Source organism: Flavitalea flava (assembly GCF_054461575.1).
The window spans coordinates 1-115,343 of record NZ_JBTLQH010000020.1 but is presented as its reverse complement, the minus strand read 5'-3'; the positions used below and the strand labels follow the sequence as shown (position 1 = coordinate 115,343).

97 protein-coding genes, 1 tRNA gene and 2 pseudogenes (1 of these 100 running past the window's edge) are annotated in these 115,343 nt (G+C 43.8%); 60 read left to right on the top strand and 40 right to left on the bottom strand.

Annotation, left to right across the window (positions count from 1 at the left end; genetic code table 11):
- A protein-coding gene (locus ACX0G9_RS17985) for a DUF3943 domain-containing protein (RefSeq protein WP_459066329.1) crosses the window boundary here: on the top strand, positions 1–1,270 show its 3' portion. The gene continues 320 nt to the left of window position 1, outside the view; the window shows 1,270 of its 1,590 coding nt (coding positions 321–1,590); its start codon lies off the left edge, out of view; its stop codon occupies positions 1,268–1,270.
- A gap of 5 nt (positions 1,271–1,275) precedes the next feature.
- On the opposite strand, the gene ACX0G9_RS17980 is transcribed toward ACX0G9_RS17985, so the two are convergent.
- On the bottom strand, positions 1,276–2,268 hold the full coding sequence (locus tag ACX0G9_RS17980; RefSeq protein WP_459066328.1) for a phosphatase PAP2 family protein: 993 nt from the start codon (positions 2,266–2,268) through the stop codon (positions 1,276–1,278).
- Between the two features lie 480 nt (positions 2,269–2,748).
- Between ACX0G9_RS17980 and ACX0G9_RS17975 the strand changes: the two genes are divergently transcribed.
- The 4 genes from ACX0G9_RS17975 (at position 2,749) to ACX0G9_RS17960 (ending at position 5,764) form a co-directional block, all read left to right on the top strand.
- Positions 2,749–3,510: a carboxylesterase family protein gene (locus ACX0G9_RS17975; protein ID WP_459066327.1), complete on the top strand. Its 762-nt coding sequence runs from the start codon at positions 2,749–2,751 to the stop codon at positions 3,508–3,510.
- A 206-nt stretch (positions 3,511–3,716) separates the two neighbouring features.
- On the top strand, positions 3,717–3,965 hold the full coding sequence (locus ACX0G9_RS17970; protein ID WP_459066326.1) for a GlsB/YeaQ/YmgE family stress response membrane protein: 249 nt from the start codon (positions 3,717–3,719) through the stop codon (positions 3,963–3,965).
- Between the two features lie 247 nt (positions 3,966–4,212).
- Positions 4,213–4,857 carry a YdeI/OmpD-associated family protein gene (locus ACX0G9_RS17965; protein WP_459066325.1) on the top strand — a complete coding sequence of 215 codons (645 nt, stop codon included), beginning with the start codon at positions 4,213–4,215 and terminating at the stop codon, positions 4,855–4,857.
- A gap of 97 nt (positions 4,858–4,954) precedes the next feature.
- Positions 4,955–5,764 (top strand): copper resistance protein NlpE N-terminal domain-containing protein, encoded by an 810-nt coding sequence (locus ACX0G9_RS17960; RefSeq protein ID WP_459066324.1) that lies wholly within the window; start codon positions 4,955–4,957, stop codon positions 5,762–5,764.
- 4 nt (positions 5,765–5,768) lie between these two features.
- Here the strand turns inward: ACX0G9_RS17960 and bla are convergent, their stop codons facing one another.
- Positions 5,769–6,635 carry a class A beta-lactamase, subclass A2 gene (gene bla, locus ACX0G9_RS17955; protein WP_459066323.1) on the bottom strand — a complete coding sequence of 289 codons (867 nt, stop codon included), beginning with the start codon at positions 6,633–6,635 and terminating at the stop codon, positions 5,769–5,771.
- Positions 6,636–6,910: 275 nt separating this feature from the next.
- Here bla and ACX0G9_RS17950 point away from each other — a divergent pair, with 275 nt between their 5' ends.
- Positions 6,911–7,696, top strand: coding sequence for a hypothetical protein (locus ACX0G9_RS17950; protein WP_459066322.1), 786 nt, complete (start codon positions 6,911–6,913; stop codon positions 7,694–7,696).
- Positions 7,697–7,714: 18 nt separating this feature from the next.
- Here the strand turns inward: ACX0G9_RS17950 and ACX0G9_RS17945 are convergent, their stop codons facing one another.
- From ACX0G9_RS17945 to ACX0G9_RS17935, 3 genes are all read right to left on the bottom strand, one after another.
- Positions 7,715–7,864, bottom strand: a complete 150-nt coding sequence (locus ACX0G9_RS17945) for a hypothetical protein (protein ID WP_459066321.1) — start codon at positions 7,862–7,864, stop codon at positions 7,715–7,717.
- A 178-nt stretch (positions 7,865–8,042) separates the two neighbouring features.
- The gene (locus ACX0G9_RS17940) at positions 8,043–8,717 is read right to left on the bottom strand and encodes a phosphatase PAP2 family protein (protein ID WP_459066320.1); all 675 of its coding nucleotides are present in this window, start codon (positions 8,715–8,717) and stop codon (positions 8,043–8,045) included.
- A gap of 8 nt (positions 8,718–8,725) precedes the next feature.
- Entirely contained in the window at positions 8,726–9,613 is an 888-nt protein-coding gene (locus tag ACX0G9_RS17935) for a diacylglycerol/lipid kinase family protein (protein WP_459066319.1), read from the bottom strand.
- A 26-nt stretch (positions 9,614–9,639) separates the two neighbouring features.
- On the opposite strand from ACX0G9_RS17935, the gene ACX0G9_RS17930 reads away from it, so the two are divergent.
- Positions 9,640–10,659, top strand: coding sequence for an App1 family protein (locus ACX0G9_RS17930; protein WP_459066318.1), 1,020 nt, complete (start codon positions 9,640–9,642; stop codon positions 10,657–10,659).
- A 54-nt stretch (positions 10,660–10,713) separates the two neighbouring features.
- On the opposite strand, the gene ACX0G9_RS17925 is transcribed toward ACX0G9_RS17930, so the two are convergent.
- Complete coding sequence (locus tag ACX0G9_RS17925; RefSeq protein WP_459066317.1) at positions 10,714–11,136, bottom strand: response regulator; 423 nt, start codon at positions 11,134–11,136, stop codon at positions 10,714–10,716.
- A complete protein-coding gene (locus ACX0G9_RS17920) occupies positions 11,136–15,191 on the bottom strand; it encodes a PAS domain S-box protein (protein WP_459066316.1) in 4,056 nt (1,351 codons plus the stop codon). The genes ACX0G9_RS17925 and ACX0G9_RS17920 overlap by 1 nt, the downstream gene beginning before the upstream one ends.
- 201 nt (positions 15,192–15,392) lie before the next feature.
- Between ACX0G9_RS17920 and ACX0G9_RS17915 the strand changes: the two genes are divergently transcribed.
- The 3 genes from ACX0G9_RS17915 (at position 15,393) to ACX0G9_RS17905 (ending at position 18,692) form a co-directional block, all read left to right on the top strand.
- Entirely contained in the window at positions 15,393–16,022 is a 630-nt protein-coding gene (locus ACX0G9_RS17915) for a response regulator (RefSeq protein ID WP_459066315.1), read from the top strand.
- A 289-nt stretch (positions 16,023–16,311) separates the two neighbouring features.
- Positions 16,312–17,511 carry a GAF domain-containing protein gene (locus ACX0G9_RS17910; RefSeq protein ID WP_459066314.1) on the top strand — a complete coding sequence of 400 codons (1,200 nt, stop codon included), beginning with the start codon at positions 16,312–16,314 and terminating at the stop codon, positions 17,509–17,511.
- Positions 17,512–17,639: 128 nt separating this feature from the next.
- Positions 17,640–18,692, top strand: a complete 1,053-nt coding sequence (locus ACX0G9_RS17905) for a sensor histidine kinase (protein WP_459066313.1) — start codon at positions 17,640–17,642, stop codon at positions 18,690–18,692.
- 79 nt (positions 18,693–18,771) lie between these two features.
- On the opposite strand, the gene ACX0G9_RS17900 is transcribed toward ACX0G9_RS17905, so the two are convergent.
- The gene (locus ACX0G9_RS17900) at positions 18,772–19,665 is read right to left on the bottom strand and encodes an OmpA family protein (protein WP_459066312.1); all 894 of its coding nucleotides are present in this window, start codon (positions 19,663–19,665) and stop codon (positions 18,772–18,774) included.
- Between the two features lie 230 nt (positions 19,666–19,895).
- On the opposite strand from ACX0G9_RS17900, the gene ACX0G9_RS17895 reads away from it, so the two are divergent.
- Positions 19,896–20,591, top strand: coding sequence for a helix-turn-helix domain-containing protein (locus ACX0G9_RS17895; protein WP_459066311.1), 696 nt, complete (start codon positions 19,896–19,898; stop codon positions 20,589–20,591).
- 13 nt (positions 20,592–20,604) lie between these two features.
- Entirely contained in the window at positions 20,605–21,522 is a 918-nt protein-coding gene (locus ACX0G9_RS17890) for an NADP-dependent oxidoreductase (protein WP_459066310.1), read from the top strand.
- 259 nt (positions 21,523–21,781) lie between these two features.
- Here ACX0G9_RS17890 and ACX0G9_RS17885 read toward each other — a convergent pair whose 3' ends face one another.
- The 4 genes from ACX0G9_RS17885 to ACX0G9_RS17870 form a co-directional block, all read right to left on the bottom strand.
- Positions 21,782–21,964 (bottom strand): DUF1328 family protein, encoded by a 183-nt coding sequence (locus tag ACX0G9_RS17885; protein WP_459066309.1) that lies wholly within the window; start codon positions 21,962–21,964, stop codon positions 21,782–21,784.
- Positions 21,965–22,071: 107 nt separating this feature from the next.
- Positions 22,072–22,560 carry a DUF421 domain-containing protein gene (locus ACX0G9_RS17880; RefSeq protein WP_459066308.1) on the bottom strand — a complete coding sequence of 163 codons (489 nt, stop codon included), beginning with the start codon at positions 22,558–22,560 and terminating at the stop codon, positions 22,072–22,074.
- 146 nt (positions 22,561–22,706) lie between these two features.
- A complete protein-coding gene (locus tag ACX0G9_RS17875) occupies positions 22,707–22,925 on the bottom strand; it encodes a hypothetical protein (protein ID WP_459066307.1) in 219 nt (72 codons plus the stop codon).
- Positions 22,926–23,091: 166 nt separating this feature from the next.
- Positions 23,092–23,553: an Lrp/AsnC family transcriptional regulator gene (locus ACX0G9_RS17870; protein ID WP_459066306.1), complete on the bottom strand. Its 462-nt coding sequence runs from the start codon at positions 23,551–23,553 to the stop codon at positions 23,092–23,094.
- A 152-nt stretch (positions 23,554–23,705) separates the two neighbouring features.
- Between ACX0G9_RS17870 and ACX0G9_RS17865 the strand changes: the two genes are divergently transcribed.
- From ACX0G9_RS17865 to ACX0G9_RS17830, 8 genes and pseudogenes are all read left to right on the top strand, one after another.
- Positions 23,706–24,761 (top strand): PLP-dependent cysteine synthase family protein, encoded by a 1,056-nt coding sequence (locus ACX0G9_RS17865; protein WP_459066305.1) that lies wholly within the window; start codon positions 23,706–23,708, stop codon positions 24,759–24,761.
- A 3-nt stretch (positions 24,762–24,764) separates the two neighbouring features.
- Positions 24,765–25,127 carry a LytR/AlgR family response regulator transcription factor gene (locus ACX0G9_RS17860; RefSeq protein ID WP_459066304.1) on the top strand — a complete coding sequence of 121 codons (363 nt, stop codon included), beginning with the start codon at positions 24,765–24,767 and terminating at the stop codon, positions 25,125–25,127.
- A 75-nt stretch (positions 25,128–25,202) separates the two neighbouring features.
- Positions 25,203–25,619, top strand: coding sequence for an HYC_CC_PP family protein (locus ACX0G9_RS17855; protein ID WP_459066303.1), 417 nt, complete (start codon positions 25,203–25,205; stop codon positions 25,617–25,619).
- A gap of 203 nt (positions 25,620–25,822) precedes the next feature.
- On the top strand, positions 25,823–26,089 hold the full coding sequence (locus ACX0G9_RS17850; RefSeq protein WP_459066302.1) for a heavy metal-binding domain-containing protein: 267 nt from the start codon (positions 25,823–25,825) through the stop codon (positions 26,087–26,089).
- 19 nt (positions 26,090–26,108) lie between these two features.
- A pseudogene (locus ACX0G9_RS17845) lies at positions 26,109–29,357 on the top strand (efflux RND transporter permease subunit).
- Between the two features lie 6 nt (positions 29,358–29,363).
- Positions 29,364–30,629 (top strand): TolC family protein, encoded by a 1,266-nt coding sequence (locus tag ACX0G9_RS17840; protein WP_459066301.1) that lies wholly within the window; start codon positions 29,364–29,366, stop codon positions 30,627–30,629.
- Positions 30,630–30,633: 4 nt separating this feature from the next.
- Positions 30,634–31,821 (top strand): efflux RND transporter periplasmic adaptor subunit, encoded by a 1,188-nt coding sequence (locus tag ACX0G9_RS17835; RefSeq protein WP_459066300.1) that lies wholly within the window; start codon positions 30,634–30,636, stop codon positions 31,819–31,821.
- Between the two features lie 2 nt (positions 31,822–31,823).
- Positions 31,824–33,089, top strand: a complete 1,266-nt coding sequence (locus ACX0G9_RS17830) for an efflux RND transporter periplasmic adaptor subunit (RefSeq protein WP_459066299.1) — start codon at positions 31,824–31,826, stop codon at positions 33,087–33,089.
- Between the two features lie 54 nt (positions 33,090–33,143).
- On the opposite strand, the gene ACX0G9_RS17825 is transcribed toward ACX0G9_RS17830, so the two are convergent.
- From ACX0G9_RS17825 to ACX0G9_RS17810, 4 genes are all read right to left on the bottom strand, one after another.
- Positions 33,144–35,585: an ABC transporter permease gene (locus ACX0G9_RS17825; protein WP_459066298.1), complete on the bottom strand. Its 2,442-nt coding sequence runs from the start codon at positions 35,583–35,585 to the stop codon at positions 33,144–33,146.
- Positions 35,586–35,765: 180 nt separating this feature from the next.
- Positions 35,766–36,242, bottom strand: coding sequence for an SRPBCC family protein (locus ACX0G9_RS17820; protein ID WP_459066297.1), 477 nt, complete (start codon positions 36,240–36,242; stop codon positions 35,766–35,768).
- A gap of 66 nt (positions 36,243–36,308) precedes the next feature.
- Positions 36,309–36,734, bottom strand: a complete 426-nt coding sequence (locus ACX0G9_RS17815; protein ID WP_459066296.1) for a VOC family protein — start codon at positions 36,732–36,734, stop codon at positions 36,309–36,311.
- A gap of 27 nt (positions 36,735–36,761) precedes the next feature.
- Positions 36,762–37,100, bottom strand: a complete 339-nt coding sequence (locus ACX0G9_RS17810; RefSeq protein WP_459066295.1) for an ArsR/SmtB family transcription factor — start codon at positions 37,098–37,100, stop codon at positions 36,762–36,764.
- Between the two features lie 125 nt (positions 37,101–37,225).
- On the opposite strand from ACX0G9_RS17810, the gene ACX0G9_RS17805 reads away from it, so the two are divergent.
- From ACX0G9_RS17805 to ACX0G9_RS17795, 3 genes are all read left to right on the top strand, one after another.
- Positions 37,226–39,607, top strand: coding sequence for an ABC transporter permease (locus tag ACX0G9_RS17805; protein ID WP_459066294.1), 2,382 nt, complete (start codon positions 37,226–37,228; stop codon positions 39,605–39,607).
- A gap of 54 nt (positions 39,608–39,661) precedes the next feature.
- Complete coding sequence (locus tag ACX0G9_RS17800; protein ID WP_459066293.1) at positions 39,662–40,555, top strand: helix-turn-helix domain-containing protein; 894 nt, start codon at positions 39,662–39,664, stop codon at positions 40,553–40,555.
- A gap of 106 nt (positions 40,556–40,661) precedes the next feature.
- Positions 40,662–41,066 carry a VOC family protein gene (locus ACX0G9_RS17795; protein WP_459066292.1) on the top strand — a complete coding sequence of 135 codons (405 nt, stop codon included), beginning with the start codon at positions 40,662–40,664 and terminating at the stop codon, positions 41,064–41,066.
- On the opposite strand, the gene ACX0G9_RS17790 is transcribed toward ACX0G9_RS17795, so the two are convergent.
- Positions 41,051–43,579, bottom strand: a complete 2,529-nt coding sequence (locus ACX0G9_RS17790) for a mechanosensitive ion channel family protein (RefSeq protein WP_459066291.1) — start codon at positions 43,577–43,579, stop codon at positions 41,051–41,053. The genes ACX0G9_RS17795 and ACX0G9_RS17790 overlap by 16 nt on opposite strands.
- A gap of 200 nt (positions 43,580–43,779) precedes the next feature.
- Between ACX0G9_RS17790 and ACX0G9_RS17785 the strand changes: the two genes are divergently transcribed.
- Positions 43,780–44,580 carry a glycoside hydrolase family 16 protein gene (locus tag ACX0G9_RS17785; RefSeq protein ID WP_459066290.1) on the top strand — a complete coding sequence of 267 codons (801 nt, stop codon included), beginning with the start codon at positions 43,780–43,782 and terminating at the stop codon, positions 44,578–44,580.
- A gap of 179 nt (positions 44,581–44,759) precedes the next feature.
- Here the strand turns inward: ACX0G9_RS17785 and ACX0G9_RS17780 are convergent, their stop codons facing one another.
- Genes ACX0G9_RS17780 through ACX0G9_RS17770 form a run of 3 tightly spaced genes read right to left on the bottom strand, consistent with a single transcriptional unit; the run spans position 44,760 to position 50,934 of the window.
- Positions 44,760–46,307, bottom strand: coding sequence for a beta-N-acetylhexosaminidase (locus tag ACX0G9_RS17780; protein ID WP_459066289.1), 1,548 nt, complete (start codon positions 46,305–46,307; stop codon positions 44,760–44,762).
- 11 nt (positions 46,308–46,318) lie between these two features.
- The gene (locus tag ACX0G9_RS17775; protein ID WP_459066288.1) at positions 46,319–47,953 is read right to left on the bottom strand and encodes a RagB/SusD family nutrient uptake outer membrane protein; all 1,635 of its coding nucleotides are present in this window, start codon (positions 47,951–47,953) and stop codon (positions 46,319–46,321) included.
- 11 nt (positions 47,954–47,964) lie between these two features.
- Positions 47,965–50,934 carry a SusC/RagA family TonB-linked outer membrane protein gene (locus tag ACX0G9_RS17770; protein WP_459066287.1) on the bottom strand — a complete coding sequence of 990 codons (2,970 nt, stop codon included), beginning with the start codon at positions 50,932–50,934 and terminating at the stop codon, positions 47,965–47,967.
- 268 nt (positions 50,935–51,202) lie between these two features.
- Between ACX0G9_RS17770 and ACX0G9_RS17765 the strand changes: the two genes are divergently transcribed.
- Positions 51,203–52,258: a LacI family DNA-binding transcriptional regulator gene (locus ACX0G9_RS17765; RefSeq protein ID WP_459066286.1), complete on the top strand. Its 1,056-nt coding sequence runs from the start codon at positions 51,203–51,205 to the stop codon at positions 52,256–52,258.
- A gap of 7 nt (positions 52,259–52,265) precedes the next feature.
- Entirely contained in the window at positions 52,266–53,351 is a 1,086-nt protein-coding gene (locus ACX0G9_RS17760; protein WP_459066285.1) for an NAD(P)H-dependent flavin oxidoreductase, read from the top strand.
- 19 nt (positions 53,352–53,370) lie between these two features.
- On the opposite strand, the gene ACX0G9_RS17755 is transcribed toward ACX0G9_RS17760, so the two are convergent.
- The 3 genes from ACX0G9_RS17755 to ACX0G9_RS17745 form a co-directional block, all read right to left on the bottom strand.
- On the bottom strand, positions 53,371–53,967 hold the full coding sequence (locus ACX0G9_RS17755; protein WP_459066284.1) for a short chain dehydrogenase: 597 nt from the start codon (positions 53,965–53,967) through the stop codon (positions 53,371–53,373).
- A gap of 13 nt (positions 53,968–53,980) precedes the next feature.
- A complete protein-coding gene (locus tag ACX0G9_RS17750; protein WP_459066283.1) occupies positions 53,981–54,889 on the bottom strand; it encodes an NAD(P)/FAD-dependent oxidoreductase in 909 nt (302 codons plus the stop codon).
- A 77-nt stretch (positions 54,890–54,966) separates the two neighbouring features.
- Positions 54,967–55,824, bottom strand: a complete 858-nt coding sequence (locus tag ACX0G9_RS17745) for a helix-turn-helix domain-containing protein (RefSeq protein WP_459066282.1) — start codon at positions 55,822–55,824, stop codon at positions 54,967–54,969.
- A gap of 47 nt (positions 55,825–55,871) precedes the next feature.
- On the opposite strand from ACX0G9_RS17745, the gene ACX0G9_RS17740 reads away from it, so the two are divergent.
- The 13 genes from ACX0G9_RS17740 (at position 55,872) to ACX0G9_RS17680 (ending at position 69,301) form a co-directional block, all read left to right on the top strand.
- The gene (locus ACX0G9_RS17740; RefSeq protein WP_459066281.1) at positions 55,872–57,257 is read left to right on the top strand and encodes a sugar MFS transporter; all 1,386 of its coding nucleotides are present in this window, start codon (positions 55,872–55,874) and stop codon (positions 57,255–57,257) included.
- Positions 57,258–57,272: 15 nt separating this feature from the next.
- Entirely contained in the window at positions 57,273–58,073 is an 801-nt protein-coding gene (locus ACX0G9_RS17735) for a glucosamine-6-phosphate deaminase (RefSeq protein WP_459066280.1), read from the top strand.
- Positions 58,036–59,136, top strand: coding sequence for a LacI family DNA-binding transcriptional regulator (locus ACX0G9_RS17730; RefSeq protein ID WP_459066279.1), 1,101 nt, complete (start codon positions 58,036–58,038; stop codon positions 59,134–59,136). Before ACX0G9_RS17735 ends, ACX0G9_RS17730 begins: the two co-directional genes overlap by 38 nt.
- Before the next feature lie 121 nt (positions 59,137–59,257).
- A complete protein-coding gene (locus tag ACX0G9_RS17725; RefSeq protein WP_459066278.1) occupies positions 59,258–59,980 on the top strand; it encodes an SDR family oxidoreductase in 723 nt (240 codons plus the stop codon).
- A 224-nt stretch (positions 59,981–60,204) separates the two neighbouring features.
- Positions 60,205–62,067 carry a glycosyltransferase family 2 protein gene (locus ACX0G9_RS17720; RefSeq protein ID WP_459066277.1) on the top strand — a complete coding sequence of 621 codons (1,863 nt, stop codon included), beginning with the start codon at positions 60,205–60,207 and terminating at the stop codon, positions 62,065–62,067.
- Positions 62,068–62,129: 62 nt separating this feature from the next.
- Positions 62,130–63,245, top strand: coding sequence for a UDP-galactopyranose mutase (glf, locus tag ACX0G9_RS17715; RefSeq protein WP_459066276.1), 1,116 nt, complete (start codon positions 62,130–62,132; stop codon positions 63,243–63,245).
- A 62-nt stretch (positions 63,246–63,307) separates the two neighbouring features.
- On the top strand, positions 63,308–63,775 hold the full coding sequence (locus ACX0G9_RS17710) for an ester cyclase (RefSeq protein WP_459066275.1): 468 nt from the start codon (positions 63,308–63,310) through the stop codon (positions 63,773–63,775).
- A 153-nt stretch (positions 63,776–63,928) separates the two neighbouring features.
- Positions 63,929–64,405, top strand: a complete 477-nt coding sequence (locus ACX0G9_RS17705; RefSeq protein ID WP_459066274.1) for a DinB family protein — start codon at positions 63,929–63,931, stop codon at positions 64,403–64,405.
- 149 nt (positions 64,406–64,554) lie between these two features.
- Entirely contained in the window at positions 64,555–65,037 is a 483-nt protein-coding gene (locus ACX0G9_RS17700) for a nuclear transport factor 2 family protein (RefSeq protein WP_459066273.1), read from the top strand.
- Positions 65,038–65,099: 62 nt separating this feature from the next.
- Positions 65,100–65,993 (top strand): glycerophosphodiester phosphodiesterase family protein, encoded by an 894-nt coding sequence (locus ACX0G9_RS17695; RefSeq protein WP_459066272.1) that lies wholly within the window; start codon positions 65,100–65,102, stop codon positions 65,991–65,993.
- Between the two features lie 245 nt (positions 65,994–66,238).
- The gene (locus tag ACX0G9_RS17690) at positions 66,239–66,754 is read left to right on the top strand and encodes an RNA polymerase sigma factor (RefSeq protein ID WP_459066271.1); all 516 of its coding nucleotides are present in this window, start codon (positions 66,239–66,241) and stop codon (positions 66,752–66,754) included.
- Positions 66,755–66,761: 7 nt separating this feature from the next.
- Positions 66,762–68,021: an outer membrane beta-barrel protein gene (locus tag ACX0G9_RS17685; protein ID WP_459066270.1), complete on the top strand. Its 1,260-nt coding sequence runs from the start codon at positions 66,762–66,764 to the stop codon at positions 68,019–68,021.
- Between the two features lie 29 nt (positions 68,022–68,050).
- Positions 68,051–69,301: a lactonase family protein gene (locus tag ACX0G9_RS17680; RefSeq protein WP_459066269.1), complete on the top strand. Its 1,251-nt coding sequence runs from the start codon at positions 68,051–68,053 to the stop codon at positions 69,299–69,301.
- Between the two features lie 37 nt (positions 69,302–69,338).
- Here ACX0G9_RS17680 and ACX0G9_RS17675 read toward each other — a convergent pair whose 3' ends face one another.
- A complete protein-coding gene (locus tag ACX0G9_RS17675) occupies positions 69,339–69,785 on the bottom strand; it encodes a DUF1572 family protein (protein WP_459066268.1) in 447 nt (148 codons plus the stop codon).
- Positions 69,786–69,891: 106 nt separating this feature from the next.
- Here ACX0G9_RS17675 and ACX0G9_RS17670 point away from each other — a divergent pair, with 106 nt between their 5' ends.
- Positions 69,892–71,271: an alkaline phosphatase family protein gene (locus ACX0G9_RS17670; protein ID WP_459066267.1), complete on the top strand. Its 1,380-nt coding sequence runs from the start codon at positions 69,892–69,894 to the stop codon at positions 71,269–71,271.
- A 60-nt stretch (positions 71,272–71,331) separates the two neighbouring features.
- On the top strand, positions 71,332–73,104 hold the full coding sequence (locus ACX0G9_RS17665) for a cytochrome-c peroxidase (protein WP_459066266.1): 1,773 nt from the start codon (positions 71,332–71,334) through the stop codon (positions 73,102–73,104).
- Between the two features lie 5 nt (positions 73,105–73,109).
- Here ACX0G9_RS17665 and ACX0G9_RS17660 read toward each other — a convergent pair whose 3' ends face one another.
- A complete protein-coding gene (locus ACX0G9_RS17660; protein WP_459066265.1) occupies positions 73,110–73,418 on the bottom strand; it encodes a YqcC family protein in 309 nt (102 codons plus the stop codon).
- A 202-nt stretch (positions 73,419–73,620) separates the two neighbouring features.
- On the opposite strand from ACX0G9_RS17660, the gene ACX0G9_RS17655 reads away from it, so the two are divergent.
- The 5 genes from ACX0G9_RS17655 to ACX0G9_RS17635 all read left to right on the top strand — a co-directional run bounded on the left by ACX0G9_RS17655 (position 73,621) and on the right by ACX0G9_RS17635 (position 84,401).
- Entirely contained in the window at positions 73,621–77,298 is a 3,678-nt protein-coding gene (locus ACX0G9_RS17655; protein WP_459066264.1) for a sensor histidine kinase, read from the top strand.
- Between the two features lie 65 nt (positions 77,299–77,363).
- Positions 77,364–78,104 (top strand): LytR/AlgR family response regulator transcription factor, encoded by a 741-nt coding sequence (locus ACX0G9_RS17650; RefSeq protein WP_459066263.1) that lies wholly within the window; start codon positions 77,364–77,366, stop codon positions 78,102–78,104.
- Between the two features lie 366 nt (positions 78,105–78,470).
- Positions 78,471–79,505, top strand: coding sequence for a glycosyl hydrolase (locus ACX0G9_RS17645; RefSeq protein WP_459066262.1), 1,035 nt, complete (start codon positions 78,471–78,473; stop codon positions 79,503–79,505).
- A 67-nt stretch (positions 79,506–79,572) separates the two neighbouring features.
- On the top strand, positions 79,573–83,397 hold the full coding sequence (locus ACX0G9_RS17640; protein WP_459066261.1) for an AGE family epimerase/isomerase: 3,825 nt from the start codon (positions 79,573–79,575) through the stop codon (positions 83,395–83,397).
- Between the two features lie 158 nt (positions 83,398–83,555).
- Positions 83,556–84,401 carry a murein L,D-transpeptidase catalytic domain family protein gene (locus ACX0G9_RS17635; RefSeq protein ID WP_459066260.1) on the top strand — a complete coding sequence of 282 codons (846 nt, stop codon included), beginning with the start codon at positions 83,556–83,558 and terminating at the stop codon, positions 84,399–84,401.
- A gap of 34 nt (positions 84,402–84,435) precedes the next feature.
- On the opposite strand, the gene ACX0G9_RS17630 is transcribed toward ACX0G9_RS17635, so the two are convergent.
- Both ACX0G9_RS17630 and ACX0G9_RS17625 read right to left on the bottom strand, forming a co-directional pair.
- Positions 84,436–86,877 carry an ABC transporter permease gene (locus ACX0G9_RS17630; RefSeq protein ID WP_459066259.1) on the bottom strand — a complete coding sequence of 814 codons (2,442 nt, stop codon included), beginning with the start codon at positions 86,875–86,877 and terminating at the stop codon, positions 84,436–84,438.
- A 216-nt stretch (positions 86,878–87,093) separates the two neighbouring features.
- The gene (locus ACX0G9_RS17625) at positions 87,094–87,510 is read right to left on the bottom strand and encodes a hypothetical protein (RefSeq protein ID WP_459066258.1); all 417 of its coding nucleotides are present in this window, start codon (positions 87,508–87,510) and stop codon (positions 87,094–87,096) included.
- Positions 87,511–87,682: 172 nt separating this feature from the next.
- Here ACX0G9_RS17625 and ACX0G9_RS17620 point away from each other — a divergent pair, with 172 nt between their 5' ends.
- The 3 genes from ACX0G9_RS17620 (at position 87,683) to ACX0G9_RS17610 (ending at position 90,615) form a co-directional block, all read left to right on the top strand.
- On the top strand, positions 87,683–88,537 hold the full coding sequence (locus ACX0G9_RS17620; RefSeq protein WP_459066257.1) for a class I SAM-dependent methyltransferase: 855 nt from the start codon (positions 87,683–87,685) through the stop codon (positions 88,535–88,537).
- Positions 88,538–88,813: 276 nt separating this feature from the next.
- Entirely contained in the window at positions 88,814–89,830 is a 1,017-nt protein-coding gene (locus tag ACX0G9_RS17615; protein WP_459066256.1) for an RNA ligase (ATP), read from the top strand.
- Between the two features lie 23 nt (positions 89,831–89,853).
- Entirely contained in the window at positions 89,854–90,615 is a 762-nt protein-coding gene (locus ACX0G9_RS17610) for a metallophosphoesterase (RefSeq protein ID WP_459066255.1), read from the top strand.
- Positions 90,616–90,630: 15 nt separating this feature from the next.
- Here the strand turns inward: ACX0G9_RS17610 and ACX0G9_RS17605 are convergent, their stop codons facing one another.
- The 3 genes from ACX0G9_RS17605 to ACX0G9_RS17595 all read right to left on the bottom strand — a co-directional run bounded on the left by ACX0G9_RS17605 (position 90,631) and on the right by ACX0G9_RS17595 (position 92,987).
- Entirely contained in the window at positions 90,631–91,254 is a 624-nt protein-coding gene (locus ACX0G9_RS17605) for a hypothetical protein (protein WP_459066254.1), read from the bottom strand.
- 163 nt (positions 91,255–91,417) lie between these two features.
- Complete coding sequence (locus ACX0G9_RS17600; RefSeq protein WP_459066253.1) at positions 91,418–92,014, bottom strand: cysteine hydrolase family protein; 597 nt, start codon at positions 92,012–92,014, stop codon at positions 91,418–91,420.
- A gap of 37 nt (positions 92,015–92,051) precedes the next feature.
- Entirely contained in the window at positions 92,052–92,987 is a 936-nt protein-coding gene (locus ACX0G9_RS17595) for a GlxA family transcriptional regulator (RefSeq protein WP_459066252.1), read from the bottom strand.
- 193 nt (positions 92,988–93,180) lie between these two features.
- On the opposite strand from ACX0G9_RS17595, the gene ACX0G9_RS17590 reads away from it, so the two are divergent.
- From ACX0G9_RS17590 to ACX0G9_RS17575, 4 genes are all read left to right on the top strand, one after another.
- Positions 93,181–95,355: a carbohydrate binding family 9 domain-containing protein gene (locus tag ACX0G9_RS17590; protein WP_459066251.1), complete on the top strand. Its 2,175-nt coding sequence runs from the start codon at positions 93,181–93,183 to the stop codon at positions 95,353–95,355.
- A gap of 82 nt (positions 95,356–95,437) precedes the next feature.
- Positions 95,438–95,511 (top strand) — tRNA-Pro (locus ACX0G9_RS17585).
- A 31-nt stretch (positions 95,512–95,542) separates the two neighbouring features.
- Entirely contained in the window at positions 95,543–95,806 is a 264-nt protein-coding gene (locus tag ACX0G9_RS17580; protein WP_459066250.1) for a hypothetical protein, read from the top strand.
- Positions 95,807–95,953: 147 nt separating this feature from the next.
- A complete protein-coding gene (locus tag ACX0G9_RS17575) occupies positions 95,954–96,181 on the top strand; it encodes a hypothetical protein (protein WP_459066249.1) in 228 nt (75 codons plus the stop codon).
- Here ACX0G9_RS17575 and ACX0G9_RS17570 read toward each other — a convergent pair.
- Both ACX0G9_RS17570 and ACX0G9_RS17565 read right to left on the bottom strand, forming a co-directional pair.
- A pseudogene (locus ACX0G9_RS17570) lies at positions 96,104–97,024 on the bottom strand (recombinase family protein); the annotation flags it as partial. The gene ACX0G9_RS17575 and the pseudogene ACX0G9_RS17570 overlap by 78 nt on opposite strands.
- A gap of 102 nt (positions 97,025–97,126) precedes the next feature.
- Complete coding sequence (locus ACX0G9_RS17565) at positions 97,127–97,273, bottom strand: hypothetical protein (RefSeq protein ID WP_459066248.1); 147 nt, start codon at positions 97,271–97,273, stop codon at positions 97,127–97,129.
- 221 nt (positions 97,274–97,494) lie between these two features.
- Between ACX0G9_RS17565 and ACX0G9_RS17560 the strand changes: the two genes are divergently transcribed.
- Positions 97,495–98,205: a hypothetical protein gene (locus tag ACX0G9_RS17560; RefSeq protein WP_459066247.1), complete on the top strand. Its 711-nt coding sequence runs from the start codon at positions 97,495–97,497 to the stop codon at positions 98,203–98,205.
- 48 nt (positions 98,206–98,253) lie between these two features.
- Here ACX0G9_RS17560 and ACX0G9_RS17555 read toward each other — a convergent pair whose 3' ends face one another.
- The 4 genes from ACX0G9_RS17555 to ACX0G9_RS17540 form a co-directional block, all read right to left on the bottom strand.
- Positions 98,254–100,203: a Zn-binding domain-containing protein gene (locus tag ACX0G9_RS17555; RefSeq protein WP_459066246.1), complete on the bottom strand. Its 1,950-nt coding sequence runs from the start codon at positions 100,201–100,203 to the stop codon at positions 98,254–98,256.
- Between the two features lie 5 nt (positions 100,204–100,208).
- A complete protein-coding gene (locus ACX0G9_RS17550; protein ID WP_459066245.1) occupies positions 100,209–103,907 on the bottom strand; it encodes a helicase-related protein in 3,699 nt (1,232 codons plus the stop codon).
- Positions 103,861–106,320 (bottom strand): hypothetical protein, encoded by a 2,460-nt coding sequence (locus ACX0G9_RS17545; protein ID WP_459066244.1) that lies wholly within the window; start codon positions 106,318–106,320, stop codon positions 103,861–103,863. Before ACX0G9_RS17545 ends, ACX0G9_RS17550 begins: the two co-directional genes overlap by 47 nt.
- Positions 106,321–106,431: 111 nt before the next feature.
- Positions 106,432–106,656, bottom strand: coding sequence for a helix-turn-helix transcriptional regulator (locus ACX0G9_RS17540; protein WP_459066341.1), 225 nt, complete (start codon positions 106,654–106,656; stop codon positions 106,432–106,434).
- A 415-nt stretch (positions 106,657–107,071) separates the two neighbouring features.
- Here ACX0G9_RS17540 and ACX0G9_RS17535 point away from each other — a divergent pair, with 415 nt between their 5' ends.
- Genes ACX0G9_RS17535 through ACX0G9_RS17510 form a run of 6 tightly spaced genes read left to right on the top strand, consistent with a single transcriptional unit; the run spans position 107,072 to position 109,923 of the window.
- On the top strand, positions 107,072–107,536 hold the full coding sequence (locus ACX0G9_RS17535; RefSeq protein WP_459066243.1) for a hypothetical protein: 465 nt from the start codon (positions 107,072–107,074) through the stop codon (positions 107,534–107,536).
- Complete coding sequence (locus ACX0G9_RS17530) at positions 107,521–107,799, top strand: hypothetical protein (protein ID WP_459066242.1); 279 nt, start codon at positions 107,521–107,523, stop codon at positions 107,797–107,799. Before ACX0G9_RS17535 ends, ACX0G9_RS17530 begins: the two co-directional genes overlap by 16 nt.
- 59 nt (positions 107,800–107,858) lie before the next feature.
- Positions 107,859–108,761, top strand: a complete 903-nt coding sequence (locus ACX0G9_RS17525) for a HEPN domain-containing protein (RefSeq protein WP_459066241.1) — start codon at positions 107,859–107,861, stop codon at positions 108,759–108,761.
- Between the two features lie 49 nt (positions 108,762–108,810).
- Positions 108,811–109,173 carry a hypothetical protein gene (locus ACX0G9_RS17520; RefSeq protein ID WP_459066240.1) on the top strand — a complete coding sequence of 121 codons (363 nt, stop codon included), beginning with the start codon at positions 108,811–108,813 and terminating at the stop codon, positions 109,171–109,173.
- Positions 109,170–109,370 (top strand): hypothetical protein, encoded by a 201-nt coding sequence (locus ACX0G9_RS17515; RefSeq protein WP_459066239.1) that lies wholly within the window; start codon positions 109,170–109,172, stop codon positions 109,368–109,370. Before ACX0G9_RS17520 ends, ACX0G9_RS17515 begins: the two co-directional genes overlap by 4 nt.
- The gene (locus ACX0G9_RS17510) at positions 109,354–109,923 is read left to right on the top strand and encodes a hypothetical protein (protein WP_459066238.1); all 570 of its coding nucleotides are present in this window, start codon (positions 109,354–109,356) and stop codon (positions 109,921–109,923) included. Before ACX0G9_RS17515 ends, ACX0G9_RS17510 begins: the two co-directional genes overlap by 17 nt.
- Before the next feature lie 273 nt (positions 109,924–110,196).
- Here the strand turns inward: ACX0G9_RS17510 and ACX0G9_RS17505 are convergent, their stop codons facing one another.
- The 4 genes from ACX0G9_RS17505 to ACX0G9_RS17490 form a co-directional block, all read right to left on the bottom strand.
- The gene (locus ACX0G9_RS17505; protein WP_459066237.1) at positions 110,197–112,752 is read right to left on the bottom strand and encodes an AAA family ATPase; all 2,556 of its coding nucleotides are present in this window, start codon (positions 112,750–112,752) and stop codon (positions 110,197–110,199) included.
- Between the two features lie 646 nt (positions 112,753–113,398).
- On the bottom strand, positions 113,399–113,869 hold the full coding sequence (locus ACX0G9_RS17500) for a type II toxin-antitoxin system VapC family toxin (RefSeq protein WP_459066236.1): 471 nt from the start codon (positions 113,867–113,869) through the stop codon (positions 113,399–113,401).
- A 41-nt stretch (positions 113,870–113,910) separates the two neighbouring features.
- A complete protein-coding gene (locus tag ACX0G9_RS17495) occupies positions 113,911–114,870 on the bottom strand; it encodes a relaxase/mobilization nuclease domain-containing protein (protein WP_459066235.1) in 960 nt (319 codons plus the stop codon).
- Positions 114,860–115,219 carry a plasmid mobilization protein gene (locus ACX0G9_RS17490; protein ID WP_459066234.1) on the bottom strand — a complete coding sequence of 120 codons (360 nt, stop codon included), beginning with the start codon at positions 115,217–115,219 and terminating at the stop codon, positions 114,860–114,862. The genes ACX0G9_RS17495 and ACX0G9_RS17490 overlap by 11 nt, the downstream gene beginning before the upstream one ends.
- Between the last annotated feature and the right edge of the window lie 124 nt (positions 115,220–115,343).

Sequence of the window (115,343 nt, the reverse complement as noted above, 5' to 3'; positions counted from 1 at the left end):
CGTTATGAATTTGGAATTTGCAAAAGTAAATATGACAACCTGGGGGCGAACCTTAAAAGCCGGCGCCCCTTGGGGATCCGGTTGGGAATGGGATCAGGACAGGTTTGGCAACAACTTCCTGTCTCACCCGATGATGGGCAGCTTTTATTTTAACGCAGCCCGCTCCAACGGGTATAGTTTCTGGCAATCAGCACCCATTGTGTTTGCAGGTAGTTATATGTGGAAGATATTTGGAGAGAATGGCACGCCGGAAAGAGAGGATCTGATCAACACGACCGTGGATGGTATACTTCTCGGGGAAGTTACCTATCGTTTAAGTTCAAATATCCTGGACGACCGGACGACGGGAAGTGAAAGGGTTTTCCGCGAAGTGCTGGCAGGATTAATTAATCCGGTGAGAGGATTCAACCGGCTCTTCCAGGGTAAATGTTTCAGGAGAGTCAATAAAGAAATCTATCAGAAGGAGCCCGTCAATTTTACTTTTTTCGCGGGCATCCATTCCATCAATAATCAAACGAATAAGATTCTGTCCGGGCATAATGATGAAATGCTGAATATTCAGCTCGATTATGGGAATCCGTTTGAACTCCGTTCAAGAAAACCTTTTGATTTTTTTAAATTCCGGGCGGAACTGAATTTCGGGGTGGGCAGGAAAATTGTGGATAATATAACGGGTTACGGGGTTCTGCTCGGGAAGAATGTTCAACTTGGTAAGCTGTCCATGCTTGTCGGAGGTTTTCAGCATTATGATTATTATGACACCAAATCGTTTGAGCTATCGACTATTGGCTTCGGCCCGGGAGTGCTGTCTAAGTTACCCCTGAGCAAAACTTCCGATCTTTATATCAATCTTCATCTGGCATTGGTGCCTTTTGCCGGCAGCAGCGTAGGGCCTGTCACGGATACTTCCTTTTACCGGGATTATCGTTTTGCGTACGGATGGGAAGGCAAGTTGGAAAGCGTTGTTAATTTTGGCAAATACGGCACCTTAGGTCTGTTGTATTATTACTATTTTATTCATTCGTTTGATAATACGGGAAAGGACGAAATACCCTCCGGTACGCTGGGAAATAATTATATAAGCGTTCTCAAGCCCAGAGTTACGATCACCCTATATAAAGCGCTTAGTATCGGATTGGAACATAACATCTATTTAAATGATCATTCCCAGGCCCATTTTCCTTCCCTCCATTTCACCCAGACGGAACAAAGGATATTCCTGATGTTCAATTGGGAAGATCCGCAAAGGCGGGGACATTATTATTTATAAGGCGATTACCTGAATGTATAAACAAAGCCCGGCATCAAAACCCCGTTATAATAATTCAGGGTATAACTGATCTTATTTTTCTTTTTGGCCAATCCGGATTGAATCTTTGAATACCGGTGATAATTATTAACCACCTGACGCCCGCAAAGGAAACCGAGTGCGGCGCCTACCAGGACATCGGAAGCCCAATGCTGATTTTGAATGATCCGGCTCAATCCGATTAAGCTGGCTGCGGAGTAGGCCAGGATCGGAACAATTTTGATCTCTTTATACTCCATGGCAAAAACAGTTGCCGCCGCAAAGGCGACCGTAGTATGTCCGGAAGGAAAGGACGAATAGGAACCATTGGATGGTCTGGAACCTAACTTGTCTTTCGAGTACTGATAAAACGGGCCATGAAAGGTATGGTTGTTTAATCCTGTCACCGGATCATAATAGGATGGGCGCTGTCTTCCGGTCAGGAATTTAAGGGCTGTTTCGATGGCGGCGGCGGTTATGTACGCCTGTGTGGCAAGAAGAGTGGTGGTCTTTTCCTTTTCCTTTTTAAAAATCAGGCCATAGGCGCCAAGCGCGGCAAGGGTATATCCCTCGTACAAGCCGCCGAAATCGGTTACGTAGGAACTGACGGAGACCACCTGCTTATTTTCGCGGATATGAAGCGCTAACCGGTAGACCGGCTTATCGGCAAACAGGATACATGCGGTCGTTACCAATCCAAAAGCGCCTATTTTAAGCCAGTCCTGACGGGTAGCCCTGAATGGGGAGGTAACCTGCTGTTTGAGGTCGTCCGCCGCAAGAATAAGATAAACACGGGGGGTGATTTTGGTATTTTCATTGTAGGTGGCCGGGCTTGTATTATTTTTCTGTTTGCCTCCCACGCTATCGGTTTCCTTGCTCAGGCTGTCTAATTTCTTAACCAGGGTGTCTTTTTGCTGGGCCTTGAGGCAGGAAGGCACCAGCAACAACAACAAGCATAAAAGCCGAAGTACTTTGTTCATTTAAGATCAATTAGTAATAATCAGATGCAAAATACGCGCCGTGGACCTAAAACTCATGATATACAACGGGTAACCTTGAATGGCTGTCCTATGGTAAATTCTAATTCCTTCCTACCACATGGATCCAGCTTTCGGAAATTTTTGTATCTTTAGTATAGTTCTTTGTGAATCAAGCATTTAGTTAAGTTATATGAAAATATTCATAGATATAAGTTTCGGAGCGGGACTTATCGGAGACCTGTAAAAGCAGAATCTTCGGAGACCCCCTAACGACTATACTTTCACCGGTTAGGTTCAAGTCCATCCCTCTCCGTAATTCAATTATCGGCAAGAAGTTGCCAATTTCAGCAATTTTGGGAATCGGATTACACGGGAAAGCCTTCTGATTCGTTCGAACCGAAGGCTTTTTTTAAACAAAAGCATCTCTATTTTAATGGCTGATTAAATTAGAACCCTAAAATCTATTTTATTTAAATTACTATGAAAATCTATTTCATTTCCCTATTGATAGCTTGTGGTTTCTTCACAAACGCAGCAGCGCAGAATATTGACATTTTTACAAGAGAGTATTATATTTCAGGCAAGGACACGATGTACTACCGTCTCTTATATCCTAAAAATTACGATAAGAATAAACATTACCCAATAGTTCTTTTTTTACACGGGGACGGGGAGCGTGGTAATGACAACGAACGACAACTGTATGCAATTCCAAAGGTTCTGACTGATAGCGCAGGACGGATTAAATACCCGTGTTTCATCTTAGCTCCTCAATGCCCCTATAATCGTTTGTGGGCTTATTTTCCGGATTTTCCAAAAAGTCTTCGAACTACTCTTACAGCAACTTTTCCTGCTCAATGGACATTTTCATTACTACATGAATTGATAAAAAATCTACCTATTAATCAAAATAAGATATATATAACCGGATACTCTGGAGGAGGTGAAGGTACGTTTGACTTTTTAACCCGCCATCCCGACCTATTTGCGGCAGCTGTACCACTTTGCTCAGTTTCCGATACTGGTAAAGCTGATCTTATAAAACAAATTCCAATTTGGGCATTTCACGGAGATCACGACGAAATAAATAATGTGAAATATTCACGTTTAATGATTGATGCCATCAAAAGGCATGGCGGAAACCCTAATTATACTGAATATGCTGGAATGGGCCATAATATCATAAACAGAGCATATAACGAGCCTGGCTTATTTGATTGGTTGTTTTTGCAAAAAAGGTAATAATAACCAAAAACAAGTAACCCTCTCTGATTTAAAATAGAAAAATGGGTGGTATTCATATGCATATTCCAGCCCCAAATGGGCCGAAACCAGGGCGAGTGTATGAGACCACTAGGTGACATGGGTAATAGATTTCAATTTTTTTGACTTCAAAATAGGTTATATTTAATCATACATTAATTCAATCACACCAAAATCGACAATTTATGAGTCCATTAATATGGCATTTGTTGCTGGGCGGCATTGCCGGCTGGCTGGCGGGAAAGTTTATGCGTGGAAATGGGTACGGGATAGTCGTGGATATAATTCTTGGGCTGCTGGGAGCATGGATCGGTGGATATTTGGCTGCAAAGGCAGGAATAAATCTTGGCGGCGATATAGGATACGTGGTTATCGCATTTCTCGGAGCGATTTTACTTGTTTGGATCAGTAGGCTGGTCAAGGCAAGAAATTGATTATTGAAAAGTAATAATTCGGGCTGACCATTTTGCAGGAACTCACAGGGCGCTTACTTTTGTGTCGTATTCGCAATGGGTAGGATACAATTTACCCCGCTAATTTTGGCAAATTCTTTAAAAAATAGGGTAGGCATTCGCCTTCCGCCTACCGAAAACTCCGGCGGTAATCAAATTTACCTGTTTATCCAAGATTTATACCAGTCCATCTTTCCAAAACCCGCTTTCTTTGCTGTATCAATTAATAATGACTCACCTCGAACAATTTATTTTAACCGTGAAACACCAGGACCCAAAAGTGGATGATTATATCTCGAAATCTGCTGATTTTGCCAAACCCATCCTCCAGTATCTACGTCAACTGATTCACGACACCTGCCCCGAAGTTGAGGAAATAATGAAATGGGGGATACCTCATTTTGATTACAATGGGGATATGATGTGTATCCTTTCCGCCTATAAGCATCATTGCTCATTCAGCCTTTTCAAAGCTGAACTGATGGACGATCCAAAAATCAAACAGAGCGTAGAATCGGGCAAGAAGATGGGATTTATGGATAAGATCAAGACGATATCCGATCTGCCTACCAAAAAAGTGTTAACCGGTTATCTAAAGGAAGCGATGGCTTTGAATGAGAAAGGCTTGAAAAAGCCAAAGCCCGTAAAAAAGGAGTCCATAGAGATAGAAGTGCCTGATTTTTTCCTGGAAAGACTGAACAAAGACCCCAAAGCAAAAAAACTGTTCGAAAGTAAGTCGCCGTCTTTTAGAAAGGAATATGCAAAATGGCTGATCGACGCCAAAACAGATGATACAAGGGAAAAAAGAGTAGCACAATCCCTGCAATGGATCGCCGAAGGAAAGGGCAGGTTCTGGCAATATGAAAAGAAATAAAACACCGGACACCCGGTGTACCGAAAACGGACTGGTCGGAACAACAGGGCAATAATCCGGTAAGATATACGTTCAATGCGGGTAACAAATCGTCCTAATGAAAGCCTTACCGATAGTACTCATCCTGATCATTCTCGGCGTCATTGCCTATTTTTATATAGCTAATTCAGCTCCGTCCCAACCTGTTACACTCATCAAAAAGACCACCGATACGCTGGTCATTGTCAGGGACTCCATCATCAATGCGAATAGTTTTGACACGATCCCTACCGGTTTCTACCAGGGTATGCTTCCTTGTAAGAATTGTGAAGGCATCCAGCGTACCATCCTCTTCGCGGACAATGAACATTTTAAAATGGAAGAGCTGAACTGGGGCAAGGCCACTCCGGCTAAAAGGACCGAAGGCACCTGGGAAAAAGAAAAAGGCAAGTTCCTGCTTTATGAAAACAGTAAATTGATTGGGGCTTATCGCCTCTCTAAGGACAGCCTGATAAATATCGAAAACAACGGCGCCCGCATTCCCGACTCACTCTCGCACCAATATGTCTTGTTCAGAAAAAACCGGGCACCGGAGAATAGTTCCTGGAAAAAAAGAAGGTCGGAAGGCGTCGGAATCATCGGCACCGGTAATGAGCCTTTCTGGAGCCTTGAGATCGACAAGGAAAAATTCATTTTGTTCAAATGGGCCGGCGCCCCCAGGCCGGTCATCGTCCCCATAGAGAAGCCCGTGGTCACCAAAGACAGCACCGTCTATGCCATCACCACAGAGGCAGGCAACTTGCTGAAGATATCTATTGCACCCGGGTTCTGTAGCGACGGCCTCAGTGATCACATTTATGAATATAAAATGAACGTCACTTATAAGGGGCAGTTTTACAAAGGTGGCGCCCTGTTCCTCGACAAATGAGTGATTATAGAGCTACCGCCGGTTTTTGAATGAAGGTATCCCAAGCTGTTTTTGCTATTTCTGCGATTATACCGGCGTTCGTGCTGTCCTTTTCTTTGGAGTCCGAAACAAAAACGGCAATGGTAAAATGCCGTCCATCGGGAAGTGTTACAATTCCAATATCATTAGTCGCGGCGGTAACATGCTGTTCATTGGTATCCGACGTTCCCGGTTTGTGTGCTACTATCGTCCCGGGGGGAAGCATACCTTTGATCCTGTCGGACTTTATCGAAGCCGACATAAGGTCCCATAAAAAATTCCGGCTTTTTGGGGAAAGGAGGGACCCGGAATAAAACTGCTGAAGCAATTGCGTAGCAGCGTCGGGAGTGCTCCAATTCTTGTATTGTACAGGCCAGCTTTTGTGCATTTCCTCTTCTGTTGCCACGATGGCAACGTCAGTAATGCCCAACGAGTGTATAAACTCGTTGACCTTGCACGCACCCCCCATGATTCTCAATAAGATATCGCAACCATTATTGTCGCTCATAGATACGGTATACCTGAGTAACTCGCCCAACGAAAGGTAAACGTTACCATCCGGATAATCCACTCTCAGGGGACTCCACATGCCCGGCAGTAATTCGGTTTTTTTAATGAATATTTTCTGCTCCAAAAAAAATACGCCTTTATCTACTTGGTGCAGTACGGCAAGCGCAAGATGGAATTTGAATACACTTTGCAAAGGATAATGATCCTTTCCATTGATGGTAAACGTATCTTTTTTTCCTGGTCCTGCAATGCTAACTCCTATATGAGCATCTTTGGATTGGATTATCTGCCGGACCTTTTGTTTTAATGATCCTGTCTGCGCCTGAACAGTAATTGCCAGCATAGTGATTAAAAAAGCCGGCAATATTTTTTTGAGTGTTTTTTTATTTACCTGTGACAAATTGCTGCACCTTTTTTATTTCATCATCTCCAAGATCTTTCTGACCCTCAAATAATATGAACGTGGCCTGGGAATTCCGTTCATTGGAGATTATTTTGGACTAATATACTGTTTATTAATTAATGGCATAAAAACACCCCCAAATATGTTATTTCACCCCTCCTCACATCCAGGGAAAGACTATAATTTGTGGAAAGGAAATTCTAAAATCCATAAATATGCTTATTATAAACAGATTGCCAAAAAAGGGCTGGGGGGTTATACCGCTGCCTGTCCTCCTGTTTGTCTCCTTTTCATTCTCTTTCTTTATCTCTTTCCAAAGTTTTGCTCAAAAACCAGCGGCTTTGGAATTGGAGAAAATGCCGGTTGATCTGGAGACTGACTTTGCCTTAAGCGCCCTTCCTCCACATCTGCGTGACAGCGCTACCGTTTATCTGATGGACCCGGCCAGGGGATACTATATTGCTCGTCAGGGATCCAACGGCTTCATTTGCTACATTGTCCGAACGGAATGGCAATGGAATGAATCCAGGCAGGATCTGGCTTCTCCCATCAGTTTTGACGCTGAAGGCGCGAGGGCCATTTTCCCCGTCGACAGAGACGTAGCGGCCATGCGGGCATCTGGAAAATATTCTGCCTTACAGATCAGAGATTCTATAACTGACGGGTTCAGGAAAGGAAGATACAATGCCCCGGCCAGAGCAGGTATTTCATACATGCTGGCGCCTCTTATGCGCACCCATCCAGGCGGGACGGACAATTTCGATGTTGTCACCATGCATATGCCGCATTATATGTTTTATGCACCCCATGTGACTAATGCAGACGTCGGCACGACACCGGGGCATGGCCCGATGTTGCTGAATGAAGGGCCACATGGATACCTGATTCTTTCAGCTAATGAGAAGGAAAAAGCAAAAATACTGGCTGATGGAGAAGGACTCCTGAAACGCCTTATCGCTTATAAAGCCTATTTCAAGGTTGAGCCGGAGATGCATCATTGAATGATGGGGGGCAATAAATTACTGGAAATTTGCCGCATCCAGGTTAAAATAAATATCTTTAAAGATATCTCCTTTTTTATGAAATACTTCTTTGGAAAAGGAGGCCGATTCAAACCTCCCGGAGATATCCTCATGCGTCACCAGGATCAGGGTTTTTTCGTTAGACACTCTTTGAACTTCCCCACCCTCGACAATTCATTGGGGAACTTTCGGGCCTTTGTACGCAATCCAACCTGTTGGAGCAAGCCTGCGGCCCGGTCGCGTCTTTTTGACGGTGGAATACTATTCACCAATTCAATGGCAAATAAAAGGTTATTCATAGCCAATAGTGTAGGCCTGTCGATAATTAGTGGTTTGTCTTAAACTCCTTGCGGGAAAATTTTTTTAAAACCCAGAACGACAGGATCACCCAAGTGACTCCCATGCACAAACCACCGATGACATCCGTTGCAAAATGAACGTTAAGGACGATCCTGCTCAGTCCGATCATAAGGGTAAATAAAGACAACAGGAAGATAAGTACCCATCTCCAAACGGGCCGGATCGTGGAATTCCAGATAAGATAGCCCAATATGCTGCAAAAGATAAAGGAAGAAAGCGAGTGACCGCTGGGAAAGCTATAGGAAGTGATGCCTTTAATAACAGGCAGCTGGGGTCTTTGCCGGTGGAATATACTTTTTAACCCGACCATCAATCCAAAACTGCTCAACGCGATAATGGATATGTTCACGACATAAGGATATTTCCTTTTGAACAGGAAATAACCCACTAATAGTACATAAGCGGGAATAAGAAAGCCGGAAGATCCGAAAAAAGTGATAGCACGCATCGTATCGATCAAGGCAGGGTTTGAATGATTGGAAATAAATGCACTTACACTCTCATCGAAGGCATCTTCGTGTTCATAGACCGCTTCATGCGCTATAATGGCGAACGCACCCAGTGATAATAAAAAAAGAAGGGATAGAACCAGGACTTTCAAGGAGATTTTTTTTACCCGGTTTTGTACATTACTATTCATGGCGAAATCTATTTACTGTTGCGTGGGACAATTATTTCCAGGGCTGCAGGAAGAAGGGTGGCTTGGATCGTATTTACTTTTCCCAAATATTCCCCGTCTACCTGGAAATGAACTTTTTTTCGCGAATTAAGGGATAAAGACCGAACCTGGAAGGATTCTGTTTTCGCAGGATCATAGGGCCGGTGGCTAACGGTCATTTTAAAGATTTCATTTAGGGAAATTTTTCTAACTACGATAACCTCAAATAAAGCATCATCGAGTTTGCTATCCGGGTTTATAAGCGCACCAGAACCATATTTGGTGGCATTCGCCACAACGACCATAACCGCTTGCCTTTTTATGGACTGATTATCAAGCTGCAAGTCCACCATCATCAGCGGACGGTCCCATAATACCTCCCAGGAGGCCTTCCAATACCCCCACATCCCCCGGCCTGGGGTTGACTGGAACTTTTTAACGACGTTGGCATTGAAACCGATATCGCTGAGATGAATGCACCACTCTTCGTTAATTTTAGTCAAATGTATTTTTTTAGTGAAGCCCGATTCGATAATGGACAGGGCCTGGGAGGGATCCTCCGGTATGCCCAATTCTTTAGCCAATCCATTAGCGGATCCGGCCGGCAATATGCCCATGGGAATGGCAGTTTGCAACAGGGCCTCAGCTACCAGTTTGACGCTTCCGTCCCCTCCTGCAACAATTACACGCCCGGGATTAAACTCTTCTATTTTTTGCTTTAACAGTTGAATAGTACAGGAGTCTGGCAGCGTGAACAATTCAAGGGTATATCCCGGGGATCGAAAATGATCCCGTATCACCGCCGGCCAGTCTGTGGTATTATTCCCCGAGCCCGGATTAATTATAAAAAGTAAGTTTACATTAGCGGTATCTTTCATCTATCCATAAAATTTAAGGAGAGGTAATGCCTCGCCAATTAAGTATGTCGACTTCTTCAAAATACGATAAGGCAACGGTCAAAATATATCCTGGTTACGGGCATAGCCACAATTTACTTATTTATGGGCACGTGTTTGCCCATAAAGGGGTATCCCGTGACAAGTATACGAATAATCCCTTATCCAATATGATCCATTTAATCAGGCTGTTCTTAATCAAACCGTTGTCCGGAGTAAATATTCAATTGGCCTGGAATAATCAATTGCTGACGGCGACTACGGAAAAGGACGGGTTTTTTAAATTTGAATGGAAATCGGATGTTGAAATGCCTGCGGGTTGGCATCCCGTCATCATCAACCTGATGGATGGAGAAAAGAGCGCGGCCCGCAGTGAAGGAAAGGTATTTATACCTCATGTCGCACAATATGCCTTTATTTCGGATATAGACGATACCGTCCTGATTTCGCATTCCTCTACCATCCGGAAAAGATTACGGGTATTATTTACCAATAATCCCCACACCCGAAAAGCATTCACCGATGCAGTCCGGCATTATCGCTTATTAGCGATGGGCCATGCAACGCCGGGGGTTCCCAATCCGTTCTTTTATGTTTCAGGCAGCGAATGGAACCTGTATGACGACCTGCATGAATTTTTCATTCATAATAAACTGCCGGAGGGAGTCTTTCTCCTTAATCAACTCAAACGATGGTTCCAGTTATTCCGAACAGGTAAAACCAATCATGAAGGGAAATTATTACGCATCGTAAGAATACTTGAAGCCTTTCCGAAACAGCAATTCGTCCTGCTGGGGGACAATTCTCAACATGATCCGGCCATTTATGCTTCGATCCTCGGTAAATACCCGGATAGGATTTTTGCGGTCTATATCCGAAATGTGTATGCACGAAAGGAGACGGACAGCAGGGAGCAATTAACGGAAATGGAAAAAATGGGCGTTCATACCTGCTTTTACAAAGATGCCGGGGAAGCCATTCGACATTCCCTGCAGATCGGTCTGATTGCAGGGATTAGTTATGAATGACCCAGAGCAATGAATGAGTAATTCTTCTTTATAACTTATTGGCAGGGTAGAATCCTACTTATTGGGAACAGAAACAATATTGATCCAGAAATCCTCAATCTTCGACATCGCTTTTAAGAAATCGCCGATATCAATCGGTTTGGTGATATAACAATTGACATGATTCCTGTAGCTTTGCAGTATATCCTTTTCCGAGGATGATGTCGTCAGCATAATAACAGGTATGCTGCTATGTTTTTCGTGATTTTTAATGAATTTAAGGACTTCGTGCCCGCTTACTTTGGGTAAATTAACATCAAGCAGAACAATATTGGGCTTCGACGCATCGTCGGCTAAGTTTTCGAAAAAACGGATCGCTTCCTTTCCGTCCCGGATGACCTGTATTTCGTTTATCAGCTTGCTTTCTTCAAAAGCTTCCCTGGTAAGAACAATGTCCCCCTCGTTATCCTCTACGAGCAGAATATTAATTGGTTTCATCAGACTAGGTGTTTAGGTATCGTAAAATGGAAGGCTGAACCTTCGCCCTCCTTTGAGCTGACCCATATTTTGCCTCCCATATATTCAATGATTTTCTTGGTTATGGCCAGGCCCATGCCTGTACCGTCATATTCGTCCCTGTAATGCAGACGTTTAAATATAATAAAAATCTGGTCAAAATATTCGGGATCTATCCCTATTCCGTTATCGCTGACAATAAATTCAAAAGCTATTTTTCTTTCAACACATGATATTTCAATAACCGGGGCTGAGCCAGATTTCTGATACTTTAGTGCATTGTCTATCAGGTTTTGGAATACCTGCCTTACAGGGGATTTATAAATGCTCATTGCCGGCAGGCCGCTAAAATTCACGCTGGCATTCGATTCTTCTATTTTTCTACGGAACAGGATCAGTATTTCTTTAATGAGATTATTAAAGTCTACAGTCTCCAGTTCGTCCTCCGTCCGCCCCACCCTTGAGTATTCCAGCAGGTCCAGGATAAGCTGCCGCATCCTTTTAGCGCCGTCTGTAGCAAAGTAGATGTATTGTTTTGCTTTTTCATCCAAAACGCCGCTATACTTTCTTTCTAGCTGTGTCAGAAAACTGGTTACCATTCGTAGTGGCTCTTGCAGGTCGTGCGAAGCCATATAGGCAAACTGCTCCAGTTCGGCATTGGAGATTGCCAGTTCTCTGGCCTGTTGCTGCAAATTTTCGTTCAACTGATTCAATTGCGCTAAAGATTTTTGTCTTTCTGTTATATCAGTGGCGATGGCTATATAGGCTTTAGCACCTGAATAGTAAATCGAAGCAATCTGAATTTCAACATTAATTAATTCACCATTCTTTTTTTTATGGATCATTATCTCGCGGGAAATAATATCATTTACTTTCAAAGTTTCAGCAACCGAACGAAGTAGGTTAGGTATTTCTTCAACCGGCCTTATTTCATTTAAAGTCATCGATAAAAAGTCGTTACGGGTATAGCCATAATGAACGACAGCTGCATTATTAATGTCTAAAAAACGTAAAGTGTTAACGTCGACAACCCACGCCGGCAACGGACTAAAATTAAACAGTTCGCTATACCTTTTTTCTGACAGCTCCAGGCCGGCGTTCGATATAGCCAGTTCCCTGGCCTGGTTTTGCAAATCCTGGTTCAACTGTATCAACTGCTCAATAGCATTTTTCCGTTCGGTAATGTCTATAACCGAAATACATAGACCGATTACTTTTATACCCTGATTGATCGGTTTTACATTGGCCAGAAAGTGCGTATAGGCGCCATTTTTAAAGTAAGATGTTTCATAATCTTCAGATCTGTTTGTTTGAGACACCCGCTCGTATATCGCAAGTGCATTTTCTCTCTTTTCGGGCAGAAGCGAATCGGCAAAATTATCGCCTACTTCCAATTCCGAACCTGCAATATGCAGGTAAATATCTTTCATGTTCTGGTTGAGGGCTATAATATTGTATATAGCATCAAGCAGCAGGTATGCTACATCAGTAGTGTCGAAAATTGATTTCAGATTGGCTTCTGATCTTTTCAGCTCATCGTACACTGCTTTTCGTTCAGTAATGTTAACCATTGTTCCGATCAGTGCAGGCGCTCCCTGGTACAATGTCGAACCGCCCAATATTTCATACCACAGCGGCCCGGCGTTCTTTTGTTTTATACGCGCCTCATACCTAACCGTTTTAATGCCTTCCTTTATTCTGGCATCAACAATGTCAGTAACGAGTGCCAGATCGTCAGGGTAAATAAACTTGTCGAATGGCATCCCTATGATCTCATCTTCCGTATAACCGGTCTCTTCGATAACCATTGGGTTTACATACACCAGCTTATTGTTCTGGATAATATACACACCAACTACAAAGTGTTCGACCAGGTCTTGGAATCGGGTTTGTGACTCAATTTTCCCGGTGATATTTTCTACCTGTGCAACAAGGTACAACGGCCGCATATCTTTATCCTTTATTACCGACACATTAAGATTGATCCAAACTATGCTTCCGTCTTTATGAATATTTCTTTTTTCCATGCGATACGTATCAGATTCATCCCGCAAGACGCGGTCCTGGGCAGCAAGGTCTTTTGCCAGGTCCTCCGGATGGGTAATTTGCAGAAAGGTCATCGACGTGAGCTCATCCTCTGAATAACCCAGCATCTCGCACAGCGATCTGTTTACTTTGAGCCATCTTCCCATAGAGTCTTCTTCGATTGAAGTAAGCCCCATGCCGATCGCCGAGTCTTCAAAAGCCCTTCGGAACCTATTTTCTGACTCCACCAGTTCCTCCCGGTTGTGAATATGCTGTACTGCGAGCGACAAACTGGCCGCCAGGCGATTTAGCGTTGATACTTCATGTTCGTCGAATGCATTGGCTCCTCTGGAGTAAATGATTAAGGCTCCGCTTTTATCGTCGCCGAGGTTGAGAGGCAATGCGGCCGAAGAACGGATGCCAAACGTACCTGCATTTTTTAGCCATTGGCCGAAATAGGTGGAATTTGCAAGGTCGTTATTAATAACAGTTTTCCCCGTGTTCAAAACGATTGCCGTTGGCCCGTTAGATAGCTCCGGGTCATCGAGCACTATTTTTGCGCCAGTCAAATACTCTGTATCGCCAACTGCTACGAGGACCGCCACTGTTTGATCGGCAGTGCCGGCGTCTGGTTTATGGCATATCCATGCCAGTTGATAGTTTCCAACAGTTACAATGCAATCGCATACTTCCTCGTAAAGCTGAAGTTCGTCGCTGGCGCGTAATATGATATCATTTATTTTGTTAAGAAGGGTGAGCTCACGGTTATAACGCGCCAGGTTTTGTTCCGACAACATCTTTTCGGTTACGTCCTTGTAGCTATATACTATGGCTTTAACATTCTCGTCATTCAGCAAGTTGCGGTAGGTCCCCTCGATCTGTATATAACTACCGTCTTTGTGTTTTATACGGTGCTTCTGATGAATGATATTGCCAGGGTTACTTATTAACTCTCCAAACATTTTATTGCCATCCGCCCTGTCGTCGGCATGAATAAGCTCAAGACCATCAATTTTCTGCATCTCGAAAAAAGTGTAGCCAAGTATTTTTTCTGCCGAAGGTGTTTGATACAAGACCTTACCCTCTGCATCTATCAAGATAATGGCATCAGAACTTGTTTCGATCAGTGTTCTAAAATATTTCTCACTTTTTATCAATTGGTCGGTCTTTTCGTCGATTATTCTGTTGAGCTTACCAGGTTCCAGAACTTTCCGGTAAACTGCAAGGCTGGCAATAAAGGAAAGTAAAATTCCCAAACCCACTAATTCGTAGGGAAATTTAGCTGAAGCATAACCATTGCTGTAACTTATGCGCAGCAACCAGTCACCTTCAGGTATCTCAATATCAATATATTCACTTTTATTAGCAGGCTTTATATCAGACAATGCGAAGCTTAGGGTGTCTTTCTCCTGAGCTTTTAGTAATTGATAGGCAAACTTCGCCTTGTCAGCATTAGCCTCTGTCGGTTCAAGCGCTTTTCGTACGACAGACAGCCGGGTCAATACCGTTGCGACCGCCTTAACCTTGTTATCCACGAGGATAGGCACCTTGCCGAGGATCCCTGTATCGCCAAAACGCAGGCGCCTGGGCCCGGCAAAGTAAATTTCCTTTCGGTTTACAGCACGCGTTTCTTCGGCTTTGCGCGTTGGGTCAGCATTGACATTAGTACCAATGGTGTTTTTATAAGCCGAATCCGGGTAAACATTTTTTACAATGCCGTTCTCGGTAATCTGCAACACCTGGGCGTAGCGACTATTTTTTATTATTTGGCTGGCTATGCTGTCAAACTTATCGGGTACGCCGTATTGTTTATAAATGATCGCGAGGGTATTGGCGGCAGCCAAATCATTGAAAAGGATATTCCGGAAACGGTCTTTTGCTGCAGCAGCTTCATGTATCAGTTCGTCCGTCTGCTGCTGTTTCGATATTTTGTACTGTTGGTAAACCAAAAATTGGGTAAGTGCCATCAGGACGATGAACACAGTGGCAAATATCAATAATGGTTTGGACATATCGACAAGAAAGTTAACAAAGGTTAAGCAATTATGCGAAAAAAACAGCCAATTCGACACAGGCAGGGAACATAAATTGCGCCGGAAACCTGTTCGATCAATAAGAGGTATCTTTCCTCTTTTTTCTCTTTTTGCTGATATTCGAGTTATATTTATATATTGAATTTTATCCGGCCTGACATTTCTTAAAAATTTTGGCAAATGCTAAGAATAATGATTGCAGACGATCATCCTATCGTCCGCCAGGGCTTGGAGAAAGTTTTGCGGAAGGAGTATCCATCCGCTATCATTGAACAGGTTGCCTCCGGCGACGATTTGATCAAAAACGTAATAAAATTTGACTGGGATTTGATCATTTCCGATATGACCATGCCCGGTACCAACGGTTTGGAGGCCTTACAGCAAATCAAAGGATTCCGGCCACAATTGCCCATACTCATTTTGAGCATGCATCCCGAAGAGCAATATGCCCTAAGAGCGCTGAAGGCCGGCGCCTCCGGGTATCTGAATAAGGATATGATGGCCGAAGAGCTCATTGCAGCTACCCGTCGCGTCTTGATGGGCCGGAAATATATAACGCCTTCGATTGCCGAAAGACTTGCCGAGGTCATGAATGACGACCACTCCAGGTTACCCCATGAGCAATTGTCCGACAGGGAATTTGAGGTGTTAAAATTGCTTGCAAATGGTAAATCCCTGACAGAAATCGGACAACTGCTTGCCGTTACAGCAACGACGGTAAGTACCTATCGGGCCAGAATTCTGAGTAAAATGGGCTTTAAAACCAACGCGGATTTAACGCGTTACGGTATCTCCAATAATATCATATAAATTACTTATAAATCAATTTGTTAGATCCGCAAACTCCCTGAATAATAAATCTGGCTGACCCCACCACGACTGGGGATGAATCTCCTGCCGACAGGGCCCGTGTCGTCGAATAGCGACAAGCGCTGCTTAAAAAACAATACATGAGATTACTATTATCCACTATTTTTTTTGGGGTTGGATTGTAATTTCTTTGCAGTATCAAAAGAGCAAGTAAAAAGACGAAAAACCAACTATATAATCTCTGAAGCCCCGTTAGTCCGTACCCTATTCAAAACCGTCCTAAGATCCTATGAAAATTCCTGCCATTCCCCAAAACGAAACAGAAAGGCTCAATGATTTGGCCCTGTACAGGATATTGGATACCCCACGGGAAGCAAAATTTGATGACCTGGCAAAACTCGCGGCCAGCGTCTGCGGAACTCCCTTCTCTTTAATCACTTTTGTAGATTCGGAAAGGCAATGGTTCAAAGCCAGCGTTGGACTAAACTTGCCCGAAACGGAAAGGCGGTTTTCCTTTTGTGCGCATGCCATTTTGGGGAACGAGATCTGCCTTGTTCCCGATACGCTGGAGGATGAGCGGTTCATAGACAATCCTTTCGTCGTCAAAGAGCCGGGAATTCGATTTTATGCAGGAATTCCGCTCATATCTTTCCGGGGTAATAGCATCGGTACCTTATGCGTCCTCGATACGGCTCCAAAGGAGATAAATCCGCAGCAACAATTTGCCCTCCGGGTTATTTCGGACCAAGTTGTCAAACAATTAGAGCTTAGCCGTTCGAACCGGCAATTGCAGCGCGTATCGATCATGCAGGACCGGCTATTGACTCTTTTGGTGAAGGACTTTAAAAGTCCGATTTGCTCGGCAGGAACGCTCCTGAATGTGCTACAGGATGACAAAGGGGATAGAAATGCCTTGCAGACCATCATAAAAAAGGCCGCTGCGGAGTTCGGCTCGAACCTGGATATCCTCGACAACCTGGTGGAATGGGCAAGGGTCTATCAGGGTCTACCAGGTTCTAGCCAACCAGACGAGGACTTCGTTAAATTTATTACCGCCATTTTCGGCTTTTTGGAAAAGCAGGTATTTTACCGCAACTATCGCTTCTGCCAGACCCTGGAAAATTCACCTATTCGTATTGCCGGTTCAAACGGGCTGACATTTGTCATCCGGAATATTATTCATTGGCTTTGCGAAAGTGCCAGGGACGGCAGTATAGTCGTCCAGAGCTTTTCAGAACAGGATTCCCGGATTGTGATCAACATAAGGCTTGTGTCGATGTCGATATCCGATCAGATGGTAGATCGTATTGACAAATTTAACGGTAATGGTGTTTGGCCTGAAAACACGAATGCGCCGATCGAAGGGCTTCGACTCTTCCTGGCGATGGACATACTTAAAGAAATGGATGGGAGCAAGATGGCTTATTTCGACGGTGAAAACACCGTGGGGGTTGAGTTGATAGCGAAAGATATACATCACCTTAAATAGATTGGGCCGGATACTTCGGCTTTTCCCTTAATCCTGCGCCGGGCGATATTTTTTTATTATTTCTTTGCTGGAAGGCATAAAATGGCGTAAATTAATGCTCCACAACCACTAAGGCAATTTTCCTTCCTATGCAAGTCGCCAAGGGATTAGATATACTTATTGTTGAAGATAATCAAGGAGATTGGTTCCTGATTAAAGAATATTTATCAGAGTTTTTTTCAGAGGATATGATCGTTTGGAGCAAGTCCCTGGCTGAAGCCATCCTGCGCCTGGCTGAAAGGAGCTTTGATATAATTCTGCTGGATCTTTCCTTACCGGACAGTTTGGGAACCGCGAGCGTTGAACGGTTGACGCCCTGGTGCGGGGACTCGCCTGTGATGGTATTGACCGGCTATTCTGATGAAATGTATGCGAAGCAGAGCCTGAAATTAGGCGTTCAGGACTATTTGGTGAAGGACGACCTCAGTGCCACCCTCTTATTCAAGGCCATTTATTATAGTATTGAAAGGAACAACGCAAGGATTAAGGCGGTCATGGATGGGAAGCAAAAGGCGATGGAAATTTCAGAAGCCATCATAAGTGCTCAGGAGAAGGAACGGCTGGAATTCAGCATTGAACTCCATGATAACATTAATCAATTATTGGCTACCAGCAGGCTCTACCTGGACTTGGCACAGAAAGAAAAGGAGAATGTAGGATCTCATCTGGGTGAAGCCGATAAAATATTGAAATTGGCGATCGATGAAATAAGGAGCCTCTCCCATGCTCTTGCGTCTCCCAGCCAGAAGGGCATGTCTTTTGAGGAGGCGATAAGGGAATTGATGGAGAGATTTGCAGCCAGCACGGGGGTAAAGTTTATTTTGAATCTGCAGGGAATAAGTTCCCGGAAATCCTCTGAAAAGATCTTTCTGAATATTTTCCGGATCGTCCAGGAACAGCTTAATAATATCCTGAAGCACTCGCACGCCGATACCGTGGAAATCCATATTGAAGGCAGTAAGAGCTATATAGATTTAGCCATCAAGGATAACGGAGTCGGTTTTGATACAAATAAGAAAAAGAACGGCATCGGACTTGAAAATATCCAAACCAGGGCGGCTATGTTCAACGGCAATATGCAGGTCATCTCTGTGCCTCCAAATGGCTGCCTGATAAAAGTCAGGTTTGCACAAGAGAGTTGACCCCTGCCTGAACGATGGTATTACCATAAACGCCCCGTACATCGTACAGGGCGTTTATGGCGTTTAAGACAGCCAGGAACTAAAGGTCTGGCGTCTGCAATAATTTATACAACTCATCCAGTTTAGGGGACAGGATAATATCCGTTCTCCTGTTCAATGCCCTTCCGGCAGGACTGCTGTTGGACTGAACGGGGTCATACTGGCTATGACCGGAGGCAATCACTCTGACTGGGGCAACCTTATAATCGGTAGTGAGGATCCGCACGATCGAGGCGGAACGGGCCAGGCTGAGGTCCCAGTTATCCTGATATTTCCCCCGGATGGGAATTGAGTCCGTATGTCCTTCGATACCGACGGTAATATCCGGATTCAGGTTCAGGACTTCGGCCAGTTTTCCAAGCGCTTCCTTTCCTTTGGGATTTACTACTGCGCTACCAGAAGGGAAGAGCAAATTCTCCTGAAGGCTTACATACACTTTTCCGTTTTTAACGGCGACGGATAACTCATTCGATTTGAAACCGACCAGGGCGTCTGTCATCTTATTGCGGATTTCCTCGATCGCTTTTTTCTGTTTATCCATCAGCGCCTGCAGATGTTCCAGCTTCACCTGCTGGTTGATCAGGTCCTGTTTGCTTTTGCTTAAGAGAGATTGTTTGGCGGCGGCATCGGCCAGCAACTGGCTGTTTTTGTCCTTCAGATCCGTTATCTGACGGGAAAACCCGCCGATCTGTTTATTTAAACCTTCGATTACCTGTGCCTGGGAATCGATTTTTTGACCCTGATCGACCCCTTGTTGGGTGAGGCGGGCAATAGTGCCCTGTTGATCCTTTACCTTATTTGCCAGTAAGGCACTATCATATCTGGCCGAGGATAATGCCTGCTGGGCCTCATTGAATTTCTTGGTGGGCACGCAGCCTGTAAATGCGAAAAATCCTGTGACGATGACGCCCAGGACTGCCTTAGTTTTTGTCATAATGTGAGTGTTTAATGAGCCTGTTTGCGCAAAGGTTTTCCTTTGCAAATTGTTTCGCGGCAAATATAACGGCCGTGGCTAATTATACCCAATGCGGCCCAAAGAATTTTTTCCTGGCCACTGCTAAGTGCAAAACCGAACAAATGAGTCCGTTTTTGACATAGATGAACGGTATCCATTACCTTTGACGCGATATGATCTCCTTTCTCGCCCGTCATTCCGTGGTAAATGTGCACTACCACCAATGCTTTCAAATCGTTGTCAGCCTGAGGAACACCTTTGACAGCGTCATAGACGGCAGAGCATACCAGGGTCTCAACGGATTTTTTGTGAACCAGTACATTACTCACGCCTGCCAGGCGAAGGACACGGAGGCACTGGTGTATTTTATCGATGCGGAAAGTTATCAGGGCCGGCAGCTAAAGGAAATGCTGGATGGTAAACCCTTTATACCGATCGACGCTATTGCTGACATCACGCATACGGACATGACGGACATGGTGCTTTTCGCGGAGGACTTGCTCAACCGGCTGCTGCCGGGATTATCTTCCCAACCCCGCATCGACGACCGGATCCGGGAGGCCCTGGCGTACATCGATGACCGCCTGGAAAATCCGCTCGTGTTGGATGAGGTCGCTGGCCGGGTCTTTCTGTCTGCTGAGCGCTTCCGCCACCTGTTCGCCCGGGAGACTCGTGTTTCTTTTTCGCAGTATGTTCTTTGGAAACGCATCAAACAGGTCATCTTCCAGGTGCTGCAGAACGGCCTGCCCATGTCCACCGCCTCGATCCAAAACGGCTTTACCGACCAGGCTCATTTTACCAGGATGTTCCGCCGGACCTTTGGGGTTTCCGCCAAACAGCTGCTCAAGAACAGCCGCTACGTACAATTCCTTACGCCCTATGTTAAGGTAGCTTTGCCTTCATAAAACAATAATGTTTATGAAAGCTATACAAATTCCCTATTATGGAGGAGCAGAGGTGCTCCGACTCGTCGACATTGACCGTCCCATACCACAGGACAAAGAAGTTCTCATACAAGTAAAGGCTGCTTCCCTGAATCCCATAGACAGCAAGATCAGGAACGGTTATTTAAAAGACAGCATACCGCTGCCGCTGCCCCTGGTGCCAGGCTGGGAGGCCTCCGGTGTGGTAGCCGAAAGCCGCCTTGACGGTTTCAAGCCCGGAGACGAAGTGGTTACCCGTGTACCTTTTCAGCGTGGAGGCGCCTACGGCGAATATATGATCGCGGGCGATGGGGAGGTTGTTTCCAAACCCAGGGAATTGTCCTTTATCGAAGCCGCTACCTTGCCCATTGTGGCCGGTGCTGCGTATACCCTGTTGTACAAAATCGCCTCCGTCAAAGCAGGGGACCGTGTCTTTCTGCTGGGTGCAGGAGGCTCTGTTGGTTTGTATGCCTTGCAAATGGCCAAAACCCTGGGCGCGACCGTTATCGGCACCGCCACTGGCGAAGACCTGGACATACTCCGCGGCTTGGGTATCGATAAGGTCGTGGATTATACCATACCCGGCTACCTGGATGGCGTCCGCGACATCGATCTGGCGCTCGATTTTGTCGGAGGGTCAACGCAGGAAGCATTGATGGCTGTTGTCCGGAAAAACGGATTGCTGCTCTCCACCGTCAACCCACCCTCCGCCGACAAAGCTGCTGCGGCAGACATACGTGCCTCCTTTGCCGCGACAAACCTCGACCGGACCGTGATGGAAAAGGTGCTGGAGTTGACGGCCCGTGGTGGGATAAAGGTCCGGATCGGAAAAGTCCTGCCGCTCGCGCAGGCCGCCGAAGCGCACCGATTGATGGATGAGAGCGCCGTAGCCGGAAAAATCGTGCTCGTGTGACTACCAGGCAAACGTTAATGATAGGTTACCTACTGATTGATCAGAAACGCCATGAAATACCGGCTTTTCCCTCCAGGAAAAAAAATCCACAAAATGAGTATTATCCTACCTTTTTGAATGTATACTTTCCTTTAATGATTTGACGACTGTTGAAGGCATGATTTTGAAAGGCTGCTGGTACCACTTATAATTGGGGTAGAGGGATTAAAAAAACCATTGACCTTTTGGACAATGGTTTGGTGAGTTTATTTTTCTCTTGTTAGGGAAGATCCGAAGACCGGCTGACTCCTCTTCTGCCTCCTATAAAGGACAATAAGAATAACACAATAAAAATAAAGAAAATGATCTTGGCAATGGAAGCCGCACCGGCTGCAATTCCAAAGAATCCCAGCGCACCGGCTATAAGAGCTATAACAAGAAAAATTACAGTCCAGCGTAACATAGGCTTTTGTTTTAATGATGAATATAAATTGGGTCTACCTAATGCGCTTCAAAACTTATGCCACGGGATCGTCACAAAAGATAGTCTAAAGACAGAGACTTTTCAAGTCAGGCTTTCTTAATAGCACTGATTTCGCCATTTTTTTCAATATAGATTTTATCGATCTTTTCCATGTCTTCCGTTAAGGCTGACTTCCTTACGCCTTGAAGAACATCTTCCTGACAGACTAAGGCTTTAGACATATTTTTGGGGATAAATGAACCCTTTTTAAATAAAAGGATCATTTTGCCTTCCACTAACTGTTCTACCTTTTTATTGTGTACGACCAGCCAGCTCACTACCCGGTGAAGTAAAACTATAACAGTACTGCAGATAATGATCGGCATAAAATCGGAAGCTCCGACGATAGCCCGACTTAAAATGGCTCCCAACGCAATGGTAATGATATTATCCAACGGGGTGTGAAGGCTAAAGGAGCGCCTTCCTGAAATCCTTATCAGCAATAGGGCTATGAAAAATACCAATATTCCCCTGAAGGACATTTGTGTAATAGATAAATCCTTTCCTTCGCCGAAAATGTTTATGAGGATGTCCATAATAATTCTATGTAAAACCTAAACTGTTCCTTCAATTATTGGACCAGGTAGAATATCCTGCCAAGGGGGGAATTCAAAAAAAGACCGCTAAATTTCTTTAACGGCCTCTTTGTCCATCAATCTCTATTAAAACTACTTCCCGCTTTCTACTTCCCGCCTTTATTTTTTTTATCATGCTGGTCGGCATATTTCTTTGAAGCTTCCTTTCCTTGTTCGCCTGCTTTGGTATGATGACCCTGAGCGGCTTGTGCATGGTGTGCAGCTTTTTCGTTTTCTCCCTTACCTGCATGTTCAGCGGCTGTACGGTGATGTTTAGCAGCTTCTTCATGATGTTTGGCTGCTTCTTCGTGATTTTTCTGTGGCATAGTTCAATGATTTTTTTAAATGATGAATAATAACGTTTTGAACTTAATCAAACGCAATAGCTATGCCATGTGGAATACAGAAAGAAAACAGATTTGCCCAATGAAAAAAACCTGGATGGGCTAAAACCCTTTGGGAGTAAAGTTCTGTTTTTCTCTTTCAGGTATTTTATAGCGGGTAGGCAGTATCACTTTTTGTTTCCGAAAGCACAAAGAAGCTTTGAACGGTTGTGATATTTGGTAAAGTCGCGAGTTTGTTTCGGTAAAAAGAGTGGTAGGCTTCCATATCGCAGGTCGCTATCCTCAGGAGGAAATCAAAATTACCGGTCATTTGGAAACACTCCATGACTTCGGGGAATTTTGCAACTTCCTGTTCGAACTGTACAAGGGTGGAGGCGGCGTGATCATTCAGGAGCACCTGGCTGAAGGCTATCAGGCTCCTGTTTATTTTCTTTCGGTCCAGGATAGCAACGACTCGCTGGATATAACCTTGCTCCTTGAGGCGCCTGATTCGCTCATGGATTGTTGCGATCGATTTATGCAGCTTGTAGGAGATTTCTTTGTTCGTTAGTAAAGCATTTTTTTGCAAAAGCTTTAAAATCTCCTGATCGGTGGGGTCTAATTGGCTCATCGTCAAACGGGAATGAATATAAAGACAATAATAAGGCATTTTGTCAGAGAGACCTGATGTTTTTCTGCTTAACAAGCATATAAATCGAATAATTTATGGATTATTGACCATTGCTTGTCTAAAAAATCGGTATTATCTATTTTTAATGAATTATGAATAAGGATAATGTGGATTTGCCTGAATTGGATATTTCAGTAGAGGAAAGGTTCAGCCACCTATGGCACCTGGTTGGAAATACCCCGATGCTTGAAGTCCATTATAAATATGATGGGAAAAGCGGAAAGATATATGTCAAATGCGAACATTACAATTTAACCGGTAGTGTTAAAGACAGGATGGCTCTTTATATCCTGTACCAGGCTTATAAAAATGATAAAATAAAGGCCGGTGATCTTATTGTGGAAGCAACAAGCGGCAATACGGGAATCGCCTTCGCGGCAATCGGCCGTGCCCTTGGTCACCCGGTTAAGATCATCATGCCGGATTGGTTAAGCAAAGAACGGATTGATATTATTAAAAGCATGGGCGCCGAGGTCATTCCGATCTCGAAGGAACAAGGTGGTTTCCTGGGCAGTATCCGATTGTCAGAAACTATGGCAGCACAAAATCCATCCATCTTCCTGCCCCGCCAGTTCGAGAATCGTTATAATGCCCAGGCACATGAACAAAGTACCGGCCCGGAAATATGGCAGCAGCTGCGCACCTTTGGTAAGACTCCTGATGCTATAGTTGCCGGCGTAGGCACCGGAGGAACAATTATGGGCATTGGAAATTATCTGAAGGCTATGAACCCGGCTATTAAAGTTCATCCTCTCGAACCTGAAGAGTCACCTACGCTGACAACGGGCTATAAAGTGGGTAGCCACCGTATACAAGGTATTTCGGATGAATTTATACCTGCTATTGTTAAGCTGGATGAATTGGACCGGGTTATCCAGGCCAGTGATGGTGATGCCATCCTGATGGCTCAAAAGCTTTCCCGGGAATTGGGGCTTGCTGTAGGGATCTCCGCAGGAGCCAACGTGATCGGTGCGATCAGGATAAAAGAAGCCATGGGCGAAGATGCAACCGTAGTTACGCTATTGTGTGACGATAACAAAAAATACTTAAGCACCGATCTGATGAAAGAAGAACCTGTCAAAGAGAGTTACTTATCCAAACATATTGTTTTTACCGGATTCCATCCCATTGGCCGATTAAATAAATAGTAAATGAAAGATCGTTTTTTCATACGCTTTGGCGGCAGATTTATCTGCATTCGCATACAGGATATCCTGTATTTAGAGGCCTGCAAGAATTACTGCAAGCTGTTTACGGAGAAGGATGTATATATGGTACAGGCTACTTTGATCAGCTTTATGAAAATGCTGCCGCAAGATGATTTTTGCCAGATCCATCGTGCTTATATTGTTGCTCTGGCCAGAATCAGGTCGTTTACAACGGAGGAGCTTCAATTGGAAAAAAAGCAATTACCTGTTGGAGACAAATACAGGCGGGATTTTTTTAGGCGGGTTACCATCCTGAGTAATGATTATTCAGCCACGTCAAAACTATCCAAGGTATTAGACGAATAACGGGCTGAAGATTCATTTTAACAAGTCATAATTTTGAAATATCCGTAATAAGTATACCTTTATGTTAGAATTTTCATGAAAAAGGTTTTCGCCACCATATTAGCTATTATCTACCTATCTACTTCGATGGGGGCTACTGTCCATTTGCATTACTGCATGGGTAAACTCTTTTCCTGGGGTCTCTTGAATGAGGATAAGAAAGATTGCGGTCAATGCGGAATGCCTAAAAATAGTGCTGACGGCCGTTGTATGGCTGTTAAGGGCGGCTGTTGTAAGGACAAACAAACTGTCGTTAAGCTGGATAAAGATCAAAAAACCACAGAGTCGGCGTATACTTTATTTACCGCTTCTCCTGATCAATTATTGGGCAATCTTGTAAATCTGCCTGACAGATGCGTTTCTTCCCTTCTTGTTGACCATCCCACAACGAATGCACCCCCTGACCCCGATAAGGTCCCTCTGTTTATTCGAAATTGCCATTTCCGTATTTGATTTCTTTCTGCTTTAATGCCTGGCTTTCTGCCAGCATTCCGGGGGTTTGTTAAATACCCCTTTCACATTATTTCCTTATTTATTTTTTTTGTTCCTGGATAGTTCCGTCTGACGGCTATCCTATTATAATGCATTGCCGGATTGCTGCCGCAATCTGAGAAAATCGTAACCAACTATTTATTAATAAATACAAAAACAAAAAAATGAAGAAATTGCTCATTCTCCTGATCGTATTAACCGCCACTACGGCCTCTTTTGCACAAAGTGCCAAGGATACTACAATGCCCAAAAGCAAAATGCATCCCGCAGCGAAGACCGTATACACCTGTCCCATGCACCCGGAAGTAATCAATGATAAACCCGGCAAATGCCCAAAATGTGGAATGGACCTGGTGAAAAAGAAGCCAATGGCGAAACATGAAGCCATGAAGGGCATGAAGGGCATGAAGATGGACAGCACCAAGCATTAAAAAACACCAATTCAAAACCATGGTTCAGCAACTAATTGAACTATCCCTCCGTAACAGGTACCTGGTGCTGGTAACAGCCCTGGGCCTGTTTGCCTGGGGGGTATTCGCCGTCAGGCAAAACCCCATCGATGCTATTCCCGACCTGTCTGAAAATCAAGTAATTGTATTTACGGAATGGATGGGCCGCAGTCCCCAGATCATGGAAGATCAGGTAACTTATCCGCTGGTATCCAACCTGCAAGGCATTTCCAAAGTTAAGAACATCCGGGGAACGTCCATGTTCGGGATGAGCTTTGTCTACATCATTTTTGAGGATAATGTCGATGTTTACTGGGCACGTACCCGGGTATTGGAAAGACTGAATTATGCCCAACGGTTATTACCCCCTGAAGTAACACCCAGCTTGGGCCCCGATGGAACGGGTGTGGGACATGTTTTATGGTATACGCTGGATGCTCCGGGAATAGATCTGGGTGAACAAAGAGCCTTACAGGACTGGTATATCAAATTCGGATTGCAGACTGTACCCGGCGTCGCAGAGATCGCCTCCTTCGGCGGTTTTGAAAAACAATACCAGCTCGTTATCGATCCCGTCAAACTCCAATATTACAATGTATCTCTGATGGACGTGATCAGTAAGGTCAAGGCGAACAATAACGATGTTGGTGGCCGAAAATTCGAGATAAGCGATATGGCCTATATCATCCGTGGCCTGGGGTATATCAAAAACAAAGAAGACCTGGAAGGAATTGCGCTCGCCAATTATAAAGGGATACCGGTCCGGGTAAAAGATATCGGCACAGTGCAGTTAGGTGGGGACCTTCGGTTGGGGATTTTTGACCAGAACGGGGAAGGAGAGGTTGTGGGTGGTATTGTCGTAATGCGTTATGGCGAAAATGCCGACCAGGTGATCAAGGCGGTAAAAGAAAAAATGAAAGATGTGGAAAAGGGTTTGCCGGAAGGTGTTCACTTTAAAATCGCCTATGACCGAAGTACCTTGATTGAGGCAGCAGTGGAAAATATCAAAGGCAAGCTGGGAGAAGAAATGCTGGCCGTTTCACTTGTCGTCATTCTGTTTTTATTCCATTGGCGCAGCGCCATGAGCATTATTATTCAGATTCCTATCACCATTGCTATCAGCTTTATCCTGCTGAACGCTTTTGGCCTGTCCTCGAATATTATGTCGCTAACGGGAATTGCCCTGGCCATTGGGGTAATTGTGGACAACGGCATAATCATGTCAGAAAATTCTTACCGGAATCTGGCCGAATGGCAGGAAAAGCATTCTGGCTCATTAAAGCATTCACTGAATAAATAACATCGTATGGCTTTTAAAAATTACAAAGAAGGCTGGGAGAAAAAAAATAATTACTACCGGATACCAAAGGCAGAAAGACTTACTATTATCGAAAGGTCTTGTAAACAGGTATCCCGTGGCGTATTTTTTTCCACCATCATCATAATTACCTCCTTCCTGCCTGTATTCCTGTTAACGGGCCAGGAAGGAAAGCTATTCCATCCTTTGGCCTACACCAAAACCTTTATCCTGCTGGTGGATGCGTTCCTGGCAGTGACCCTGGCACCGGTACTGATTTCCTTTTTTATGCGGGGCCGGTTCCGCGGCGAACAGGCCAATCCGGTCAACCGGGTATTGGAAAGGATCTATGAACCGATCATACGGCTATGTATCCGGTGGAGGAAAACCACCATAGGTATCAATATAATTGCGTTATTGATCAGCATCCCCCTTATCCTGAGCCTGGGCAGGGAGTTTATGCCGCCCCTGGATGAAGGGTCTATTCTTTTTATGCCGGTTACTTTACCTGATGTTTCCAATTCCGAAGTGAAAAGAATCCTGCAGGTCCAGGACAAGATTATCAAATCCACCCCGGAAGTGATAAACGTGCTGGGAAAGGCCGGCCGTGCCAATTCTGCCACGGATAACTCTCCCATCAGCATGATCGAGACGATCGTATTGCTCAAACCCAAATCGCAATGGCGGTCTGGTTTTAACAAAGAGGATATTATCAATGAACTGAACAGCAAACTACAGATACCCGGTGTGACCAATGGATGGACACAGCCAATTATCAACCGGATCAATATGCTTTCCACCGGGATTCGTACCGATGTAGGTGTCAAGGTGTATGGCCAGAACCTGGATACGATTTATGCCTTCGCACAGAAAGTAAAAACTGAATTAAAGGGAATCGCAGGGGTAAAAGATCTGTACGTCGAACCCATCACCGGAGGTAAATATATTGACATCAATATCAAACGGGATGAGATTGCCCGGTATGGGCTAAGCATCGATGATGTGAATGCCGTTGTGGAAAGCGCGCTCGGCGGCATAAAACTGACAACTACCATTGAAGGTCGCCGGCGTTTCTCCGTCAACGCCCGTTACGGCCAGGGTTTTCGGGATAATTTAGAAGCGCTGAAACGTTTGTCCGTACAAACCACCTTATTTGGCCCTATCCCTTTGAGTGCTGTAGCGGATGTTCAGCTAACGGAAGGACCACCCATGATCAATTCTGAAAATGCCTTATTGCGGGGTACCGTTCTTTTCAACGTACGTGACAGGGACCTGGGCGGTACCGTGCAGGAATCGCAGGACCGGCTGAATAAAATGCTAACCCGCCTGCCGAAAGGTTATTTCCTGGAATGGAGTGGCCAGTATGAGAACCTTATCCGGGGGGAAAAGACATTAAAACTTGTTTTACCAATAGTTCTGGTGATCATCTTTATTTCTATGTACTTCGCCTTCCATTCTGCGCGGGAAGCCTTGCTGAGTTTAATTTCGATTCCTTTTGCGCTGATCGGAGGAGTGTTTCTGGTGTATTTCTGGGGAGTGAATTTATCGGTGGCAGTCGCCGTCGGTTTCATTGCGCTGTTCGGATTAGCGGTGGAAACGGGTATCGTAATGGTGATTTATTTGAATGATGCCATGCAGCAGTTGGTGGCTGCAAAAGGAAATTCCAGGGAGACCATTAGTAACAATGACTTGCGGGAATATGTAGTACGCGGGGCTGCTAAAAGATTACGACCAAAACTGATGACAGTATGCGTGGCCCTGTTCGGCCTTATTCCCATCTTATGGAGTTCAGGAGTGGGTAGTGATGTGATGAAACCCATTGTACTGCCTATGATCGGAGGAGTATTCACTTCGTCTATTCATATTCTATTGGTGACCCCCATCATTTTCCTCCTGACAAAGGAATATGAATTGAGAAAACATGGCAAGATCGATACACTGGAAGTAAAATAGTAAATCATGCAACGATTAGTAATTATAATGATGGCTGTTTTTGTATTTCGGGCGGAGGTCCGCTCTCAAGCCATAATGAAACTGGATGAAGTATTGTCGCTGGTCCAGGCCAATCATCCTTCATTAAGGATTTATGATGCGGATATCCGGTCTTCAGATGAAGCGGCAAAAGGAGCGCGGAGCTGGATGCCACCGGAGCTGGGAACTGGCTTATGGATGACGCCCTATAATCCCTCCCTCTGGAAAAGAAATGCCGATGGTACCAGTGGGATGGGGCAGTATATGATTTCCGCCCAGCAAATGATCCCCAACAAAAAAGAACTGGACGCGAACGAAAAATACCTGAGGACAGTGTCTGCTGGTAGTAAGGAGTCCCGGCAAGCGAATCTGAATGATCTGTATGCGGCTGCTAAAAAAGGTTATTACTCCTGGTTGATCACGGAGAAAAAATTAACGGTGCTGGATGATAATGAAAAACTGCTGAATTTTATGATCCAAAGCACAGAGATCCGCTTTAAGAATAATCTGGGCAAACTAAATGGGTACTACAAGGCTCAAGCGGCATTGGGCAATATAGAGAACCAACGGATTATTCTGCAAAATGAAATTACCCAGCAACAGGCGATTTTAAATACCCTGATGAACAGGGACAAAATGACTCTATTCCGCATCGACACCTCCTATAGCATTAAAGACTATGGCTTTAATGACACTAGCCAGGCTGATAGCAGCTATTTCGGCCAAAACCGAAGCGATATAAAGGCAGTTCAAAAAAATATTGATTTGGTTTATTTGCAGCAAGACCTGGAAAGAAGTAAATTAAAACCCCAATTCGGAATCCGGTACGATCATATGTTTGGTTTCGGAGGACTGCCGATGCAATATTCCCTGATGGCAATGGTGAAACTTCCCATGGCCGCCTGGTCGTCCAAGGGAACCAAAGCAACTATCGAGAGCCTGAAATGGAAAGAGCAATCACTGATCCAACAAAAGCAACTACTCATTAATGAAGCCACCGGGCAGGCGCAGGGCATATTAGCTGCCATTGACAGCAAAAAAAGGCAGATCCGGCTTTTCGAACAAAAAATCATACCAGCACTGACAAAGAATTACCAGGTCCTGCAGTTAGGCTATGAACAGAATACCGGTGAATTATTCGAATTGCTTGATGCCTGGGAAACACGGAATGTGACCCAACTGGAATATTTACAACAGTTACAGGATCTGCTTTCCATGCAGGCAGAGATGGATAAAATACTTGAACAAAAATAAAGCTATGCAGATAAGAAATTTTAAAATGGCTTTCAGTGCGCAACCCGCATTCTTCATAATGGCTTTCGCCGCGTTGATCCTGACCATGTCTGCTTGCAACCATCGTCCGGTCAACCAGGTTACTAAACCGCAAGCCGAACAGGTCGCCGAACCTAAAAATTCAGTCATTGACCTGCATACGCTGCTTCAGCCGACCAATACCGCTGTAGTGTCCGATATCCCGGTAACGACCTTACAGTCGTCCAATCTATCAATGTCCATTGTGGCATTGGGTCGGGTGGACTATGATACCCGGCAGATTCAGACTATCGCTGCCAGGGTCTCCGGAAGAATTGAAAGACTGTATATAAAATATCGGTATCAACATGTCCATAGGGGAGATAGGATCATGGATATTTATAGCCCGGAATTAGTTACGGCCCAACAAGAACTATTATTTCTCCTGCACAACGATCCCGGCAATGCCACCCTGGTGGATGCAGCCCGAACGAAATTAATATTGCTTGGATTGGATGCCGGACAATTACAACAAATCGCCCAATCCGGCAAAGCCTTGTATAAGGTGACGGTATATTCCCGCTATACCGGACATATCCATGAAGCAGGCAATTTGGCAGAAATTCCCGGCGGACCTCGTCCCATGGACGTTACAAAACAAATGGGTGAACTTCCCCTCAAAGAAGGGATGTATGTACAAAAAGGTCAGACCGTATTCCAGTTATATAACACGGATCAGAGCTGGATCATCCTTAACCTTTATTCCGGCAGTTCACCTCTTGTAAAAACCGGTTCTCCGCTCACCATAACCCCGGAGACGGACCCGGATAAACCTTTTGAGGCCAGGATCAGTTATATCGAACCTTTTTACCGCGACAATAGCAAAACGCTTACGGCAAGGGTCTATTTCGATAATGCTGTCAGAAAGTTACCCATTGGTAGCCAGGTAAAAGCCACTATCCGGGGAGCTACCGGCCCGGGAACCTGGTTGCCCCGGGAAGCCGTCCTGTCGCTGGGGCTTCACCAGGTAGTGCTAAAGAAGGAGAAGGGTATTTTTCAGGTCAGCGCCGTGCAAACAGGCATGATAACGGACGGCCTGATCCAGATCATTAGCGGATTAGGCGCTCAGGATAGCGTAGCCGCGAATGCTCAGTTTTTAATGGACAGCGATAGTTTTATTAAAGTAAAAGGTTAGTTATGACAACATTATTTAAAAACCCCCTTCTACCCACCAGCACCGTAAGACTCTTTAGGCTATTTTCCTTCATGCTGCTCACCCTTTTTTTGGTAGCATCCTGCAAGATGGGAAAGAAAAATACGGCAAAGGCAGACCCAGACGTATATTATACCTGTTCGATGGATCCGCAAGTCGTAGAATCCAAACCCGGTAAATGTCCTATTTGTCATATGGAATTGACTGCGGTCAGGAAGAGTCAGCAGCAAAACAGTGATGAAATAAAACTCAGCCCTGAACAAATTGAATCAGGCAATATCCGGGTGGACACTATCCGCCCCGCCAGTATGGCCAGAGAAGTAGTATTGACCGGAACTGTCAATTTTGATCAGTCTGCCTTAAACGCAGTAAGTGCAAGGATCGGCGGCAGGATAGACAAGTTATATTATAAAAATATAGGGGATGCTATTCCTAAAGGGGCCCGCCTTTATGATCTGTACAGCGAAATCCTGAATAATGCCCAACAGGAATATCTCCTTATTTTAGAAAAGCAAAAGATTTTAGGCAATTCCATTGTCAATTATGTTGAGCTGGCACAAAGCGCAAAAAACAAATTATTGTTGTGGGGCATGAGCGAATCACAAATTGCCGGATTGGCTAAGAATGGCAAGGCAACAGCAACTACCCCTTTTTATGGTACAGGAGCAGGAACCATTACGGAATTGAGCGTAAAGGAGGGAGACTATATAGCAGAAGGAGGAACGATTGTAAAAATGGCCGACCTTTCCAAACTGTGGGTGGAAGCCCAGGTATATACATCTCAACTTTCTATGTTCAATGCAACAGGGAAAGCGCTTATACAATTTCCGGATCTCCCCGGAAAGACCATTCAGGGTAATATTGTTTTTGTCAATCCGGAGATTGACCCGGATAACCGGATCAACTTAATTCGGGTGGAGATTCCCAATACAGACAATTTGCTGAAACCAGGCATGGCTGCCTATGTAACCATCAATGATCCCCAACGAAAAATGGTATCTCTTCCCGCTGATGCTGTCCTCAGAAATGGTAAAATTTCTGTTGTTTGGGTAGAGACAGGCCAAAATACGTTTAAAAGCCGGATGGTCGAAACCGGCCAGGAGGGAGATGGGTTTATCGAAATAAAATCCGGTTTGCAGCCCGGAGACATCGTTGTCCTGAGTGGATCTTATTTATTGCAAAGCGAGTATATTTTTCGCAATGGAGCTAACCCAATGGAAGGAATGGATATGGGCAATATGAAAATGTAACAAAAAAAACTCCCGGGAAAAGGTAAATGCTCTCACCGGTTGGACCGATAATATTTATTCCGTTTTCAGACTCCTTATAGGATTGGCAATCGCCGCGCGCAACGCCTGGGAGCTCACCGTGACCAGTGCGATGAGCAACGCAGCCATTCCTGCCACCAGGAAGATCCACCAACTGAAGTTTACCCGGTAAACAAAGTCCTGCAACCATTTATTCATGATCCACCACGCGAAAGGGGCGGCGATGATAAAAGCGATGGCCACCAGTTTCATAAAGTCGGCTGAAAGCAAGCCGACGATCCCATGCATGCTTGCACCGAGCACCTTACGGATCCCGATCTCTTTTGTTCTTTGCTCTGCAACAAAAGTCGCCAGCCCGAACATACCCAGACAGGAGATCAATATTGCCAATACCGAAAAGATAATGGCAATCTTTCCAACCTGTTGCTCGGATTGGTACATTTCGTTAAAAGAATCATCCAGGAATCTGAAACTGAAAGGTAAACCAGGCGCCAGGGCTGTCCATTTGTTCCTGATCTCTCCGATCAGCGGGGTGATGGCGGCCGTATTCACCTTAAAGGAGGCGAGGCCTATGCTTCTTTGCAATAGGAACATAAGTGGACGTACCTCATGGTGCAGGGTCTCAAAATTAAAATTTTTTACGAGACCTACAATTGGATAAGCGGTCGGCTTCCCAGCGTCATCGAAGGTATATATATTCTTTCCGATCGGATCGGCGAACCCTAAAACCGCCGCAGTCGTCTCGTTTATGATCACCGCCGACGAATCGGTTCTGAAATTGGAGGAAAAATTCCTACCCTTCAGCAGTTTGATCCCTATTGCAGGCAGGTATCCATCATCGATCGCCCAGGTCTCTGCATTGAAACTATTTGTTGGAGTTTGGACGGGGGCTTTGCAAATATTATATGCGTTACGGGAGGACTTGGATACCGGCAGAAAAGCGCTGAGCGTCCCTCCTTTTATGCCGGACAGTTGTGTCACTTCCTTCTTAAATACTTCTGCATTACTGCCCAAAGCATCGGTGCCATTGATGATCAATACCTGGTCTTTATTGAATCCAAGATCGCGTGTCTGAATATAATGCAATTGCCTGAACACGACGATTGTCCCGATGATCAGCACAATGGAAGTTGTAAACTGGAATATGACCAGGGCGCTCCGAAGCCCTCCGCTCCTTGTACCTGCCTTCAGCCGGCCTTTTAATACTTCGATCGGTTTAAAACCGGAGAGGAAGAATGCCGGGTAGCTTCCTGCCAGCAGACCGACTGCAAAAGGCAATGCGATCAGCAGGGGCAGGATCACCGGGGAAAAAAGACTTAACAAGGTCAATGTCTTGCCGGATAATGAATTGAAAAGCGGCAGTGCCAGAAAGACGATCCCGATGCCGGCTAGTAAGGACAGGAGCACCATCAGGGTAGATTCCGTGAGGAACTGCATTACCAGTTTACTGCGTTCGGAACCCAATACTTTACGGATGCCCACTTCCCGGGCCCTGCCGGCGGATCGGGCCGTCGTCAGGTTCATGAAATTGATGCAGGCAATAAGCAGGATGAACAAGGCCACGGCTGAGAAAATGGCTACATACTGTACACTGCCGGTCGGGCTCAGCTCTTCTCCACCCTGTCTGTCGGAATACAGATGGATCCGCGTTACCGGAATCAGCGAAAAGCTAATCCGGTTACCTGATTTTTCGAAGTCGGCCATGCTGTAGATCTGAAAATCCTTCATCGCGGGGATGAGGTGTTTCACGATATAGTTTGGGAACAGTTTTTCAAAGGCTTTTTGATCGGTACCCGGTTTAAGGGCCAGGTAAGTGTGAAAATTGACATTACCTATCTGTCCCCATTTATAATCGAGGCTCTTCATCGAGAATAACAGGTCAAAATGGAAATGCGTATTGCGGGGCATATCCGGAATCACGGCCATCACTTTATAGGGCACGTCTTTGCCGCCTTCCTGGACATCGAGCATTTTGCCGATGACCTCGCCTGCCGATCCGAAATAGCGGGCCGCAGCCGATGCTGTCATCACCACGGTATGCGGGTCATTCAACGCAGTTCGCGTATCGCCTGCCAGGGCCGGGAATGCAAAGACATGGAAGAAGGTTGAATCGACATGGGCTACATGCGCTTCGGTGACATATTCATTCCCTTTCCTGATCAGTTTGGTGTCACCCTTAGGGGCGTAAATTCGAGTATACTCCTGTATCTGAGGATAATCATTTTTAAGGAGGGTACCCATCATATCCGATGTCTCTGCCAGGCGAAGCTCCTGACCTCCCCAACGGGCATCCATATTGATCCGGTAGATATTTCCCTGTTTATCGTAGTAACGGTCGAAGCTCAGTTCGTCCAGCACATACAGGGAGATCAGCAGGAAGCAGCCAAGACCGATGGCGAGGCCGGAGATGTTGATAAAAGAGAATGTCCTGTTCCGCAGGAGGCTTCTCCAGATGACTTTCAGATAATTTTGGAGCATGTTTGCCAATTGGTTTTTACGCGTAACCAGATTATCCAAAACCGATGCCCCTTTTACATCAAACTGATTATCAGATTGATGAAGATCTAAAAGCGTTCCCTACTGTCCGCTTCCGGTACAAAAGCAGTCCGGATCCGGTCACCGAAAAATTACCCTTCCAACCAATCTATCCTTGTCATATTAACTAAAAATAGAAGCCATTTTTTCCAGGCTTTGTTCCAAACCAATTTGTGCAAAGTTGCTCATCGTGCCCATATCAGCATACTCTGTAACGGTCATTTCTGTTTTACTATTTTCAACTTCCCTGAAAGTTACAACGGTTTTAATATCCATGGGAAAGTCAGGCGGCATACCTAATTTGATAGGTTCGGTTTTATTGCCTTCTTTGTCAGCCAGGTTTTGAATAAACTCAATTGTTTGTAGCGGAATAATTTTTACATATTCCCAAATGGAATAAAATTCCTGGTCACCCATTTCTTTCGGGGCTTTCATACTTACCAGGGATTTACCACCTTCCCGAAAATCAATTTTTGCCAAAGGCGATATAAAATGTTTTGGACCCCACCAACGCTTAACCAACTCAGGGTCCACCCAAACTTCCCAAACCATTTCGACGGGAGCGTTAAATATTTTCGTAACTTCTATTTGTTTGGCCATACTTGTTTGAATTATCTAATTTAAGCAATCGATGAATCTATATTTTTATTATTTCTTTTCATAGCCTCAGGCATTTTGTAATGCTTCAATATCAAATTTTCGCATTTTCATAAATGCCTGTACAACACGTTGCCCGTTTGCTGGGTTTGCCATAAGTTCACCTAATATGGTTGGGACTACTTGCCAGGATAATCCGAACTTATCTTTACACCATCCGCACGAGCCTTCCTGACCTCCATCAGCTATGAGTTTGTACCAATAGTAATCAATTTCTTCCTGATCCTTACAGGGAATAACAAAAGAAACGGCTTCGTTAAACTGAAAGTTAGGGCCCCCGTTTAAACCCATAAAAAATTGCCCACTAAGTTCAAAATTTACCACCATTCCTGAATCGTTGAGTATTTTTGAATTGGGAAAAATGGTGCAGTAAAAATCTGCTGCTGCCCTGGCCTGACCATCGAACCATAAACATGGATACATTTGCTTTTTCATGTAATCTGATTTTAAATTGTTGGTTAATTATTTGTTGTGATTCTTTTTTTTTGTTTGCATTTCAGTCAGTAAATCATCAATTGCTGTAAACCTGCCCTCCCACAGTTTGCGATAAGGCTCCATCCAATCTGCTATTTCTTTCATTTTTTCAGGGTTGAAGTGATAATAGATTTCTCTGCCGGATTGGGTTTGTTTCAGTAATTCACATTCGGTTAAAATTTGAATATGCTTTGAAATTGTTTGTCTTGCCGAATCAAAGTTTTCGGCAATTGCACCCGGTGTCATCGCCTGTAAAGCCACCAAACCCAATATTACCCTTCGGGTTGGATCGGCTATCGCCTGAAAAACGTCCCGTCTTGTCTCCATAATACGCAGTTATTTGACTGCGAATATAAGTGCAGTTATTTAACTGCGCAAATTTATTTTCCCTGTAACCATTTATAAGGATCGGTAGTCTAAGAAAATCAATTACTTAACTCTTAACCAGGACCATGTTTAAAAACTATCTGAAGATTGCGCTTCGTATTTTTTGGAAGCATAAGATTTATGTCGCCATCAACCTCGCAGGACTCGGCTTTGCGCTCGCCTGTTGTATCCTTTCTTACCTTAATTATAATTACCGGGCGTCTTTTGATACTAATCACTCCCATACCGGAAATATTTATCGTGTCAATTCATTAAGGAAGATGGATGGCGCTACCCGGCGGTGGGGTATCGCCCCGGCGCCTTTGGGCAGTTCTATGATTAATGATATTTCCGGTATTGACCGGATGGCACGTTTGTACAGCCAGAACGTTATTGTTAAGAAAGATGAAAATGTAATAAATGAAGAATTATATTTTGCGGACCCAACCCTGTTTAGCTTTTTTCATTTGCCGTTGGCAGCGGGGAGTTTTGATGGATTTGGAGGCAGGAATAATATGGTGATTAGCGGGACGCTGGCACTCAAATATTTTGGTAAAGAACAAGCGGTCGGAAAGCAGTTGACCTTAGTGAAAGATGGACGAAGCGGAGTCTTTACTGTAATAGGGATACTGGGAAAAACACCACTGAATTCAAGCTTCCAATTTGACATGGTGGCATCATTTGACAATGCATTGGTAAACCTGGAAAATGATCTTACAGACTGGCGTCATGCCGCGCTGATGACCATCTTCGTGGAAATTAAAAACAAACAATCGGTAACAGTAATAACCCGGATTTTAGACCGGTACACAGCTATACAAAACCGGCAGCGGGAAGACTGGAAGGTTGAAGGATTTTATTTTCAGCCTTTCCGGGAAATAGCACTTAGCTCTGATATAGATTTTGACAGCTATGTCCAGGGCGGTTCATTGAATAACAATCCCCGGGGTGTGGTGGTGTTTGTACCGGCTATCCTATCCCTATTTATACTAATAATCGCGTGTTTTAATTTTACAAATATTTCGATAGCCTTTGCCGGAACGCGGTTGAAAGAAATAGGTATGCGCAAAGTCATGGGTGGAAGAAAACGGCAATTAATAAAACAATTCTTAATGGAAAATATCTTAATTGGTATAATTGCTTCCCTATTGGCTGTAGTTCTGGTGAAAAGTATTTTGCCTTTATTAAATAGCCAGTCAGGAATTGAACTGGGGTTCAATATAAAAGAAAACCCTGTCTTACTACTATTTCTTTTTCTTTTGCCTGTCAGCACTGCATTGGTTGCAGGGCTTTATCCGGCATTCTATATTAGTTCTTTTGAACCCATCGGCATTTTGAAAGGCACTACCCGATTTGGACCGAAAAGCCCTTTTACCAGGCTGCTGCTTTTTGTGCAGTTTGTTATATCATCTCTGGCCCTCATCATTGGGATAACCCTTACAAAAAATGCAGATTATCAGGATAAAGCGGATTTTGGTTATGCAATAAATGATATTGCGGTGACGGCCGTAAGCAGTGGTCAGGAATTTACTGTTTTAAATAGTATGTTGCGCAGCAATGCAGACATTGCCGGTACCGGTGGCGCAGTACAACAAATAGGAGCGGGCTCGGTAAGCGCTAAAGTGTCAGCAGACAATAAAGAGGTGACTGCACAATTAGCGGCAGTCGGTGGGGAAGCCTATTTGAAAACAATGAATATTCGTTTACTTCAGGGCAGACATTTTTACAACAGTGAAGTTGACAAAAAGAGCTCAGTAATAGTAAATAATACCCTGGTTAATCAATTGCATATCAGCCAGCCTGTTGGTAAGCAGATTAAAGTAGATAGTTTTTATTATACCATTATCGGAGTAGTTTCCGATTATAAAGAGCTTGGTTTACACGGTGAGATTCCTCCCTGCATTTTACGCCTGGCATCAGCGGATGAATTTAAATTTATGGTGGTTAGGGCGAATGCAGGCCGTCTGAAGGATGTACACAAGGCCATTAAAAAAGCCTGGCACAAGGTAGCCTCCGATAAACCCTACAATGGTTTTTTACAATCTGATGTAATTGAAAAGGAGAAATATATGAACCAAGGGCTTCAGTCGGTTTGTTTCTTTTTGGCAGGTATTATCATGGTCTTATCTGCTTCAGGATTATTTGCGCTGGTATCGCTCAATATTCTACGCAGGAGCAAGGAAGTTGGGATAAGAAAAGTACTGGGTGCTTCTATTCCTTACCTCATGGGATTGATAACCCGGGATTTTATATGGAACATTACGGCCGCCTTTGCAGTAGGATCTTTATTTGCTTATCTGATTATTGATAAAATCATTTTCCGCTTCATATATGTTTATCATACGGAGTTTAGCATCGATATTTTTATCAGCGCACTGTGTCTTGTTATCGTATCATGCTTTGCGACACTAGGTTGGAAAGTATATATTGCCTCTAATTCGAACCCTGGCCATATATTGCGTAAGTAATAAATACCGGACATTTTTACACTTAAAAAGCCCTGCGATTCATAAATTTGTCAGATGGATAGATTAAAAGCCCCCATTCCTTATTATACGGATATCAACGAATTTCTGGAGTCTATTCCCTGGCCTGGCAGAACGGCCAACCCGGATTTTTACTGTCTTCGCTTAAAAAAATTAGACCAACAGGTGCAGATTTACCGGCCCCCGTTTAAAAGATCATTTTATTTTTTCGCCCTGCTTGTCAATTCCGGAAGTATTCAAATTAATTTTAATGACCAAACGGTGAGTGACCCTGATTCATATCTTGTATTCCATTCTCCGGGGTTGGTGTATAGCTTTTCCCACAGTAATGCTTTGGAAGGCTATGTGATTTATTTTACCTCCGAATGTTTCTCCTTTTTTAAACCGGATTTTCATACGGAATTTCCATTATTTGACTTACTGCACACCAATCTGTTTAAGTTTGATCATGCTACTTTTGAAAAAATAAAGCCCCAGTTCGAAGAGGTATTCGGGGCATACGAAAGGTCAGACAAGGAACAACATGTGGAGGCCAGGGTCAGGTTGCTCGCCTTGCTCTATCAGTTGAAGGACTTTGCCCTTGAAAGAAAAAAAGAAATAAGGCTGGCCACCCCTCAGCAAATACTACTGAGAAAATACATCGAATTGATAAATAACCACTATATCGATAAACGAACCGTGCAGGAATACGCGGATCTTCTTTCCGTAACAGCAAATTATCTATCCCAATCGGTCAAATCCATTTCGGGTAAAAATGCGCTTTCATTTATTACAGAAAGGGTGATACTCGAGGCGAAGTCCTTAATCCGTTATACCGATTTTGAAATTGCTGAAATTGCCTATCAACTGAACTTCTCAGATCCGGCCAACTTTGGTAAATTCTTCAAAAAACAGACGGGAATTTCTCCTTCGGCCTTTAGGAAATCCTGAAACTGATAAAATTTACCGGTTTAACCAATTTTTAGACCATTCGATCTGGTCCGGATTATTTTCCTTTGCTGCCCTAAACAGATTATACAAAGTCAAAATTAATATCATGGCAACAAAAGTTTTTATTAATCTACCCGTAAAAGACCTGGTAAAGTCAAAGGCCTTTTTTGAAGGGCTTGGCTTCCACTTCAATCCGCAATTTACCGATGAAAAGGCAGGCTGTATGGTCATCAGCGAAACCATTTATGCGATGCTGCTGACGGAATCCTACTTTAAGACATTCACTAAAAAAGGGATAAGTGATGCCAGGAAAGCTACTGAGGTTATTATCACGCTGGACGCAAGTTCCAAAGAAGAGGTGAAGCGTATTGTAGCCAAAGCAGAAGAATTGGGTGCTTCCATGTACAGCGAACCGCAGGATCATGGCTGGATGTACCAGCATAATTTTGCAGATTTGGACGGTCATCAATGGGAATTTGCCTACATGGATCTATCTCAATTGCCTGGCTGATCCGGTTGCGGCGACGATGGAGATGGTGGTGAGGAAGGCGATTGTGGCGGCGGTTTATGGATATAGATTTCCTGTTGTAGGAAGGGGTTGGTGAAATTATTTTCTTTGAAGGCCTTATCAATGGCAATAATAAGATCACTTTTTGTCTGGGAGCTGTCATTCAGACTTCTCGCCCAAAAAAATAGTTTGACTTCGATAGTGCTGTTCCTGAATTCCTGGAACAGCACGACAGGAGCGGGATATTTCAGTATTCTCTCGTCCTTACCCATGATATCCCTCAGCAGTTGCTGTGTAAATTCAAGATCGGTACCATACGCCACTCCGACCACAATGTTCATTCTTTTTTTATTGCCGGCCAGTGTCCAGTTGATCAGATGGGATTTCAGGAGATCGCCGTTCGGCATGATCATGTCAGCGCCATCCCAGGTGGAGATAATGCTGCTCCGGAAGCCGATGGATTTCATGGTTCCCCCCTGGTTGTCGACATCAACGACATCGCCTACATTGACAGGTTTTTCAAAGGCAAGGATCAGACCGCTTACCAGGTTATTGACGAGTGTCTGCAATCCGAAACCTATGCCGACTCCCAACGCACCCATTATGATGGCTATCTTATCCATGGGTATGCCTGCCGCGGCAAAAGCAAAAAAGAGACCCAGGGTAATGATGGATATACGTACCAGTAAAAGCCAGCTGCCGATGGCGGCTTTTACTTCTTTAGCCGGATTCCCGGGCCGTGCAGCATGTCTGTCTGTCGCAAAATAAGAGACAATGCGGGAAATGACAACGGATAAACCCATGATGAAGACGAACAACAGCAGTGTATTGATCGTAAAGGTATAATCGCCGACAGAGCGTTCATCGCTAAGGAAATCCTTTATAGGATTGGATATCAATCTGAACGCGTAGAAGTTCCGGCCGAAGAGGATGAGCCAGCCGGCGATGAGGAAAATATAAAACAGCGGCGGAGCCTGGGGACCAACCCGCTGAAAATTTATATAAAACAATTTTTTTTCCTGGCCGGTATATACCCTGAAAGCAAGCGCTATTCCCTCGTTGATCAGCCTTGCGGTCCACAGGAACATGATGGCGATGATGACATTGAAGTAACCGCTGGAAAGCAGGGTTTTTGAAAAATTATACCTGCCAGAACAGTTGGCAAGCACCGAAGCTAACTCAAGCACCGCAAGGAAGCCGATAAAATAGATGATCCATTTTTCTTTCAGTACCTCTCTGCTGCCTCTGGCAAGGGCGACCATGCTGATGATCATTCCGGCGAGTGCCAATAAAAGCATCATCCATCTTTCTCCCCACGATGCCTGAAGGATCAGATTATCCAGACAGGCCAACAGGAAAAGCGCCGCTATGGCCAACCAGACGCGCATCCAGTAGCGGGAAATAAAACCATGAAAAATATAGGTAAGCGCCCCGGCCGAAATTATCCATAAAATTGCGCTGAATATAAACGGCGGAGAAAAAAACAGGAACTGGAATACATTAAATACGATCATAATGGCCGACAGCAATGGGTATCTCAACACCAATTGCCCTGCACGATCCGTCTGCAGCAGGTTTTGCTGTTGGTAAATCTTTTTGAGCGATAATAAATAAAGAGCGGATAATATCGTCAGCAACAGTAACAAGCCGATCTTGCCAAGATTATCAATCCCATAAAAACGAAGGGTGAGCAGCCCTTTGGCAAGTGAGTATTTGACGACCTCGCTAAAAGGTCTGTCCTGCCCGGCCTTTCCCCATATATCGGGCAATTCGCGGTTAAAGGTATGGCGGTAAAGGTCACGCTGATATAGTTCTATTTCATCCCTGCTGGCGACGATCTTATATACCTGCATGTTAACTTCGGTCTGCAGGGTCTGGACATGGGACATGGCTTTTTTCAACATGCTGACCACAGGAGCGATCTCATGGGCCATAACTCCCAGTTTCTGCAGGTATTTGACGACCTCGGCGGAATCGCTGGAAAAAGCAAACATGGTGGAGTCACTGGCGAGTGAATCGAGCTGGTAGCGGAAAACAGAGAGCTTGTGCTGGTAACTATCCAGTTCCGTCTTGTACAGGGTCACCCTATTTTGCATCACCTGTAAAAGGTTACTGGTCGTAGTGAGGTTGCGGTAAGTTTGGGATCTGCCTGCATGCTGAAAGATACCATCCCCGGCAATCCGGTGCCAATTGGTGATGTCTGCCAGATCCTGGCCAATGCCGGCTGTGTCTATCCCATTCTTCATAAAGGTTTTTGCACCCTGCATCGTTTTTTTGATAACCTCAAAAAGCTCATCCTGGTGCATATCTGTCTTATCGCGGTCACGCTCCGTCACACTCTCTTTTCTTGTGGATGTAGCAAACTGCTGCATTTTTTGGACAAAAGCAGATTTTATACTGTCCTGCGCAGATTTTTGCGTGGCTGAATCCTGCGCTTGTGTATGTCCTGCGGAGAGTAGGAGGAAAAGGATAGCGGGGGCAAAGAACCGAAGAAAGGTAGCCGTATACTTTAGCATATATATAAATATAAGCCTAAAAATACTTTCTCTTTGGGCAAAAAGGTAACAAGGGACATAACTCCTTCAAATTTTTTGTTGGATAGAATTTTAACATTATATTCGTGTACGTACACGTGACAATCAAAACAAGTGTATTTCGCTATGGCCAATTAATTAAATATTCTCCATTAAAACCTTAATCAACAAAAAATCAAATTATGAAAAAAACAATTTTTCCTGCGCTGCTGCTGCTTGTGGCATTGACTTCCTGTAAAAGGGATATGCAGATGGGTGCCCTTTCTGCCGATGGGCAAACAGCTGGTAAAGGGGCCTCAACCTTACAACTCCTGGCGGCTAACACTTTACAATTTGCGGGATACACCTGGAATGTTACCAACAGCGGAGGCGGGGCCCAGGGACCCGGCCCAAATATTTTTGATCCGGCTTATGCCTGGGTAGACGCAAGTGGGTTTCTCCATTTGAAGCTGGCAAAAAGCACTGTCGATAATAAATATCACTGCGCTGAAGTTACCCTGGCACAGAACCTTGGATATGGCACCTATCAGTGGAGCGTGGAAGGGGCATTGGGTTCTTTGGACAAGAATGTAGTTTTTGGTATGTTTAATTATTCGGGCAATGACGGATTCGATGAAATGGATATTGAATATTCAAAATGGGGTGTTCAAAACAATAATAATATGCTGAATTATACCCTTTATCCTCAAACCGGTAGCACCCAATCCAGTGTAGAGGTCGTTTATCCCTTCACGTTAAGCGGAACCTATACTACCCAAAGATTTAAAAGGACAAGCAATTCCGTTACTTTTAAGAGCCTGGGTGGTTTTTATGATGATGACACTAACCTTTACGCCAGTAAAACCTGGACTAATCCGCCAAATTCTGTAAGTTCATTGGCAATGCCCGTTTTGATGAATCTTTGGTTATATAATGGTAAAAAACCGGCAACGGGTTATAGTGTTGAAATCATTATACATAATTTTAAATTTACCCCCCTATAGACCGGCTGTCTTTTAACAATAGCGAATTTCGACATGGAATATTTAATTAATTAAAAAGAGGTCGGCCCGATTTTTATTTCGGGCCGACCTCTTTTTTTCTATCACAAAGGTCATTTAACGTAAGGGTCATTTTTCCTGGATAATCGTTAAGGTCATTTCATGTAGGCTAACCGGTATGATCATTTCACGTTGGCCAACCGGTTGTACAAAATATGTACCTTCTGGTTTCTAAGCGTGTTTTCCTCCTCTATGGAGGCGGGATAAAGCGCATCCTGATTTAAGGCTGTAAATCTTTTATTTAATGCCGGTTCTGTATTCATCAGTGTTTTTAACCGGGTAAGATAAGCTGGAATCTTTTCCCGGGTGAAGCTGTCCTCATTTACTTCTTTTTCAATTTTCAAATAGCTCAGATAGTAAATCCTGATATCGGTCATTAATTGAAAATGGTTAAATAGCCGGATATTCTTAGTAGGAGTAAGGGTGTTAAAAATGGCTGAAGCCATACGTACGCTATCGAGCAGCATTTCAATAGATAGAGGAGAGGAAGAATGAACATTCCCGTTTGAAACCGTATACGGAGCGGCAAAAAGAGCTTTTTGGAACCGGCGGCAGTCTTTTTCATCAAAGCCAAAATGAGAGCGACAATAGGCGGAAATAAATTGATCGATATTCAGGCCCTGCTCTGCAACGATCGCACTAAGATAAGCGGCAATTAAAATGTCAAAACCGGTTATCGGATATACGTGCCGCAAGGCAAATAATTCAACCAAATCATCTTCCGATTCATAGGATGGTGAGTATACTCCTGAGGTAGACCAGGAAGTCAGTATTACACCTTTATATCCTGACTTTTTGCAAACAGGGATAAAATCCCTGATATTATTGAAATGATTTTCCCATTTGGTTAAAAAATAATTATCGGGTGAACTTCTTATGGCCGGAGCTCCCCATATTTCATATCCACTGTTAACCAGTTGTTCATGATCACCGAATCTGTTCAAATCCCAGCCGTAATTCCAATCCACAAAAATGGTTTGTTTGGGAAGCAGGTGAATATATTGCGGGTAGTTCAAGGCGATATCAGCCCATAATACAGGCTTTTTGCCCAGCCCCACCACAATATCGCAAAGCATTTTTATATGCTCAAAATAGAGCTGGGAAATACCGACTTCGGCTGCTCTTTTTTTACATTTCTCACAATGGCCAAGCAAATGGGTTTCATCACCGCCAATATGAAAATAGGGTGAGGGATGCATACTTATCATATCCCTGAACAATCGGGTGAACAACTCTTTGTTCAGCGCAGGCTCACTTGGACAAACCTGGGACAGATCCTTATCATCTTCACGCAGTGCGGCATATTTATTATTTCGCAGAATATATTCAACATGACCAAAACTCTGCTGAAGCGGAATGACATCTATGTGCAAGGTTTGACAATAGCCGATAAAGCCCTTTACTTCCTGTCTGGAATAAGCGAACCTGTTGGAAATCAGGGGATCTTTCAAAAAAGGATAGGATCCTTCCCACTCCATCACTAGCGTATTGATCCCCTGTTTGCTCAGCTTCAAAGCGAAGTTTTTAAGCGCAGGCATTTTCATTACCTGAATGCGAAGATCCAAATGAACACCCCTGACTGTAAAAGGTTCTGCCGCGTCCGTCATTTTTGCCGACGCCAGTTCAACCGCAGCAAAGAAGATAATGAGCAATAATATTCGTGCTTTCATATAACCTTTTTTTAATAACCCGGATTTTGATCGAGCACTGCATCCTTATTTAAGCTGATCTCCGATTGTGGGATAGGCAGCAATAAATTAGTAGCAGAAATACCGGTAATATTTTGGCCGTAGTTGGTTGCCCGTTGAACCAGCGTTTTTGTACGCATTAAGGTCATGCGCCTGTTCTCCTCTGCTATCAGTTCTCTCACCCTTTCATCCAGGATAAAATCCATGGTGACCTGGTCCGGGGTGATCGGGGATGCACTGGCCCTTGCCCTTAAGATATTTATAGTTTCGGCTGCACCGGTGGCATTTCCCTGCTTGAATTGTGCTTCTGCTTTTAACAAATAGGTTTCCCCCAAACGCATGATGATAAAATCTTTGATCATACTACTTCCGAATTCATCGTTGGGGTCAAACTGATCCCATTTATTTGTTTTGGGAACAATGCTGCGGTTGGTATCGATATCCGACCCGGAAACAAGCTGGCCATAATCCGGTGAAGAAGGATCGTTGTAGTAATAATTCCTTCTGATATTAAAACGTGAATTCCGGACATCATTCGTTTCATAAAGATCCAGGACAAAATAGGTCAGCGCCATCCTGCTGATTCCCCTCCCTCCCAGGCTATCACAAATAAGCATACCGGGTGTTCTGTAATAACGGCTTCCCCATACTCTTCTGTGCTGCGAACCAAGGAAGCGGTAACCGGGAAACCGGCTTTGGAGATCAGGTCCGGCTCCATTCGGCACAGATGCCGGGTTCTCTGTTTCCTCCACCCAGATGGCCTCGCTGTTGCCCTGGTTTCTGCGTTGATTTCCATAGATAAACATGTCCGAGAAGCCATCTCCGGGCTGATCGGATTTGACACCATAACGGTTAGTTATCAAACTGAAATCACCGCTGTTTATTATGGTCGTACATTCTGCTTCGGCTTCGGCGTCTTTCCCTCCCATCCGCAAATAAGCTTCGGCCAGTAATTGGGAAGCCATGGCCTTGTTGGGCAAGGATTTGGCCACTAAGTCATCGATAGCAGGGGCATTGACCTTAGCGAAATTCAGATCGGCGACAATAAGTGCGTCAATGTCTTTTATCGGGGCCCTCACAAAATTTGTTTTTGGACTGGTTACCGGTTCGGTCACCAAGGGGACCCCTCCAAAAAGGGTGGCCAGGTAATTGTAAGCCAGAGCTCTGTAGAACAGAGCCTGCCCTTTGATTTTTTTTCTGAAGGCATCCCCGAGTTGGATCGACGGTTTGTCGATACCTGCGATGGTGACGTTGGAATTATTGATGATATTATAGGCCCATTGCCAGACAAAAGCAAGAGAAACATCGGCCGAGGTCAGTTTCTCATAATTTGTATAGGGGATGGCCATGGGGTCCAGATCGTCCGGCGCTTTATTATAGGCTACGTCAGTGCCCATTTGCCATACGCAAAGAAATCCCTGGTTACCATTGGCATTTTCATTCATAGTATTCCAAAGGGAATATTGACTCTGTATACCCACTATGCTTGCCTCGAATGCCAAGGAATCGTTCAGGGCCTCAGGGGTGAATTTCGAATAGACATTCTCGGTAAGAAAATCTTTCTTACAGGCGGGAAGTACCATAAATACGGCAATGCATATAATCAGACTATTTTTTAACTTTTTCATATAAGTAGTAATTAGCGTAAAGTAATATTGGCACCGAAAATAAATGAGCGAACCAGGGGATAGTTGAGTTGGGTATCGCCGGTAGTTTTATAACCTGCCTCCGGGTCCCATCCAAACCAGTTGGTGAATGTGGCCAGGTTTCTTCCGGTAATATATAAGGAGGCACCGCCCAGTTTTAGCCTTTCAACCAGACCTTTTGAGAAATTATAACTGACCGTTACGTCTTTGATCCTGGTAAAACTGGCATTTTCTGCGTATCCATATCCCCGGAAATTGACATAGGTCAGTTTGGGTCTTAGATTACTTTGATTGGCGGCCGACCAGTAACCAAGACCGCCCGGTAGATTTTGTCTTCCCCCGAAATCTTTAAAATCAACGAAATTATTAAAGAGCGTAACACCCTGTACCGTTTGAATAAAAACCCGGAGATTGAAATTTTTATAATGAAAGGTATTGGTGATTCCTCCTGTCCATTTTGGAATTCCCTGACCAATGATCATTTGATCTTTACCTTCGGTAGTAATCGTTTTGTTACCATCCAGGTCGGCAAATTTCAAATCACCCGGAGTGGCGTCGGGGTCCTGACTGGAAGGATCTTCTCCCACTTTCCAGACACCTTGCAATTTATAGTCATAAACGACATCGACCGGATGTCCGATAAACAGACGATTCCCGAGGTCATCTTTTTTATCTCCATACAAATCCACAATTTTATTGGTGTTGGCCGCATAATTTAATGAGGTTTCCCATCTAAAATCATGGTTAGCCAGGTTTTGGGTGTTCAGGGATAGTTCAAAACCGGTATTGGATACTTTACCAATATTGGAGACAGTCTGTAAATATCCGGTTGCAGTAGGGAGGGAACGGTAAAGTACCATATCCCTGGTATGGGTATTATAGGTTTCCATCGTACCGCTGATGCGGTTATTTAAAATGGAAAAATCGATGGCGATATTACTTCCGTAAGTGCTTTCCCATTTCAGATCCTGGTTGCCCAATACATCAGCGACCACACCGGTAGTTGGTCTTCCGTTGGAAGGAATGGAAATAGTGGTAAAGGTGGATATCGTTGAATTGGGAATTACCGCGGATTGATTTCCGGTTATCCCATAAGAGCCCCTTAGCTTCAGGTTATTGATGAATTTCACGCTATGCATAAAATTTTCGTTCGTAATATTCCAGCCAATGGCAACGGAGGGGAAGAGGCCGTATTTACTGGTATTGGCACCGAATGCCGAATAGCCGTCTCTTCGGGCAGTTGCAGTCAGCAGGTATCTGCTGTCAAAGGTATAATTTACCCTTACCATTTGCGAGACCATGTTGGTGGTAATAGCTTCCGATTCTGCGGAGAAGGTATTGGCCCCCTGCAAGGCGTTAAACACCAGGGCATCATTTATGAAACCGGTAGCGTTGACCGTTGACGAATACTCCTTATTTTCCTGAGCACTGTATAAGGCAGTGAGGTCAAGGTGATTTTTGGCCCAGTTTTTTTCATAGGTCAATATGTTTTCAACGATCCAGGTTTTTCTTTCACCATCGACAACGGAGGCCGTTCCACCTGCGATGTCCCCGGCCAACCTGCCCTGATAGTTTTGGGATAGGTTGGGCAAATAAGTATACCCTGCGTTGATCCGGTATTTCAGACCGGGGAATGGTTTTAATTCTGTGTAGACATTGGTAATGATATTCTGGCGTCTTTCATTCATCGTGCTTACGGTGCCCAGCATAGGGCTCTGTATGGCCAGTTCCCCTGACATGGGGAAAATGGCAAAGGTTCCATCGGGATTTTTAAATGTACCATAGGGACTCACTTCATCAGCCAATTTCAAACTGGCTCTTCCTCCATCGTTATTGGTGGAAGAGAAATACAAATTGAAACCTGCGGAAAGATAATCCGTAATGCTCGCATCTATGTTGGAACGGATGCTGCCTCGTTTGGTCTGATAACCCTGGATAACTCCTTTTTGACTGAAGTAATCTGCGGATACATAATATTTCACATCTTTATTGCCCCCGGAAATACTGAGGGTATGATCCTGGATAAATCCATCCTGTGAGATCTTCTTTAGCCAATCGGTGGTTTTTCCGGCCGCATAATTGGCCAGTTCATATTCGTTTGGAACCGGGAAGGTATTGTCAACTCCCGCTTGTTCTTTCCAATCTGCATATTTTTGCACGTATTCCGCAGGTCCCATTGGCTTTAAGGTATGGGCAAAGTTCTCAACACCTGCGTAAGTCGCAAAGCTGATGGCTGCCTTTCCGGTTTTCCCCCGTTTGGTGGTGATCAATATGACACCATTTGCCCCCCTGGTACCATATATGGCTACCGAGGAAACGTCTTTAAGGATATCGATGGACGCAATATCTGCAGTACTGATATCACTTAACGAACCACCTTCAAAAGGATTGCCATCAATGACGATAAGGGGATCCGTATTTCCATTTATTGAATTAATACCCCTGATGATCACTCCTGGTGAGGTTCCGGGAACATTCGAGCCATCCCGTATATTCACGCCGGCAACCGAGCCTTCCATCGCTTTGAGAACATTGCCGGTGGGCAGTTCGGACAACCTTTCTTTGGATACCGAAGAGATCGAACCGGTAAGATCGGATCGTTTCAACGAACCATAGCCCACCACCACCACTTCGGCTAGTGATTTATTAATGGCGGTCATTTGTATCGATGCGATCTTGCCAAAATCGGCTTTTATTTCTACAGGTTGATAATTTACACTGCTGATTTGTAAAATGGCGCCAGCAGGAGCCTCAATTTTGAATCTGCCATCCGGGTCGGAAACCACTCCACCGGATTTGTTTTTGATTTTAACAGAGGCTCCGCTTATCCCCTGATTAGTGGCACTGTCAATTATTTTACCTGTAATAGGTTTATGCTGACCATAAGCCAGTGAACTTAAAAAAAGCGCTAAGACCAGGGTGAGCATTCTACAGGAAGCAGTCAGAGTTGGTTGTTGTTTCATTTTTTAAATTAAAATATTAATGAATAGCTGGTGGGGTGGGGCATAGCGCTTTGGAAACGGTTACGCTTCGATATAACAGGAACAAGGATCTGATATAACAGGGATAAGGATTTGTAAGTTCTGATTACTTTACGTGTACGTTAACGTAAAACAAATATATACAGTTATCTTAGTTTTCCAAATTTATTTCCACTTTATTTGGTGAACTATGGGGGTTGGCACCACTGCCGACAAGTCAATTTCCTATATTTGAGGCCTTAATAAAAAAATGAAAAAAGCAGAACTTGTAGGAGTCAAAGAAATTGCCAGACGTGCTAATGTTTCTATAGGAACAGTGGACAGGGTAATTCACCACCGAAAAGGGGTATCCGATGAAACCCGTCAGAAGATTAGTTTGATCATTGAAGAGCTTGACTTCCGACCGAATAAGATGGCAAGTCTTCTTGCTTCAAAAAAAAATGTAAATTTTGCTATTCTTATCCCACGGGTTTCGACCGAAACAGATTATTGGACATACCCGCTTAATGGAATTGAACAAGCCGGGGAAGAAGTCAAACAATTTGGAGTCACCATTCACTATTTTTTTTATGACCTGGAATCCAGGGAGTCTTTTACCAAAGCAGCAAAAAAACTACTTAACACCAAGCCGCAGGCCATATTGCTGGCTCCTTCCTTTGTCGAAGAATCCACATCCGTGGTAAAGAAGATTCATGCATTAAATATCCCACTGGTATTTATTAATTCCGATCTGCCCAAGCAACCGGGTCTAACCTATATCGGGCCTGAACTTTATCAAAGCGGACGATTGGCAGCCCAGCTAACGAGCCTGTCCATCGGACCTGAAGACGGGATAATGATTATCAATATTTCAACCGATCTGGAAAATGAACACCATCTTATCAGAAAAGAACAGGGTTTCAAAACCTATTTCAGGGATGCAAATCTGACCAATCCGATAACTACCCTGAATATTTGTGAAACAAAAATAGAAGCGGTTGAAAAAACGTTTTCGAAGGCAATTCAGGAGCATCCCACTATTCATGCATTTTTTGTTACCAACTCAAGAGTAAATATTGTAGCCAAAATTCTGAAGAAACACCATAAAAGCAATTTGTTAATTGGTTATGACTTTTTGAAAAATAATATTAATTACCTGGTAGAGGGGCAGATCAATTTTTTGATTTGCCAGCGACCAAAAGAACAGGGATACCTTGGTATTATGGCCTTGTATAAACACCTTTTTAATATTGGTGAACCCGTTAAAGCCATCTATATGCCTATCGATATCGTAACGAAAGAGAACTATCAGTTCTATAATATTTAAGATTCTTATGTGGTATCAAACAAAAGCATCGGAAATACTGGGCATTGAATATCCCATACTGCAGGGGCCGTTTGGAGGTAACCTGTCATCCGTTGAGTTGGTAGCGGCAGTATCTAATGCCGGGGGACTTGGAGGGTATGGCGCCTATACCTTAAGTCCGCAAGAGATCATAGATGTGGATCAACGGATCAAAGTGGCGACCAATAAGCCTTATAATATTATTCTATGGGTTTCGGATACAGATGCCGTGAATGGTTCGGTTTCAGACGGGCAATTTAAACTGGCTCAGCAGTTATTTAAGCCTTATTTCGATGAGATGGGAATTCCCTTACCTGAAAAACCAGCACCGTTCACCTCTCGTTTTGAAAACCAGGTGGAAGTGATCCTGCACCAGCGGCCACCGGTATTCAGCTTTATGTTTGGTATCCCTTCCGCCGATATCCTCGGGCAATGCCGCAGGCTTGGGATTGTTACCGTAGGGGCCGCAACTACGCTGGACGAGGCCATAGTATTGGAGTCAGCCGGTGTCGACCTGATAATCGCTTCAGGTTTTGAAGCAGGAGGACATCGCCCATCGTTCCTTGCTCCGGCAGAATCATCTACCATAGGGACCTTTGTATTGCTCCAGTTGATTAGGGAAAAAGTAAAAACCCCGGTTATCGCCGCAGGGGGTATCGCAAATGGGAAAGGGGTTGCCGCAGCACTGGCGCTTGGCGCAGATGCCGCGCAGATCGGTACTGCTTTCCTGGCCTGTGACCAGTCCAATGCAACAGCCATCCATAGACAAATGCTTTTTTCAGATGCGGCTAAATATACTACCTTATCACGGGCATTTACCGGGAGACTGGGCAGAGGATTAACCAGCCGTCTTGCAAAGGATCTGACCCATCAGGAAAATGGCTTTCTGCCCTTCCCGCTGCAAACACAGTTCATGTCGTATTTAAGGAAAGCTGCCATAGAACAGGAAAAATGGGATATGATCTTATTTTGGGGCGGTCAGATCGCACCGTTACTTAAATATACCAAAGCAAGTGAACTGATGAAGTCCGTACTGGAAGAAACAACGGCCTATTTTGACGGTTTAAAGGGTTAAGTCCAGGATCAGATCGGTATCAATACACTGTTATTACCTGCCCCGTTCCCGCACCAAGTATACTTTTGATGTAGCCGTATACAACCTGTTTCATGGTTACCGGAATATGTCCCGGAAAATAAGGGAAATATCCGGGGGAATCTTCCACCACCGTAGGGCTAACGGCATTGATACGGACACCGTTGTCCAATTCAATGGCTGCTGCCCGCACAAAAGCTTCAATCGCTCCGTTGGTGGCCGATGGGTTGGCGCCGCTCAAAACGGGATCCTGTGTCAACACGCCGGCGATTAAGGTAAATGATCCTTTGGGCTTGATATAATGCTGTCCGATAAGCACCAAATTGACCTGTCCCATTAGTTTGCTGTCGATGCCTATCCTGAATTCCTTATCTGTCATGGTTTTCAATGGACCGAAATAGGCCTCCCCTGCTGTGGATACAAGCGCATCGAAAGGGCCTGTTTGCCGGAATAGATTTTCTATGGACGCCGGAGAGGTAATATCTGCCTGAAGATCGCCACTTTTGGAACCGACCCTTATTATTTCGTGATCTTTTTCCAGGGAGCTGGCAACGTGTTTGCCGATTGTTCCCGTTGCACCGACGATGATGATTTTCATGATTTTTATTTGTTTAAAAATTTTCTACAATAATTTCTTTATTGATAGTCATTCCTGTAATAGTCCCCATGGCTACTGCACTGGCGACTGTACGGATACGGGTTACATTATCACCACAGGCAAAAACTCCATCGATAATAGTCTTTTGAAAGGCATCCGTCTTTATATATCCTTCGTCAGTCAATTCGCATCCCAGGGTTTCCGGAATCTGACAATGTTGTTCAAATGGGCTATGGGCATACACTGCTTTGGCCAAAGACAGGGTGCCATCTTTGAACAGTATATGTTGAAGATGGCCGTCCTTGTGTACCAATCTTTCAATTTCTTTTTCTACTATTTTTATATGATGGCTTTCCAATTTACCGGTTTGTTCAATCGTCAAGGTTGAAGCTCCATTCGTAAACAAGGTTAAGTCTTTTGTCCAATTTGAAATAAGCCTGGATAATTCGAAACCATATTCTCCGTTGCCAAGAATGCCGGTTTTTTCATGGCGGACTTCATATCCGTGACAATAAGGACAGTGAAGGACCGAAATGCCCCAGCAGGCTGCAAATCCGTCAATGGCCGGCATAAGGTCTCTGACACCTGTTGCAAATAATAACTTTTTTGCGCTAAATGTTTCACCTGACGCTACCTGAATGTCAAAGCCATTGGCCGTTTTAATTCCGGTTGTCGCCACTCCATTAAAGAACTTTACCGTGTTATACTTTTCCACTTGTTGTTTTGCCAATAGGGTTATTTCTTTTGGAGAAGCCCCGTCCTGGGTAATGAAATTATGCGAATGTGGTGTTTGCCGGTTACAAGGCTCGCCACTATCCATGATTAAAACCTGTCTTAACGCCCTGCCTAAAGCCATACCTGCTGCCAACCCAGAGTAACTCCCACCAACAATTATTACGTCGAAAAGTTTGTTGTCCTGCATGTTAATCACTTTATTTTCTACAAAAGTACTATCAGCGATAGATAAAATGATAGGACAAAAATGTAATTGGATAGGACTTATCCGGAGTTATGTCTAAAGGCCTCCGGCGAATGCCCGGTATGTTTTTTAAAGAACCTGATAAAATAGGAAACATCTTCGTAACCGAGATGACCGGCAATTTGATTTATCTGATCAGAGGTTGCCCGAAGGTATCTTTTAGCTTCCATTATACTATATTCATTAATTAGCTCCGAACAGGTTTTGCCAAGTATCGCCTTAGTGATGGCATTAAGCTGATAGATGGAAAGATGCAACAGAGCGGCATAGTGAGCTACCTGCCTATGCTTTACAACAGGAGTCTCTAAAAGTTTTAGGAACTCTTCGAGTCGATCCTGTAAATACAGGTTGCCGGTAGAGGAGGGATTTCCGGTCTGCTGCCGGATAAGTTCTATAAAGAAAATACACATGTTTGCCTTAATAACCTCCTGATAATCTCCTTGTTTTTCGACATATTCCTGAAAGATATAAGCCGATATGGAAAGAAGCTTTTGCAATCTTTCCGGATTAAGCAGGTAATGATTGATACTACTTGCCTTGCGTAATTGCCGGGTTGAATTTTTATCATACGGAAAATAGAACTCATCTCTGAATTGTATCAAATACCCCGTACTTCCTGCGTTTAGTAAGAGCCTGTGCACCTGACCGGGCCGCATAAAAAAAACAGTATGGTCGCCAATGGTGTAGGGTGTGAAATCTATTTCATGATTGCCTTTTCCCTTTTTCAAAACAAGAATATAATAGAAATTATGTCTGTGAAGTTCTTGTATCATGTCCTTCTCAGCCAATACATCATGAATATCCCGGATGCTAAACCTTTCAGAAAAAGCAGGTTCTTTTTGTGCTGTTGGAATATGTCTTATTGGGATTTTGTTCATTTTAACCAGGTATGATCTGGCAGAACCCAAAGTTATTTATTTTTTGGGTGGAACAAATCAACTATCTTTATATCCGTGTACGTACACAGAAACCGCGCATGGATAAAAATAATCAGTTAGCCGGGGTAAATTTATTAAGCAGCAAGGATACTACGATTTCCCTGGTGATCGCCGGGGGGCTTTTTTTTGTTATTGGATTCATATCCTGGATCAATTCTATTTTAATCCCCTATTTTAAGATTGCCTGCGAATTGACAAATTTTCAGTCTTACCTGGTGGCATTCGCCTTTTACATGTCTTATTTTTTTATTTCCGTGCCTGCTTCTTATCTCCTGAAAAAAGTTGGGTTTAAAAAAGGGATCATGATCGCGTTCTGGATGATGGCAGTCGGGGCCTTTATCTTTATACCGGCGGCCCTGTCGAGGACCTACGGGATATTCCTGGCAGGATTGTTCGCCCTGGGCGCCGGGCTTGCCATATTGCAGACAGCGGCCAATCCGTACATTACCTTACTGGGCCCAAAAGAAAGAGCCGCACAGCGTATCAGCATGATCGGTATTTGTAATAAGGCAGCCGGTATACTGGCCCCTCTGCTGTTTGCGGCGGTAGTACTGAAATCCACTGACAGCGCCTTGTTCAAACAAATACCCCTGATGGGGGCCGTTGAGAAAAAAGAGGTCCTGGACGCCCTGATAAGAAGGGTTATCCTTCCTTATACCTGTGTCGGCGCGATCCTTGTCGCCCTGGGTATCTTCATCCGGTATTCCCCTCTTCCTGAAATCGATACCGAGCATGAGGCTCCGGCCGTGGCGATGGCCAATGCCGGGAAAAAGAGCATATTCCAGTTCCCTCATCTTGTGCTTGGGGCTATCGCTATTTTCCTGCATGTGGGAACCCAGGTAATAGCTATAGACAGTATTATCGGGTACGCCGGTTCCATGAACATCCCTCTGCTCGAAGCCAAGGTATTTCCCTCTTATACCCTTTTTGCCACTATCGGCGGGTATATCCTGATCGGTGTCATTTCCGTCCCCCGGTTCATCAGCCAGGTGAACGCCCTGCGTGTCTGTACCTTGCTGGGAACTGTTTTTACCTTATTGATCATTTTTTCCAGGGGGCAGATTTTTTTGTTGGGTCACGATACCCATGTCTCCATCTGGTTCCTCGTTCTGCTGGGTTTTGCCAATTCCATGATCTGGGCCGGTATCTGGCCGCTTGCCATCGAGGGCCTGGGGAAGTTTACCAAACTTGGCTCTTCCATTATGATCATGGGGCTGTGCGGAAATGCCAGTTTGCCTCTTTTGTATGGTCATTTTGCGGATATATACGGGTTGAGGAATGCTTACTGGGTTTTGTTCCCCTGTTACCTTTATCTTGTTTTCTACGCGTTTTACGGACACCGGATCAGGAGTTGGAAATTACAAAATGTATAATTTTAAAAATCAGTCATGGTACAGGAATGTTCTGTAGATCTTTTGAAAGTAAGGATATACGAAGACCGGCAGCGGTCAGGTGAAGATATGGCCCGAAGGGTCGTTGATACGATAAAACTCCTGTCGGCGGGGAAGGATGAGGTAAATATCATCTTTGCAGCAGCGCCTTCCCAAAATGATTTTCTGGATGGCCTGTCAAAGGAGAAAGAGGTGGACTGGAGCCGGATAAATGCGTTTCATATGGATGAATATGTGGGTCTGAACGAAGACGCCCCGCAAGGGTTCGGCAATTTTCTGAAGGAAAGACTTTTCGCAAAACTCCCTTTCCGGGCAGTACATTACCTTAACGGAAATGCAACCAATCTCAATGCGGAATGCCAGCGATATGCCGACCTTTTACGGCAGTACCCCGTCGATATCGTGTGCATGGGAATCGGTGAAAATACCCATATCGCTTTTAATGACCCGCACGTGGCTGATTTTCAGGATCCGCAGCTGGTAAAGGCTGTAGACCTGGATGACGCCTGCCGACGGCAACAGGTAAATGACGGTTGTTTTAAGAGCACCGGCGATGTACCCGTTCATGCCCTGACGCTGACTGTCCCGGCCCTGCTGGCCGCCGACCATATTTTTTGCATGGTTCCGGGAACGAACAAAGCGGAGGCGGTACAGTTTACCCTGACAGCCGCGATCTCGGAAAAATATCCTTCTACCATTCTCAGGAAACATGCCAATAGTATTTTATTCCTGGACCAGGATAGTGCTGTGAAAATTGTTGATGAATGTTTTAAACCCCGGCAAAAGAAAGAAATATAGCATGGATGAAAAGGATCGTAAGTTAACAGGCGTTAAAGAAATTGCCAGAAGGGCAAAAGTGTCGATAGGCACGGTTGACAGGGTTATTAACAACCGGCCCGGGGTTTCGCCGAAAACTCACGAGAATATCAAACAGATCATCAAGGAAATGGACTACCAGCCAAATTTATTGGGTCGCAGGCTGGCCTCCAATAAAATAACCCATTTTGTTACCTTAATGCCTGCGGTTTCGGAAGAAACGAGTTTTTGGGAAGCTCCATTGAAGGGTGTCGGGCAGGCTGAGTCCGAGATTAAACAGTATAATATAAAAATTGAAAAATATTTTTATGACCAGAATGATAAGGGCTCTTTCGTAAGACAGACGCAGAAGATTTTGAAGAATAAAGCGGATGGCATTTTGCTGGTTCCCTCCTTTATCGAAGAGGCCATCCATTTTACCGAAAAATGCAGGGATCTGAACATCCCTTATGTCTTCATCGATTCCGACATCCCGGACCGACCCAGTTTGTCTTATATTGGACCTGATCTTTATCGGAGCGGATACCTGGCGGCGAATCTTGCCCGGTACCTGGTAGCCCGGAATGACAGGATCCTGATCGTGAATATCTCAACGGAAATAGAGAATCACCATCTTCTTTTGCGGAAGGAGGAAGGATTCCGGGGATATTTTGCAGAACATGAATTGCCGAATGGAATTGAAAAGACCGACATCCGGAAAATAAGTTATGCATCGGTCAAAAACAATATTGCCAGGTTATTGGCAAAACATGAAGACATAAAGGTGATTTTTGTTACGAATTCAAAAGTGTCCCTTGTAGCACGTTATTTAAAAGAGGTCAACAAGGATATCCTTTTGATCGGATATGATTTCCTAAAAGAAAATATCGGCTACCTCGAGGAGGAGGTTATCGATTTTTTGATCTGCCAAAAACCAGGAGAACAGGCCTATAGGGGGATTATGGCACTTTACAAACATATCGTGCTTAAATTATCCGTGGAAGAATATACCTATATGCCGATCGATATTATTATGAAGGCGAACAGCTCTTTCTACAGCAACTAACCGGGTATCAGACAACGCAAAATTGGTATTGTTTGAATTTTGCAAGTATTGGGTTGATTTTTGTAAATAAACAGCCTGTTTAGGGGTTATCTTTGCCACTCAACCTTTACAATTCATTAAGATGGAAGTATCCAACAATAAAATATTAATTACCGGTGGTGCAAGTGGCATTGGCCTGGGGCTCACTGAACGGTTCCTTAAAGAAAACAATACCGTAATTATTTGCGGCAGACGGGAATCGGTCTTGCAAGAAGTGGCTGATAAATTTCCTAATGTGATTACAAAGGTATGCGATCTGGCTGTTGAAGCGGAGCGTACTGAGCTTTTCCAATGGGTGTCGCAGGAACACAATGATGTAAACGTGCTGGTAAATAATGCAGGAATCCAGCAGTGGATGACTATTTCGGATGATGATTTTTTCCAACGGGCAAAGGCGGAGATCGTTACCAATATTGAAGCACCGATTCATTTAACGTCGCTCTTTATTAAATTACCATCGTTGAAGGCTGTTATCAATGTTAGCTCGGGTTTGGCTTTTGTGCCTTTTACAAAAGTGCCTGTATATTCTGCTACCAAAGCATTTTTTCATTCTTTTACGCTTTCTGCCCGCCATTTGTTGAAATCAAAGCACATTGAGCTGATTGAAATAATTCCCCCTGCGCTGAACACGGATCTCGGGGGTAAAGGATTGCACGATTTTGCACCTCCGGTAGGAGATTTCATAGACGCCGTATTTCAGCAATTAAAAGAAGGGAAGACGGAAATCACCTTTGGATTTAGTGCAGCTATGGCTAAAGCAAATACGGAAGAATTACAGGCAGCCTTCGACAGGTTGAATCCCTGACAAACACTAACCCCCCTGTAATAACCTCCCCCCGCAGGAAAATTCGTAATAACCGCAATAGATTTGACGTTTCTACTCAGATTTATTCCGGTTATTTTTGATTAATTTGTTTTCTACATCCCCATTTATCCGCTTGTAGTTGTGCTGCAGCCGTAAAAATATGTTGCTCACCGCAGCGGTAGCTTTGTCCGGACCACATCCCCATCATCCTGTAAAAATAGTGCATGCCAAAAAATAACTGCCAAGGTATAACTATATTGATGCCCACCTTCAAACAAGCGTCCTTTATTTCCCGGGCCATAAGGAGTTTACAATTACAGGAGTTTACCAATTGGGAACTGATCATCATCGATGATGGGTCGCCCGACGATACGGAGGAGATGGTATATCCTTTTCTGAAGGATAAAAGGATCAGGTATAGTCGGAACAAGTTCAACAGGGGGCTGGGCGCATGTCTGAATGAGGGGCTGCGGCGTTCAACTTTCGATTTTATTGCCTATCTGCCTTCCGATGATGTATTTTACCGGGATCATTTACAAGTCCTTTTTGATTGTTTACATCATGATGGTTCAGCCGTCCTTGCCTGCTCGGCGGTAACCGTCAAAACGCATGGCGAACTCCCGATGGAACGCAGACAAGAGAAAAAGGAGAAGGATAACCGAATCCAGCTTGTTCAGGTCTTACACCGTAAAACGGAGGAATTATGGATGGAGCGGGCCGAGCTTGTTACGGATGACTACAGGCAACAATATTGGGATAAACTGGAAAAACATGGCCGGTTTGTATATTCGGACAAAATAACCTGCGAATGGCTCGAACATCCGGAGCAGCTAAGTAAGATCATCAACGAGAGCTTTGGCGGAGGGCTTTATAAGTATAAACTTTTTTATGGGGTGAGCGAACCGCTGAAGTTCCATTCTGCTTATGGGAATTATATTGATGAAGCATCCCGTTACGAACGATTCAGGGGAAAGGAATACAAGAAAACCAAAACGGGTCTGAAAATATTGCTGGTAGGCGAGCTGGCCTTCAATCCGGAAAGGATTTGCGCCCTGGAAGAAAGAGGACATCAATTATATGGCTTGTGGATGAGGGCGCCCTTGTTCTTTAATACCGTAGGCCCCCTGGCTTTTGGTAATGTGGAAGACGTACCCTATAATCAATGGAAAAGGAGGGTAAAAAAAATTAAACCAGATATCATCTATGCGCTTCTTAACTGGCAGACTGTAACTTTTGCCCATGAGATTATAAAAGAATGCAGGGATATTCCCTTCGTCTGGCATTTTAAGGAAGACCCTTTTTTTTGTATCAAAAAAGGTCTGTGGCAACATTTGTTCGAGCTTTATACTTTTTGTGATGGAAGAGTATTTACCAATCAATATGTAAAAGACTGGTTCGAACTGGGATTTCCGGATAAGAAGTATCCCTCGCATATTCTGGATGGGGATCTTCCAAAAAAAGATTGGTTTTTGCATGAGCGGTCCATACGGCTTTCTGAAAAGACGGGGGAGATCCATACCGTTCTACCCGGTCGTCCGTTTGGCTTTAAGCCTGAGTACATCAAACTCCTGGCAGAAGAGAAAATACATCTTCATTTTTACGGAGAGTTGTACCAGGCACCCCTGAAGGAGCAGATTGAAGGCGCCAGGTCCATTGCCGGGGATTATTTCCATATCCATCCGAATTGTGATCCCAAGGACTGGCTGAAGGAGTTTTCCCAATATGATGCCGGCTGGCTTCATCTTTTCGAAAGCCGGAATGGCGGGGAGCTGATGAGATCGGAGTGGAATGACCTCAATTATCCCGCGCGTCTGGCTACCTATGCAGTCGCCGGATTACCCATGCTGCATCTGGATAATACAGGGCATTTGGTAGCGACCGAATCCTTAATGGCTAAACTGGATATCGGGGTTCCTTTTAAAAATATCAGGGACCTGGCAGTCAGGTTACGGGACCGGCAACGAATGGATACGATAAGAGAAAATGTATGGAATAACAGGGAGCTGTTCCTGTTTGATACCCATGCAGCTGAACTCATCCGGTTTTTCAGACAGGTTATTAAGGAGAAGAAAAAGAGAAACCGCTGAAAATCTGCCGAAAAACCGCTGAATAACCGCAGGATAAAAACCCTAAAAAGAGCTCTTGCCAGATGAAGGAATATGACTACCTGATCGTAGGTACGGGTCTGTTTGGCGCTGTCTTTGCCCATGAAATGAGGAGGAACGCCAAACGATGTCTGGTAATAGACAAACGGGAGCAGGCGGGAGGGAATATTTTTTGCAGCAACAGGGAGGGTATTAATGTACACGAATATGGGGCGCATATTTTTAATACCAATGACGAGAAGATCTGGGCCTATGTAAATGGGCTGGTAAAGTTTAATAATTTTGTCAATTCTCCGTTGGTGAATTATAAAGGGAAGATCTACAATCTCCCCTTTAATATGAATACGTTTTACCGGTTGTGGGGTGTTACGACTCCTGAAGAAGCGAAAAGCATGATCGAGCGACAGGCTTCCGCGTATAAGGCGGGAATCCCGGGAAACCTGGAAGAACAGGCGCTGTCAATGGTTGGAAGGGATATATATGAGATCTTTATTAAGGGGTATTCCGAAAAACAGTGGGGGAGGAAGGCTACTGAATTACCTTCCTTCCTGATCAGACGGATTCCCCTGCGATTCAATTACGACAACAATTATTTTAACAGTAAATTCCAGGGTATTCCTGTCGGAGGGTATAATAAATTAACCGAAAGGCTGCTGGAGGGAATTGAAGTGCGGCTCGGAGTTGATTATCTGTCCGAACGTACCTTTTTCGACAATTGTGCCGGCAAACTTGTGTATACCGGCAAAATAGATGAATATTTTGATTGCTCAGCCGGCCGACTGCAATACAGAAGCTTGGTATTTAAACATGATCATCTTTCCGTTGCCAATTACCAGGGAAATGCGGTCATTAATTATACCGAGCGGGAAATTCCTTATACCAGGATAATAGAACACAAACATTTCGAATCCGGCAGTCAGCCTTCTACAGTCATTACCCATGAGTATCCCTGTGAGCATGACCATACGAATGAACCCTATTACCCGGTGAATGATGAGGTCAATACGGCCATCTTCCGGCAATATAAGTCCATGGCAGCGGGATTGCCCCATGTCATCTTTGGGGGCAGGCTGGCCGAATTCAGGTATTACAATATGGACCAGGTGATCGGTTCTGCCCTGGCAAAAGCTGACAGGGAGATAATCGCATCACAAATTTAAATAGCAAGAAACGGCTTTTCCTCTTTTTTGCATTCATGTAGGTTTGTGCAAAATTAATCACCATGGAAAACAAACAAGGAGTAAACAAAGAAGAAACGAATAAGGCCATTGTCGGCCGCTGGTTTGCCAATTTCTGGGGGGAGACCTGTGATCTTTCTATCGTAGATGAGATCGCAGATCCTGAGATGTTATTGCAATATTCCCTTCATGAACCGCGTAAGGGGCACGAGGACATTAAAGCCTTTATGGCAGGATTCCGGGAAGCGTTCCCCAATCTAAACTTTTGGGGTGCGGCTGATCTTATCGCCGAAGGAGATTATGTCGTTGGCCGTTGGGAAGGCGGGGGAACGCATACAGGCCCCGCTTTCAGTGACTTCCTGATAGGATCTCTGCCTCCGGCTACCGGCAAGGTGATGCGTTTTACCGGAACTACCGTCCTGAAATTGGAAAATGGAAAGATTGTCTCCGAGATCGGTCTGGACGATGGCGTAACCGCGCTGAAACAGCTAGGGCTGATCAGGGCTGTATAAGTGAACCAGCCATTGGTGAAGGCCAAAATGTCGTTAAAAGGAAAGAGGGTGTCACCTGTGTTTGTAAAAAAATCAGGAGGCGCCCTCTTTTTTTGTCATGCACTTTTTTTGCCAGGGTATCTTTTATGGCATATAGTTTGGGGTACTATTTTTATGAGCGACCAACAGCAACTACTGATCACGGAATTGGAAAAATTGTTAGAAGGCGGAAGCGCGCATGTCGGTTTAAGCGATGCGTTGGAGGGATTGCCTGAAAAACTGCGGGGTGAAAAACCGGGCAAACTTCCTTACAGTATCTGGCAGCTGGTGGAACATATCCGTATCGCTCAATGGGACATGCTGGAATTCTGTAAAGATGCCAAACATAAATCCCCAAAATGGCCTGAAGGATATTGGCCAAAAGAAACTGCCCCTACCGATGAAAAAACCTGGAATAAAAGTGTCGAACAGATTGAAAACGACCTGCAGGAATTTGTACAACTGATGGGGAAGGCGGATCTTTATAAGCCGCTGCCTCATGGGGATGGTCAGACCTGGCTGCGGGAAGCACTGCAAATAGCCGATCATACGGCCTATCATACCGCTGAAATCATTGTTATAAGGCGCCTGCTGGGTGCGTGGAAGAGTTAGATTAAATCAAGGGAATTCATTTTCAATGATTTGTAATTGGTCAACAACCTGTTGACCAATTGGATCTCAAACATGCCGGAGACGATTTTTTAATTTAAATTGAGGAACTATTGCAGGTTTTTGCCAAATAAAAGCACAAAATAAATCATATGGGAAAGAACATTTTTTATCGAATGTCCATCATTGTTCTTGCCTTTGGAAGCTCATTTTTTCCGCAGACAAGTAAGGCTCAAATTTATAAACCCGATGACCAGGCCTTATATGATACCATCCTTCATCAGGATAGTCTCTTCTTCGGAGCATATAATACATGTACCATTCATCTGAAGGAGTATGGGGATTTTTATGCTGAAAACCTGGAGTTCTATCACGACAAAGGCGGGGTCATGAATTCCAAACAGAATGTTATAACCGCCACGGAAAAAAACATTTGCGGCAAGGTAACCCGCACGCTCGTTCCAGGGAGCCTGGAAGTATATCCCATCGCGAATTTTGGAGCCATAGAAATAGGGTTTCACACATTCCATAATAACCAGGAACCGGACGCCCCTATACATCCCGGACGTTTCGTTATCGTCTGGCAGCGTAGCAATGCGGGTTGGAAAATTACCCGCGTCATAAGTTTGCATTGATGGAGCCATACCTTTACAATGAATTAACCGATCCTTTCCCCAAAAAGATTCATTTTTGCCCCATGAAAAAAACTGCCCTCTGCCTTTTCATTCCTTTTATTATGAATAGCTGCACGAATACGCCCAAAGTTGCAGGATTTGTACCTTTTGACAGGGAAGGCCACCGGGGATGCAGGGGATTAATGCCGGAGAATACCATTCCTGCCATGCTGCATGCCATCGATCTTAACGTCACCACCCTGGAAATGGATGTCCATATTACGAGGGACAGCCAGGTTGTTTTATCACACGATCCCTGGTTCAACTCCGAAATCACGACCAAACCCGATGGGAGATATATAGATTCTGCGGAGCCAAAGTTCATTCTTTATGACATGACCTATGACAGAATCCGAAAATTCGATGTAGGTCGTAAGCCTTACCCTAAATTCCCCAGACAGGAGAAGTTACCGGTCGCAAAACCCTTATTAAGCGATCTGATCGATAGTGTGGAAGCTTATTGCCAAAAACAAAACAAATCTGTTTTTTACAATATTGAAGTGAAATCGGATCCAAGGGGTGATTCTCTTTACCATCCCAAACCGGACCGTTTTGTGGATTTGCTGATGCAGGTTTTGAACCGGAAACAAATTGCCAGGCAGGTCATAGTTCAATCTTTTGATATGCGTTCCCTGCAATATCTGCATGCTCATTACCCGGATCAAAAAACCTCTTTATTAATAGATGAAGGAAATGCCCGGTCGTTTGATGAACAAATTGCTGCCCTGGGATTTACTCCTACGGTCTATAGCCCCCATTATTCCCTGGTCACGGATGTTTTATTGAAGGCCTGTCATCAAAAAGAGGTCCTGGTCGTTCCCTGGACGGTCAATGAGCTGCCAGCCATGAAAAAACTGAAGGATCTGGGTGTGGATGGGCTGATCAGCGATTACCCGGATTTGTACGCGGGTTTATAAGACTTCAATTATCTGCATAATTACAGGAGGCCGTCTCAAATTATTGAGGCGGGCTCCTGCGTTTGGGGCGTTTATCGGCTACCTGACACTCACCGGGTCAGAATGTATTTAATTTTCCATTTTGCAACCCTTCCTTTAACTCTTCGTATTCATAGGGTAGGCAGCTGATAAAACCAGGGACTGAATTGGAAAATATAAACCGCATTATTCAAGGTTGTATTGCTAAAGAATACAAATTCCAAAAGATGGTTTATGAGAACTATCTGGGCTTTGCCTTTAAGATTGTGTTCCGGTATATCTACCGGTATGAAAGGACAATGGATGTCGTGAGCGATGGTTTTGTAAAACTGTTTACCAGTTTTGAAAGATTTGAAGCAACAGATACAGAAGAAGATACCCGGAATTTGTTAATGGGTTATATAAAAAGGATAATGGTCAATGCCTCCATCGATGAATTAAGAAAGGGTAATATGCTGCCGGAGATAGGAGGGCTATCGGATCATGTCTGGGATTATACCAGCAGAGATGATGATGCTGACCAGCAATTGCTGTACAAACAACTGATCGTTCTGATTAAAGAATTGCCGCCTTCTTACCGGACGGTGTTTAATATGTATGTCATAGATGGATTTAATCATTTGGAAATAGCCGATCTTTTAAAAATCCCTGTGGGAAGTTCCAAATCAAATTTATCGAGGGCAAAAAAAATGCTTCAGGAGCGTATTAAAAAATCTGAAGAAGCCAAACTATGCAGTATATAGGAAAGATATGGAGTATTTAGACGACGATATGGAGGAATTGTTTCGCAAAGCGGCACAGGACTATAAGGTCAAGCTGCCGGATGAACAGTGGGATGCAGTAGCCGGCCGATTGATTTCCGGAACAGGTGGCCTGGCCTCCGTCGATACGCCGGATAATAAAAAGAAAAAACGCTGGCCTTTTTTGTCCGGCCTGATGACTGGTTTGTTTTTGGCAATATTCCTTTTTATAGGATTTTATAAGGACTTGGGTTTACATGGCGGTCTGGTCAAAAAAAATGCGCTGACCGGGGAAAGAGATAAAAGGCTTATGGAAAAAGAGGGAACCTTAGAAAGGACTCCGGGATTGGCTACCGTAAAAATGATGGATCCGGAAACAAAAGCTGGCAAAAAAAATAGTGGTACAAGGATGGCTGGCGAAGGGAAAGCAAGAGGAACAAATGGAGGTAACGAAAAAGATGGCGAGGAAAAAGGGGAAGGAGCAGAAATTGGAAATGAAAAAGGCCTCGGTACAGGCTCTGTCGAAAAGATCGAAGGACAAACAAAAGCCAGCAAGATAAAAGGTCTTTTAGCCCAAAGATCCGAACCCAGGATTATTGAATCCAGGATTATCGAACCCAGGGTTATTGGTCAAACGGCACCTGTAAATAACCATAAAAAAACGGTTAGGAATTTAATAAACAAGCGTTTCTATTTTGGGCTGATCGCAGGCCCGCAATTTAACCAGGTAAAGAACCAGGGATTCTCCAAACCAGGGTTAAATGCCGGTTTGATGGTCGGGTTCAAGGTTAAGCCCTCCCTGGCTTTTGAAACGGGTCTTATTTTTTCCAGCAAGACTTATTATAGTGACGGACAATATTTTAGCATGAGCAAGATCGCCTCCGCCATGCCTGCGGGGATGAAGCTGATCGACATGAGGGGAAAAGCTACTGTACTGGAAATTCCTGTAATGGTTAAAATCGATATCCGGAAAACAAACAGCAGCTGTCTGTTCATCGCAGGAGGAGTTTCCTCCTATCTGTTGATCCATGAAAATAATGCTTACCAGGCTGCCTTCAATGGCGCCAAAGAAAGTCTTACCGGTAATTATTCGCATACGGAAAAATACCTGTCAGCGGCTATAAACATCAGCCCAGGCTATGAATTTATGATCACCGGAAAAAAGGTATTCCGAATCCAGCCTTATCTGCAGATCCCGGTTAAAGCCATTGGTGTTGGGGCTTTACCCATTTTAGGGGCCGGCATTAACCTGGGGATCCTTATTCCTTAATCTATTCTTTTACTATTAAAATAAAAAAAATGAAAAATTTTATTCCCTTGAAGCTAATGGTAGCAGGTCTCCTGATTTTTATGTTTGTTTCCTGTTCGAAAAACGGTGACAAAAATGCTGCGGGCTCCCAATTAAAAAAACCGGCGCTTACCGATATGATTTCGGAAAATGGAGCCAACCCGGACGAAGTCGTAATGGCTGGCCAGGGTTCGGCTACTACAGCTGTGACTACGACAGAATCTGAAACAAAAAACAAAAGACACAAAGGGCACTTTTTATATTCAGAGAGTAATGCTTGGGGAATGAATCAGATTTTAGTGTATGAAATAAAATCAGATGGCTCCCTTCAAGCAGGTGGACAGGTAGTCTCCGGCGGCGCAGGAACAGGGGCCGGCCTGGGTTCTCAGGGAGCCTTGGTTTTGGATAAGGAACATGAATGGCTTTTTGCCGTAAATGCCGGTAGTAATTCCGTTTCTTCCTTTAAAGTTCATGACGATGGAAGTCTTACTTTGGCGCATACTATCCATTCTGGAGGTGTCACCCCCAACAGCCTGAGTATCCATGGTGAAATGCTGTATGTGTTGAATACAGGAAGTGACAATATTCATGGTTTTTGGATAGGGGAAGGAGGGACGTTCGATGATATCGATGGCTCGACCCAGTCTTTAAGTGGTAAGGGTGTCGTCGCTCCTCAGATCTCCTTCACACCGGACGGAGATTGGTTGGTGGTTACTGAAAAGGCAACCAATAAGATCAGTACTTTTAAGGTAAGGGACAATGGTTCCGTTTGGCCGGCAGTTATAACGGCTTCAACCGGTCAGACTCCCTTTGGTTTTGATTTTGCCCGCGAAAATTATATGATCGTTTCCAATGCAGCTGGTGGCACCCCAGCAGCAGGTTCTGCCACATCCTACCGTATAGGTAACGAGGGGATGCCCCAGGAAATTAATGGCACTGTTCCAAATCAGCAGGGTGCTCCTTGCTGGGTTGCCGTTACGAAATTCGGCCGGTTCGCCTTTATTACCAATACAGCGAGTAATTCCATATCCACCTATTATGTATCTCCCTGGGGAGCTTTATATTTAGTAAATGGGGCCGCAGCGTCAACGGGAAATGGTCCAGTCGATATCGTGGTGGCTGCCAACAATTATTTTGTGTATGCTCTGACGCCAAAATCAAATACGATCGGCCAGTTTAAAAGAACTCTTTTTGGCGGCCTGGCGGTAATGGGCGCTGTTTCCGGAGTTCCCGGTTCGGCGACCGGGCTGGCTGTTTATTAGGAAGGAGGAAGCAGGCATTTATAGTTGCTTACGGCTCCTACGGCTCCAGCAGCCTTCTGTGGTAATTGATTTGCCCGAGGTGATAAGAAAGATGCATAGCGAGATGAGCAAGGAAATATTCCGTGCTCATCTTTTTTTCAAAGATGACCTGCGGATAGTCTGCGGAAAGCTGTTCATCGGTCAGTTTATTCAGAGTATTGTTGACTATTACGCTGGTTTCTCTGATTTTTTCCAGCAGGTCCTGCTGGGGAATATCTTTTACCGAAAATTCCAGATCCCGGTTCCGGATATAGCCGGTCTTGCCCAATTCAGCACCGATATAGGTATTGAGGTTCCCTATGAGATGCGAACAGAGATTGCCTCCTGAATTCGATATACCAGGCTGAATGGACCAGATCTTTTTTTCGTCCCGGTACAATCCGATCTCTTTTTCCAATATAGCCAGATCCCGGACGAATAAGGTTGACAGGGTTTGTTGTAGCATAAGCCGAAATTAATAAAAATCGAGTGTAAAAGCTTAATGAATTCTTTACCTATTGGTAACAATTCGCTAATAGGCATAGTGGTTCTTTGTGTCAAAGCCTATTTACATGGAAAAAAAATTAATGACTTCATTGGCCGGTCTTTTGTTCATTGGCCAGTTTATGGCAGGATGCAAAAAAACTCATATCCCTTTCCCTCCCGGGGAAGTAGATAAAATAAAACATGTAGTCGTTATTTACCTGGAGAATCACAGTTTTGACAATTTGTACGGTCAGTTTGCCGGAGCCAACGGGTTATCGAATGCCAGCAGTTCCCAGATTATTCAAATCGACTCATCAGGCAAGGCCTATACCTTCCTACCCCCTGTTTCTGCCTCGGGTGCTTTTCCAACTAATCTATCCAACACTTATTTCAATATCGATCAATATATCCCGAACGACCAGGAAACTCCGGATGTTTTGCACCGTTATTACCAGGAGCAACTGCAGATCGATGGCGGCAAAATGGACAAATTTGCCTTGTACAATTCAACAGCCGGTCTTTCACAGGGATATTATAAAACCAGTCTGTTGCCATTATTGGGAATAGCTCAGCGATATACACTCTGCGATAATTTTTTCCATAGCGCATTCGGAGGTTCCTTTTTGAACCATATGTGGCTGATCGCTGCAGCCAGCCCGGTATTCCCCAACGCACCGGCAGCTATTACGGCGAAATTCGATTCCACCGGCAAACTGATTGCCGATGGGCAGGTAACGCCCGATGGATTTGCGGTAAACACCAGCTTTACTGTAAATGCTCCTCACCCTGAGAGCGTCAATACCGCCAAACTTCTTCCCAATCAAACGATACCAACCATCGGGGACAGGTTGAATGATAAACAGGTCAGCTGGGCCTGGTACTCAGGAGGATGGGACAGCGCATTAGCCGGAACGCCCAATCCGACTTTTCAGTTTCATCACCAGCCTTTTGCCTATTTTGCCAATTATGCAGACGGGACTAAAGCCAAACAGGATCATCTGAAGGATGAAACAGCATTTATAGAGGCTGCCAAAAATGGAACGCTTCCCAGCGTATCCTTTGTCAAACCCTTAGGGATCAATAATGAACATCCGGGTTATTCAGATGTGGCTAATGGTGAAAACCATACGGTGGAATTAATAAATGATGTCCTTAACGGACCCAATGGGAAAGATGTGGTCATCATTATTACTTACGATGAAAACGGCGGATTTTGGGACCATGTGGCTCCTCCGGTCATCGATAAGAAATGGGGCCCCGGCACCCGCGTACCGACAATCATCATTTCTCCTTTCGCCAAACGTGGATTTGTTGACCATACGCAATATGAAACAGTCAGTATTTTATCCCTGATCGAAAAAAGATGGAATCTGAATCCGCTGTCGGGCCGGGACAAAGATGCAGAACCTTTGCAAAATGCGTTTGATTTCAACGGACGTTACGATCAGTCGTACGACAAAAAATAAGACAGCGTAAAGAAATTTATTACTATATCAGTACTGGTACTGGTAACGGCAGGGTACCTGTTGTTTTCCTGCAAACAAAAAAGACCGGCTCCTGAAAAGGAGATCGCAGGGATCCTGCTGGAACAGATCGATCGTTTTGCTGCCTCCTGTTCGCTTCTGCAGACGAGAGCCGAAAGTAACACAGCTACCGAAAAAGATTTGCAGGAGCTTTTTCTTCAGGCAAGGGTAGCCTATAAAAAATTTGAGTGGGCGGCCGAATATTTTGAGCCGTCCGCTTCCAGGGGAGTAAATGGACCTCCGGTGCAGGAGGTGGAAAGATCGGGTCAGATTTTTGAACCGGCGGGTTTACAGCTTATAGAAGGTTACCTTTTCCCCAAAGCAGATACCGGCAAAAAAGAAGAGCTGATCAAACAACTCAGGCTGCTGCAAGCAGGCTGTAGTAAGTATAAAACGCATTTTGCCAATATCGATATTTTTGATTGGCAGGTCTTTGATGCGGCGAAACTGGAAGTCTTCAGGATTATGACCCTGGGTATTACCGGTTTTGACAATCCGGTCACACTGAAAAGCATGGCGGAATCCGCCGCCAGCCTGGAAAGCCTCCAAAAGATCATTGCCTTTTATCCGGAAAAGGAAGGCCAGCCGGGTCTCGGTAAACGCGGGGACCTTGGTTCCCGGTTCGATTCGGCCATACGCTATCTGACCAATCATCCTGATTTTAATTCCTTCGACAGGGCGGAATTTATCAATTCCTATGGCAACCCGGTCACCATCGGTCTGACAGATCTGGCAGCCAGTCTGAATATAATGATGATCCGGTACAATCGCCTGTTAAACCAGGATGCTCAAACGCTTTTTGACAGCAATGCCTTTAATATCAATGCGTATTTGCCTGACCGCTCTTCTTTCCTGTCAAAGGAGAAAATTGTTTTGGGAAAAATACTTTTTGCCGATCAGACGCTCTCCTCCTCCGGAACAAGAAGTTGCCAGACCTGTCACCGGCCGGAAAAAGCATTTACCGACGGACTGGTTAAGAATACGGTTATCGGCAATAATAAATCCCTGACAAGGAACACTCCTACCTTATTAAATGCCGCCTTGCAGTCGGCGCAATTTTATGATTTACGGGTCAATACGCTGGAAGATCAGTCGCTGATGGTGGTACAAAACACCCAGGAAATGCACGGCTCCATGAAGCTGTCGGCTGAACGGCTTTGGCAGGACAAGGCTTACCGGCAGTTGTTTGTTGCGGCTTTTCCAAAAAAAGACCGAACTGGGATCGACACCCTTGAGATTATGAATGCCCTGGGTTCCTATGTCAGAAGTCTGGTAGCGTTAAACAGTCCCTTCGATGCCTATATGAGGGGTAATCCAACGGCTATAAATGCTTCGGCGATTAATGGATTCAACCTGTTCATGGGAAAAGCAAAATGCGCTACCTGTCATTATATGCCATTGTTTAACGGAACGTTTCCTCCCCGGTTTATAAAGACCGAGGCGGAAGTAATCGGAGTGCCCCAGACGATTTCCAACGATAAAATCGACAGTGACCCGGGAAGATATGCAATCATCAGGGTCGAGTCCTTCCGCCATGCCTTTAAAACCCTTACGGTTCGCAATGCCGCAAAAACCGCCCCCTATATGCATAATGGTGTTTTTACCAGTTTGCGGCAGGTCATTGATTTTTACAATAAGGGAGGAGGCAAGGGCCTGGGCTTAAAAATCGATAATCAAACGCTGCCTTTTGATAAGCTTGACCTGACACCAAAAGAAATCGATGATCTTATTTCATTTATTAAAAGCCTGGATAGCGAGTTGTCCCCTTTTAATTAAGCCGATCAGATCAGGGAATCCAATTCGATAAGGATCTGCAGGAGCTTACCCTTTTTCAGGTCTTCTCCAAAATATTTCATGGCCTGGGGGACGATGAGTTTTTTTTCCGCCGAGGGGATAATTTTGTTCAATTCAAGGTGATTAGGGACAAAAACGAATTGCAGCCATTGCGCGAAATCGGTATGGATCATACGGCTGTTCCCTTCATAATTATCCACCCATGACGGCATCTCTTTTTCCCACAAACCGTTCTTTTTTAATTCTTCTTCCAGTTCCTCTGTTTTGGCAATAATTGGATTTCCCCTTTCCTTCATGGTTTCCTGTTTGATGTGGTTTCCTGTTCGATGTAAAATTAACACTGTAGCGGCGTTCCCGGATAGGAAAATTAGGGAGCGGACCCTTTTAATGAGGGTAAGGGACCTGCGGGAGCCCATATTTGCTTACTTTTAAACCCGGAATAGTTTCCGGCTCACCCCTAAATAACCTGCAATTTTTCCAAAAAGGCATACCGGTTTTTTGATCCTGCTTCTCCTGGTTCAGTCCATGGCTGGCCTTAGAGGCTTATCCCAGCCAAACAGTTATATTTTCCGGCATCTTACGGTTAATGAAGGGCTTATCAATGATAAGGTAACCGCATTATGCCAGGACGATGCCGGGTATATGTGGATCGGTACCCAGGCTGGTTTGCAACGTTACGACGGGACACGATTCCGAACTTTTCAGGCGGATATCAGGGATTCTTCGGCCTTGCATTCGGATTGGATAAGCGCCATTTTTGAGGATAGTAAAAAGCGCCTCTGGATAGGTAATGATCATGGTGGTCCTTATTTGCTAAACAGGCAGACCGGTAAATTTTACAACTTTAATTTACATGCCCCGACCGGCAAAAAGATCAACAGTACCTGGTTTTTTGCGGAAGACAGCCAGGGATCTATCTGGATATCCGGTTATGACGGGTTTTATCAATTGAATGAAAAGACCTTCAGTTTTGAGCCCTGCCATACGATCATCGGTCTTCCTCAAAAAACCAATACAGGAAGCCTGACCATCGATAAGGAAGATAATCTTTGGCTGTCTACTACAAATGGCCTTTATTATTACTCCCGAAAGGAAAAAAAATTATACGATAGTAAAAATCCTTACCCTTCCGGTAATCCCTTATTTACGGAGAAAGAAGGCCCTACTACGGTAATCAGAAAAGGGAACGAGTTATGGGCATCTTTTTCCAGGAAGGTGATACGGTATAATCTGGATACCCAAAAATCAAAGACCTATAGTTTTGATAACCATTCCCCAAATAATCAAGGCCCGGAAGTAAAAAAGGATCTGATTGGATCGGTTTATTGTCTGCCGGATGGGACGGTCATTATTTCGTTAATGCTGCGGGGTTTTGCCGTTTACCGCCCGGAGACCGACGATTTTTTTGTCATAAGGGCAGACAATACGGCGCCATATGGCTTTCATCTGAATAAGAACCTGGCTAATAATCTGCAAATACTACAGGACAGGGAGAAAAACGTTTGGATAGGGACCTCCTCGGGCATCAATATTTTTAATCCGGGCAAACAATTGTTCCATACGCATAAGACGGATACCGGAAGGGGTGACCTTTTTCCGGAAGAGACGGTGACGGGATTTTTGCAGAATCCCGATGGCAACGTGTTTATATCTTATTATAATACAAACGGCGGTATTGTAAAAGCTGACAGCAACTTAAGATTTAAGCGACAATTTCTCTATAAGGAAAATGGAAACGAACATTCTTCCATTAATCAGACCTGGACGCTTTTTAAAGACAAAAAGAATATTCTTTGGGCGCCAAATCAACGCGGCTCCATTTTAAAATTACAACTCGATACAGAAGAACTTACCGAGGTCAGGGATACGGTTTTGTCAGGAGCCATCAATACGATCAAACAGGATAGCGGAAATATCGTCTGGATCGGGCATTGGAAAAAAGGGTTGATCAGGATGGACACCCGCCTGAATACCCGGAAGGTTTTTCCCACCGCTAAAAGAGTATACAGTTTGCTGGTGGAGAAGGACAAGGTATGGGTAGGGACATTCCAGGATGGGCTGCAGGTTTTTGATAAAAAGAAAGAACAATTTGTGGAAGGGTACAGCACGGATGAAGATAATCCCCGATCCATCAGCAGCAATTGCGTCAGCGATATTTTGCGCTATAATGAGGATACCCTGATCCTGGCTACCGAGATGGGGATTAATATCTTTGACATCCGGAAAAAGACCTTTCGGGCGATCACCGCCAAAGAGGGGTTGCCTGATAATATCGCACTGGCCGTAATGAAGGACGATGCAGGTAATATTTGGGCAGCAGGCGGAAGCGGTGGTTTTTCCAGGCTGAATTTGCATCCCTTATGTATTGCCGGCTATGACCAGTTGGACGGGATTGCCGATAATGTCTTTACCAGCGGATTTTACCGGCTTCGCAGTGGGACCGTATTGATCGGCACTTCTGCAGGTTTTATATCCTTCGATCCGCTTCGGATCACCAAGGCCGAACCCCCGCCTGATCTGCGGATCACCGGCATCCAGGTTTTTAATAAAGACCTGAGGGTCGATTCGCTGCTGGCCACCGGTAGCCTGCTGACTCTTCCTTATCAGGAAAATTCGCTCCGAATCGCCTTTTCCTCCCTGGAATATTGGTCGCCGGGCAGGCTCCGGTATTATTATAAGCTGGAGGGGGTAGATGAGGATTGGGTACCCGCCGACAAAAACAATATCGCCGTTTATAATCAATTGGAGAAAGGTGATTATGTCTTCCGGGTGAAATGTGCCAACCGGGATGGGGTTTACAGCGTTGGTGCCGAACTATTGACGATCACGATTAAACCACCTTTCTGGAAAACGGGTTGGTTCGTCTTCCTGATGGTTGCGGGTTTTGTTGGCCTGGTTCTCTGGTTTGTCAAATGGAGGGAGAGACATATAAAAGCGATCGAATCGGAAAAGTTAAAGGTGCAGAAAGTAAATGCGGAGCAATATAAAAGCAAATGGGAGATGGAGCAGATCATCAACTACTTTTCTTCTTCCCTGATTCACAAACATACGGTAGATGATGTATTATGGGATGTGGCGAAAAATCTGATCGGCCGTCTGGATTTTGTGGACTGTATTATTTATTTATGGAATGAGGATAAGACGAAGATGATCCAGAAGGCTGGATTTGGATCCAAAGAATCTATCGACCAGCTGAACAGCCAGGTCTTTGAAGTGTTCCCGGGCCAAGGAGTAGTGGGTTATGTCGTGGAGACCAAAGAGCCGGTGATCATTGACGATACTTCTCTTGACCACCGGTACCGGCCGGACGATATGGTACGTTCGAGCGAGCTCGCCGTGCCGCTGATCTATAACAACGAACTCATCGGGGTGATCGACAGCGAACATCATGAGAAGGGCTTTTTCACGGATCAGCACCTGCAGATCCTCAGCACCATCGCCACCCTGGTGACCAACAAGATAAAATCCATCGAAGCGGAAGAGTCCCTTCACCAGCAAAGCATAGAAATGATCACGCTCAGCGAAAAGCTTTCCAGGGCCAGGCTGGAGGCCCTGCGCAGCCAGATGAACCCCCACTTTATTTTTAACAGCCTGAATGCCATCCAGGAATGTATTTTAACGAATAAGGTGGGCGCAGCCTATGAATATCTTTCCAAGTTTTCCAAATTGCAGCGTATGGTGCTGAATAGTTCCGAAAAGGAATGGATGCCACTAAGCGACGAGATTGAAATGATGCAATATTATCTTTCCCTCGAATCCCTTCGGTTCAACCAGGCCTTTTCCTATAAGCTCGACATAACGGGTATCCCGGATGTAGATGAGGTAAGGGTCCCTTCCCTGATCACCCAACCCTTTGTCGAAAATGCGATCTGGCACGGCCTTCGAAATAAGGAAGGGGTCAAGACCCTGGTCATTACTTACCGGGAAACAGAGGGTTTGATCACTATCACGGTGGATGATAACGGGATAGGCAGGGAAATGGCAGCGGTTATCCGCCAGCAGAAGCTGGGAAATGACCGGGTGGCCTCCAAGGGGATCCTGCTGCTTCAAAAACGAATGCAGATCCTGCGTCAGCAATTTAAGGCGGAATTGTCCTTTACCATCGTTGATAAAAAGGATGAGGAAGATTTGGCAACGGGAACAACGGTAATTATAAGTTTTCCCTCGAATTTATAGAGGTGGCCTTTCAAATGGTATAAATAATAAAAAGAATACAACCAACCTGTAAAAAATAGTAATGTATGGTAAAGATCCTGATCATCGACGACGAAGAGTCTGCCGGTAATATTCTGAAGATACTGATCGAAAAATACATTTCCACTACCTGCGAGATCCTTTATTGCAATAATGCGCAGGCCGCCCTGGACTGCCTGGAAAAATTCGATCCCACGCTGGTCATGCTGGATATCGATATGCCTAAGATGAATGGTTTTGATTTTTTAAGTCTGGCCGGTCAGGGACAGTTCGATGTCATCTTCACCACCGCCTATGATCAATATGCCATCAAGGCAATCCGTTTCAGCGCCCTGGATTATCTGTTAAAACCTATCGATATCCTCGATCTGCAAAATGCGCTGAACCGTCATATCATCAAAAGACAACAACACCGGAAATTGCTGGTCGATAACCTGATCACGAATTTGCAGCAAAAGGATCCAAAGGATTTTAAACTGGCCCTTTCCACCAGTAAAGGCGTTTTCTTTTATGATCCGCTGGAGATCCTGTATTGTGAAGGGGAGAATAATTATACCCGTTTTACTTTTACCAAACATAAACCTATGCTGGTCTCCAAGACCCTGGGCGAGTATGAGGAATTGCTGACCGAACATGGTTTTGTCCGGATTCACAAATCCTACCTGGTCAACAGCCGCTATGTCTCCAACGTGGACAGAGATGGGATGCTGGTGATGAGCGATGGTAAACAGCTGGCTATCTCCAAGAGGAGGAAGGAGGTGGTCATGAATACGTTGAGGCAGCATTGATTTTCTTGCTTTTTGGCAGTTTGGCTTTTAGCAGTTTGGCTTTTGGCAGGGATATATAAAAATTTGACTGGTATTACTCATGGGCTTTGGCTATAGCCGGGCATTGGTAGTTCTTTCAGCCGGGCCATTATCGACAGTTGGAACCGCTCGTAATAAAGGTCAAATTTTTATATATTCCTGCCATGAAGCTTGTTGTGTAACAGTGGAGGGCTGGAAATGCATTTTTGTTGCTGCCTCGCGGTGGTGGGGGATTGTTGTTGATTGTTGGGGTTTGTTGTTGAATGTTGTTGATTTTTGATTAAAATTGGATAAAAATGTATTGAGTTAACGCGTTCATTTTGTGTAGGTTGTGTTGAAATGGCCATCATGAAAACCTCTACTTGCTTTTCTTTTCTATTATTTTTTTCCACTTCTCTTTTTTCGTTTTCTCTTTTTTCATTATCCCTATTTTCGCAATCCTTCGAACCGGTAAATAAGGAGGCCTCTCCGGAAGCAAAGCAATTGCTGGGTTATTTATACCGTATCAATGGTAAACAGTTGCTGAGCGGTCAGCATAATTATAACCAGAGCATGAACCGGTTTAATGACAGTGTGCAGGCGATCACGGGAAAATATCCTGCCGTATGGGGCACGGATTTTATCTGGAATTGGAAGACGGATAACGGCCAGGCGATCGTCGATGAGAGCCTCCGCCGTCATAAGGACGGTTATCTGATCACCCTGATGTGGCACCAGGGAAGACCGACGGATGATGTGCCCTTTCCCTGGAAGGAAAGTATCCAGGGCAAACTGACGGCTGATCAATGGAAGGAGTTGACGACGGAAGGGACTCCGCTGTATAAACGCTGGCTGGCACAGATTGATGTGGTTGCCGGTTATCTGGGTCAATTGAATGCGGCGCATGTACCGGTTCTTTGGCGGCCCTATCATGAAATGAATGGTATCTGGTTCTGGTGGGGTGATAAAAAAGGAAAGGATGGCCTCGCAAAATTATGGAAGCTGATGTACGACCGGTATGTGAACCATTTTCATTTGAATAATCTGTTATGGGTATGGGGCGCGAACGGACCACGGGATATTCCCGGTGATGAGGCTTATCCCTATAAAGATTTTTATCCCGGTAAGGAATATGTGGATGTATTGGGAACGGATATCTATCATATGGATTATGAGCAACGGGATTATAACGAACTGCTGGATCTGGCGAAAGGAAAATTAATAGCCCTGACCGAATGCGGGGAATTGCCCGGCTCCGCCATTCTGAATGCCCAGCCGAAATGGTCCTGGTTCCTGGTCTGGTCCGACTGGATCTACAGCCATAATACCCCGGAACAGGTGAAGACGGTTTATGCTCGTGAACAGACGCTAACGCATGATGAAGTGAATGTTTTTTCAAAATGAGATAATGATTATTGATTTTGCAAAAGGATCGAATGGTAGATCGAATTGATGTTTAAAAATTTGTTTGATGAAAAAATATTGGATTGTAAAGGTGATCGGTATTTTCCTTATGACAGGAGCGGGAGCCGGAGCCGCTTTCCGTTTGCAGGCGCAATCACAACAGACACAACCTAAAATGCAACCGCAGATGCAGCCGCAGATGCAGCAACAGATGCAACGACAAATGCATCTGAACAACCGGGAGTACCTGGAATACGAAGGTGTGAATGTGATGCTGGCGCATGATTTTTATCCCGAAGGGCACCAGGGAGGCGTAGGGGTGATTCAGAACGGGCAACGGGTAGCTACGAATGGAGATCTGCGGCTGGAGCCTACTCCGGGGCAATGGCAGCCTATTCCGAAGGTTGGCAAACGGGTGGTCGACAAGGCTACCGGCGCGATCAGCGTTCATATGCAATATCCTGACGAAGAGAAGGACCGGAAAGGTTTTAATCCTGTCCTTTATCCCGATCTGCATTTTGGATATACTATCCGGGTAGTACCAGCCGGTAAAGCGTTTAAGATCATTGTGGATCTGGATAGTGCCCTGCCTGCCGACTGGATCGGAAAGGTGGGGTTCAATTTCGAACTATACCCCGGCAGTCTTTTTGGCAGGTCCTATTATATGGATAATCAGTTTGGCATTTTTCCGCCGCAGCCGAACGGTCCTCATTATACGGATAAAGAGGGTGAGACGCAGATCCTGCCGATGGCTTCGGGCAACCGTCTGACCATTGCGCCGGAAAATGAACAGCAACGCATGATCATTGAGAATATGAAAGGCAATTCCCTGCAATTGCTGGATGGAAGAGGCAAACATAATAACGGATGGTTCACCGTTCGTTCCCTGATTCCCAAGGGGGCGGTGAAAGGAGCCATCGAATGGCTGGTCTCCCCGCATGCGATCGAAGGATGGAAGTCAGCCCCCGTTGTGCAGGTTTCCCAGGTCGGTTATCACCCGCAGCAGAAAAAGCTGGCGGTCATCGAACTGGATGCCCGGGACAAAAGCAGGGGCAATGCCTCCTTGCTCCGGATCAACGAAAAGGGAGATTATGATACGCTGTTGAAAACAAAACCCCATGAATGGGGGGATTTCCTGCGTTATCATTATTTGCAGTTTGATTTTACCCAGGTCAAACGGCCGGGTATATATGTAGTAGACTATGGAGGCAACCGGACGAACCCTTTTCAGATCGGTGACAGCGTTTTTGCACGAAACGTATGGCAGCCCACGCTGGAATATTTCCTGCCTGTTCAGATGTGTCATATGAGGGTGAACGATAAGTACAGGGTCTGGCATGGCTTCTGTCATATGGACGATGCCCGGATGGCACCTGTCGACTCCAATCATTTCGACGGCTATATCCAGGGACATTCGACGCTCACTTCCTATAAACCGGGAGAAACGGTTCCTGGTTTAAACGTAGGCGCCTGGCACGATGCCGGCGATTTTGATCTGCGTGTGGAATCCCAGGCCGAAACGGTTTACGGGCTTACCCTTGCCTATGAAGCCTTTGCCGCATCCCGAACGAATTATGATAATACATCGGTCGATCAGCATACGCATATCGTGGAATTGCAGCAGCCCGACGGGAAACCCGATATGCTGGAACAGGCCGAACATGGTCTTCTTTCGATCGTAGGCGGATACCAAAGTATGGGCAGATTCTACCGGGGGATCATCGAACCTACCATACGACAGTATACCGTCCTTGGCGATGCGGCGAATATCACCGATAATAAATTTTACAAAGGAGGAACAGACAGCCCCGATGACCGGTGGGTCTTTACCGAAGAGAATCCCGGAAGGGCCTTGGGTGTGGCTGCCGCCCTGGCAGCGGCCAACCGCGTAATGAAGGGGTATAACGATACGCTGGCTAATGCCTGTCTGCAGATTGCCCGGCAGGTTTGGACCGGAACGGAAGGCGTTGAACCCGGGCGCCGTATCGAATTGGCTACGGAATTATTTATTACTACACATGACCAACCATACGCTGATTTCCTGGTCACCCACCAGAACCTGATCGTTCGATCGATCAATAATTTTGGCTGGGTGATCGGGCGCGTATTACCCCTGATCAACAACAGCGGTTTTACCAGTGCCATTACCGCCGCCGTAAAGACTCTGAAGGATACGGTTACGGCGCAGGCGGGACGGACACCGTATGAGGTGCCCTATGAACCCAATATATGGGGGGCAGGATGGGATATTCAGCATTTTGGACGGAAACAATATTTTCTGCATCAGTCTTTTCCGGGGATCTTTTCGGATGAGTATATGCTGGCGGCCCTGAACTTCGTACTGGGCTGTCACCCCGGTCAGAACACGGCATCCTTTGCTTCGGGGGTTGGCGCTCATTCCATGATCCCTGCTTATGGTTTTAATCGCGCAGATTGGTCGTATATTCCCGGTGGGATTGCTTCCGGCACGGCGCTGATCCGTCCTGATTTTCCGGAGCTGCTGCCCTTCCCTTATTTATGGCAGCAAGGGGAATATGTCCTGGGCGGTGGAACGATGGATTATATGCTGCTGGTATTGGGAGCAGATCAGGTATTGAATGGAAAAAAGGAGACTTATCCCCTGGTAACCCGTCCTGACAGTATTCTTGCGCAGATACGTTATGCGGCCAAAGAAGGACTGCTGGATAAATATTATCCGCGTAATATCGATACGCAGGATGGCGGTTATCTCAGTGCGTTTAGTTATGATTTTACACCGGTGGGCAAACAGGATAAGATGATCGTGACCCAGGCCAGGCATATCTGGTCGACGGCAAAGGCCGCGCTGTTTTATCACGATAGTTCCTATGTGGCCCTATCCCGGCATGGTTTTTATTTCCTGCGGGACAAAATGTGGGATAAGGAGTATGGCGGTTTTTATAATCTCGTTACCAGGGATGGCACACCGCTGAGCCAGACAAAAGAAGCCTATGGGAATGCCTTTGCCATTTATGCCTTGTCCGCTTATTATGCCTGTTCCAGGGATACGGCAGCATTGAACCTGGCCAGGATTGCCTTTGGCTGGTTGGAGAAATATAGTCACGATAAAAAGGATAAAGGATATTTCCAGCATCTGAAGCGGGATGGGTCGGTCATACCGCGAACTGCCGCGATTGACGACCGCGCCGAGACGGGTTATAAAGACCAGAACAGTTCTATCCATTTGCTGGAGGCGCTCACCGAATTGTATTCCGTTTGGCCGGATCCTTTGGTGCGGGAAAGACTGGCGGAAATGTTGTCACTTATTAAAGACAGGATCGTAACGTCAAGGGATAACCTGCAATTATTTTTCACGACAGACTGGAAACCGGTAACCTTCCGGGATTCCAGCGAGGCATTTATCCTGAAACATAAGAACCTGGATCATGTTTCTTTCGGACATGATGTAGAAACGGCTTATTTAATGCAGGAAGCTGCTGAAGCCCTGGGAAGACGGGAAGATAAAGCCGTCCTGTCGACAGGAAAAAAAATGGTGGACCATGCCCTGCGGAATGGCTGGGATGAAAAGCTTGGAGGATTCTATGACGAAGGATATTATTTTAAAGACAAGCCGGGATGTACGATCATAAATAAGAGCAAGAACTGGTGGGCACAAGCGGAAGGATTAAATACCCTGCTGATCTTATCGGAATTATACCCGAAGGATCCGATGAACTATCGTGCCCGTTTTTATAAATTATGGCAGTATGTCCAGACTTATATGATCGATCACACTTATGGAGACTGGTATGAAGAAGGGCTGGATAATGAGCCCCAACGAAAGACCGCTTTAAAAGCGCATATCTGGAAAGGTACCTATCATAATTTCAGGGCTCTCAGCAATTGTATTTCCCGCCTGGAAAAAGAGAAATGACCCCATAGGGTTAAATAGGCCCGAAGACGGGATACTATAGAGAAAAAGGGTAAGTAAATTTGTTAAGGTTTTTGTAAAGGGAGATCTGATGACAACAGTTATCTCCTGGCTGCGTTAATCGCTCTGAAACGTATTACCTCAACAAAATTTTACCGGTGATGAAAGATTTGAAAGGCAAGGGCGGTAAATATGGGCATTTGTTCATTCTCCTTTTTATTGTAGTAATTACCTGGAGTTTTATTACTCCCTCCCTGAACTTTAAAGCAGTTGCCGGTAAAGGATGTAAACAAGATACCGTTACTGCTCCTGCCGAAAATATCGCATCCGGCCTGAGTACCCCGCACAGAAGCCTGGCTTATGATCCATTGGGGTTTGGGGTAGGCCCGGTCGTCTTCACGTTTTCGGATTCTATACGGTTTAATTTTTTGTATGATAGTCTTAATCTCGACAGTCTGGATCTGTCCAGGGAGGCTTATCAAAAAGCCATACAGGGTTTTCTGAATCTTGAATCGTCGGGAGAGATCCGAAATGCGGGTGTTCTGTCCATTATCGATTTCAGTCTGCCGTCCTCGAAAAAAAGATTGTTCATCCTCGATATGTTCAATGGGCGTTTGCTGTTTAATTCCCTGGTCTCCCACGGTCGTAATTCCGGTACGGTTATGGCCACCCGTTTTTCGAACCGGTGTAATAGTTTTATGACCAGTCTGGGTTTTTATCTTACCGGTGACGCCTTCAGGGGAAAACACGGCTATTCTCTTCGCCTGGAGGGGATCGAAAGAGGGTGGAATGACAATGTATCCCGAAGGGCCATCATCCTTCACCCGGCAGGTTATGTGAGCGAGGAACATATCCGTCAAAGCGGTTTTCTCGGCCGTAGCGAAGGATGCCCGGCCATTCCAAAAAGCCTTAATAAAGCGATCATCAATACTATCCGTGGTGGAAGTTGTCTATTCCTGTATGGTGCCGATGATAATTATATCCGGCAATCAAAGATCTTGTCGTAGGGTAATCAACATCGTAGGTTGGTAAGGTCGTAAATTACTCTGTCTTTAAACTTTTAACCGGGTTGGCCAGTGCCGCCTTCAAAGATTCAAAACAAATGGTCAGCATGGCGATCAGGATCGCACTAAAACCGGCTATGGCATAGATCCACCAGCTGATCTGTATCCGGTAGGCAAAACCCTGCAGCCAGTTGTTCATGGCAAAATGGGTAACGGGGATGGCTATCACGAGTGCTATAAGTACTAGTACTAAAAAGTCCCTTGACAATAAATACAAAAGATGGGAAGAGGTGGCGCCCAACAATTTGCGGATCCCGATCTCCTTGGTACGTTGCAGTACGTTATAGGCGGACAGGCCTAACAGACCAAAACAAGCGATGGTAATGGCCAGAAAGGCAAAAAGTGCGAATACGACACCAAAGCGTTGATTTTCGGCATATTGACGGTTGTAGAATTCATCCAGGAAAAAAAAGTTGAACGGGTCTTCGGGAAAATAACTACCCCATATCTTTTTTGCGTTTGCGATTAACTGCGGCATGTTCTCGGAGGAAGTCTTTACGGAGTAATAGTTCAGATTGCCCGGCTTGGAAAAGAAGACGAGGGGGGTGATGGCATTCTGCAATCCCTCCTGGTGGAAATCGGCCAATACACCCACAATTTCCAGTTCACCATAACCGCTGCTGATCTTTTCATGCAGGGCTTTGGCGGGAGAAGCAAAACCCAGCGCCCTGACGGCGGATTCATTGAGCAAAGCTGCTTTTTTATCTGTGGGGTAATCTTTGGAAAGATTTCGACCGGCAGCCAGCCGCAACCCGTAAGATGGAATAAAATCGTCATCGATCGCCATATGGAACAGGTTGGTCATGCCCCGGTTGGGATCCTGCATATTTTTCCAATTGGTACACCATAAAACTTCCTGGCCCATCACACTGGAAGAGGCGGTGAAACTGTTGACACCGCTTATTTGTAACAGATCCTGTTTAAAAGCCGTTACCTTTTTTTGACGGAGGGAATCATCCGGGGATCTTGCCCCATGCAATACCACCGTCTGATCGATCTTTGCCCCTGAGTCCTGGCTTCGCATAAAATGAACCTGCATGATCACGACTATCGTCCCGGCAATCAGGATGATCGAAGCCGCAAATTGCCCGACAATCAAACTCTTCCTGATCCACTGGCCTCCTTCAGTATTTTTAAATCTTCCTTTTAAGACAGCAACCGGTTGATACCGCGATAACACCAAAGCAGGATAGGCTCCTGACAGAAAGGTACCAAAGAGAAATAAGCCGGTAAATATCCGCCAGTATTCGAAGGGAAGATTCAGGCCATTGCCAATGGCTCTGCCCGTAAACCGGCTGAATACGGGGCTCAGCAGCCATGCGGCCAGGAGGGCAACCCCTAAGGCCATCAAGTTAAGCAACAAACTTTCCAGGAGAAACTGTCGGATCAGATCCAGCCGGAGCGCGCCTAATACCTTTCTTACCCCCACCTCCCGGGCCCGTTCCATGGACCGGGCAGTGGCCAGGTTGGTATAATTGATCCAGGCGATCAGGACGATAAAAAAAGCGATCAAGAAAAGAAAGGCTACCGCTTGCCCGTCACCGTTGGCTTCGGCTTCCTCCGTATCATGGGAATACAGGTGAATATTCTTCAGAGGCATTAACCGAAAGGCGATACTGTCTTTGGCGCTTCTCATATCAGCCCGGCTATTCATATAATGATCGGCAAATGCCTGCAATTTGGCATCCACCCGTCTCCAATCCGTTCCTTTCTTTAATTGCAGATAGGTATAATAATCCGTCCATCCCCAACTGGTCTCCGCCTCGCTGGTCGTATCATTTCCACCGATCCGCTGCACCAGGGTTTTATAGGAGAGGATAAGATTAAAGGAGAGATGAGCATTGGCAGGATAGTTTTTAAAGACCCCTGTCACTTCGAACCGGGTGGCCCCACCACCGCCGCGGGAGGTTAGCGTCTTTCCCATCGGGTTCTCCTTCCCAAAATATTTATGGGCCATATCCTCGGACAGAATGATTTGGTTAACTCCCAGGAGCGCCGTGGCGGGATTGCCGCTCAGCAGGGGAATATGAAACATCGAAAGAAGAGAGGTGTCGGCGTAAAAAACCTTTTTTTCTTCAAATTTGATATTTCGATCTTCATTGGATAACAAAAAATCGGCCGCATATAACCTGCAGCTGTTTTCTACTTCCGGAAAGTCTTTTTTCAAGGCGGGACCCGCAGCCGGGCAAATAGAGGCGCATTTCACCACCAGTTTTTTATCCTGGAATTCATCCAATTGTACCCTGACGATCTGGTCCGCTTTTTCATGGAAGGTATCGTAACTCTTTTCATAGGCAACGTACTCAAAGATGAGCAGGCAGCAGGTTATGCCAACGGCCAATCCGAATAAACTGAGTACGGTATAACCGCTGCGGCGGAAAAGATTACGAAAGGCTATCCTCAGAAAATTGGTCAGCATAATCAAGGTAGGTTAAGTAAAATAAAGTACCTCAATGCCGCTAAGAGAATGCCAACTTGTTAATCGGTTTTAAATCAGCGAGTTAAGCGTGGGTCCGGGCCCGAAACTGCCCGTTTTTGATACGCTGTCTGTTCTTTTTCGGTCAAATTGACCCGCCCGGTTATAGCTATAGGTTTCGTGCTGAAAAGGTATGCAGATTTTTAGCCCTGGTTGCCCTTATTTCGACACAGGTACATACTTGGAAATGGTTCCGTCAGCAGAGATAATGCCATCATAAATAGTAAGGGTATCTCCGGTTGCCTGAAAATAGACTGCCCGGCTGTGATCAGTGATATAGGTCAGTTTGGATTTTTTAGGACCAAAAGGATTAGTGAGTTCCTTTTCTATTTTATACGTCCCGCTGTCCTGGGCCTGGCCATTAATATAGTGGTAATATTTTGAATCTGTAAATTGAAGGACATACCCATTTCCGGGGGCATAAGTGCCGCCCCTAGTGGGGCTATAACCGCCCTCCACTGACCTGATCTCCCAGCTTCCGACGAGGCCCTGGTTTTCTGCATGTTTGTCTTTTTTGCAGGCCATAAAAATGGTGGACAGCAGTCCTAAGCTGATCAGGAGAACGATATCTCTCATAGGTTTTTTTCTCCCTGACAAATCTTTTATAAAGATCGTTGCACCCTAAGCCCGTAAAAAAGGAATCAATGCATTACCCATGCAGGCAAATATATAGTTTTATGTATTGCCAACGGATTGTCCCGCTTCATTCAGGATCTTAATCGATAAATTTGAAGTATAACGATTTTCTATGGAACCTCTTGTCCGCAATATCTCCGATACCGCCAAATGGGTTGCCGTCTTCCGGGCCGAAGAAACCGAAAGACCGGATGCCGTATTCCATGATCCTTATGCCCGTCGCCTGGCCGGTGAAAGGGGCGAACAGATCGCCGATGCGATCGCCTTCAGCCGAAAAAACAGCTGGTCTTTTGTCGCCCGTACCTTTTTGTTCGACCAGTATATCAAAGAACAGGTTGCCCAGGGAGTCGACAGGATCATCAACCTGGCCGCCGGATTGGATGCCCGGCCGTACAGGATGGTTTTACCTCCTTCGCTTTCCTGGGTGGAAGTCGACTTCCCCGAGATCCTGGAATATAAAGAGTCTTTTCTCGGTAGGGAGCGACCTGTCTGCCGGTTGTTGTCTGTTGCCAGGGATCTGTCACAACGGAAAGAGCGTAACAAACTTTTTCGGGAATTAAATCAAACCTGCAAAAAGGCACTGGTCGTTTCCGAAGGGCTGATCACTTACCTTACCGAGGAAGCCGTTGGAGAACTCGCCAGGGATCTTTCTGCACAACCTCATTTTCACCGCTGGGCTTTTGATCTTTCTTCTCCGCCTTTGCTGGTAATGGCTAATAAAGAAATGGGCGCTGTCCTCAAAGAAGGAAATGCCGTACTGCAATTTGCCCCGGCTGCCGGCGAGGATTTTTTTACGCCCTTCGGCTGGAAACACCTGGAGTCCCGGTCAAAATATAAAACGGCCGCCTCACTGAACCGCCTAACCGGTGATCTGCTGACCTATGCCCATGTTCCCGAACCTCCCGGACCCAGACGTAGTTTTCCCTGGTCGGGGGTTTGTCTTTTTGAGAATATAAACTTGCGGTAGGGGAAGAATTTTTTTTTAAAACTTGGGTAAATAAAAAAAGATTTACATCTTTGTCATCTGTAAAAAATACAGATCCTTTTTATTTTCATGCTTTTCAACGAACACATACTAAACAACAAGACCATTAACCCGGTATTGGACTTGATGTCTGGCTTCGGCTTGGGCTTTGCCTTGGAGTATGTCGTTTATGGGGCATGTTTACAATGAAATAAATAAAATAAATTCATTATAACAGCGCCCCGCAAATTGCGGGGTTTTTTATTTAAAAGCAGGTATATGAGAAAGCTAGCGAGTATTCAGCGAATTAGAGCTTTAGAGAAAATTGATGGAGCCGATGCTATTGAAAAGGCAACGGTATTGGGTTGGCAATTGGTCGTAAAAAAAGGCGAATTTCAATTGGGCGATCTTTGTGTTTATGGTGAGATCGATAGCCTGATGCCGGATAGGCCCGAATTTGCCTTTTTAAAACCGCGTGGGATGCGGATCAGAACGATTCGTCTGCGGGGCCAGGTATCACAAGGTATTTGTTTTCCGCTTTCCATCCTTCCCAGCGGTACTTTTACGGAAGAAGATATGGATTGCACGGAGATACTGGGTATTACTAAATATGAACCACCGATACCCGCTTGTCTGAGCGGTATCATGAAAGGTCGTTTTCCTGCTTTTATACCTAAGACTGACGAAACAAGGGTTCAGGTACTACAATCGTTGTTGGATAAATACAAGGGAGAGACTTGTTATGTTACGGAAAAATTGGATGGAAGCTCGGCTACTTATTTTTTGAATAAAGGAGAGTTTGGGGTTTGCAGCAGGAATATGGAATTGCTGGAAGATACTGCTAACAGCTTTTGGAAGGTAGCGAGGGATTTGGATATTGAGACCAAACTGCGTTCTTTAAACGGAAATTATGCTATTCAGGGTGAACTGATCGGAGAGGGGATACAATGTAACCGGTTAAAGATAAAAGGACAAACAGTTCGTTTCTTCAATGCTTTTGACATTGACCGGTTCGTCTATTTACCCCTGTCTGAATTCCAGGATTTGTTTCAAATGCTGGATTTACCTACGGTTCCTATTCTTTCCACGAATTATGTCCTTTCGGATGATATAGAGTCGATCGTTCAAATGGCGATTATTAAAAGTACAGTGCATACTGAGGCATGGGCGGAAGGTATTGTTATCCGCCCCCTGGTTGAAAAACTGGATCTGATCTTGTCGAATGAAAATTTCAACAATGGAAGGGTAACATTTAAAGCGATCAATCCTGAATTCCTGCTGGCATATGGGGAATAAAAAAAACAGAAAGGGAGACAGTTATGAGAAGATTTGTAATGGGTGATATACATGGAGCCTATAAGGCGTTAATACAATGCCTGGAAAGGTCGGGCTTCGATAAAACCACGGATGAGTTGATCCAGCTGGGAGACGTATGCGATGGTTTTAACGAAGTATATGCTTGCGTGGAAGAATTGATTAGCATTCCGAACCTGATTGCCATTAAAGGGAATCATGATGAATGGTTCCATGATTTTATTGAAACGGGTTATCACTCCGATAAATGGCGTCAGGGCGGAAGGGCCACGGCTCAATCCTATTTGCGGGTTATCGGAAAGGAGGATATGATCATTCCTTCCGGAGAAGGTTATGCCACGGTTTTAAATTCGGCGGATGTTCCGGAAGAACATCAACGGTTCTTTCGCCGGCAGGCGCTTTATTATATCGATGAGCAGAATAATTGTTTTGTTCATGGCGGATTCAACCGGCAGCAGGAATTTAGAGGGCAGCCTTCCCTGGTTTATCTCTGGGACAGGAATCTTTGGTCACAGGCGCTTTCATTCGGTTCCTATAAAAAGAACAAGTGCAGTAAAGGCCGGTTTAAAATGGTGACGGAATTTAAGGATATTTTTATTGGGCATACGGCTACTACTTATTGGGGAACTGATCAACCCATGGACGCCGCCAATATTCATAACCTGGATACAGGTGGTGGGGGTGGAGGCCGATTAACCATAATGGATCTTGATACAAAAGAGTTCTGGCAGTCGGATCCTGTTGGTGAGATGTATAAGTTCCGGTAGAGGAAATTGTTCGCCTTATAGGTTTGCCGGTTTGTCCATCAGCACATAAGGGATCTTGGCTTCGCCGAGGGCAAGCATGGCCGTAAAACCATGATCCCGGATATCCGCCCATTGATCGGGGAAGATAGTCTGGCAGCCTTCCGAGCTGGTCGTATTAAAACCGCCGTGATGAATGTCGATGAATGGCCATCCATCCGGGTCCGTTACCGTTTCCGTCTTTGACTGGCCGTCGCGTATGAGGGTTACCGGTGCCGCCTGCCGGAAAGCCCAATAAGGAAGTAATCTGTTCGGAATGACCGGGACATCCTTTCCGGTGGCGATCAACCGATCATATATGGCCTTGTCTGCGTTATCGGCCATATTCAAATGGTGGATACCGTGTAATCCTTTTTTATACCAATAGACGCCGGGTTGCAAAAGGGCAATGCCCGGTTTCACGATAGAAGGATCGGTATTCCCATTATACCCTTTAAAAAAATCCGGGGTTACCAGGAAAAGGGCATCATCATAGATGCCACGCTTATTTCCTCCTGCCGGCTCGAAGTAGCCCCGGATTCCAAGGATCGTCACTTTGTTGGTCAGATTAAAAGGCGCCAACAGGCTCAGGGCCTGGGCACGGGTAAGTGTTGGGGTAGTCATGCTTAAAATAATAGCGTTTATCTAAACTACTATTAAGTATGCATCAAAACCACCGTGAAAACACCTATAACCGTACGTATATATTCGCATGTTGCTGCGGCAGGCAGGCTTTGGCTCTGTCTTAATTTGGCTCTGGCTGATTCAGGCTCCTGCCTGTCGCGGCTCAGGCTGGTACGGATTGGTTGATGGAGGCCAGGATTTCCAATAGTTCTCCGGTTGGCAGGACGGTGGCAAATTCCCGGTTGATCGTGGCCAGGGATAGCTGGTGTACCAGTTCGGCAGGATAATTTACTCCGTTCAGTCCTCTGGAATTAAAGGCGGCTGTTGCATCTGATAGGACAAAGGTATTATAGCCATAATTACCTGCCATCCGGGCCGTCGTGGAAATACAATGCTGCGTGGTCAATCCGGCGATAACGACGGTTCTGATCCCTTGCGCATCCAGTTGTGTCTTCAGATCGGTTCCGATAAAGGCGCTGTTGACGTTCTTACGGATAAGGGTTTCGCCGGGCAAGGGTTTTACTTCGTCCTTGATCTCGTTGCCGGGCTGTCCTTCCGCCAGGGGAGAGTTGGGCTTGAGAGAACAATGTTTGACGTGGAACAGGGGCCAGTTGTTTTTCCGCCAGTAATGGAGCAGCAGACTGGCATTATGTTCTGCCTGTGGGTTGTTACGTTCTCCGCCAAAGGGTTCCAATTGATCAAAACCTTTTTGGATGTCAATAAGGATCAGGGCCGATCCGTTCAGCAATTCTTGTTTCATGGCTGTTATTTTATGAATGTTTAAAAAAGAGAGATCGCTAAATGGCCTTTCGCTGCAGGATCCTTTGTAATTGCCGTTCGTTCTCAAAACCGCATTCTGCTGCAATGGCGCTGACCGTCATACCCGGTGAGTTTCGCAGGGTCCTTGCTTTTTCCAGTCTTAACAGGGTAATATATTCATGGATACTGACACCGGTTTGGATCTTGAAGGTCCGGGTGAGATTGCGGCTGCTCATGTTCACCTTTTCCGCCATTTTATCGATGGTGGTTTTGCTGGAAAGGTGATCTATCAGCCAGTCCTGCAATTGGTGTATACCCTGGTGCAGATGATTGCGGAAATTCAGATAGACACTTTCCTGTGAATGCTGGCCATTTCTTCTGGAATAAACAACCAATTCCCGGGCGACTTTATGGGCGAATAATGCGCCATGTTCCTCTTCCAGGATAAATAGAGCCAGATCGATCCCTGAACTTATCCCCGCGCTGGTATAGATGTTGCCGTCCCGGACAAAAAGAGAATCTTCCTGTACAATGGTAGAGGGAAAGCATTTCTTCAATTCACTCAGCATACTCCAATGCGTGGTGGACCGTTTGCCATCCAGCAGACCGGCCTTGGCCAGGATAAAGGAGCCAATACATACCGAACAGATCCGCACCTTTTGTTCTGCCTGTTCCCGCAGCCAGCCGTAGAGTCCTTCCCATTCTTTTTGATACTCCTGAGAGGCCAATAATTTCCGGCTGAAACCGGGGATAAACAAAAAGTCATCCTCACCCAGGCTTATTGTACTATAATGATCCAGGCGGCAGAAATAAAGACCCGAAGAATCATTCATTTCCGGTTTAAAGGAGCAATAGCTGATCTCATACTGGTCGTTCATTTGACCCGCTCCCCAAAACGCCTGAACGGGACCCGACAGATCGAGCAAATGAACACCCGGCGGAATAAAAAAGACGGCTTTTGTTTTTTTGTCCATAAATCAGGGTTCTTACACAAATATAGACCAGAGAATTGGTATGGGAAAGGACAAACAGGCGACAGATTGGGCCATTTTATTTTAATTGCAGGGTGTCAGCTGTATAGCCGAAATGCAGCGCTAAGTAATTGCCGAGTCCCTGTTTTGCCCAAATAATTTGTACATTTCCATTTTTCAAAATGTCTGGCCTGTCATGAGAGTTTTGCCCTTGTTGTTCTGTCTTTGTTGTATCCACTTTTCCCTTTCCGCTCAAAAAAAGAATGCCGGTTTCCAGCTGCACATCAAACGCGCAAGCAGCCCCATCCGGGTCGACGGGATTATGGACGAAACTGCCTGGAAAGATGCCGATGTAGCCGGTGACTTTTATATGGTGTTGCCGATGGACACCAGCAAGGCCAATGTGCGGACGGAAGTCCGGATGACCTATGACGATCATGTTATCTATCTGACGGCCGTTTGTTTTGACGGGATGAAAGGAGAGGCGATGGTAGAGTCCCTGCGACGGGATTTTAGTTTTGTCAAGAACGATAATTTTATCTTTTTCATGGATCCCTTCGAGGACCAGACCAATGGGTTTACCTTTGGGACAAATGCCGCCGGTGGACAATGGGATGGGATGATGTATGAGGGCGGCAAAGTAGATCTGAGCTGGGATAATAAATGGACCTCGATGGTCAAACATTACCCCGACCGCTGGATCCTGGAAATGGCCATTCCGTTCAAATCGCTTCGTTATAAAAAGGGGATCAGCACCTGGGGTATCAATTTCAGCCGGAACGATCTCAAAACAACGGAAAAATCGGCCTGGGCGCCGGTTCCCCGTCAGTTCCCCACCGCCTCGCTGGCCTATACCGGTGTGTTGGTCTGGGATACGCCTCCTCCCGAACCCGGCCCCAATGTTTCGGTCATACCTTATGTATTAGGCGGTACCGGTAACAATTATGAAAAGGGTAGTCCCATCAAATTTAAGAAACAGATAGGTGGGGATGTCAAGATTGCCGTGACCTCATCCCTGAACCTGGATCTGACGGTGAACCCGGATTTTTCGCAGGTAGACGTGGACAAACAGGTGGTGGATCTGAGCCGTTTTGAACTATTCTACCCGGAGAAAAGACAGTTTTTCCTGGAGAATGGCGATCAGTTCACCAATTTCGGTTATGCCTCAATCCGTCCCTTCTTTTCCAGAAGGATCGGTCTTGGAGTACCCATTGAATTCGGGGGACGTCTCAGCGGCAAGCTGGATAGAAACTGGCGGATCGGGGCAATGGATATGCAAACGGGCAGCATCGATTCCATCGGCCTGCCCAAACAGAATTTTGCCGTGATCGCCCTGCAGCGTAAGATCTTTGCCCGTTCCAATATCGGTTTCCTGTTCGTGAACAAAGAATCCCTCCATTATCAGCCTGGTAAGGATACGATCCATCCCGCCTATTCCCTGTATAACCGCAGTATCGGGGTGGAATTTAACCTGGCCTCTTCCAATAATGCCTGGACGGGTAAGGAATTGGTCTTGAAGTCCTTTAGTCCGGGCAAAAGCGGCAGCGATTTTGTCAATGCCGGAAATCTCCAATATACCAGCCGTCACTGGCTGATCAATGGGCAGTACGAGTATGCTGGTAAAAATTTTAATGCCGAAGCCGGTTATGTTCCCCGTCTTGGATATATCAAATTTAATCCCCAGATTAATTACTTTTTCCTGCCCCGGTCCGGTCCCTTGCTGAGCCATGGCCCCCAGGTCAATTCCACTTATTTCTACGATACCAAATTTCACCAGACGGATGATGAGACGCTTTTGACCTGGCTTTTTACCTTCCGCAATAGAGCCACCCTGTCAGCCATAGGTATTCATGATTTTGTACAGCTACTGTCTCCTTTCGATCCGACCAATACCGGGATCAATTACCTGGCCACCGGAACCCGGCATACCTGGAATACCGGAGGGATCGATTTTGTGTCCAAGCCGCAGAGTATTTTCACTTATGGTTTTTCCAGTCGTATCGGGGGGTATTATGCCAATGGAACCAAACTTACCCTGACCAATGATCTTGGCCTTCGTTTCCAGCCCTATGTGAGTATCGCCCTGAGTACATCCATGAATCGTTTGTCCCTGCCGCAACCCTGGGGGAATACTACCTTCTGGCTGATCGGACCCCGGATCGATGTGACCATGACAAACACTTTATTTTTTACGACGTATATACAATATAATGAACAGGTTAAGAATATGAATCTGAACGCCAGATTCCAATGGCGATACAAGCCGGCATCGGATCTTTTTATCGTTTATACGGACAATTATCTGACCACTCCGTTCTCGGTTCGTAACCGGGCTGTTGTTTTGAAGTTTACTTATTGGTGGAATATCTGATTTTTCAATTAAAACCCCTATATTTGCCACCCGCTGTTGATAACCAGTTTACTGGTTCCGGTGACAGCGGATTTTAAAAGTACGGGAAGTAGCGCAGGCCGGTAGCGCACCTGGTTTGGGACCAGGGGGTCGCAGGTTCGAATCCTGTCTTCCCGACTTGAGAGGACAAAGCAGGAATTTTCCCGCTTTGTCCTTTTTCATTTTCGCTGAAAGCCTTGTCCAGCGTGTATATTATCCGGGCTGCTTCATTGATCCGCGTGGTTCGAAGTCGCTCTCCGTCAAAAGTCAATTTTTCCGGATACATCGAACCAATGACTTCCCGCTTCTTTTCTATTTCGCCATCCTGGTAGATATAGTCCAGTTTCAGAAGATTATCTATTCCCGCATCCAGCAGGCCGGGCATGTCCTGGTCCTCTTCCCGCACCGCAAGCCGGGCTTTAAGCCTTTCTAACTGCTCTGCATACTTCGATTTCATGTCCCGAAAATCGGCGGGTGCAAGTTGTTTAGAGGATACCAATTCCTCGATATAGGCAATCTTATCTTCCACCTGAGCGACCTGGGCTAACAGTTCCTTCCGATCATTCAGAAGGGGGGAGGTTTGGCTGTACCAGGATTCGGTAAGGACGACTTTATAAACGTCTATTGCCTCCGGACGAGGGATATATTTCTTCAACTCATTGATCAAACAGTCGTTCACGGCATCGGCGCTGAACCGGCAGGTACACCCATCGAAGCAGTGATAATAGGAATAATACTTGTTCCGGCCTTTGGAGGCGCTGCCGGTCAAAATCTTGCCGCATTCGGGGCAAATGAGGAATCCACGTAAAGGCAAGCTGGCATTCGATACCACTTTCAGCCGGTAGGTATTTCTTTTTCTTCCATGAAGAACATCATGGACCTTGTAATACAATTCTTCGGTTATAATAGGTTCATGCTTGGCCTTTATGAATTGAGCTTCCTCGTCTTTGTACTTTTCAAGGAATATCTTTCCACAATAGACGGGGTTGGTAATGCAAGTCCAAAAGAGGCTTTTGGCTCCTTTAAATCCCTTTTCCCGTGCTATCTTATAAACCTGTTCTGTATTATAGGTGCCTTCGGCTACCTGTTCAAAAGACCACCGGACAATACCGGCCAGAGGTTCCTCGGGGGCAATGTATTTCCTGCCTAATTCATCCGTTTTGTTGATATAGCCGACAGGTGCCAGGCCCATATAACGGCCTTCCTTTTTGGCCCGCCGCATTCCGGCTATTACATTCAATGCCCGCCGGTCGTTCTCTACCTCCGGGGCGGCAAGATAGAAAGCCAGCATCATTTTATTTTCCGGAACGGATAAGTCCAGCGGCTGTTCGATAGCCTGGGGTTCTACCCCCAACTTGCGGAGGGTATTAATCATTTGGTAGGCATCTCCGGCATTCCGGCTAAAACGATCCCACTTAATAAATAGTACAAGATCTGCTTTGCCCTTGTGTCTTTTAAGGTCTAGTAAGTATCTTTTCCACTGAGGCCGGTTAAAAGTCTTGGCGGAATGATCTTCAAAGATCACCTGACGAACGGATACATTGTTAATGTTGCAATAACGGCGAAGCAGTTCTTCCTGGCTGCGCTGAGAATAGCCTTTGTCTGCCTGCTCATCGGTTGATACCCGGATGTATAAGTCTGCTATTTTCATGTCAAAGGTTTATATTCAATTTACTAAAAGTTGAAGAAAACGGCCTGAAAATGTAGGGAATTCCCAGGCCGTTTTGATCGGAATGATGCTCGTTGCACACAGTTACCAGTGGCGATCCAGGTAATTAGCGACTACGATGTCAGCTAACTTCCGGAGGAATTCCAGGACAAGTGCTGCCTGTGCCACTGATACATTCATCCCTCCTTTTCTGAGCATTTCCGCTGCCTTTTCCGGTGGCAATTTTTCCATTTCTCACAGTTTATCTTTTTCACAATTGCGCCCTGGTGAAAGGGCATTCCATACAAATATAAGATATAATGTTTGGTAAAACGAATATATTTACCAAACTTAAAGTTAAATGCAGTAACTTTATCCCGTTGAACGATTTTGTGCTTATTTGTGCTTGTTTGGTAGGTCGCGCCGGAAAATATTCTAAGAGACCATATCAAAACATTTCAAAATTGATCAAAATGGATGAGAAAAAAATATATCAGGTTACTTACAAGGTCTACCACAACGAAAGGATCAAAAAGGTCTCTTTTCATGGTAAACTTATGTATCCTTTATACATAAGGCTGACTTTTGACCGGCGGTCAACGGAATACAAATCCAATCTGTTTGACCTGTTCATGAAACCAAAGTATGGAATTCGGGTTTCGGGACAGGTGTATCCTCCCCCAATCGAGAAGGTCATTCAGCGGGAGGAAAAGTTAATTGAATTTGTCATCGACCGGCATCCGGACGACTTTTCATTGGAAGTGTTTAAGCAGGAATATGACTACTATAGCCGGGATCTACTGGACGAGATGGAGCCAGGTTTTATGAACTATTTACAAACCTTTTTCGAAGATGAGGGTATGCCATACCTGGGCGATGTGCTTGTAAATAGCCAGTGGGAAGTTTCTTTATATGACGTGGTCCGGGACCTCAAAATGGCACTCAAGCCAGACCTCTATCAGCATTTAATAGACCACTCTTTTCATTACGCACCTCCTTATTTCCCATTGCATCAATTTATTGAGACACCGCTAAGGCCACCTCTTAAAGTTCTAACGGTTATGGATTGTGAGAATCCTTCGACCAAGAAGGGGTTTAGTGATTTTATGGAAAGAAATTATCCTCGGCAAGATTTAGCGGAAATGTTAGGACAAATCGATGAGTGGTTAAAATGCGGGGAATAAATTAGATCCCTGGTTTCCGTTAAGGGGTCTAGTTTATTTCTTAATATGCTATATAAAGTCTGAAAAATACCCGTAATCTTGATCAACCAAAATACGCCTATCTAAATAACAATTAAATTGTTCGCAAGATGTTTCAGGCAAGAGAGTACAACTGTAACAGGCCGATAAATTCAAATTCCCAGCACCTTGTCCAGACGAGTAATAACATATTGGGTCAGTTGAACAATCAGTAGCCCGTGTAATTGCAGATTGAATAATTTTACCTATTCGATCTGTTTGGCATGTAGATGTAATTCCTCCATAGCTGCCTTCTGAACCTGCTATTGTGTAAATCAGTACACCTTGCATTTTTCCATCCTCAACGTATAATCTTTCTTGGATGGAAGTAGAGGGGTATCCGCATAAAAACTCCAACTCTTTTATTATTAGGTGAGAAAATGAATGTAATAAAATTAATTTAGCGTTTATTTCAAGGTCCTTATTTAACGAAGATTCAGAGTGCTTGTGGTTATATATTATTGAAGAAATTCTGCTATTTACTTCGGGATGTTGAATTAGCCAATCGTTTAATTTTACATTATCAAAATCAAAGAAAATTCCCTCTCCGAATGTTTCAACAGCAGGCAAATACTTTGTGTTCAATCCTGTATCTTGCCAATCTCCTTCAGAAGTATATTTCTTTTTTATCGGCTCTTTTGTATTCTTAATTTCATCATCACTTCGTAAAAAATAATCCTTATCAATTGGCTCTTGTCGAGTATAAGAAGTTTGTACTGATGTAATCTTAAGTTTATCAATTCTATAAATAGCTTTAATTACTTGATTTTGAAAATAAGAAGGATCTATTTTCTCAAAAATTAAGTTGTTTTCAATATTTTCCTTATTCCTGTTGGTAATAAATTTGTACTCATCAAAACGATATTCATTTTCAGTTTTGGCAGTCTCAGTGTCCGAAATATTGAAGTCGTTATCTATCAATTTTTGAATAATATTTGGAGCAATCGTAATTTCAATTAAATCTTGGAGGTCCTCAGAAATTTCATCTGCGCTTTTCCCTTTGTCATATCTCTTTTTAATCTTCTCGATAGTGTTGTCGTCTAGCTCATCATCCGCTGGAAGATAAATACTTGATAAGATATTTGGATAATAAACGCTATTACTTGTTCTTATAACAGGTTTAAAAAGCACATCTTCATTATTATTTTGGATAATATCTCTTTTATTTACCCGTAAGTTAAATAACCCTGTTAAAGTACTGAATCCAATTTGAACATCATGTTTGTAAGGAATTATCCAGATTCCATTTAGATCGTTAAGTTTATCGGATGTCCTGTATTCAAGACGGATACCTTCAGGAATCTCAACATTGGCTAATGTTATCCTTTCTTCTTCTCCTTGATCTTCTGTTTGATTCCCTTTTTCAAGACGCTTCTTTTTTACATCTCTGAGTAAGGCCCATCTATCCCAAGGCACATCAGCTAACTCACCATTTGCAGAGGTCATTATAAAACGAATTTGCTCTAAATCAACTTTTAATTTTCCTTTACCTGTTATTTGCCTATTCAAATAACATTTATAACATTTCGGAGGATGAAAATCATCTCTTTCTGAAGCCTGAACACATGTGTCCCAATTTGACTTCCAATTGACCAATCTATCAAATCTCTTACAATTGTTGCAATAAAACCACTCGGGGAAATATCTGCCTCCAATTAAAGCTGTTGCGTGGTTTAAAAACTGACCATCCTTAACGTCATTAATAGGGATACGGGCAAGATGTTCTAATTTAGTAAAATATTTTTTCAATCTGTTTTTAAACCGCTTGTCATTTACAGTATTCTCGTCGGTAAATCTTCCATTAATTGCTGTAAAAAATGGCCATTTATTAAACGGCTCCACTAGAATAGATCCATTTCTTGTTTCTAATATAGATCCTACCCCACCATAAGCGCTAATTGCTTTTCTTGTTTGTATATCCTCGAATTGATTATAATTCATTAATGTCAATTTATGAATATTTTTATTAAACTATTCGTGTCAATTTCTCTCATTGATTGCATCAAACTCCAGTCATCCAAATTTGTTGATTTTTGAATTAGATTGTGATTTTCGTTTTCAGCTCCTTTGTATTTTAAATCTAGCTCCTGTCTCTTTTGCTGCCATTCTTCGTTCAAGATATCTAGCTTGTTAAGTGCATAGCTTAACTGACTTTTATTTTTAATTCTCAGTGATAAAAAGACTTTCAATTCGTCAATGTTTCCGTCAAAGTCTTTGGCATCCTTATCTTCGAAATACCCCTTCTTATGCCGCACGTAACAAATTAGAATACTATTTAAAGCTTTATCCAAGGTGATTTCAGTATAAGGAGTTATACTTAAAGGCTCAACAAATTTGTAGTAGGCGTTGTTAAATGGAACATAGTTTTCAAAGTACGACTTCTCTCTTGAACGGTTGGGGTCTAACAAATTAAATACGATTCCTTCTTTATCTCTTCCCACACGACTAGACGCCTGAATATACTCTGCTACATTTCTAGGCTGTCCATTCATAAGCATTATATTCAAACGTTTTATGTCTATACCAACAGAAAACATATTGGATGCCAAAACTAAATCAACTGTTTTAGTTACATAATTTGTCTCATTTTCCTTATCCGTTAACCCAAATGGTTGTTCCAATTCGCTCAGTAGGCTCTTAATAAAATAACTTTCTATCCTACTTGTTAGTTCTTTTGTTCTACCTGCAAGCCCATAGTGGTTGAAACCAAACCAAACAGGAGCAATGCCAAACCGGTTATGCAACAGTTTCAGTAAAGTCAAGATTTCAGCAGGAATTTTATTGTATATTTTTCCTACGTCTTTCAGACTATTATAGAATGAAACTATGGTCCAGTAAAAATCTTGTATTCCAATCGCATCATTTTTTGATAAACCACTTGTGTGATGAACTAACAGCCTGTAAAGCTCAATCCTTGCTAAGAGTAAGTGTGCTATTACCTGTATTTGGGTATCTAAAGCTGTTTTCCCTGTAGGAATAAAACCAATATGTTTTCTTTTACTATTTACTGAGACGTATGAGAAGAAATTGTCATCATAAGTAGTGCCAGGTGATGGAAACACATTTAGCTTTCTGCTTCCATACAACATTTCAATTTGATAAGAGGTATTCCTGGTTGTAGCGGTAGATGCAATGATTTTCGGTTTTCTCTTTCCTTTTGTGCAAAGCATTTCAACCATTGCTTCAAACAATCCTGTTATCGAACCTAATGGGCCACTTAATAGGTGAAGCTCATCTTGTATTATCAAGTCGGGGGGTAGGCCGTTTTTAGAAAGCGAGTTGAATAATAAATTCCCTTCCTTTCTATGTGAAAGCATTGCAAACTTATCTACAGTTGCAAAAAGAAGGTCGGGTTGCTTTTCATAAATGGCATCATCAACAAAATAAATCGGAAGCTCGTTATGGAATGAACACCTCACATTTAGACAATGAGTTGTAAAACTGCCAATTCTGCTACTTGCACTATATTGTGCTTTATAACCTTGAATTAGAAAATTGGTTTCAGGTTTTTTGGATATTAAATTGCAGCCACACCAGGGGCAATTAGTAACTGGGAATGTATTCTTCCTTTTATAATCTGAGTATTTTCCTTGATTAATAAATGTTAAGGAGTTTTGAATTTCTGTCACAATATGCTTAGCATCGTTATAGGTGTTTGGTGTAGTAGCCGAACCTACCCACATTCCAATTGTTATGGGAAAAGTGCCAATTGAAAATATATCTCCGTTTTGGAATTTTTTCCGCAGAAAATCAATTGCCAAAATAAGTTTACTCGCCCTTTCGAATTGTTGTGCAGTAAGCAAGCGTAAGGTATAACGCATAATTACTGATACTCCATTTGCATTTTCTTTATTCAGCCTTCTTCGACAAAAAATTGTAAATGCCGTAAGTGCAAGATAAGCCTCTGTTTTGCCGCCACCAGTTGGAAACCAGAGTAAATCTACTATGTCATTTCTATCTGGACTGTCCTCGTTAATTGTAGATTCAATGTTTAACAATAAAAAAGCTAATTGAAAAGGGTAGTACGAAGGATTATAAGCCACATATTTCTCGAAATATTCTAAACTGTCATAGTCAACTACATTGTATTCTGCAAAATCAACTAATTCTTTAGCTTTTTTACCGAATGCTGCATCCTTCGAAATGACCATCTGAATAAACATAGCTGTGTTAGCCAATAGAAATGAACTGTAGGCAACGTCGTTATTATTTAAATAATTGATATTCTTGAGTAGTCTATCGTATGTTTTTTGCTGATTTGCTATTATAGATTCAAATATTGGAATGTGCTCCTGTTTAGTAGGTATATTTCCTTTTTGCGAATCTATCCACTTAAGATATTCTCCTACGAATAATTTTAATTTAGAAATAATTTGCTCCTTTGAATATTCTGTCCAAATAGATAATTGCTTAACTATTGTAATTGATTTTACATTTTCAGGGAAATCTTTTCTAAAATCGTTGCTATAGTTCTTTATATCTACTTCAGGTAAAAATGTTGTTACTAATTCAGTAGGTTTTTTTGTGTTATTCCATGTGACTGCACATCCGTGACCAATTGCAAAGGAATATTCATTTCTGTATTGGTAATTAATTGTATTTAATTCATCGTCGTACGGGTTATTCTCAAACAATGGTTTATATGGTTTGAACTGAGTTCCTGTAACCTTTATCTGTACTTGAAAAATGCACTTCCCATTTAATTTTTCATTTGTTGTTGAGAAATTTCTTTTAGGCTGAGTTGCCCCATTTTCCATAAGTATTTTTACATACTTACCATACTTTGTTTGATAAACTCTTTTATAGTAGCAAGTTACCGTATTGGCAGTCGATTCATCTCCAAAAATTCTTACACCTTTGTAATTATCAGACGCAGTATCATTCAGGTTAATATTTAAACTAATTGTGGGTATTTGTTCTCTTCGCCATGTTCGACCTAGTAATAATTCTGCCTTATGCAGTGCTGACGAATTTCTTATTTCAGGATTATCTTTAAAGTGCTTATTTAAATTATATACTGTTAGCTTTTCAAGGCCAGTGTTTTCGATCTCGGAGCCTGTTGTTTTAAAATACATTTTACCATCTTCATAAGCTAAATATTCTACTAACGGGAATGTATCATTATTCACTAGCTTATTAAAGTCGTCTAAAGAAACTTCAATTCTTGCATCAGTGGGGTTAGTTATTTGATGGTACCTAGAAAACGAGAAGTCGGCCTGAATTGCATTAGTGTTTTCTTCTACACAGAACGTCAAGCCAAAATTAGTAGGGAAATAGTGATTGGTTTCTGAATATGCAGCCCCCTCGTTTTCATTAGTAGATATTTTTTTCTTCTTATAATTAGGATCTTCAGCTCCGTCGATAGAATTTGATTCGCTTAGGTCTGCGCCAGGATCGTTATTGTCAGAATCTGAATACTCTGTTTTTGATGTTGTGTCATCTTCGCCACCAATGGACAAATCATTTCCCTTGTTAACGCTGCTAGGAAATAGAACGGCAGAGTAGTATCTTTTTAAAGGATAATCAGAAATTATCTCAGAAGAAGCATCTAACCCAAAAACATCAGAACCAGGTCCTATTAGGCATTTTTGAACTGTATCACGAAAAATCAATCGTGGATTGTTCAAATATTCTTTCATCGGCATTTTTCAGTAGTTTTTTATCTTTTATCTTTTTTTCTATTATAGATTTTACCACCTTGTCGAGTATTTTATCTGGCATTTTACTTAGGGAATCACTTTTTTGAGATAACCCAGAAGCTACATAATCTATTAAGTCCGCCCCTAATATCTTGCCAGCTTGTTGTCTTATTCTTTTATCTTCCTTGGAAAGTTTAAGAACTAAATCATAGTTAATTACAAAGTCAATTTCTGTTAGATTTGAAGCGATGCACAAATCTCTTATTGCTTCCATTGTGTTTTTTCTTGGAAATCGAACTCGTCCTTTATCATCAAGGTAATTTAAGAATGTACTAAAGTGGATATTCCTTCTGTTTCTGAAAAGGTTCTTAAAAAGCAGGTCGTTATTAGGGTAAATTTCTTTTAACATTTTCAATGCAATAAACCAGTTATTGGAATATTTATTAATAGTCTCCATTTGATTGTTAATGTCAAATATTGATAAAGTATTTTCAAATGTTTCAGGGTTTTCGTTTTTATAAAATCTAATTGAAGCATTAGCATAAACTTCACCGATAGTAGTTTTAAGTTGTTCATTGCCGTCTACAAGAAAGATTGCTTTCGAAGACTTGAAGACATCGGCAGAATTATCATCAAATGTTATTTCATAGAATATATCATCTAATGGAGCATCTGACTGTTCTTCAAGATTGAATTTAACTTTATCACTTGAAAGACTTACCTCAAAGATTGATTCCAACCCTCTGGTAACAACAGGTTCAATATATTCAAAAGATGAAGAGACAAACATTTTCCTATCAGCGTGGTTTAGTCTTATAAAGTCTTCAGCATTATCATTTAGCACTATTTTATCGAAGGATATTTCATCGAGATCTTTATAGCATAACACAAAACAATTGCCTTTTAAATGTTGCAGCCTGTTAAAGATTTCCTGGTTGTTGAGATAGGGAATAAGGTAATATTTTTCTGATGTATTTTTTTCGACAGTGTTAATCCATTTTTCTAAAAATAGAATTTTTTCGTCTATGCGTTTATCAGATATTAAAATGATATTGTTCAACCTTGCTATTTGAATTTGTTTTTTGATATAATCGTATTTTATTTTATCAATAATCAAATATATTTTGTCATTCTTTTTTGACAACTCAATTATTTTATCCCACTTTGGGTTTTCTACGAGAAAAAAATCTTCAAAGAATTTAAACTTATTAATAAGAATATCCGAGATAGATTTAATTAGTTGGTTATCGTAAATATCTTTTTCATAAAACTTGTTACTAAATTCATCAGTACTAAAATGAGCCGTAATTCTATCTCTGTATTCATTGATTATTGCTTTTGCATTTTCAGAATTAACTATTAGTAATCGAAAATAAAAATTAACATATCGGAGTAGGTAAGATATATCAATACCGTATTGTGCAGTTAAATTATCAATTTCTGTTTTAAATTCGGTTACATGGGATAGCAATTGATGGCTTGGAATAGCAATCTTTTTTATAGCTATCGGTGTCTCATTATTGGCTATTTTAATTTCCTTTATACTCCAAAGCCATTCCTTAAAAATATGATTCGTTATTGGCTTTTTTGAACCTATCAGAATTATGTTTTTAATCTTGCCATTCCATTTTGCATTTTGAATTTGCGGGAATAAATTATCATTATATTTGCTATCTGCAATTACAATTAATTCGTCGAACACATCTCCTTGGTTTAGTAAATAAGATTCAGCAGTATTGAAGTCGTTGCATATTTCCATCAATGTGTCAATGGGTATTTGATATTTCTGCTTGCCTGTTTTTGTCCAATAACGAGTAGGTAGGTTTTCGTCTACCTTAAAATACTTTTGATCCGCAATGACCAGAGTTTTATGTGGAAAAGAGGTTAAGAATGGAAAATTTTTGTCTTTAAACTTCTCTTTCAAAAACCGTGAAAACCCTTGTATTAATTCAATCGTTTTGCTCTTTCTATAATCAAACTCTTTGCTGAGTTTGGTATAAATCCCTTGGGGAATTTCGAAATAACTTTCTTTTTGGTTTGGCTTTGGGAATTTTAGTTGGATTCTTATTGTGTTAACTGTCGATCCTTTGTATGTGTATATCTGACCGTTAGTATATATTATATCGTCAAAATTAAGCTCTGGCTGATTTAGTTTATAGGCACAAAAATTTTGATACAACTTTATTAATGCTACTGAATAGAATATTGATTCAAAAAAACTGGCTCCGTAATCGTCTTCTGGAATCCCAATAAATAGATCGTCTGATTTTTCTTCTAAAATGTGTCTGTTTATGATATGAAAATTTATGTAGTCGAACGCTGTAAATCCTTTTTGGTCAGATATATCGAAGTCGTTAGTAATCGAAAATTTAGCTTCTTTGAAAATTGCTGTGATGTAATCTTCTATTTTGGCAAGCATATTTTGGGGTTAAGCGGAAAATATTCAATTACTCAAAGAGCTGCCTAGGTTTAGAAATTCTTGGTCTTAGCTCCTTTTAATAGAGAAATTTATGTGACCATTGAATATATTCTATTTTTGGGGCAATGTTGATTCTATAAGATCATGTATATCTATTTTAAAAATTAGTGATATTTCATATAGCCGTTCAAGCGGCGGTTGGTGATTATTGGTCGCCCATTTAGATACTGTTCCTTCAGTTACCCCTAATTGATCTGCCAACCACCTGTTTGTTTTATTTCGCTCTGCCAACACAATCCTAAGCCGGTTCAAGTTTATCTTTTCCTTTTTTGCCATTTGAATTCCTATATTGTTGAATGGCAATATATTAGCTATTTTTATGATTATCAACTTTGGCTATTATATAACCATATTTGGTTGTAAATAGACTAATGTTTATCTTTAAATTCAAGTATCATTTATGCATATACAAATACCTAATGATAGTTAAATAATAGACTATACTTTTGCAGGCACATAAAATATTCTAAGCGTGTTTGCTTTATTCTCGTTCTGCGAAACTGCGACCTTCAATAGAACCGGAAAGTAAGGTAAATCGCTCACGTTACGGCGTGGGCGTTCTTATTCCGGTTCAAGGGTGTCGCAGCCCTCGCAGACGGTAAGGACTAACCCACGTCTTTCTTTTTTCCTTGCTTTCCTGGTCGGTCCTTACAAATTTCAACAGCATTTCGTCCAACCAAATTTACGCTGTATGGATACCCAGGATACCAACCCAGGATCATCAGCCCAGATTGACAACCTGCCTCCTGTTAGCACCCAATTCGCAACACCTCCCGCGATTGACCCGGAGCTAAAAGAATTTATTTGGCACTACTGCGACCCTGTTTATACCTGCATAGCCAGATTGACAGGGTTTTCAGATTTAGACGTGCTGGAACACATAACTGGGCAGGTCATACTTGACCTATGGAACCAGAAGGACGTTCTATCGAAAGAACAAAGACCTGGGTTCTACATATTCAAGATACTGCTGCAACAAGTATTCATCTATCTAAAACAGCATGGTAACGAAGCCCGCATCCGCTTACTTCAAAGTATTCTTCTTATTGATTTAGTTTGTTACGACCACATTATAAAAACTGAAAAGAAGCGGTTTAAAACTGTTACATCTTCCTATTTCCTTCATAAAATTAAACGATTATGGAAAACATTTTGATGCGGTTCTGCCGTGAAACTAACCGATATACTGTAAAAACAGTCGCAATGAAATTGGGTATCTGCATTGATGACTATATAGGAATTGAGACGGGGGAAATATTACTCACGGAAGAGCAGGCAAAAATATTGGGGAAATTGTATAATGCCCATACAAGTTATTTTAACGATGAAGCTATTCAATTGGATTTGCTGATAACAAAAATTGAAATCATCAAGGCTTTGAAAGCTAAAATTAGCTCCTTAGAGGGTCTTAATAAATAGCAGTTCCAATACCTAGAGACAGTTCAAGATTTTATCCGATTTTATTTAAACCTTAGTCAATGCTCACAACCATTAAATTTCTTTCGAAACTACAACAGGACTGCTTGGCTGAATTGATACAGAAAATTGTCCAGGCCGTCCAACCCGAAAAAATCGTCTGCTATGGTGCCCGTATCAGCCATTACCAGGAATGGAGCTGTTTCCTGGATAATAGCGGGTATAAAGACGAGTTCCATCCAAGTTTTGACCTTCTGATCATATCCACGGCGGAGGAAAAACGAGATGGACATGATATTGCTCAGATTGCCGAACAGAAATGCGTCCCGCCTTTTTCCCTCTGTTGTATTTCCCATAAAATAAACTCCGTTAATGACGCGCTGATTGCAGGACAGCCATTTTTTTGTTCCTTATACCATAAGGGGATACTTCTATATGACGCCGGCAGAATGGCCTTGAATGATCCGGGTAACCCTGAAAAGGGAAAACTTAAAAGGGAAATGGCACAATCCCACTGGACCCGATGGTATGGTCTTGCCCAATATTTTTTGAAAGGGGCCGCCGATTCATTAACCTATGGCCGACCGGATCTTACGGTGTTTATGCTGCATCAGGCCGTCGAACATACCTGTATAGCGCTCATCCGGGTATTCACCGGGTATCGCCCGAACACCCACAACCTTTTCCGGTTGCTGACTATTATTGAGAACTTTTCTCCAATGTTAATGTGTGTTTTCCCTTGCATCACGAAAGAGGAAAAGGAATTGTTTAAGATTCTACAAAAGGCATACTCCGATTCCCGGTACATGGACGTCTATGATATTTCTGTGGATAAAGTTGCCGTTTTGACGGAGCGGGTCAAGGAATTACAGGCAATTGCGGAATCGCTCTATATGGAAAGAATCGCTTCATATAGTGAAACTCAGGAGCCGCATTTGCCATTGGTTGCCAATGTTGCCAAATAGAAAACTCTCAAATATGTTACTTATCGGTTCCCTTTAATAATTACCCACCATGAATATAACCATATCCCTCGATCTACCTGTAAACTTTCAAAAATCATGTAAGGCATTGGGTATCCTGAGTGGGACAACCATACAGAGTTTTATAAATAGCATTTCTATTTATTCCTTCGTGGTCACGCCCAGTAAAGAACAATGCTCAGTAGCTTCTTCCATTTTTGGATATTATTTGAGAAACGTGGACGGGAAAATAAAACCTATTGCTAATCCTGAAAAAAGAGATATGGGCCTATATTATATATGGCTAATCGTCCGGCTGACCCGACGTAAATGTAGCCGCAACAAGAAGGAAGAAATATATCAAAAAATAATCGACGAATGGTATTCCGATCTGCTTAAAATCAATGGAGCATGAAACAATCGTTTACCTTCCATCTTTCGCCGGATTTTTATATTCTGTGTGACTTCTTCAGTTTAACCCCGGAGGAAGTTCTGCAATATTATGTCAACCACGTTTCCGTATCCCTATTTGCGGAAGTATCCTTGGATAATCCATTTGGAGCCGCCACCTATTTTTTCATCCAATATTCCGAAGATGATGAACAAGCATAAACAATCAATCCGTAAGCCTGTCCGATTACCAGAAAAAGCGGCCAGTCAACCTTTGTCCAGCCTGCGGGAAGCCTTTAAGACGTTCCAACTGGATGAGCTAAAGAAGGAACTCAAACGCTGGCTATATGTTGCGATATCCAATAATAACAGCGTCTATGAAGATGACCTGGAGCGGCGAAACTTAATCCGGTTCCGGAAGGAATTTAGGAAATTGTTGGAATCGTTATCTGTTATTAATAAGGCACATCGCCCTAAAAAGGAAATGGCTTGGTTGACCCGGATGGCACCAGAACTAAGAACGGAAATTGAAAAACGCAATCAACCCACCACATTAAATAAGGAACAACTAGCCGATCCGATGCCGGTTGTCAAACGATTCTGTAGTCGATTTACCCGGCAATATGCCATCAGGGAGATGCGGGATTGGTTGGAAGCTGTCATCACTTATGACGGTAAATATCCGAAGGCGGTCTGTAGGGAATATCTTTTGATCTTTTACGAATGCCTGCTTTGTTTGATTGAATGTGCCTTTGCATTGGCCGAAAAAGATTGACCGTCGCGGCCTGCCAGGGTAGAGAAATAGGGGGGAAAGGAAAAAACAAACTTCGCGGGGATACATCATTGCCCCATTCATAGATGAATAATGATCTAAAGATGAATAGCCTTGAATGGATGACCTTGGGGAAGGAGCCCCGGCAATGATGTATCGCCGCGAAGCGCCAAAGCCCGGGACCGGGCTATATTCTCCAGGTGATCGGCTGCGGCTGCATAACCAATGCTCACATCGGTTCAAAATCGAACTAAAAATATTTAGTGGAATTAAATATTAGATAAAGTTTTTGCGTAGTTGTTTGAACGATTCATAGTCCGCTTTTAACTCATTAACTGTTGGTGTTGTAAGAAGTTCAGAAGGACTGCTGTGTCCTGCTATTGACACACAACATTTCTCATATATATCATTAAGGTTGCCTTTATGCGCGTCTATCTTATGACCTTCAATTCGCAATAATGAGGGGAACGCGACACCCTTTCTGTACCTTTTTATTGTCTTCTGAAGTATATCTTCCTCCACTGTAATTTCTATGGCAGAGCGAAGATGTCCGTACCCTTCGGCCGCAAGTTGTGATTCGACTTTTCCGTTTTTTGGTGCGTTAATAATTGCTTCTAATTTTTTTTTATAATAAGTATACGAATTTATCTCTTCCACTTCGTCAACAATACCTGTTTCTTCAAAATTATTTCTAACTGAATAAAATGAAAAATTGACGCCGGCCTGTTTATTTGAATCAAGTTCTGATTGCTGAATGAAGCTGTTTAATAATAAAATACTATGGGTAAAAACAATTGTCTGCCTGCCTTTTGATAATTCAATAAGTCTTTTTGCAACTTCATCTATTATTCTGTGGTCAAGGCTATTAACCGGATCATCAAAAATTACAGGTGCAATAATGTTATCAAGTTGAAGTTCTGTTAAAAATTCAGCTAGCGCAATGGCTTTTTGCTCTCCTTCACTGAGAATGTCAGTAAGTGAGTATGATTTTATTCTTTGAGTTACTTTGGAGTTTCCTCTATCAGTTCCGAAATTTAGTTCAAGTGTTATATGAGATTTACGAAACGCTTTTAGCTCGTTTTTAAAAATAGTATCGAAATTTTGTTGAACAAGCTCCTCTCTTGCCTCGGTTGTTTTTCTGCTTACTGAATTAGTGCTAAATTCACTGACTTTCGAGTTTAACAGCAACGCTATTTTTATATTCTTAATCACTGTTTTGACCTCTTCTGCCTTTGTTGAAAGGGTTTTCCTGTCTTTCAATTCATTTATTTCAGATTTAAGAGTTGCAGCCTTTGTTGTAATGCCTGATAAAGTAGTGGTTTTGTCAGTTAAACCTTTTTGTAGATTTATTTTTTTGTCTTCAAGAAAGGTGACGTACGGAACGTAGTCAAAATCGAATTTAGAATCCTCGGTAATAGAATTTGCTTCAAAAGAAGTTTTTATACGAGTTAACTCTTCGTTGTATTTAATTATCTCCTGCGGCTGAATATTCTGTTCGTTTTCATCAATCCCGAAGATTGGATGGTTAAAATAAAGATTAGTATCTATTTTTTTAATTGTTCCAATTAGCAGTTCTCTTTCTATATTTAATTTTTGTAAATCTTCCTGAGTTGTATCAGTAAGAAGTCGTTTATAATTAGCCAGCAATTCTTTCGCTGAGATTTCAAGAGGTTGGTTACAATAGATACATTTATCATCCAATTCAGGATAGTTAGGTTTATCTAATATTTTAAGATAACTATCTGCTGCTGTAATGAAATCTTTGAATTCTTTTCTTTCATAAAATTCTATTCCGTTAGCTTCAGCCACCTCTTTAAGCCCAGATTTTGTTTTTCCTTCCAGCGCGTTAATCCTTTTATTTAAGTCAATTAAAGTTCGTATTTGGCTTTCGGAAAAAACAGATTGGGCTATTTTTATTTTTGCAATTATACTGCTCAATTCATTTATTTGCGCAGACAGATTGTTTATTTGAATTCTCAACAATTCGTGATTAAGATTGCCAAGATCTAATTCTTTTTGTTGCAATTCTTTATCTTGTGCCGGCAAATATGTTGAAAGCTCATCTAGCCTTTGCTCGGTAGATTTTGCATTTAATGTACTAATAAATTGGTGTTGTGTACTTCCCACATTTAATGATTCAGTCCATGAAAGAGTTGTTGGATGTGCTGCAATCTTTTGCCGCAACAGAGTGGCTAACTCTGAAAGTTCAGAAGTAACTATATTAAACAAATGAAAACCGATGGGGGACACTATTAATTGTCGGTCGTTTAATGAAAGCTGAACACAATTACTATTAAATACGGAAATATTGGTTAATTCAGGATGATTATTACTGCCGTTCCAATTAAACGTTATGGGGTTTGCATTCGTTGAAAAATCAATCGTAGCAGTTTTGGGTTCTGGGTCGCCATAGACGTTATGATGGATAATGTTTTTGTTATCATAACTAAAACCCAATGATTTCAAAATTCTTCCATACCCTGTTTTGCCTGTACCATTTTCGCCATAAATAATGGTAATATTTTTGCCAAACGTTATACTTTGGTTTTTCGCCAGCCTATTAACACCTGTAATATCCTTTAGGGAGATTAGCTCTATTACCTTACTTGACGGCGTGTATTTCGGTTTGATAAAGGTTAATGGTTGTAACTGTTTTGTTGATCGTAGAGAATCAAGGAAGTAATTAAACACAAGTTGTCTGTCCTGGGGATTTAGGCTGTTTTCGGTTTTAACTATTGTGTCAATTAATAATTTTCCCCAATCATTATGAGCGTTCGCCCATTCCCAAAGAAAATCAATGATCTCTTTTTTGGCAGTTGTTGTAGATGCCATATGATAACGGTTTAATGTCTGTTTGTTTAAGGGAGTGTCAATATATAAATATACTAAATAATTATTATATATTGCTATTGATGATCAAATTGCATTTAATAATACCAAAATGAATAGAGGTTTATAGCTCCATTGGTACAAATCCGCAATCAATTGCTAGTGAGAGAACACAAAAAAGACTTCGCGGGGATACATCATTGCCCCATCGATGGATGACTATTGATCCTTTGTTGAATTGCCTTGAATGGCTGATCCGGGGAGAGAAGCCCCGGCAATGATGTATTCCTGCGAAGCGCCAAAGCCGGTACGGGAGCCCGGCTTTATTCTCCCGCTGATCGGCTGCGGCTGCGTGTGCCGGGGTACGGACTATCAATTCGGGACGCAGTGCGCCCCGAATTCAGTTGTAGGAAATTCAAGTAGCTAGGAGATTAAAAAAGGCCCGATGAAAGTATGGGGCCTGGGGGTATGGATCACAATGAGTTGCTATGGTAGCAGGGATCATTTGGGCGTTTTTACCTTCCTTCGACCAAAATACTTCTTCAAGTCCAAAAAGCTCATGCCTTTCGTTTCATTAGCGATTTTCGTCCTCCGCTCCCTCATAAATCCAACGGCATCGAACTCCTTGGATTCCTTCTTCACTGTTTTCTTAGTATTCATAATATATAATTTCTTTGGGTGATCGAATGTCAATAGTTGGATAGCCTAGTTTCATATTGACGGCATTGTATCCCCGTATTCTTTGCACATTTACGATATGCTTAAAGTTCCAACTCACCAGAATATCCACCTGGTGGATCGTCGCCAGGGCTATATGAAAACAATCTACCCGGCTTGTTTTGCCTACCACCTTCTCGGCAAGATAGGTATCTGCTAATTGTACCGCCTCTTCGGTCAGCTCGATTTTTGTGGATAACCCTGCGGATAGCTCGATAAAAAGATTTCGGATCATTTCGGGTGCTTCCTGCAATTCCCCTTCGGTAATGTCCGAAAGAATCACATGAAATTGCTCCAATTTAATCTTTTCAAAGAGTATCCGGGTGTCTTCCTCAAATTCACTGTCGTAATACCCTCCGATGACCGAAGTATCAAGATATATACGCTGAATACGGCTTTCCATTGTCACAAATTTAATATATTTCTCCTCAAAAACGAGTAAGATTATCGCCCTAAACCCTTCTTCTTTTTCTTCTTCTTTCTGTAGGGGCCTGTCAACTCTGGGGGTGCCCCTCCCTCTGTTTGGATATGCTTCATTAATGCCAACAACAAGGGAGGTAGTTCCTGTTTATGTTGAGGCGTCGGTGTAGGTGCCGACGACTGCCGGGAGCTGGCCCGAATGAGAAGAGCCTTTTTCCTGTCCTCCAAAGAAAGCGCCGGTTTAACTTCCTGCCCTTTCCGCTGAGCAGCAAGGGTCTTTTGTAGGTTTCCCAGGGAGAATTGCCGGTCGATCTGGCTCCCTTTAAAACGGTCTTCCCCGATCCGGAAGCTGATTCCTTGAAGTTCCTGCGTTTGCCCCTTATACTTATATTGGGTATGGATACCCTGGGCGATCAACCGCTTTTCCAGGTCCGGCAGGCTTTGGCAATGGGGTAAACTGTCTATGATGGCCTGATAGATCTTGTACCGGTTTACCTCCGACTGGCTGAGTGCTTCCAGGTGGGTTTTGTCCAGGTGCTTGCCTTCTGCCGGGATAAGGTCGTACTTCCTGGTTAACCGTTGGGCGACCTTTTTTCCTCGCAGACCGATCCAGCCGTCTTTGATCGGCTTGCCGTCGTTGTCTACCATATTAGCCAGGATATGCAGGTGCAAGTGCGCCCTGTCGGTATGTTTTACGATGACGTATTGCGTATTGACGATACCCAGTTCCTCCAGGTATTCCCGGGCGATCTGTATCATGGTTTCGTCACTGGGTTTTTCTCCAGGGTAGAAACTCAGGGCCGCATGAAAACAAGCCTTTTGTTTGGAAGGACGATGCTCACTTTGCGCGATAAAATCCTCGGCCATCAATTTATAATCGTACCCCCTTACCCCCAGGTAATCCAGCAGCCCCGCTCCCGGTTTCTTGGAAACGTAGCGGCCCGCATGATAAAAGGAATGGCCGGAAAATACATTACTCACCATGTTGCAGCTTGTTTAGAAGGCCATGAACTTGCAGTAGGCAACCTTCTAAAAGAAGGCGAATGCTGCCCATCCCTTCCCTATTAGCGACCTTTGCCATCTGGTTAAGGTTATTCGCCATTCCGATTAATTGCCGGATAGCATTTCGTTCTTCCTCTGTTAACCGGGCTGTGACCTTGCAAGTAATGGCCGCCTGCCGGAGAAATTCTGAAACATTAATTCCGGCCTTCCCGGCCTTTTGCTGAAGGATATAATGTTCCAACTTGCTAAACCGGGCGGTAATTCGTAGCTCTCTTTTGAGCTTTTTCGGGGGTCTTCCCCCTTTCTTTTTTTTCATTCGCACTGTTTCCATATCTCACTTTTTTAGGCTGTTTTTCTGCCGGCCTCCGGGCCGGCCTCTTTTGTGCGCCAGGCATGTTCATTAGCTCTAAGGTGGAAGTCCTGAACGAGCGAGGTAGTACGAATCGTTAGCCAAA

Excerpts from the sequence above, each read along its gene's own strand:
- ACX0G9_RS17915 (WP_459066315.1), top strand. The coding sequence starts at position 15,393 with ATGCTAAGAATAATGATTGCAGACGATCATCCTATCGTCCGCCAGGGC.
- ACX0G9_RS17550 (WP_459066245.1), bottom strand. The coding sequence starts at position 103,907 with ATGCCGATGAAAGAATATTTGAACAATCCACGATTGATTTTTCGTGAT.
- ACX0G9_RS17660 (WP_459066265.1), bottom strand. The coding sequence starts at position 73,418 with ATGAAGGAAAGGGGAAATCCAATTATTGCCAAAACAGAGGAACTGGAA.
- ACX0G9_RS17965 (WP_459066325.1), top strand. The coding sequence starts at position 4,213 with ATGACTCACCTCGAACAATTTATTTTAACCGTGAAACACCAGGACCCA.
- ACX0G9_RS17690 (WP_459066271.1), top strand. The coding sequence starts at position 66,239 with ATGGTTTATGAGAACTATCTGGGCTTTGCCTTTAAGATTGTGTTCCGG.
- ACX0G9_RS17755 (WP_459066284.1), bottom strand. The coding sequence starts at position 53,967 with ATGAAAATCATCATCGTCGGTGCAACGGGAACAATCGGCAAACACGTT.
- ACX0G9_RS17695 (WP_459066272.1), top strand. The coding sequence starts at position 65,100 with ATGAAAAAAACTGCCCTCTGCCTTTTCATTCCTTTTATTATGAATAGC.
- ACX0G9_RS17960 (WP_459066324.1), top strand. The coding sequence starts at position 4,955 with ATGAAAGCCTTACCGATAGTACTCATCCTGATCATTCTCGGCGTCATT.
- ACX0G9_RS17855 (WP_459066303.1), top strand. The coding sequence starts at position 25,203 with ATGAAAAAGGTTTTCGCCACCATATTAGCTATTATCTACCTATCTACT.
- ACX0G9_RS17600 (WP_459066253.1), bottom strand. The coding sequence starts at position 92,014 with ATGAAACAAGAATTGCTGAACGGATCGGCCCTGATCCTTATTGACATC.
- ACX0G9_RS17700 (WP_459066273.1), top strand. The coding sequence starts at position 64,555 with ATGGGAAAGAACATTTTTTATCGAATGTCCATCATTGTTCTTGCCTTT.
- ACX0G9_RS17615 (WP_459066256.1), top strand. The coding sequence starts at position 88,814 with ATGAGAAAGCTAGCGAGTATTCAGCGAATTAGAGCTTTAGAGAAAATT.
- ACX0G9_RS17980 (WP_459066328.1), bottom strand. The coding sequence starts at position 2,268 with ATGAACAAAGTACTTCGGCTTTTATGCTTGTTGTTGTTGCTGGTGCCT.
- ACX0G9_RS17560 (WP_459066247.1), top strand. The coding sequence starts at position 97,495 with ATGGATGAGAAAAAAATATATCAGGTTACTTACAAGGTCTACCACAAC.
- ACX0G9_RS17785 (WP_459066290.1), top strand. The coding sequence starts at position 43,780 with ATGAAAAAAACAATTTTTCCTGCGCTGCTGCTGCTTGTGGCATTGACT.
- ACX0G9_RS17775 (WP_459066288.1), bottom strand. The coding sequence starts at position 47,953 with ATGAAAAAGTTAAAAAATAGTCTGATTATATGCATTGCCGTATTTATG.
- ACX0G9_RS17950 (WP_459066322.1), top strand. The coding sequence starts at position 6,911 with ATGCTTATTATAAACAGATTGCCAAAAAAGGGCTGGGGGGTTATACCG.
- ACX0G9_RS17900 (WP_459066312.1), bottom strand. The coding sequence starts at position 19,665 with ATGACAAAAACTAAGGCAGTCCTGGGCGTCATCGTCACAGGATTTTTC.
- ACX0G9_RS17870 (WP_459066306.1), bottom strand. The coding sequence starts at position 23,553 with ATGAGCCAATTAGACCCCACCGATCAGGAGATTTTAAAGCTTTTGCAA.
- ACX0G9_RS17650 (WP_459066263.1), top strand. The coding sequence starts at position 77,364 with ATGGTAAAGATCCTGATCATCGACGACGAAGAGTCTGCCGGTAATATT.
- ACX0G9_RS17860 (WP_459066304.1), top strand. The coding sequence starts at position 24,765 with ATGAAAGATCGTTTTTTCATACGCTTTGGCGGCAGATTTATCTGCATT.
- ACX0G9_RS17810 (WP_459066295.1), bottom strand. The coding sequence starts at position 37,100 with ATGGAGACAAGACGGGACGTTTTTCAGGCGATAGCCGATCCAACCCGA.
- ACX0G9_RS17630 (WP_459066259.1), bottom strand. The coding sequence starts at position 86,877 with ATGCTGACCAATTTTCTGAGGATAGCCTTTCGTAATCTTTTCCGCCGC.
- ACX0G9_RS17500 (WP_459066236.1), bottom strand. The coding sequence starts at position 113,869 with ATGGAAAGCCGTATTCAGCGTATATATCTTGATACTTCGGTCATCGGA.
- ACX0G9_RS17835 (WP_459066300.1), top strand. The coding sequence starts at position 30,634 with ATGCAGATAAGAAATTTTAAAATGGCTTTCAGTGCGCAACCCGCATTC.
- ACX0G9_RS17535 (WP_459066243.1), top strand. The coding sequence starts at position 107,072 with ATGGATACCCAGGATACCAACCCAGGATCATCAGCCCAGATTGACAAC.
- ACX0G9_RS17595 (WP_459066252.1), bottom strand. The coding sequence starts at position 92,987 with ATGGACAAAAAAACAAAAGCCGTCTTTTTTATTCCGCCGGGTGTTCAT.
- ACX0G9_RS17565 (WP_459066248.1), bottom strand. The coding sequence starts at position 97,273 with ATGGAAAAATTGCCACCGGAAAAGGCAGCGGAAATGCTCAGAAAAGGA.
- ACX0G9_RS17635 (WP_459066260.1), top strand. The coding sequence starts at position 83,556 with ATGAAAGATTTGAAAGGCAAGGGCGGTAAATATGGGCATTTGTTCATT.
- ACX0G9_RS17745 (WP_459066282.1), bottom strand. The coding sequence starts at position 55,824 with ATGAACAAAATCCCAATAAGACATATTCCAACAGCACAAAAAGAACCT.
- ACX0G9_RS17670 (WP_459066267.1), top strand. The coding sequence starts at position 69,892 with ATGGAAAAAAAATTAATGACTTCATTGGCCGGTCTTTTGTTCATTGGC.
- ACX0G9_RS17765 (WP_459066286.1), top strand. The coding sequence starts at position 51,203 with ATGAAAAAAGCAGAACTTGTAGGAGTCAAAGAAATTGCCAGACGTGCT.
- ACX0G9_RS17795 (WP_459066292.1), top strand. The coding sequence starts at position 40,662 with ATGGCAACAAAAGTTTTTATTAATCTACCCGTAAAAGACCTGGTAAAG.
- ACX0G9_RS17830 (WP_459066299.1), top strand. The coding sequence starts at position 31,824 with ATGACAACATTATTTAAAAACCCCCTTCTACCCACCAGCACCGTAAGA.
- ACX0G9_RS17640 (WP_459066261.1), top strand. The coding sequence starts at position 79,573 with ATGAAAAAATATTGGATTGTAAAGGTGATCGGTATTTTCCTTATGACA.
- ACX0G9_RS17685 (WP_459066270.1), top strand. The coding sequence starts at position 66,762 with ATGGAGTATTTAGACGACGATATGGAGGAATTGTTTCGCAAAGCGGCA.
- ACX0G9_RS17530 (WP_459066242.1), top strand. The coding sequence starts at position 107,521 with ATGGAAAACATTTTGATGCGGTTCTGCCGTGAAACTAACCGATATACT.
- ACX0G9_RS17770 (WP_459066287.1), bottom strand. The coding sequence starts at position 50,934 with ATGAAACAACAACCAACTCTGACTGCTTCCTGTAGAATGCTCACCCTG.
- ACX0G9_RS17555 (WP_459066246.1), bottom strand. The coding sequence starts at position 100,203 with ATGAATTATAATCAATTCGAGGATATACAAACAAGAAAAGCAATTAGC.
- ACX0G9_RS17610 (WP_459066255.1), top strand. The coding sequence starts at position 89,854 with ATGAGAAGATTTGTAATGGGTGATATACATGGAGCCTATAAGGCGTTA.
- ACX0G9_RS17840 (WP_459066301.1), top strand. The coding sequence starts at position 29,364 with ATGCAACGATTAGTAATTATAATGATGGCTGTTTTTGTATTTCGGGCG.
- ACX0G9_RS17970 (WP_459066326.1), top strand. The coding sequence starts at position 3,717 with ATGAGTCCATTAATATGGCATTTGTTGCTGGGCGGCATTGCCGGCTGG.
- ACX0G9_RS17710 (WP_459066275.1), top strand. The coding sequence starts at position 63,308 with ATGGAAAACAAACAAGGAGTAAACAAAGAAGAAACGAATAAGGCCATT.
- glf (WP_459066276.1), top strand. The coding sequence starts at position 62,130 with ATGAAGGAATATGACTACCTGATCGTAGGTACGGGTCTGTTTGGCGCT.
- ACX0G9_RS17505 (WP_459066237.1), bottom strand. The coding sequence starts at position 112,752 with ATGGCATCTACAACAACTGCCAAAAAAGAGATCATTGATTTTCTTTGG.
- bla (WP_459066323.1), bottom strand. The coding sequence starts at position 6,635 with ATGCTGGCAATTACTGTTCAGGCGCAGACAGGATCATTAAAACAAAAG.
- ACX0G9_RS17820 (WP_459066297.1), bottom strand. The coding sequence starts at position 36,242 with ATGGCCAAACAAATAGAAGTTACGAAAATATTTAACGCTCCCGTCGAA.
- ACX0G9_RS17520 (WP_459066240.1), top strand. The coding sequence starts at position 108,811 with ATGAATATAACCATATCCCTCGATCTACCTGTAAACTTTCAAAAATCA.
- ACX0G9_RS17525 (WP_459066241.1), top strand. The coding sequence starts at position 107,859 with ATGCTCACAACCATTAAATTTCTTTCGAAACTACAACAGGACTGCTTG.
- ACX0G9_RS17935 (WP_459066319.1), bottom strand. The coding sequence starts at position 9,613 with ATGAAAGATACCGCTAATGTAAACTTACTTTTTATAATTAATCCGGGC.
- ACX0G9_RS17920 (WP_459066316.1), bottom strand. The coding sequence starts at position 15,191 with ATGTCCAAACCATTATTGATATTTGCCACTGTGTTCATCGTCCTGATG.
- ACX0G9_RS17680 (WP_459066269.1), top strand. The coding sequence starts at position 68,051 with ATGAAAAATTTTATTCCCTTGAAGCTAATGGTAGCAGGTCTCCTGATT.
- ACX0G9_RS17705 (WP_459066274.1), top strand. The coding sequence starts at position 63,929 with ATGAGCGACCAACAGCAACTACTGATCACGGAATTGGAAAAATTGTTA.
- ACX0G9_RS17495 (WP_459066235.1), bottom strand. The coding sequence starts at position 114,870 with ATGGTGAGTAATGTATTTTCCGGCCATTCCTTTTATCATGCGGGCCGC.
- ACX0G9_RS17805 (WP_459066294.1), top strand. The coding sequence starts at position 37,226 with ATGTTTAAAAACTATCTGAAGATTGCGCTTCGTATTTTTTGGAAGCAT.
- ACX0G9_RS17675 (WP_459066268.1), bottom strand. The coding sequence starts at position 69,785 with ATGCTACAACAAACCCTGTCAACCTTATTCGTCCGGGATCTGGCTATA.
- ACX0G9_RS17545 (WP_459066244.1), bottom strand. The coding sequence starts at position 106,320 with ATGCTTGCCAAAATAGAAGATTACATCACAGCAATTTTCAAAGAAGCT.
- ACX0G9_RS17605 (WP_459066254.1), bottom strand. The coding sequence starts at position 91,254 with ATGACTACCCCAACACTTACCCGTGCCCAGGCCCTGAGCCTGTTGGCG.
- ACX0G9_RS17930 (WP_459066318.1), top strand. The coding sequence starts at position 9,640 with ATGCCTCGCCAATTAAGTATGTCGACTTCTTCAAAATACGATAAGGCA.
- ACX0G9_RS17925 (WP_459066317.1), bottom strand. The coding sequence starts at position 11,136 with ATGAAACCAATTAATATTCTGCTCGTAGAGGATAACGAGGGGGACATT.
- ACX0G9_RS17625 (WP_459066258.1), bottom strand. The coding sequence starts at position 87,510 with ATGAGAGATATCGTTCTCCTGATCAGCTTAGGACTGCTGTCCACCATT.
- ACX0G9_RS17850 (WP_459066302.1), top strand. The coding sequence starts at position 25,823 with ATGAAGAAATTGCTCATTCTCCTGATCGTATTAACCGCCACTACGGCC.
- ACX0G9_RS17910 (WP_459066314.1), top strand. The coding sequence starts at position 16,312 with ATGAAAATTCCTGCCATTCCCCAAAACGAAACAGAAAGGCTCAATGAT.
- ACX0G9_RS17815 (WP_459066296.1), bottom strand. The coding sequence starts at position 36,734 with ATGAAAAAGCAAATGTATCCATGTTTATGGTTCGATGGTCAGGCCAGG.
- ACX0G9_RS17750 (WP_459066283.1), bottom strand. The coding sequence starts at position 54,889 with ATGCAGGACAACAAACTTTTCGACGTAATAATTGTTGGTGGGAGTTAC.
- ACX0G9_RS17875 (WP_459066307.1), bottom strand. The coding sequence starts at position 22,925 with ATGCCACAGAAAAATCACGAAGAAGCAGCCAAACATCATGAAGAAGCT.
- ACX0G9_RS17905 (WP_459066313.1), top strand. The coding sequence starts at position 17,640 with ATGCAAGTCGCCAAGGGATTAGATATACTTATTGTTGAAGATAATCAA.
- ACX0G9_RS17880 (WP_459066308.1), bottom strand. The coding sequence starts at position 22,560 with ATGGACATCCTCATAAACATTTTCGGCGAAGGAAAGGATTTATCTATT.
- ACX0G9_RS17760 (WP_459066285.1), top strand. The coding sequence starts at position 52,266 with ATGTGGTATCAAACAAAAGCATCGGAAATACTGGGCATTGAATATCCC.
- ACX0G9_RS17790 (WP_459066291.1), bottom strand. The coding sequence starts at position 43,579 with ATGCTAAAGTATACGGCTACCTTTCTTCGGTTCTTTGCCCCCGCTATC.
- ACX0G9_RS17620 (WP_459066257.1), top strand. The coding sequence starts at position 87,683 with ATGGAACCTCTTGTCCGCAATATCTCCGATACCGCCAAATGGGTTGCC.
- ACX0G9_RS17540 (WP_459066341.1), bottom strand. The coding sequence starts at position 106,656 with ATGGCAAAAAAGGAAAAGATAAACTTGAACCGGCTTAGGATTGTGTTG.
- ACX0G9_RS17885 (WP_459066309.1), bottom strand. The coding sequence starts at position 21,964 with ATGTTACGCTGGACTGTAATTTTTCTTGTTATAGCTCTTATAGCCGGT.
- ACX0G9_RS17800 (WP_459066293.1), top strand. The coding sequence starts at position 39,662 with ATGGATAGATTAAAAGCCCCCATTCCTTATTATACGGATATCAACGAA.
- ACX0G9_RS17975 (WP_459066327.1), top strand. The coding sequence starts at position 2,749 with ATGAAAATCTATTTCATTTCCCTATTGATAGCTTGTGGTTTCTTCACA.
- ACX0G9_RS17720 (WP_459066277.1), top strand. The coding sequence starts at position 60,205 with ATGCCAAAAAATAACTGCCAAGGTATAACTATATTGATGCCCACCTTC.
- ACX0G9_RS17940 (WP_459066320.1), bottom strand. The coding sequence starts at position 8,717 with ATGAATAGTAATGTACAAAACCGGGTAAAAAAAATCTCCTTGAAAGTC.
- ACX0G9_RS17890 (WP_459066310.1), top strand. The coding sequence starts at position 20,605 with ATGAAAGCTATACAAATTCCCTATTATGGAGGAGCAGAGGTGCTCCGA.
- ACX0G9_RS17730 (WP_459066279.1), top strand. The coding sequence starts at position 58,036 with ATGAATGTTTTAAACCCCGGCAAAAGAAAGAAATATAGCATGGATGAA.
- ACX0G9_RS17645 (WP_459066262.1), top strand. The coding sequence starts at position 78,471 with ATGAAAACCTCTACTTGCTTTTCTTTTCTATTATTTTTTTCCACTTCT.
- ACX0G9_RS17865 (WP_459066305.1), top strand. The coding sequence starts at position 23,706 with ATGAATAAGGATAATGTGGATTTGCCTGAATTGGATATTTCAGTAGAG.
- ACX0G9_RS17735 (WP_459066280.1), top strand. The coding sequence starts at position 57,273 with ATGGTACAGGAATGTTCTGTAGATCTTTTGAAAGTAAGGATATACGAA.
- ACX0G9_RS17510 (WP_459066238.1), top strand. The coding sequence starts at position 109,354 with ATGATGAACAAGCATAAACAATCAATCCGTAAGCCTGTCCGATTACCA.
- ACX0G9_RS17590 (WP_459066251.1), top strand. The coding sequence starts at position 93,181 with ATGAGAGTTTTGCCCTTGTTGTTCTGTCTTTGTTGTATCCACTTTTCC.
- ACX0G9_RS17725 (WP_459066278.1), top strand. The coding sequence starts at position 59,258 with ATGGAAGTATCCAACAATAAAATATTAATTACCGGTGGTGCAAGTGGC.
- ACX0G9_RS17825 (WP_459066298.1), bottom strand. The coding sequence starts at position 35,585 with ATGCTCCAAAATTATCTGAAAGTCATCTGGAGAAGCCTCCTGCGGAAC.
- ACX0G9_RS17490 (WP_459066234.1), bottom strand. The coding sequence starts at position 115,219 with ATGGAAACAGTGCGAATGAAAAAAAAGAAAGGGGGAAGACCCCCGAAA.
- ACX0G9_RS17780 (WP_459066289.1), bottom strand. The coding sequence starts at position 46,307 with ATGAAAGCACGAATATTATTGCTCATTATCTTCTTTGCTGCGGTTGAA.
- ACX0G9_RS17515 (WP_459066239.1), top strand. The coding sequence starts at position 109,170 with ATGAAACAATCGTTTACCTTCCATCTTTCGCCGGATTTTTATATTCTG.